This window comes from Pseudorhizobium marinum (assembly GCF_000705355.1).
GTDB classification, from domain to species: Bacteria; Pseudomonadota; Alphaproteobacteria; order Rhizobiales; family Rhizobiaceae; genus Neorhizobium; species Neorhizobium pelagicum.
Genome location: NZ_JMQK01000006.1, coordinates 1 through 112,434 on the forward strand (window position 1 = coordinate 1; position 112,434 = coordinate 112,434).

Annotated in this window: 108 protein-coding genes, 1 tRNA gene and 3 pseudogenes (1 of these 112 only partly in view); 47 read left to right on the forward strand and 65 right to left on the reverse strand. The window is 63.8% G+C overall.

Going from position 1 to position 112,434, the window contains the following annotated elements; genetic code table 11:
* Positions 1-90 precede the first annotated feature (90 nt).
* The gene (locus EO99_RS0109305) at positions 91-339 is read right to left on the reverse strand and encodes a hypothetical protein (protein ID WP_029618377.1); all 249 of its coding nucleotides are present in this window, start codon (positions 337-339) and stop codon (positions 91-93) included.
* 506 nt (positions 340-845) lie between these two features.
* Entirely contained in the window at positions 846-1,184 is a 339-nt protein-coding gene (locus EO99_RS0109310) for a DUF2147 domain-containing protein (protein WP_029618378.1), read from the reverse strand.
* A 510-nt stretch (positions 1,185-1,694) separates the two neighbouring features.
* Between EO99_RS0109310 and EO99_RS0109315 the strand changes: the two genes are divergently transcribed.
* Positions 1,695-1,961 carry a sel1 repeat family protein gene (locus tag EO99_RS0109315; RefSeq protein WP_029618379.1) on the forward strand — a complete coding sequence of 89 codons (267 nt, stop codon included), beginning with the start codon at positions 1,695-1,697 and terminating at the stop codon, positions 1,959-1,961.
* A 107-nt stretch (positions 1,962-2,068) separates the two neighbouring features.
* On the opposite strand, the gene EO99_RS0109320 is transcribed toward EO99_RS0109315, so the two are convergent.
* The 3 genes and pseudogenes from EO99_RS0109320 to EO99_RS0109335 all read right to left on the reverse strand — a co-directional run bounded on the left by EO99_RS0109320 (position 2,069) and on the right by EO99_RS0109335 (position 4,792).
* Positions 2,069-3,178: a pyridoxal phosphate-dependent aminotransferase gene (locus EO99_RS0109320; RefSeq protein ID WP_029618380.1), complete on the reverse strand. Its 1,110-nt coding sequence runs from the start codon at positions 3,176-3,178 to the stop codon at positions 2,069-2,071.
* Positions 3,179-3,253: 75 nt separating this feature from the next.
* Positions 3,254-4,113, reverse strand: a pseudogene (locus tag EO99_RS25620) (LysR family transcriptional regulator).
* Positions 4,114-4,438: 325 nt separating this feature from the next.
* Entirely contained in the window at positions 4,439-4,792 is a 354-nt protein-coding gene (locus tag EO99_RS0109335) for a hypothetical protein (RefSeq protein WP_029618381.1), read from the reverse strand.
* Positions 4,793-5,010: 218 nt separating this feature from the next.
* On the opposite strand from EO99_RS0109335, the gene EO99_RS0109340 reads away from it, so the two are divergent.
* The 4 genes from EO99_RS0109340 (at position 5,011) to EO99_RS0109355 (ending at position 8,136) form a co-directional block, all read left to right on the forward strand.
* The gene (locus tag EO99_RS0109340; protein ID WP_029618382.1) at positions 5,011-6,228 is read left to right on the forward strand and encodes an NAD(P)/FAD-dependent oxidoreductase; all 1,218 of its coding nucleotides are present in this window, start codon (positions 5,011-5,013) and stop codon (positions 6,226-6,228) included.
* A gap of 11 nt (positions 6,229-6,239) precedes the next feature.
* Positions 6,240-7,040, forward strand: a complete 801-nt coding sequence (locus EO99_RS0109345) for an HpcH/HpaI aldolase family protein (protein ID WP_029618383.1) — start codon at positions 6,240-6,242, stop codon at positions 7,038-7,040.
* A 100-nt stretch (positions 7,041-7,140) separates the two neighbouring features.
* A tRNA-Ser gene (locus EO99_RS0109350) sits at positions 7,141-7,230 on the forward strand.
* Between the two features lie 318 nt (positions 7,231-7,548).
* Positions 7,549-8,136 carry an exopolysaccharide biosynthesis protein gene (locus EO99_RS0109355; protein WP_029618384.1) on the forward strand — a complete coding sequence of 196 codons (588 nt, stop codon included), beginning with the start codon at positions 7,549-7,551 and terminating at the stop codon, positions 8,134-8,136.
* Between the two features lie 18 nt (positions 8,137-8,154).
* Here EO99_RS0109355 and EO99_RS0109360 read toward each other — a convergent pair whose 3' ends face one another.
* The 3 genes from EO99_RS0109360 to EO99_RS0109370 all read right to left on the reverse strand — a co-directional run bounded on the left by EO99_RS0109360 (position 8,155) and on the right by EO99_RS0109370 (position 12,080).
* Positions 8,155-9,012 carry an endonuclease/exonuclease/phosphatase family protein gene (locus tag EO99_RS0109360; protein ID WP_029618385.1) on the reverse strand — a complete coding sequence of 286 codons (858 nt, stop codon included), beginning with the start codon at positions 9,010-9,012 and terminating at the stop codon, positions 8,155-8,157.
* A gap of 497 nt (positions 9,013-9,509) precedes the next feature.
* Positions 9,510-11,318: a glycoside hydrolase family 15 protein gene (locus EO99_RS0109365; RefSeq protein ID WP_029618386.1), complete on the reverse strand. Its 1,809-nt coding sequence runs from the start codon at positions 11,316-11,318 to the stop codon at positions 9,510-9,512.
* Between the two features lie 93 nt (positions 11,319-11,411).
* A complete protein-coding gene (locus EO99_RS0109370; RefSeq protein WP_051679787.1) occupies positions 11,412-12,080 on the reverse strand; it encodes a hypothetical protein in 669 nt (222 codons plus the stop codon).
* Between the two features lie 1,170 nt (positions 12,081-13,250).
* Here EO99_RS0109370 and EO99_RS0109375 point away from each other — a divergent pair.
* From EO99_RS0109375 to EO99_RS25630, 4 genes and pseudogenes are all read left to right on the forward strand, one after another.
* Positions 13,251-14,279: a porin gene (locus EO99_RS0109375; protein ID WP_029618388.1), complete on the forward strand. Its 1,029-nt coding sequence runs from the start codon at positions 13,251-13,253 to the stop codon at positions 14,277-14,279.
* Positions 14,280-14,456: 177 nt separating this feature from the next.
* Positions 14,457-15,387: pseudogene (locus tag EO99_RS25625) on the forward strand (tyrosine-type recombinase/integrase).
* Positions 15,388-15,590: 203 nt separating this feature from the next.
* Positions 15,591-16,625, forward strand: coding sequence for a porin (locus tag EO99_RS0109385; RefSeq protein WP_029618389.1), 1,035 nt, complete (start codon positions 15,591-15,593; stop codon positions 16,623-16,625).
* Between the two features lie 185 nt (positions 16,626-16,810).
* Positions 16,811-17,826: pseudogene (locus EO99_RS25630) on the forward strand (porin).
* Positions 17,827-17,958: 132 nt separating this feature from the next.
* On the opposite strand, the gene EO99_RS0109395 reads toward EO99_RS25630, so the two are convergent.
* Positions 17,959-20,022: a lytic transglycosylase domain-containing protein gene (locus EO99_RS0109395; protein WP_029618390.1), complete on the reverse strand. Its 2,064-nt coding sequence runs from the start codon at positions 20,020-20,022 to the stop codon at positions 17,959-17,961.
* A gap of 223 nt (positions 20,023-20,245) precedes the next feature.
* On the opposite strand from EO99_RS0109395, the gene dapA reads away from it, so the two are divergent.
* The 4 genes from dapA to EO99_RS0109415 all read left to right on the forward strand — a co-directional run bounded on the left by dapA (position 20,246) and on the right by EO99_RS0109415 (position 23,115).
* A complete protein-coding gene (gene dapA / locus EO99_RS0109400; protein ID WP_029618391.1) occupies positions 20,246-21,130 on the forward strand; it encodes a 4-hydroxy-tetrahydrodipicolinate synthase in 885 nt (294 codons plus the stop codon).
* A 110-nt stretch (positions 21,131-21,240) separates the two neighbouring features.
* Positions 21,241-21,717, forward strand: coding sequence for an SsrA-binding protein SmpB (smpB, locus tag EO99_RS0109405; RefSeq protein WP_029618392.1), 477 nt, complete (start codon positions 21,241-21,243; stop codon positions 21,715-21,717).
* A 73-nt stretch (positions 21,718-21,790) separates the two neighbouring features.
* Positions 21,791-22,087 carry a WYL domain-containing protein gene (locus tag EO99_RS0109410; protein WP_029618393.1) on the forward strand — a complete coding sequence of 99 codons (297 nt, stop codon included), beginning with the start codon at positions 21,791-21,793 and terminating at the stop codon, positions 22,085-22,087.
* A 71-nt stretch (positions 22,088-22,158) separates the two neighbouring features.
* Positions 22,159-23,115: a lysylphosphatidylglycerol synthase transmembrane domain-containing protein gene (locus tag EO99_RS0109415; RefSeq protein WP_051679788.1), complete on the forward strand. Its 957-nt coding sequence runs from the start codon at positions 22,159-22,161 to the stop codon at positions 23,113-23,115.
* Positions 23,116-23,131: 16 nt separating this feature from the next.
* On the opposite strand, the gene EO99_RS0109420 is transcribed toward EO99_RS0109415, so the two are convergent.
* Positions 23,132-23,707 (reverse strand): LabA-like NYN domain-containing protein, encoded by a 576-nt coding sequence (locus EO99_RS0109420; protein WP_029618395.1) that lies wholly within the window; start codon positions 23,705-23,707, stop codon positions 23,132-23,134.
* Positions 23,708-23,782: 75 nt separating this feature from the next.
* Between EO99_RS0109420 and EO99_RS27360 the strand changes: the two genes are divergently transcribed.
* From EO99_RS27360 to EO99_RS26620, 4 genes are all read left to right on the forward strand, one after another.
* On the forward strand, positions 23,783-23,950 hold the full coding sequence (locus tag EO99_RS27360) for a hypothetical protein (protein WP_156034700.1): 168 nt from the start codon (positions 23,783-23,785) through the stop codon (positions 23,948-23,950).
* A 51-nt stretch (positions 23,951-24,001) separates the two neighbouring features.
* Positions 24,002-24,415 carry a DNA-directed RNA polymerase subunit omega gene (gene rpoZ, locus EO99_RS0109430; RefSeq protein WP_029618396.1) on the forward strand — a complete coding sequence of 138 codons (414 nt, stop codon included), beginning with the start codon at positions 24,002-24,004 and terminating at the stop codon, positions 24,413-24,415.
* Positions 24,416-24,518: 103 nt separating this feature from the next.
* Complete coding sequence (locus EO99_RS0109435; protein WP_029618397.1) at positions 24,519-26,750, forward strand: RelA/SpoT family protein; 2,232 nt, start codon at positions 24,519-24,521, stop codon at positions 26,748-26,750.
* A 143-nt stretch (positions 26,751-26,893) separates the two neighbouring features.
* Positions 26,894-27,046, forward strand: a complete 153-nt coding sequence (locus EO99_RS26620) for a DUF3563 domain-containing protein (RefSeq protein ID WP_069733964.1) — start codon at positions 26,894-26,896, stop codon at positions 27,044-27,046.
* Positions 27,047-27,179: 133 nt separating this feature from the next.
* On the opposite strand, the gene EO99_RS0109445 is transcribed toward EO99_RS26620, so the two are convergent.
* Entirely contained in the window at positions 27,180-30,254 is a 3,075-nt protein-coding gene (locus tag EO99_RS0109445; protein WP_051679789.1) for a hypothetical protein, read from the reverse strand.
* Positions 30,255-30,706: 452 nt separating this feature from the next.
* Here EO99_RS0109445 and acpS point away from each other — a divergent pair, with 452 nt between their 5' ends.
* The 5 genes from acpS (at position 30,707) to EO99_RS0109470 (ending at position 34,205) form a co-directional block, all read left to right on the forward strand.
* Positions 30,707-31,111: a holo-ACP synthase gene (acpS, locus tag EO99_RS0109450; protein WP_029618399.1), complete on the forward strand. Its 405-nt coding sequence runs from the start codon at positions 30,707-30,709 to the stop codon at positions 31,109-31,111.
* A 69-nt stretch (positions 31,112-31,180) separates the two neighbouring features.
* Positions 31,181-31,927: a signal peptidase I gene (gene lepB, locus EO99_RS0109455; protein ID WP_029618400.1), complete on the forward strand. Its 747-nt coding sequence runs from the start codon at positions 31,181-31,183 to the stop codon at positions 31,925-31,927.
* Positions 31,928-32,644, forward strand: a complete 717-nt coding sequence (gene rnc / locus EO99_RS0109460; protein ID WP_029618401.1) for a ribonuclease III — start codon at positions 31,928-31,930, stop codon at positions 32,642-32,644.
* A gap of 8 nt (positions 32,645-32,652) precedes the next feature.
* A complete protein-coding gene (gene era / locus EO99_RS0109465; protein ID WP_037111527.1) occupies positions 32,653-33,597 on the forward strand; it encodes a GTPase Era in 945 nt (314 codons plus the stop codon).
* A 95-nt stretch (positions 33,598-33,692) separates the two neighbouring features.
* On the forward strand, positions 33,693-34,205 hold the full coding sequence (locus tag EO99_RS0109470; protein ID WP_029618403.1) for a PAS domain-containing protein: 513 nt from the start codon (positions 33,693-33,695) through the stop codon (positions 34,203-34,205).
* Between the two features lie 20 nt (positions 34,206-34,225).
* Here the strand turns inward: EO99_RS0109470 and EO99_RS0109475 are convergent, their stop codons facing one another.
* Positions 34,226-34,591 carry a hypothetical protein gene (locus EO99_RS0109475; RefSeq protein ID WP_029618404.1) on the reverse strand — a complete coding sequence of 122 codons (366 nt, stop codon included), beginning with the start codon at positions 34,589-34,591 and terminating at the stop codon, positions 34,226-34,228.
* Positions 34,592-34,763: 172 nt separating this feature from the next.
* Here EO99_RS0109475 and recO point away from each other — a divergent pair, with 172 nt between their 5' ends.
* Positions 34,764-35,516 carry a DNA repair protein RecO gene (recO, locus tag EO99_RS0109480; protein WP_029618405.1) on the forward strand — a complete coding sequence of 251 codons (753 nt, stop codon included), beginning with the start codon at positions 34,764-34,766 and terminating at the stop codon, positions 35,514-35,516.
* Here the strand turns inward: recO and EO99_RS0109485 are convergent.
* The 5 genes from EO99_RS0109485 to EO99_RS0109505 all read right to left on the reverse strand — a co-directional run bounded on the left by EO99_RS0109485 (position 35,513) and on the right by EO99_RS0109505 (position 42,067).
* Positions 35,513-36,739, reverse strand: coding sequence for an MFS transporter (locus EO99_RS0109485; RefSeq protein WP_029618406.1), 1,227 nt, complete (start codon positions 36,737-36,739; stop codon positions 35,513-35,515). The two genes, recO and EO99_RS0109485, sit on opposite strands and share 4 nt — an antisense overlap.
* A 103-nt stretch (positions 36,740-36,842) precedes the next feature.
* Positions 36,843-37,739 (reverse strand): DMT family transporter, encoded by an 897-nt coding sequence (locus EO99_RS0109490; protein WP_029618407.1) that lies wholly within the window; start codon positions 37,737-37,739, stop codon positions 36,843-36,845.
* Between the two features lie 125 nt (positions 37,740-37,864).
* Positions 37,865-38,713, reverse strand: coding sequence for an MOSC domain-containing protein (locus tag EO99_RS0109495; RefSeq protein ID WP_029618408.1), 849 nt, complete (start codon positions 38,711-38,713; stop codon positions 37,865-37,867).
* Positions 38,714-38,723: 10 nt separating this feature from the next.
* Entirely contained in the window at positions 38,724-39,374 is a 651-nt protein-coding gene (locus EO99_RS0109500) for an HD domain-containing protein (RefSeq protein ID WP_029618409.1), read from the reverse strand.
* Positions 39,371-42,067 carry a DUF2339 domain-containing protein gene (locus EO99_RS0109505; protein ID WP_051679790.1) on the reverse strand — a complete coding sequence of 899 codons (2,697 nt, stop codon included), beginning with the start codon at positions 42,065-42,067 and terminating at the stop codon, positions 39,371-39,373. Before EO99_RS0109505 ends, EO99_RS0109500 begins: the two co-directional genes overlap by 4 nt.
* Positions 42,068-42,253: 186 nt before the next feature.
* Between EO99_RS0109505 and kaiC the strand changes: the two genes are divergently transcribed.
* The 6 genes from kaiC to EO99_RS0109535 all read left to right on the forward strand — a co-directional run bounded on the left by kaiC (position 42,254) and on the right by EO99_RS0109535 (position 48,688).
* Positions 42,254-43,933, forward strand: a complete 1,680-nt coding sequence (gene kaiC, locus EO99_RS0109510) for a circadian clock protein KaiC (protein WP_029618411.1) — start codon at positions 42,254-42,256, stop codon at positions 43,931-43,933.
* A gap of 20 nt (positions 43,934-43,953) precedes the next feature.
* Entirely contained in the window at positions 43,954-44,244 is a 291-nt protein-coding gene (locus EO99_RS0109515; RefSeq protein WP_029618412.1) for a circadian clock KaiB family protein, read from the forward strand.
* A gap of 4 nt (positions 44,245-44,248) precedes the next feature.
* A complete protein-coding gene (locus tag EO99_RS0109520; RefSeq protein ID WP_235776798.1) occupies positions 44,249-45,730 on the forward strand; it encodes a sensor histidine kinase in 1,482 nt (493 codons plus the stop codon).
* Between the two features lie 153 nt (positions 45,731-45,883).
* Positions 45,884-46,912: an ABC transporter substrate-binding protein gene (locus EO99_RS0109525; RefSeq protein WP_029618414.1), complete on the forward strand. Its 1,029-nt coding sequence runs from the start codon at positions 45,884-45,886 to the stop codon at positions 46,910-46,912.
* A 172-nt stretch (positions 46,913-47,084) separates the two neighbouring features.
* The gene (locus EO99_RS0109530) at positions 47,085-47,873 is read left to right on the forward strand and encodes an ABC transporter ATP-binding protein (protein ID WP_029618415.1); all 789 of its coding nucleotides are present in this window, start codon (positions 47,085-47,087) and stop codon (positions 47,871-47,873) included.
* Positions 47,870-48,688, forward strand: coding sequence for an ABC transporter permease (locus tag EO99_RS0109535; RefSeq protein ID WP_029618416.1), 819 nt, complete (start codon positions 47,870-47,872; stop codon positions 48,686-48,688). The genes EO99_RS0109530 and EO99_RS0109535 overlap by 4 nt, the downstream gene beginning before the upstream one ends.
* A 58-nt stretch (positions 48,689-48,746) precedes the next feature.
* Here the strand turns inward: EO99_RS0109535 and EO99_RS0109540 are convergent, their stop codons facing one another.
* From EO99_RS0109540 to EO99_RS0109575, 8 genes are all read right to left on the reverse strand, one after another.
* Positions 48,747-49,643 (reverse strand): mechanosensitive ion channel family protein, encoded by an 897-nt coding sequence (locus EO99_RS0109540; protein WP_029618417.1) that lies wholly within the window; start codon positions 49,641-49,643, stop codon positions 48,747-48,749.
* A gap of 118 nt (positions 49,644-49,761) precedes the next feature.
* Entirely contained in the window at positions 49,762-50,286 is a 525-nt protein-coding gene (locus tag EO99_RS0109545) for a tyrosine phosphatase family protein (protein ID WP_029618418.1), read from the reverse strand.
* Positions 50,283-50,861 (reverse strand): YfbR-like 5'-deoxynucleotidase, encoded by a 579-nt coding sequence (locus tag EO99_RS0109550; RefSeq protein ID WP_156034719.1) that lies wholly within the window; start codon positions 50,859-50,861, stop codon positions 50,283-50,285. Before EO99_RS0109550 ends, EO99_RS0109545 begins: the two co-directional genes overlap by 4 nt.
* 32 nt (positions 50,862-50,893) lie before the next feature.
* Positions 50,894-51,739 carry a CAF17-like 4Fe-4S cluster assembly/insertion protein YgfZ gene (gene ygfZ / locus EO99_RS0109555; protein WP_029618420.1) on the reverse strand — a complete coding sequence of 282 codons (846 nt, stop codon included), beginning with the start codon at positions 51,737-51,739 and terminating at the stop codon, positions 50,894-50,896.
* Positions 51,740-51,818: 79 nt separating this feature from the next.
* Complete coding sequence (locus tag EO99_RS0109560) at positions 51,819-52,517, reverse strand: hypothetical protein (RefSeq protein WP_029618421.1); 699 nt, start codon at positions 52,515-52,517, stop codon at positions 51,819-51,821.
* A 42-nt stretch (positions 52,518-52,559) separates the two neighbouring features.
* Positions 52,560-52,817, reverse strand: a complete 258-nt coding sequence (locus EO99_RS0109565) for a hypothetical protein (protein ID WP_029618422.1) — start codon at positions 52,815-52,817, stop codon at positions 52,560-52,562.
* A 101-nt stretch (positions 52,818-52,918) separates the two neighbouring features.
* On the reverse strand, positions 52,919-53,350 hold the full coding sequence (locus EO99_RS0109570; protein ID WP_029618423.1) for a TIGR02301 family protein: 432 nt from the start codon (positions 53,348-53,350) through the stop codon (positions 52,919-52,921).
* Positions 53,351-53,364: 14 nt separating this feature from the next.
* On the reverse strand, positions 53,365-53,793 hold the full coding sequence (locus EO99_RS0109575) for an NUDIX hydrolase (RefSeq protein ID WP_029618424.1): 429 nt from the start codon (positions 53,791-53,793) through the stop codon (positions 53,365-53,367).
* A gap of 50 nt (positions 53,794-53,843) precedes the next feature.
* Between EO99_RS0109575 and EO99_RS0109580 the strand changes: the two genes are divergently transcribed.
* Genes EO99_RS0109580 through EO99_RS0109590 form a run of 3 tightly spaced genes read left to right on the forward strand, consistent with a single transcriptional unit; the run spans position 53,844 to position 55,629 of the window.
* Positions 53,844-54,167 carry a YnfA family protein gene (locus tag EO99_RS0109580; protein ID WP_029618425.1) on the forward strand — a complete coding sequence of 108 codons (324 nt, stop codon included), beginning with the start codon at positions 53,844-53,846 and terminating at the stop codon, positions 54,165-54,167.
* Between the two features lie 43 nt (positions 54,168-54,210).
* Positions 54,211-54,978: an SOS response-associated peptidase gene (locus tag EO99_RS0109585; protein ID WP_029618426.1), complete on the forward strand. Its 768-nt coding sequence runs from the start codon at positions 54,211-54,213 to the stop codon at positions 54,976-54,978.
* A 33-nt stretch (positions 54,979-55,011) separates the two neighbouring features.
* Positions 55,012-55,629, forward strand: a complete 618-nt coding sequence (locus tag EO99_RS0109590; RefSeq protein WP_029618427.1) for a LysE/ArgO family amino acid transporter — start codon at positions 55,012-55,014, stop codon at positions 55,627-55,629.
* 9 nt (positions 55,630-55,638) lie between these two features.
* On the opposite strand, the gene EO99_RS27990 is transcribed toward EO99_RS0109590, so the two are convergent.
* The 5 genes from EO99_RS27990 to EO99_RS0109615 all read right to left on the reverse strand — a co-directional run bounded on the left by EO99_RS27990 (position 55,639) and on the right by EO99_RS0109615 (position 61,343).
* The gene (locus EO99_RS27990) at positions 55,639-55,779 is read right to left on the reverse strand and encodes a hypothetical protein (RefSeq protein WP_173425142.1); all 141 of its coding nucleotides are present in this window, start codon (positions 55,777-55,779) and stop codon (positions 55,639-55,641) included.
* 172 nt (positions 55,780-55,951) lie between these two features.
* A complete protein-coding gene (pssA, locus tag EO99_RS0109600; protein ID WP_029618428.1) occupies positions 55,952-56,773 on the reverse strand; it encodes a CDP-diacylglycerol--serine O-phosphatidyltransferase in 822 nt (273 codons plus the stop codon).
* A 15-nt stretch (positions 56,774-56,788) separates the two neighbouring features.
* Positions 56,789-57,490, reverse strand: a complete 702-nt coding sequence (locus EO99_RS0109605; RefSeq protein WP_029618429.1) for a phosphatidylserine decarboxylase — start codon at positions 57,488-57,490, stop codon at positions 56,789-56,791.
* A gap of 75 nt (positions 57,491-57,565) precedes the next feature.
* Complete coding sequence (locus EO99_RS0109610; RefSeq protein ID WP_029618430.1) at positions 57,566-59,452, reverse strand: ABCB family ABC transporter ATP-binding protein/permease; 1,887 nt, start codon at positions 59,450-59,452, stop codon at positions 57,566-57,568.
* 160 nt (positions 59,453-59,612) lie between these two features.
* Positions 59,613-61,343 (reverse strand): Ig-like domain-containing protein, encoded by a 1,731-nt coding sequence (locus EO99_RS0109615; RefSeq protein ID WP_029618431.1) that lies wholly within the window; start codon positions 61,341-61,343, stop codon positions 59,613-59,615.
* Positions 61,344-61,514: 171 nt separating this feature from the next.
* Here EO99_RS0109615 and EO99_RS0109620 point away from each other — a divergent pair, with 171 nt between their 5' ends.
* Complete coding sequence (locus tag EO99_RS0109620) at positions 61,515-62,120, forward strand: LOG family protein (RefSeq protein ID WP_081852019.1); 606 nt, start codon at positions 61,515-61,517, stop codon at positions 62,118-62,120.
* 18 nt (positions 62,121-62,138) lie between these two features.
* Here EO99_RS0109620 and rarD read toward each other — a convergent pair whose 3' ends face one another.
* On the reverse strand, positions 62,139-63,050 hold the full coding sequence (gene rarD, locus EO99_RS0109625; protein ID WP_029618433.1) for an EamA family transporter RarD: 912 nt from the start codon (positions 63,048-63,050) through the stop codon (positions 62,139-62,141).
* 138 nt (positions 63,051-63,188) lie between these two features.
* On the opposite strand from rarD, the gene EO99_RS0109630 reads away from it, so the two are divergent.
* A complete protein-coding gene (locus tag EO99_RS0109630) occupies positions 63,189-64,070 on the forward strand; it encodes a protein-L-isoaspartate O-methyltransferase family protein (RefSeq protein ID WP_029618434.1) in 882 nt (293 codons plus the stop codon).
* Here the strand turns inward: EO99_RS0109630 and cimA are convergent, their stop codons facing one another.
* The 19 genes from cimA to EO99_RS0109730 form a co-directional block, all read right to left on the reverse strand.
* A complete protein-coding gene (cimA, locus tag EO99_RS0109635) occupies positions 64,071-65,687 on the reverse strand; it encodes a citramalate synthase (protein WP_029618435.1) in 1,617 nt (538 codons plus the stop codon).
* The gene (gene pip, locus EO99_RS0109640) at positions 65,684-66,652 is read right to left on the reverse strand and encodes a prolyl aminopeptidase (RefSeq protein WP_029618436.1); all 969 of its coding nucleotides are present in this window, start codon (positions 66,650-66,652) and stop codon (positions 65,684-65,686) included. Before pip ends, cimA begins: the two co-directional genes overlap by 4 nt.
* On the reverse strand, positions 66,642-67,118 hold the full coding sequence (locus tag EO99_RS0109645) for a GFA family protein (protein ID WP_029618437.1): 477 nt from the start codon (positions 67,116-67,118) through the stop codon (positions 66,642-66,644). Before EO99_RS0109645 ends, pip begins: the two co-directional genes overlap by 11 nt.
* Positions 67,119-67,250: 132 nt before the next feature.
* Positions 67,251-67,736 (reverse strand): GFA family protein, encoded by a 486-nt coding sequence (locus tag EO99_RS0109655; protein WP_029618438.1) that lies wholly within the window; start codon positions 67,734-67,736, stop codon positions 67,251-67,253.
* Positions 67,733-69,223 carry a cysteine--tRNA ligase gene (gene cysS, locus EO99_RS0109660; RefSeq protein ID WP_408002867.1) on the reverse strand — a complete coding sequence of 497 codons (1,491 nt, stop codon included), beginning with the start codon at positions 69,221-69,223 and terminating at the stop codon, positions 67,733-67,735. Before cysS ends, EO99_RS0109655 begins: the two co-directional genes overlap by 4 nt.
* Positions 69,224-69,423: 200 nt before the next feature.
* Positions 69,424-70,164 (reverse strand): SDR family NAD(P)-dependent oxidoreductase, encoded by a 741-nt coding sequence (locus EO99_RS0109665; protein ID WP_029618440.1) that lies wholly within the window; start codon positions 70,162-70,164, stop codon positions 69,424-69,426.
* A gap of 100 nt (positions 70,165-70,264) precedes the next feature.
* A complete protein-coding gene (gene purF, locus EO99_RS0109670) occupies positions 70,265-71,755 on the reverse strand; it encodes an amidophosphoribosyltransferase (protein WP_029618441.1) in 1,491 nt (496 codons plus the stop codon).
* Between the two features lie 135 nt (positions 71,756-71,890).
* Positions 71,891-72,493: a CvpA family protein gene (locus tag EO99_RS0109675; protein ID WP_029618442.1), complete on the reverse strand. Its 603-nt coding sequence runs from the start codon at positions 72,491-72,493 to the stop codon at positions 71,891-71,893.
* Positions 72,494-72,580: 87 nt separating this feature from the next.
* The gene (radA, locus tag EO99_RS0109680; protein WP_029618443.1) at positions 72,581-73,981 is read right to left on the reverse strand and encodes a DNA repair protein RadA; all 1,401 of its coding nucleotides are present in this window, start codon (positions 73,979-73,981) and stop codon (positions 72,581-72,583) included.
* 96 nt (positions 73,982-74,077) lie between these two features.
* Positions 74,078-75,238: an alanine racemase gene (gene alr, locus EO99_RS0109685; RefSeq protein ID WP_029618444.1), complete on the reverse strand. Its 1,161-nt coding sequence runs from the start codon at positions 75,236-75,238 to the stop codon at positions 74,078-74,080.
* 64 nt (positions 75,239-75,302) lie between these two features.
* Positions 75,303-76,805: a replicative DNA helicase gene (locus EO99_RS0109690; RefSeq protein ID WP_029618445.1), complete on the reverse strand. Its 1,503-nt coding sequence runs from the start codon at positions 76,803-76,805 to the stop codon at positions 75,303-75,305.
* A 217-nt stretch (positions 76,806-77,022) separates the two neighbouring features.
* Positions 77,023-79,071, reverse strand: coding sequence for a TRAP transporter permease (locus EO99_RS0109695; RefSeq protein WP_029618446.1), 2,049 nt, complete (start codon positions 79,069-79,071; stop codon positions 77,023-77,025).
* A 94-nt stretch (positions 79,072-79,165) separates the two neighbouring features.
* Entirely contained in the window at positions 79,166-80,140 is a 975-nt protein-coding gene (locus EO99_RS0109700; protein WP_029618447.1) for a TAXI family TRAP transporter solute-binding subunit, read from the reverse strand.
* Between the two features lie 159 nt (positions 80,141-80,299).
* On the reverse strand, positions 80,300-80,875 hold the full coding sequence (rplI, locus tag EO99_RS0109705; protein ID WP_029618448.1) for a 50S ribosomal protein L9: 576 nt from the start codon (positions 80,873-80,875) through the stop codon (positions 80,300-80,302).
* A gap of 20 nt (positions 80,876-80,895) precedes the next feature.
* Positions 80,896-81,867 (reverse strand): DUF2232 domain-containing protein, encoded by a 972-nt coding sequence (locus EO99_RS0109710; protein ID WP_029618449.1) that lies wholly within the window; start codon positions 81,865-81,867, stop codon positions 80,896-80,898.
* Positions 81,868-82,018: 151 nt separating this feature from the next.
* Positions 82,019-82,267, reverse strand: coding sequence for a 30S ribosomal protein S18 (rpsR, locus tag EO99_RS0109715; protein WP_029618450.1), 249 nt, complete (start codon positions 82,265-82,267; stop codon positions 82,019-82,021).
* A 22-nt stretch (positions 82,268-82,289) separates the two neighbouring features.
* Positions 82,290-82,757 carry a 30S ribosomal protein S6 gene (gene rpsF / locus EO99_RS0109720; protein WP_029618451.1) on the reverse strand — a complete coding sequence of 156 codons (468 nt, stop codon included), beginning with the start codon at positions 82,755-82,757 and terminating at the stop codon, positions 82,290-82,292.
* Between the two features lie 277 nt (positions 82,758-83,034).
* The gene (locus tag EO99_RS0109725; RefSeq protein WP_029618452.1) at positions 83,035-83,964 is read right to left on the reverse strand and encodes a calcium/sodium antiporter; all 930 of its coding nucleotides are present in this window, start codon (positions 83,962-83,964) and stop codon (positions 83,035-83,037) included.
* A gap of 131 nt (positions 83,965-84,095) precedes the next feature.
* The gene (locus EO99_RS0109730) at positions 84,096-85,139 is read right to left on the reverse strand and encodes an aldo/keto reductase (protein WP_029618453.1); all 1,044 of its coding nucleotides are present in this window, start codon (positions 85,137-85,139) and stop codon (positions 84,096-84,098) included.
* Between the two features lie 191 nt (positions 85,140-85,330).
* Here EO99_RS0109730 and EO99_RS0109735 point away from each other — a divergent pair, with 191 nt between their 5' ends.
* The 8 genes from EO99_RS0109735 (at position 85,331) to gmk (ending at position 93,239) form a co-directional block, all read left to right on the forward strand.
* A complete protein-coding gene (locus tag EO99_RS0109735) occupies positions 85,331-86,617 on the forward strand; it encodes an Nramp family divalent metal transporter (protein WP_029618454.1) in 1,287 nt (428 codons plus the stop codon).
* A gap of 85 nt (positions 86,618-86,702) precedes the next feature.
* Positions 86,703-87,647: an ACP S-malonyltransferase gene (gene fabD / locus EO99_RS0109740; protein WP_029618455.1), complete on the forward strand. Its 945-nt coding sequence runs from the start codon at positions 86,703-86,705 to the stop codon at positions 87,645-87,647.
* 75 nt (positions 87,648-87,722) lie between these two features.
* Positions 87,723-88,460, forward strand: a complete 738-nt coding sequence (gene fabG, locus EO99_RS0109745) for a 3-oxoacyl-[acyl-carrier-protein] reductase (protein WP_029618456.1) — start codon at positions 87,723-87,725, stop codon at positions 88,458-88,460.
* 274 nt (positions 88,461-88,734) lie between these two features.
* Positions 88,735-88,971, forward strand: a complete 237-nt coding sequence (locus EO99_RS0109750; RefSeq protein WP_029618457.1) for an acyl carrier protein — start codon at positions 88,735-88,737, stop codon at positions 88,969-88,971.
* Positions 88,972-89,078: 107 nt separating this feature from the next.
* The gene (fabF, locus tag EO99_RS0109755; RefSeq protein ID WP_029618458.1) at positions 89,079-90,341 is read left to right on the forward strand and encodes a beta-ketoacyl-ACP synthase II; all 1,263 of its coding nucleotides are present in this window, start codon (positions 89,079-89,081) and stop codon (positions 90,339-90,341) included.
* A gap of 114 nt (positions 90,342-90,455) precedes the next feature.
* Positions 90,456-91,655, forward strand: coding sequence for an endolytic transglycosylase MltG (mltG, locus tag EO99_RS0109760; protein WP_029618459.1), 1,200 nt, complete (start codon positions 90,456-90,458; stop codon positions 91,653-91,655).
* Positions 91,656-91,685: 30 nt separating this feature from the next.
* On the forward strand, positions 91,686-92,573 hold the full coding sequence (locus EO99_RS0109765; protein ID WP_029618460.1) for a YicC/YloC family endoribonuclease: 888 nt from the start codon (positions 91,686-91,688) through the stop codon (positions 92,571-92,573).
* Positions 92,574-92,576: 3 nt separating this feature from the next.
* Positions 92,577-93,239 (forward strand): guanylate kinase, encoded by a 663-nt coding sequence (gene gmk / locus EO99_RS0109770; RefSeq protein WP_029618461.1) that lies wholly within the window; start codon positions 92,577-92,579, stop codon positions 93,237-93,239.
* A 39-nt stretch (positions 93,240-93,278) separates the two neighbouring features.
* On the opposite strand, the gene rsmA is transcribed toward gmk, so the two are convergent.
* The 6 genes from rsmA to lptF form a co-directional block, all read right to left on the reverse strand.
* The gene (gene rsmA / locus EO99_RS0109775) at positions 93,279-94,106 is read right to left on the reverse strand and encodes a 16S rRNA (adenine(1518)-N(6)/adenine(1519)-N(6))-dimethyltransferase RsmA (RefSeq protein WP_029618462.1); all 828 of its coding nucleotides are present in this window, start codon (positions 94,104-94,106) and stop codon (positions 93,279-93,281) included.
* Positions 94,106-95,128, reverse strand: a complete 1,023-nt coding sequence (gene pdxA, locus EO99_RS0109780) for a 4-hydroxythreonine-4-phosphate dehydrogenase PdxA (protein WP_029618463.1) — start codon at positions 95,126-95,128, stop codon at positions 94,106-94,108. The genes rsmA and pdxA overlap by 1 nt, the downstream gene beginning before the upstream one ends.
* A gap of 15 nt (positions 95,129-95,143) precedes the next feature.
* Entirely contained in the window at positions 95,144-96,049 is a 906-nt protein-coding gene (locus EO99_RS0109785) for a SurA N-terminal domain-containing protein (RefSeq protein WP_235776802.1), read from the reverse strand.
* Between the two features lie 150 nt (positions 96,050-96,199).
* Entirely contained in the window at positions 96,200-98,545 is a 2,346-nt protein-coding gene (locus EO99_RS0109790; RefSeq protein ID WP_029618465.1) for an LPS-assembly protein LptD, read from the reverse strand.
* Complete coding sequence (gene lptG, locus EO99_RS0109795; protein WP_029618466.1) at positions 98,545-99,633, reverse strand: LPS export ABC transporter permease LptG; 1,089 nt, start codon at positions 99,631-99,633, stop codon at positions 98,545-98,547. The genes EO99_RS0109790 and lptG overlap by 1 nt, the downstream gene beginning before the upstream one ends.
* Positions 99,630-100,799 carry an LPS export ABC transporter permease LptF gene (gene lptF, locus EO99_RS0109800; RefSeq protein ID WP_029618467.1) on the reverse strand — a complete coding sequence of 390 codons (1,170 nt, stop codon included), beginning with the start codon at positions 100,797-100,799 and terminating at the stop codon, positions 99,630-99,632. The genes lptG and lptF overlap by 4 nt, the downstream gene beginning before the upstream one ends.
* Before the next feature lie 353 nt (positions 100,800-101,152).
* Between lptF and EO99_RS0109805 the strand changes: the two genes are divergently transcribed.
* Both EO99_RS0109805 and EO99_RS0109810 read left to right on the forward strand, forming a co-directional pair.
* The gene (locus EO99_RS0109805; protein WP_029618468.1) at positions 101,153-102,643 is read left to right on the forward strand and encodes a leucyl aminopeptidase; all 1,491 of its coding nucleotides are present in this window, start codon (positions 101,153-101,155) and stop codon (positions 102,641-102,643) included.
* Between the two features lie 4 nt (positions 102,644-102,647).
* Entirely contained in the window at positions 102,648-103,097 is a 450-nt protein-coding gene (locus EO99_RS0109810) for a DNA polymerase III subunit chi (RefSeq protein WP_029618469.1), read from the forward strand.
* 3 nt (positions 103,098-103,100) lie between these two features.
* Here EO99_RS0109810 and EO99_RS0109815 read toward each other — a convergent pair whose 3' ends face one another.
* From EO99_RS0109815 to EO99_RS0109830, 4 genes are all read right to left on the reverse strand, one after another.
* Positions 103,101-103,493 (reverse strand): type II toxin-antitoxin system VapC family toxin, encoded by a 393-nt coding sequence (locus EO99_RS0109815; protein ID WP_037111549.1) that lies wholly within the window; start codon positions 103,491-103,493, stop codon positions 103,101-103,103.
* Positions 103,493-103,741, reverse strand: coding sequence for a type II toxin-antitoxin system VapB family antitoxin (locus EO99_RS0109820; RefSeq protein WP_029618471.1), 249 nt, complete (start codon positions 103,739-103,741; stop codon positions 103,493-103,495). The genes EO99_RS0109815 and EO99_RS0109820 overlap by 1 nt, the downstream gene beginning before the upstream one ends.
* A 56-nt stretch (positions 103,742-103,797) precedes the next feature.
* The gene (locus EO99_RS0109825; protein WP_029618472.1) at positions 103,798-105,681 is read right to left on the reverse strand and encodes an ABC-F family ATP-binding cassette domain-containing protein; all 1,884 of its coding nucleotides are present in this window, start codon (positions 105,679-105,681) and stop codon (positions 103,798-103,800) included.
* Positions 105,682-105,751: 70 nt separating this feature from the next.
* Positions 105,752-106,261, reverse strand: a complete 510-nt coding sequence (locus tag EO99_RS0109830) for a DinB family protein (RefSeq protein ID WP_029618473.1) — start codon at positions 106,259-106,261, stop codon at positions 105,752-105,754.
* A 139-nt stretch (positions 106,262-106,400) separates the two neighbouring features.
* Between EO99_RS0109830 and EO99_RS0109835 the strand changes: the two genes are divergently transcribed.
* The gene (locus tag EO99_RS0109835) at positions 106,401-107,090 is read left to right on the forward strand and encodes a glutathione S-transferase family protein (RefSeq protein WP_029618474.1); all 690 of its coding nucleotides are present in this window, start codon (positions 106,401-106,403) and stop codon (positions 107,088-107,090) included.
* A gap of 79 nt (positions 107,091-107,169) precedes the next feature.
* Complete coding sequence (gene ndk / locus EO99_RS0109840) at positions 107,170-107,592, forward strand: nucleoside-diphosphate kinase (protein WP_029618475.1); 423 nt, start codon at positions 107,170-107,172, stop codon at positions 107,590-107,592.
* Between the two features lie 76 nt (positions 107,593-107,668).
* On the opposite strand, the gene EO99_RS0109845 is transcribed toward ndk, so the two are convergent.
* The 4 genes from EO99_RS0109845 to uvrC all read right to left on the reverse strand — a co-directional run bounded on the left by EO99_RS0109845 (position 107,669) and on the right by uvrC (position 111,090).
* On the reverse strand, positions 107,669-108,133 hold the full coding sequence (locus EO99_RS0109845) for a molybdenum cofactor biosynthesis protein MoaE (protein ID WP_029618476.1): 465 nt from the start codon (positions 108,131-108,133) through the stop codon (positions 107,669-107,671).
* The gene (gene moaD, locus EO99_RS0109850) at positions 108,130-108,387 is read right to left on the reverse strand and encodes a molybdopterin converting factor subunit 1 (protein ID WP_029618477.1); all 258 of its coding nucleotides are present in this window, start codon (positions 108,385-108,387) and stop codon (positions 108,130-108,132) included. The genes EO99_RS0109845 and moaD overlap by 4 nt, the downstream gene beginning before the upstream one ends.
* On the reverse strand, positions 108,384-108,971 hold the full coding sequence (gene pgsA, locus EO99_RS0109855) for a CDP-diacylglycerol--glycerol-3-phosphate 3-phosphatidyltransferase (protein WP_029618478.1): 588 nt from the start codon (positions 108,969-108,971) through the stop codon (positions 108,384-108,386). Before pgsA ends, moaD begins: the two co-directional genes overlap by 4 nt.
* An 88-nt stretch (positions 108,972-109,059) precedes the next feature.
* On the reverse strand, positions 109,060-111,090 hold the full coding sequence (gene uvrC / locus EO99_RS0109860) for an excinuclease ABC subunit UvrC (RefSeq protein WP_029618479.1): 2,031 nt from the start codon (positions 111,088-111,090) through the stop codon (positions 109,060-109,062).
* 463 nt (positions 111,091-111,553) lie between these two features.
* Here uvrC and EO99_RS0109865 point away from each other — a divergent pair, with 463 nt between their 5' ends.
* Positions 111,554-112,189, forward strand: coding sequence for an outer membrane protein (locus EO99_RS0109865; RefSeq protein WP_029618480.1), 636 nt, complete (start codon positions 111,554-111,556; stop codon positions 112,187-112,189).
* A 58-nt stretch (positions 112,190-112,247) separates the two neighbouring features.
* Here EO99_RS0109865 and EO99_RS0109870 read toward each other — a convergent pair whose 3' ends face one another.
* Positions 112,248-112,434, reverse strand: the end of a protein-coding gene (locus tag EO99_RS0109870) for a glutathione S-transferase (RefSeq protein WP_029618481.1). Its footprint extends 413 nt past the window's final position; the window shows 187 of its 600 coding nt (coding positions 414-600); the start codon falls outside the window, past its right edge — the gene reads right to left on this strand; its stop codon occupies positions 112,248-112,250.

Below are 112,434 nucleotides of genomic sequence, written 5' to 3' on the forward strand. Positions count from 1 at the left end.
ATCCTTTGGGATGTTGGCCCTGCACTAAGTTTGCGACCTGATGTGCATGGGCCGATGTCTTGAATGAACTTCGGGTGTTGCTGTGGGTTGTTACAGCGGGCGGTTCGCACCCTGGTAATAGTCGCCGTGATCGACGCTCTGGTCGGAGACGGCGGTCATGCCGGCGGCGCGGTCAGCCTTGGCTTCGGTGCCGATGCTGCTGGTCTGGAAGAGATCAACGGTTGCGGCAGTTTCGGCGGAAGCGCCATCATAGTAGTCGCCGGAGGCCAGTGCGGCGCCGCCGAAGGCAGCAGATGCCACGAGGGCGATGGCGAGGGACGAGCGAATGGACTTCAACATCTTCGTATTCCTTTCAACGTGAGCAAAGCAGTGTGCCGTTTGCTGAGGCTGATATCGGACCGAAAAGCGGAAGGCGGAAGACCAGAAATCGGAATCCGCTGTCAACGAGACATTGACAATCCGAGTGCGGTAATTTTCTCCGCAACCTGGGGATGAAATTCCGTCGATGCCGGAGCGGTGGGCGACCGGGGCCCACGGAGACGTTTTATGTTGCAGTGCGAAAACAGCAAGCCTTATCAAGGCGCTATAAATTAGATGTCAGAAATGTGACTATAGGTCGCGTAAATAAGGCAAAGCGAAAACGCTCCGACCGGAGTGCTTCATCATGTATGGCGTGCGACGGATTCAAGAGGCAAACAAATTTTTTGATGCCTGCAAAAAATGCATTCCTGAAGGCATCTGCCTCCATATCTTGCATGGCAGGAGCCACGCGAAGCAGCCGTCGAGGCGCGTCGGGAGCCAACGGCGGCAAGATATTGCCACCGCCGCCGACCCTGTTCGGCGCGCTAGAGACGGCTCCAGGTCTGCGTCTTGCAGAGGATCTTCATGACGCAACCCTTCATCTTCAGCGTATCGCCGTTGACGGCGCCGGAACCGCTGTAGGTCTTGTTGTTGGCCGGATCGGTGATCTCACCATTATAGGTGCCGCCGCTGCCGGCGAGCTTGCCGATCTGCCGGCCGGCGTGCTGGCCGGTCTTCAGCGTCACGCAATAGGCGCCGCCGCATGAGCCGATCACGGCGGTTTCGCCGCTGGCGGTCTTCCAGTTGCCTTCAATGGGTTCGGCTGCAATCCCCGCCGTGGCAAACAGTGCAAAGGCGGCAGTCAGCATCAGATGACGCTTCATCGTGTGGTTCTCCATCCCGAAGGGCAGCGCCATTGGCGCACGCCCGTTTCCTCCTGCCCGCTCCATCCCGGCGAGCAGAGCGAGAATATCTTACCGGCACGTAAAGGTAAACGTCTCCCGAGCCTGCTTTCACGGCCTTTCCCATCGCTGTCGTGGAGGCCGATCGGTCGAGGTCTGAAATGCGTCATCGAGATCGTGGTTAGGAAAGGGTTGATTTGCCGGCGTGAAGTTTTTGTAAATTTTAAGCGGAAATCCCGGTGCGCCAGTGCCTCTGATATTTAACGAAAACTCAATTTTACCAAGCGTTTGCATTTTGTTTTCTTCAAATTAATCAAGCTTTTTAGGCGCCTGTTGGAAGGTCTGGGCGATACTCGGGTCATCAAACGAGCGGGAAATTCCGCCGCCGGAAGGATCATAAAAAGCCGCTTCAAGACGGTGATCCGGACGGAGCCCGAAAGGGCAAAAACAGGGACTACGACGAGAACGCAGGTCAAACAGGGACAAGAACCAATGGCACGCTTTGAAATGTACAATACCGACAATGCCACGATGGGTGGCGAGGCCCGTGCGGATGTATTCTGCGACATGGGTCTGATGTATGCGACGGGTCGCGGCTGCGCCGTCGATCTGGTCTCGGCGCACAAGTGGCTGAACATTGCCGCGATCAAGGGCTCAGAGCGCGCCGCCGAACTGCGGGCCGATCTTGCCCAGACGATGAGCAAGCTCGAACTGGCAGCGGCCCTGCGCGCTGCCCGCGAATGGATGACGATGCACTGATGCCGCGCATGCAGGGCATCATCGGGCAGCGGCATCCCGCCGTCCGTCACTCCAGCACAAGCGATTGAACCGCGACCGGCAGAAACAAGGCTGGCGCGGTTTTCGCGTTAGAGGCTCTTGAGCACCAGGGGCAGGGCCTGCTCCAGCAGCGCCATGTCGCTCTCCGGTCCGGCACTGACGCGGATGCAGCGGTTGAGCGGCGCGACACCCGGCATGCGGATGAAGACGCCGTAATCCATCAGTCCATCGACGATCGCCTTGGCGTAGGCCCCATCGCGGCCGCAGTCGATGGCGACGAAATTTGTGGCCGAGGGCAGGGGCGTGAGACCATTGTCGCGGGCGATCTGCGCAATCCGCTCCCGCGAGCCGGCAATCCTGTCGATGACCTTCCCCAGATAATCCTGATCGGCCAGTGCCGCGAGCGCCGCCGCGGTGCTGATGCGCGCCATGCCGAAATGATTGCGGATCTTGTCGAAGGCCGCGGCCGTTCCCGGCGTCGAGATGGCGTAGCCGATGCGGGCGCCCGCAAGACCATAGGCCTTGGAGAAGGTGCGGGTGCGGATCACGTTGGGCCGGTCGAGCAGCGCCTCGATCGCCGGCGTCGAACCGGCCGGTGCCGTCTCGCAATAGGCCTCGTCGAGAATGAGCAGCGACGTCTCCGGCACCGCAAGCGCAAAGGCCACGACACTGTCGGCGTTCCACCAGCTGCCCATCGGATTGTCGGGATTGGCGAAATAGACGAGCGGCGGGTTCTCGCGGCGAACCGCGTCCAGGAGGCCGTCCAGATCCTCGCGGTCGTCCACATAGGGCACCGTCACGAGCCGTCCGCCGTGGCCGGTGACGTGGAAATTGAAGGTCGGATAGGCGCCGAGCGACGTCACCACCGAAAACCCCGGCTCGATCACCAGCCGGACGATCTGCCCGAGCAGCGAATCGATGCCTTCCCCGATCGCCAGGTTCTCCGGCCGGCAGCCGAGATGGGCGGCCAGCGCCTGCTTCAGGGCGAAATTCTCCGGGTCGTTGTACTTCCAGGTCGAGGGGGCCGCTTCCGCGATCGCCTGCAGGACCGACGGCGCCGGACCGAAGCCGTTTTCGTTCGCGCCGATGCGGGCCTTTACCTCAAGGCCGCGATTGCGCTCGATCGCTTCGGGACCGACGAACGGCACAGTCGCTGGCAGCGCATTGATGAGGGGCGTGAAACGGGAGAATGCCGACATGATGATGATGGACCTGCTGCGGAGAAACCGGCACACCATAGGGCCGAATGAACGGCGTGCAAGCCCTGGCAACGCTCAACCGGTACGGCCGGCGAAGCTGTCGGCATTGCGCTTGAACAGGGCGGCGAGCCGGTCCACCACCAGTCGCATTTCCGGACGATGCCGGTCGTCGTCATGGGCGACGATCCACAGCGTATGGGTGAGTTCCTCGATGATGGGGCCGTCCCGCGTGAGCTCCGGCCGCCGATCACCGACGAAAAGGGGAGGAGGCCGCGACCATTGCCGGCGCAGATCAGCCGCAGCAGCAGGTCCGGCGCGTTGGCCCAGGTCCGGATGTCCGCCTCGTGATGCTCGAACACCCATCGGTCCGCCGGCGAATGGGCGCTTTGCGTGCCGATCGAGACCCAAGGCAGCGGCAATCCGTCGGTGCCCGCCGGCCGATAGACGGCATGTGCGACCTGCACCGACTTGCGGATCGCCAGATTGCCTGTCTCGGGACGGCTCCGCACGAGGCCGATATCCGTCTCGCGATAGGTGAAGTCGATTCCGGCGGCATGCGTCTGGCAGCAGAGCCGGAACGGGTCGTCCGGTCCGCGGATGGCTTGCGTCTCGGTGGCGATGAAGCCCGAGAGCCATGGATCGGCGCCGATGGAGACGATCGGCAGCGTGAAGGCCTGGCCCCGCCAGCTGGCAATCTTGTCCGCTGTCTTCTGCATGGAAATGACATGCGCCAGCAGCACCTCGCCGTCGGGCGCCAGGCGATAGCCCCGCTGGCTGCGGATGAAGAGCGCGCGCCCGGTCGCCCGCTCGAGCGCCAGCATCCGACGGCCGATGGTCGGGGCGCTGAGGCCGGTCCGATCGGCAGCGCCACTGAGCCCACCTTCGGTCGCCACATGCAGGAAAAGTCTGAGGTCGTCCCAACCGGCGTCATCCATGGCTCTCTCCTTACCCTCATGAGCGGCGGCCGGCCATCGTTCGTGGATGAAAACCGCGTTTCGTCCACGCGTCTACCTTTGTCCCCGGCGGCAGCTTAGCTCGTCTCCAGAGGTTGCTGGAGGGAGATCGCCATGCTGCTCGGTTGGGTCAGGATGTGGATTGCGGTGAACGACGGGACAAGGAAGAAGCGCAAGGCTTTCTCCGATCCTCTCGAGGGACCGGAGTGGCAGGGCCTGCTCTGGGCTCTGCCCCTGCTCTTGCCCGGCGGACGCAAGCGCCCGCAGGGCAATCCGACCCGCCAGGGCGGCAGTCGGCGGCCAGGTCTCAGTGGCTGGTTTCGAAGCTCAGGCGGATCACGTGGTGGAGGAATTCGGCGTTGATCAGCATGTTGAAGCCGACGGTCACCTTCTCCTCCTCGCGGCGGATCACCGTGCATCCGATCTCGTCGTGGATGCCGAGAATCTCAAGGAAGAAGTTGCTGGGGACGGGGATGTGGGGGCTGACTTCCAGTTCGGCGCCGTAGAGCGACATCGTGCGGATCAGGCAGCGCAGATAGGTTCCCGTGCTGAGATGATGGCCGACGAAGATGATCTTGCCGGGCCGTTCGATCGTGAACTTCTCGAAGACCTGGTCTCGTGCGGCGCTCTGCTTCGGATCGTGGTCCATATTCAAGGGCATGACACCCTCCTTCTGTCTCCTCAGGTCCGCAGTCTGCCCGACATCAGCTAACACATCCTGAATGAGAATCCTCGAATTGTGCCGGCCTGTACGATTGTGCGGCAGGCGCCCGGCCGCCGCCGGCGACGGCTGCCGCATCCGTCCGGCCGGTTGACGGAACCGTCTCCCGGCGCTACCCCTCCCGATGAATTTTGCCGCTTTGCAGGGAAGGACGGCCATTGACGGACAGGCTTGTGATCGTCGGAGCCGGGCAGGCCGGGTTTGCGCTTGCCGCAAGGCTCCGCGCCCTCAACGACACGCGGCCGATCACGCTGGTCGGCGCCGAGGAAGTTCACCCCTACCAGCGTCCGCCGCTCTCCAAGAAGTATCTGCTCGGCGAGATGACCTTCGACCGCCTGACCTACCGACCTGCGGAATGGTACGCGGAGCATGATGTCGAGGTGCGGCTGTCGACCTTCGTCGAGGAGATCGACCGCACGGCAAGACGTATTCGCATGCAGGACGGCAGCTTTATCGACTATCACACGCTGGCGCTGACGACTGGTGCCGCGCCGCGTCAGCTTCCGGACGCGATCGGCGGAGACCTCGACGGTGTCCACGTCATGCGCAGCAAGCGCGACGCCGACGAGCTTGCCGCCGAAATGCGCCCAGGCCGTCGTCTGCTGGTGATCGGCGGCGGCTATATCGGGCTCGAGGCCGCCGCCGTCGCCCGCCATCTCGGGGTCGAGGTGACGCTGATCGAGATGGCCGACCGCATCCTGGCGCGCGTGGCATCTGCCGAGACGGCGGACCTGATTCGCGCGGTGCATCTCCAGCACGGCGTGTCCATCCGCGAGAAGACCGGCCTCGTCCGCCTGATCGGCAAGGACGGCAGGGTCTGCGGCGCGGAGCTCTCAGACGGCTCCGTCATCGACGTCGATTTCGCCATCGTCGGGATCGGCGTCACGCCGAACGACCGGCTGGCGCGCGAAAGCGGGCTCGATGTCGGCAATGGCGTCATCGTCGACGCCTTCGGGCGCACCTCCGATCCGGCCATCGTCGCGGCCGGAGACTGCACGCTGCTGCCGTGGAACGGCCACCATATCCGGCTCGAATCGGTCCAGAACGCCGTCGACCAGGCCGAAGCCATTGCCGCGGTTCTGGCCGGTGGCGACATCCCCTACGATCCCAAGCCTTGGTTCTGGTCGGATCAGTACGACGTCAAGCTGCAGATCGCCGGCTTCAATCTCGGCTACGACGAGACCCTGGTGCGCCCGGGAATGCGCGAAGGCAGCATCTCCATCTGGTATTTTGGCGAGGGCCGCTTTCTGGCGGTGGACGCCATCAACGACGCCAAGGCCTATGTCACCGGCAAGAAGCTGCTCGATGCGGGCATCCAGCCGGACCGGCGCGTGCTGATCGATCCCGCGGCCGACCTCAAACAACTTCTCCTTTAGGAATAGACGCCATGCCCGTGCCGAAAAACCTCTTCAAGGCCGCCCTTCGCGACGGCAGGCCGCAGATCGGCCTGTGGCTGAACACCGGCGAGCCCCTCATCGCAGAACTCGCAGGCACTGCCGGCTTCGACTGGCTGGTGATCGACGGCGAGCACGGGCCGAACGATCTGCGCAGCATCATCGACCAGCTGCGGGCGCTCTCGGCGTCCCCGGCGGAAGCCGTCGTGCGTCCGCCGATGGGCGAACCCTGGATGATCAAGCAGCTGCTCGATGCCGGCGCCCGCACGCTGCTGGTGCCGATGGTCGATTCGGCGGAGCAGGCGAGGGCGCTGGTGAAGGCCGTGCGCTATCCCCCGCACGGCATCCGCGGCGTTGGCGCGGCCGTCGCGCGGGCCTCCGCCTTCAACACGGTCTCCGACTACGCCGAGACGGCCGCCGACGAAATCTGCCTTCTCGTTCAGGCCGAAACCCGCGCGGCGATCGCCGATCTCAAGAACATCGCGGCGGTCGAGGGTATCGACGGCGTCTTCATCGGCCCGGCGGACCTTTCGGCGGACATGGGCTATCTCGGCCGCATCGAGGCGCCCGAGGTGCAGGAGGTGATCGAAAAGGCGCTTGCGACGATTACCGCGGCGGGCAAGGCGGCCGGCATCCTGACCTTCAACGAGGCGCTCAACCTCCGCTACATCGATCTCGGTGCGCGATTCGTGGCCGTCGGCTCCGACGTGGCGGAATTTGCCGGCACCCTGCGCCGGCTCGCCGGCCGCTACGGCCGCGGTACGCCGGGCACGGGCGGCGCTTCCGGCTACTGACCCCGTGTCCCGCCCCACCAAACCCCCGGGCGGGACAATTCCCCCGGCACGGCGAAAAGGCCTTGCAATCGCTAATCATCCGACTTAATCAGGCCGCAACGGAGAGGTGGCCGAGTGGTCGAAGGCGCTCCCCTGCTAAGGGAGTATACCCGGAAGGGTATCGTGGGTTCGAATCCCATCTTCTCCGCCATTTTGAACGATCCCCCCAAATCAACACTTCTAACCGCCGCGCTTGACGCTGGCTCCGGCCTTGATGGCTGCCGACGCTGCATGTCCGGCCACGGCATCGAAGCGTATCGCCTTGCCGACCGGGCTCCGGAATCCGGGCGCGGTGGAACTTTCTCCCGTCGCTGATGATTAAGGCGAGAGCCGCCGGGGTTTGCTGCGGTGACGCAGAGGAGTTCTGTCGGCGAATCGCGTTTCGGTCGAGGCGCCGCAGAGGCGGGCCTTTTCCGGCAAGCCTGACGGATCTTCCGCGATCGTCTGGATGATCATCTTCGAGGAAAGCATGGCAGAAAAAACGCGCGCACTCAGTGATGTTCTGGATCAGCTGGAGGAATCGGCGCACGGCGACAGCATCGCCATCCAGGACGTGATCGAGAAGCTTGGGCACAGATCCTTTGGTTCGCTGATGTTGGTCTTTTCGTTGATCTCCACGTCGCCGGCGAGCGCCATTCCCGGTATCACGGCGACGGTTGCCGTGATCGTCTTCATCCTGGTGGCGCAGATGATCATCGGCCGCGACAGTGTCTGGCTTCCGGGCTTCGTCACCCGCCGCCGCATGTCCACTGCCAAGCTTTGCAAGGGGATAGGCTGGTTGCGCAAACCGGTTCGGTTCGTGGAGCGGTTCCTCAAGGCGCGCCTCACTTTTCTGTTCCACCGGCCGTGGCTCTGGCTGCCGCTCACTCTGATCCTCGCGCTGACCCTTTTCATGCCGTTCATGGAGATCATCCCGACCTCGGGTTCCATCGCGTCGGCGGTGATCGCGCTGTTTGCGGCTGGGCTGCTCACGCGCGACGGAGTCCTTGTGGTGCTTTCGCTCATTCTCCTGTCAGCAGTTCCGGTGGCGGTCTGGTATTTCGGCTTCAGCGGCTGATGCCTACTCTCTATTGCCTCAGCGGGCGGCGTCGATGGATGCCTCTGCCTGTGCAAGATCATCGGCGAGCAGTTCCGGCGCAAGCTGCGCGGCCGCAGCGTCATGGCAAAGCGTTGCGACGACCGCGCGGTGATCGGACCCGAAATCGGGCAGTGTGCCGAAGTCCTGTAACATAAGCTGCTGCTGGAACAGGATCTGGTCGAGCGGCCAGGACATCAGGACGCTCTCGGTATCATAGGTCGCATAGAGCCCGCGGCCGACCCGCGGATCGAGAAGGCGGCCGATCCGCATGGCGCGGCGGTTGATCCTCTCCCACGGCACCGCGTTGAAATCGCCGGCCACGATGGTCGGCACGTCCGACTGCCGCGCCCTCAGTGCTGCCTGAAGCAGATGCGCATCGCGCATCGTCGTGGACTGTGACCAGGCGAGAGGCGGCCTTGGATGAAGACCGATGAAGCCAACCGTCTCCCCGCCCGGCAGCCGAGCCTGTGTGACGACCGTCGGCGTGACGGCATCAAAGAAAAAAACGAACTCCGGCGATATCAGCTCCAGCTTCGAGAAAAGATGCATTCCGTAGAAGGCGTGATCGTCGGGAATGCTCTGCACCTGATGTCGATACCTGCTGCTCAGGGAAGCGAGCCGTTCGTCCCACCAGGCGTCGGTTTCCATGACCAGCAGCAGGTCGGGATCTGTGGCTAAAACCTGGTCGAGAAACACATCCGCGCTCTCGTTTCTTCGCTTTACGTTGGCGACCATGATGCGGACTGATTGTCCTTCACGGCACTCCGCCTGCGCCACCGCAACGGGGTCCACCAGATCGGAGTAGGGATGGAGCTTGTAGATCTGATAGGCCAGGGCGCAGAGGGCACCGACCAAGACAATCCAGTCCTTCGGTCCGGGGGCGTCCCCGCAGAGCGAGGTACAGCGCCAGCACGATCGACATGGCAATGGCGAACTGGAGCCGGGGAAAATCCAGATAGCGGATCCACCAGGTGTTGGTCTCGATGAGGGGCAGTAAAGACACAACGGCCAGGATAACGAGCAGCATCAGGGCGATAATGGTCGCCACGTTTCGATAACTGCCGCTGTGATGGCTCATTGCTGTCTGTTCCCATTATACCGTGAGCGAATGCCCGTTTGCCCGACGAAGGGAACGGACAGACATTCCTAGACCTCGCCCCCAGAGACGAATCCCGGATGCATCACTCCTGGCGCCGATAAGTTTCGGGCGGATTGCTGGAGGAAGGCCGCGGGTTCGAGGCACAGAATTTCGGTCGATCAACCGCCGGGGCGCTCCTGAGTTCCTTGTCGAACCCTCCTGTTTGAAGAGATGCCGGTCCGGAGGCCTGTGTTCGTCGCTTCGGCGACCGCCGCTACGGCCCTTCGACCGGCAGCGATCGCTCTTCGGCCGGTCCTTCGATGCGGGCCAGGTTGAGGGCCGTGCTGATCAGCCCGATATGGCTGAAGGCCTGCGGGAAATTGCCCAGCATGCGGCCGGCGACCGGGTCATATTCCTCCGAGAGAAGTCCGACGTCGTTGCAGAGGCCGACGAGCTTTTCGTAGAACCGCTTGGCATCGGCATATCGCCCCAGAAGGACAAGCGCGTCGCAGAGCCAGAAGCTGCAGACGAGGAAGGCACCTTCACCCGAGGGCAGGCCGTCGTCGGCGACCTCGGTCTCGTAGCGCAGCACGAGGCCATCGCGGACGAGCCGCCGCTCGATCGCCTCGACGGTCGACACGACGCGAGGATCCTCCGGCGGCAGGAAGCCGACGAGGGGGATCTGCAGCAGGCTGGCGTCGAGTACCTTGGATCCATAGGACTGGACGAAGCTGCCGAGCTCCTCGTCGTAGCCGTTGCGGCAGACGTCGGCGTGAATTTCGTCGGCAACCTGGCGCCACCGGCGGACGGCTTCCGCCTCTCCCCCGAATTCCTCGGCAAGGCGCGATGCCCGGTCAAAGGCCACCCAGGCCATCACTTTCGAATGCGTGAAATGGGCCCGCCCGCTGCGCACCTCCCAGATGCCTTCGTCCGGCTCGCGCCATGCCTTTTCCAGGAAGGGTAGCAGCACCCCGGCCAGCGAAGCGCTGCGAGGATGGGGCGGCAGGCCGTGCCGGCGCGCCTGCGCCAGCGCATCGGCCACCTCGCCGTAGACATCCAGCTGGAACTGTCCCGCTGCGGCATTGCCGACCCGCACCGGCTGCGAGCCCTCGTAGCCGGCAAGCCAGTCCACCTCCCATTCCGGAAGATGTCGCTCGCCACCCACGCCATACATGATCTGCATCTGCTCCGGCGTTCCGGCCACCGCCCGCATCAGCCATTCCCGCCAGGCGGCGGCCTCGTCGAGATAGCCGAGATCCATGAAGGCCATCAGCGTCATCGTCGCGTCGCGCAGCCAGCAGTAGCGGTAGTCCCAATTGCGCGGGCCGCCCAGCGCCTCCGGCAGCGAGGTCGTCACCGAGGCGACGATGCCGCCCGTCGGCAGGTAGGTCATCGCCTTCAGCGTGATCAGCGACCTTTTGACGGTCTCCGTATAGCTGTTGACCGACGGGCAGCGGCTGACGAATTCCCGCCAGAAAAGCACGGTCTGCTGCAGGGCCGCTTCCGGATCCTGGGCGACCGGCACCGGTTCGTGCGACGGGCTGTGGGTGAGGGTAAAGGCGATCCGCTGCCCTTCCGAGACAACAACGCTGCCCTTGCTGTGAAAATCCTCTCCCTTCAGGTCCACCGGGCTTTGCAGCGTCAGCCGGTCGGGGCCGGCCACCGCCGTCAGCCGTCCAGAGGGATCATGCGTCACCCAGGGCACGCTGCGCCCGTAGTCGAAGCGCATGACGAGATCGATGTCGAATTCCACCTCGCCCTGCCGGCCTTCGATGATCCGCACCAGATTGCTGGAGCCGTCGCGCGGCGGCATGAAGTCGAAGATCGCCGCACGACCGCCTTCGGTGACGAATTCCGTCTCCAGGACCAGAGTGTCATCGACGTAGGCGCGGCGCACGTCGAGGACAGGCAGCCGCGGTGTGATCGACCAGTGGCCGTTCTCGTCCGTCCCGAGAAGGGAAGCGAAGCAGGCGGGCGAATCGAATCGCGGAAAGCACAGCCAGTCGATGGAGCCCATTCGGGAGACCAAGGCCGCCGTCTCGCAGTCCCCGATCATACCATAGTCTTCGATCCGTGATGCCATTCTTGCCTCTTCTTGCTGTTTTGCACCGTGCCTGTCGTTACATCCGCGAGGAAAATGCAGATCAGATCGGGGGTGGTGCCGGTTCCCGCAGGCCTATCCGGCAACGGTGCCGGAGACGTCCAGTCCAGCCGGCGTGGGAGGCGTGCTTCCGCCTGAATGCCGGGATCTCGCCATCTCCGTCCGGACCAGGACGATCAGGAGGCCCAGGGAAAGAAGGAGACCGGCTGTTACTGCCAGCGCCGTCAGGAGGCTCGGCATGTGGATTATAAAGTCGTGCCAGTCGGGATCGACGGGCGACGCGGTGTTGAAGCTTGTGGCGCTGTAGGCGCAGAGGACGAGAGAGGAGCCGCTGACGATCATGCTGCGCTCCACGGTATCGAACAGCTGGCCCGTCTTTTCCGGCCAGTGGGGCAGGGTCCGCATGCGAAGAAGGATGGCCTGGTCTGCAGCAAGATAGGCATGGCTGCATTCATTGAAGGGGCTCGCTTCGTCATTGATGCTGCCCGGCATCATTCCCCATAAGCATTTTGCATATTGGAGGCGGCTGAATGCCAGCAGGTCGCGGACCTGCGCGTCCCGGTCGGCTAGCCATGTGGCCAGCAGGTGGATGTCGTCTCTATGGTCGGCAATCACTGTCATTTGCCCATGAGACAAAGGGGCAATGGTGATGCCGGAGGTATCCTTCGGCACCCGTACGCCGTGCGCAGCGGCACCGCACACGGACACAAGAGCGAACAACAGCGCTGTCAGCCAGATCTTCATGGTCCATCGTTACAGCATGGCAGCGAGATCGGACAACCGTCGGCATGATCCGGCACCGAGGGTCGGTGTCCGCTGTCTTTATATAGGGGGCGCATCAACCGGCTCGTGGAAGGTTGGTTCAAGCCCCCCTCCAGCTCAGGGGCGCCCGGCAGGATTGGAAAGCCCGCCGGGAACTATCGGCCTGGTGTCCTGCCAGCGCGGCGGCGGCGGTGGTGGCGACCAACGCAGATGCGGTGGCGGCGGGCCATCGAGTTCTTGAGGCGCCGCCCGACGCAGGACGGGAGCAGGCTCGCCGCCGGGCCGAAGAAGCTCCCGCTGTTGACCGGGTGGCCGCCAGCGCGGCGTCGGCACGGGCTCCTGCAGGGTTCTGCGGCATGTGCCGCGGGCCGTCCTGGACCAGCCGGGGCCGCAGGCCGCATCCGCAACCACGAGCGCCGCGTCGGGCCCAGCCGCGATCCGCGCCGACGGCTGGGCGGACGCCGCCGAGGACGCCTGCAGAAGGAGCGTCAGCAGAGCGACTCGGAGAAGGAGAGGAGTGAAGGTCACGTTGTCTTCCTGACTGAGGGATGTCGACATCAACGTCTCTCGAGCCGGAAGGTCGAAAGCAATGGCATCAAGCCGCATCACTTTGCTGTTTTCGCGGCAATCGCAGAACCGGGCCGCGTTGCGGCGTGCCGATGTCGGCCATCGGTTGCCAGCGAGTCGCCGACCGCGGAAAACAAGCGGCACCAGATTCGGAGCCGCGGGGCTGCTGGCTGAGAACGGGACGCCGTTCGGTTCCCTTGCCCGAATCTGCAGGCGACCCTTTTCGAGAAAAGGCCGTTTTGCGGCACGATTCGGGCGCAAAGGTCTCGCTCGAGTCCCTCCGTCCGGCCGGTCAGCCACTCCTAAGTGCCTGCGGATCAAGCCGTTTCTTAACGATCTATAAAGTTTGAACGGTCCCGCTCGCCACATTTGTGTCCTTTGCGCAACAGGACCCCCGTAAGCAGGGGCGGGAATGGGACTTCCTGCAAGTTCCTGATTGCATGACATCCCCCGTCTTGTATTTTCACTCTCGGAAGCGAGGCGGTGGATCGTCCGTCTTCTAGCAATCGACGGGGATGGGGCAGGGAACGCTGTCCTTCAGCAAAAGAACCCAGACCCTTACGAAACTTTGACTGGAGGTCAAAAATGAACATCAAGAGCCTTCTTCTCGGCTCCGCTGCTGCCCTCGCAGCAGTATCCGGCGCCCAGGCTGCCGACGCCATCATCGCTGCTGAACCTGAGCCCATGGAATACGTTCGCGTTTGCGACGCATTCGGCACTGGCTACTTCTACATCCCGGGCACCGAAACCTGCCTCAAGATCGGCGGTTACGTTCGTTTCCAGGTTAACGCTGGTGAAGACATCGCTGGCGGTTCCAGCTGGGATGCTTTCACACGCGGTCGTCTTGAAGTTACATCCAAGTCTGACACTGAGCTTGGTGAGCTGACGGGCTTCATTGCTATTCATGGCGATGCGGACAATTCCACGGCTAACGATACGTTCTACATGGACGAAGTTTACCTGCAGCTCGGCGGCTTCAAGGCTGGTAACTACCTGAACTGGTGGGATAAGGGCATCAACGGCGAAACCGATCAGCTCGGCGGTTTCCGCGCAAACTCGATCGCCTACATCTACACTGGCGATGCCTTCACTGCCGGTATTCAGCTTGATGAGCTGGAAGGCGCTGAAGCCACAGGCTTCACTCCTGCTGGCGCCGCTATCCTTGACGACAACAACGATCTGGGCCTTGAAGCAATCGTAACGGCTTCCCTGGGTGCTGCTTCGGTTGACCTGCTCGGCTCCTACGACTTCGGAAACGAAGAAGGTGCTGTTCGCGCTCTCGTTTCCGCTGGAGTTGGTCCGGGCACGCTGCAGTTGGCAGGTATCTGGGCTTCTGGTTACAACGTCTACTACGACACGGCTGAGTGGACGATCGCTGGTTCGTATGCCTTCAAGGCGACCGAGAAGTTCACAATCACTCCTGGCGTGCAGTATTTCAACAACCGTGGCGTTATCGGCGACGACTTCGGCGATGCAGACGGCTGGCGTGCAGGTCTGACGGTTGATTACGCCGTTACCCAGGGCATGGCCGTCAAGGTCACTGCCAACTACAACGACTTCGACGGTGACGATGAGTTCTGGAACGGCTTCGTCCGTCTGCAGCGCAACTTCTAATCTGAGCTAGCTCAGATCTGAATAATGGCTCGCAGCCCTATGGCTGCGGGCTATTTCTGTTGCTGGTTTGCAACAAAAGCGCCGGTCGGATGAGCAATCTAAAGTTGTTCACCCAGAGGCTATTGAAAACTCTGTTCCAAGGTGATGTTCCTCGCTCGCAAGGGAAGGAGACGAGCTTTGGGGGATCGCGCCGAAAAGAGCTTCTTTGGGTCGGCCTCGACAGGACTGACTCAAACCTATTCGGTAAACTATCAGTTTAACCCGAGCGGGCCGATTGGGGTCGTGAAGAGCGTGAGCCTTCCGGAACTTTTGTCTCGCTATGTAGACATATTGTGGGAGCCGGGTAGTCACAAAAAGAATGTGACATCGTTTATCGGCGAACTGGATGAGATACTGCTAGGCCAAGGCTTCGAGGTTTTCACCGATCAGATGGTGGATACACTCATCGGCGAATTGCGCAAACGTGGCAACAGCAACGCGACCATCAATAGAAAGATGGCAGCGCTGAGCAAGTTGCTGCGGAAAGCGTTCAAAATGGGTGACCTGCATAGTTTGCCGGAGTTCAGACGGCAAAAAGAGAGATCAGGTCGGATCCGTTTTCTTGATTTTCAAGAAGAGGATCGGCTTTTCTCTGCGATCAGGGGCAAGGACGAGGGTTACGCCAACCTTTTGCGTCTTCCTGGTCGATACCGGGGCCAGGCTGGGAGAGGGCATTGGACTTCGATGGAATGACATCCATCAGAACCGGGCAACTTTCTGGATTACAAAATCAGGCCGTAGCCGATCTGTCCCTCTGACGGTGCGCGCCACCAAGGCAATAGAGGTGCAAAAGCATCAGATTGTCGGGCCGTTCGCCGATACGGATCAACAGCGTTTCCGCGTCGTCTGGAACCAAGCAAAATCTGAGGTGGGCCTTGGAAACGACGATGACGTTGTCCCGCACGTATTGAGACATACCTGCGCATCCCGGCTTGTTAGAGGCGGGATAGATATAAGGCGGGTCCAGATGTGGCTCGGTCATCAGACGCTTCAGATGACGATGCGATACGCTCACCTTGCGTCGCATGACCTTGATGTCTGCGTGCCGGTACTGGAGCGCGACCGCTAGACCCATCCGCTGCTTTGACTCAAACCAGGCTTCAGCATCGTCTACGCAGAAATCGCGTTAGCTGAGCAACCGAACTCTAGACGTCTGCGTCCCGATACCAGAGGCAGGGCCCAAATGACGATGGTGCTGCTGACGCTCTCGGAGTGCCCTTTGGCCCAGGAAACTATCTTTCCGAAAGGTTTGATTTTGACTGGAGGTCAAAAATGAACATCAAGAGCCTTCTTCTCGGCTCCGCTGCTGCCCTCGCAGCAGTATCCGGCGCCCAGGCTGCCGACGCCATCATCGCTGCTGAACCTGAGCCCATGGAATACGTTCGCGTTTGCGACGCATTCGGCACTGGCTACTTCTACATCCCGGGCACCGAAACCTGCCTCAAGATCGACGGCTATGTTCGTTTCCAGGTCGACTTCGACGACCGTGACGACTCCTACGCTGGCGACAACTGGGATGCATGGACCCGTGCACGTGTAAACTTCACTTCGAAGTCGGACACTGAGCTCGGCGAACTGACCGGCTACATCGGCATGCAGATCAACACGACCGACAGCCCGCGTACCGGCGCTCTCGTAACTGGCACCAACGACTTCGTTCTTGACGAAGTTTACCTGCAGCTCGGCGGCTTCAAGGCCGGTACCTACCTGAACTGGTGGGATAAGGGCATCAACGGCGAAACCGATTCGCTCGGCTCGAACCGTCTGACCTCGATCGCTTACATCTACACCGGCGATGCTTTCACGGCTGGTATTCAGCTTGACGAAATCAGCCGCAATGCAGCCACCGGCGAATACTCGGTCGGCCAGCATCTCGGCCTCGAAGGTATCGTAACGGCTTCGCTCGGCGCAGCTGCTTTCGACCTGCTCGGCTCCTACGACTTCGACGCTGAAAACGGTGCAGTTCGCGCTATCGTTTCGGCTGGCGTCGGTCCTGGCACCCTGCAGCTCGCAGGCATCTGGTCTTCCGGCCAGAACATCTACTACGATGCTGCTGAGTGGACGATCGCTGCTTCCTACGCCTTCAAGGCAACTGAGAAGTTCACGCTCACCCCAGGTGTGCAGTACTTCAACGGCCTCGGCGCTATCGGCGACGACTTCGGTGACGACGACGGCTGGCGCGCCGGCCTGACGGTTGATTACGCAATCACCCGCGGCATGTCCATGAAGGTCTCGGCTCAGTACAACGACCGTGACGGTGCAGACGACTACGTTGACGGTTTCGTCCGTCTGCAGCGTAGCTTCTAATCCAAACAGAGAACTCCCCCGGCTTGCCGGGGGAGTTTTCTCCAAAAAAAGGACGGTCCAAAGTAGTCTGTCCGCCGGGAAGAAATACAAGGATCTGCATTGAAGTCGCCAAGGGCGGCTTTTTTAGTTTGTGCTTTGGTTTCTGCCCTGTCGGCGGCAACCCTTTTCAGACCGGAGGTCCTATAATGAACATCAAGAGCCTTCTTCTCGGCTCCGCTGCTGCCCTCGCAGCAGTATCTGCCCAGGCTGCCGACGCGATCATCGCCGCTGAGCCTGAGCCCATGGAATACGTTCGTGTTTGCGATGCATTCGGCACCGGATTCTTCTACATTCCGGGCACCGAAACCTGCCTCAAGGTCGGCGGTTACATCCGCTTTCAGGTCGATTTCGGTCGTGACGCCAATGACTTCAACGACGGTGATTGGGACGCGTGGACCCGTGCCCGTGTCACGTTCACGTCCAAGAGCGATACCGAACTTGGCGAGCTGACCGGCTTCATCGCCATGCACGGCGACATTTCCGAAGATACAGCGTCCAGCACGACCGACTTCTATCTCGATGAAGTCTACCTGCAGCTCGGCGGCTTCAAGGCCGGTACCTACCTCAACTGGTGGGATGCAAACGATCTGCCGGGCGAGCTCGACAACCTCGGTTCGAACCGTCTGACCTCGATCGCCTACATCTACACGGGTACCGCATTTACGGCTGGCCTTCAGCTGGATGAACTGAGCGGCAGCTACGGTGACGACACGACGCCGTTCACTGGTCAGGAACTTGGCCTTGAAGGCCTCATTCAGGCGTCGCTCGGTCCGGCAGCCGTGGAAGTCCTCGGTTCCTACGATTTCGGCAATGAAGAGGGCTCGGTTCGCGTGATCGGCTCAGCCGAAGTAGGCCGGGTACCTTCTATCTCTCCGGCATCTATTCGTCGGGTCCGAACGTGTACTACAGCTCCGCCGAGTGGACGCTTGCGACCGCCTATGCCTTCAACGTGACGGAAAAGCTGCAGATCATCCCTGAATTCCAGTACTACTGGGAAGCCTATCAGGACGGCAGCAACGACTTCGGCGGTGACGACTTCTGGACCGCCGGTGCAACTGTCAACTACGCCATCACCGACGATCTGGCGGCCAAGGTGGCCGTCGGCTACGATGACTCCAGCGAAGACTGGGGTGGCATCGTCCGTCTCCAGCGCAACTTCTAAGCAGATCATCATCGGAGAAGCACGCGAAAGGCCCGGCAATGCGGGCCTTTCTTCATTCATGAGGCTGAAGTTGCGTTGTCGTCAGTCAACCTTCAATGGCGCCTCGCGCACGAAGACTGAAATGGCCTTGGCCTACCGTCGACCGAACCGCAGGTCGGCCACGATGTCGGTCTCCTGCCCAAGCCGGGTCTTGTAGACTTGGTAGTTCTCCATGATCCGCTGCACGTAGCTGCGGGTCTCGGGGAAGGGGATGCGCTCGATCCAGTCGACAACCTCATCGATGGGCTTGCCGCGCGGGTCGCCATAGCGCTCGATCCATTCCCGCACCCGCCGCGGCCCGGCGTTATAGGCAATGAAGGTCAGCACATAGGAGCCGTCGAAGGACGCGATCTGCTCTCCGAGGTAATGGGCGCCGAGCGTGGCGTTATAGCCGGGGTCGCCGGTCAGAAGGGCCGGGGCGTAGGAGAGGCCATGTCGCTTGGCGACCGCCTTGGCCGTTCCCGGCAGAAGCTGCAGCAGGCCACGGGCATTGGCGGGTGAGACGGCGGTGGGATTGAATGCGCTTTCCTGCCGGGCAATCGAATAGGCGAGCGCCGTGCCGGACCCGGCGATATTGGCGGTGGCCGGTATCACGCCGGTGGGAAAGGCGAGAGCGGCGACGTCACGACCTTCCGCAAAGGCGGTCTTGCCGATCTGCAGGGCCAGGGAGTGGTTCGCGCGCGCTTCGGCCTTCTTTGCCAGAAGTGCCAGCTCGCCGGGGCTCTCGATCTCCTTGGCCAGAGCCCGCAGCAGGGTTTCCGCCCGCCGCTGTTGGCCGGTGGCCTCCAGCAGCCCGATCGCCTGCACCGGCGCACGGCCCAGGAAAGTCTGCCGGTCGTCGTCGCTCGGCACGGGATCGGCGACGTTCAGTGTTATGCTGCCTGTCTTGGCGGATGCAAGCTGGCCATAGAAGGTGCCGGGATAGGCGGCCGCTTTCCGGTAGAATTCATCGGCAGTGTCATGCCCCGCCTGCTCAGCCGTCCGGCCAAGCCAGTACAGGGCACGCGCCGACGAGATCGGTCCGTTCGAGACCTTCTCGATCTGCCGGAAGTGGCGCTCGGCGCTCGAAGGATCATCCAGATGGCGCAGCGCATACCATCCGGCGTGAAACTCCGCGTCGACGATGTCTGCGGCTCGCGTGCCGCGATAGGCGGAAACGATGTCATAGGCCGCCCGATAGTCGCCCTGATCCGCCAGTCCGCGGGCCACGATACGCCGCTCGTTCCACCATTCGGAGGGGTTGATCAGCTGCGCGGTATCCTGCGGCACCTTCTTGAGAAGAGCCGCCGCGTCTTCGTATTTCTCCTTGCGGCGCAACTGTTCGATCTGGATGAAGAGATAGGCGGGATCATCGGCCCAGGATGCATCGACGGCCTTCACCAGCGCGTCGGCATTTTTCGCTTCCCGGATCACCGCGCTCCAGCCCTTGTAGAGAGACTGCGCTTCCCCAAGGTCGGCAAAGCGCTTCGCCTGCGTCACCCGGCTGCGGTACATCAGATAGTCCATGCGGCCCTTGTGGTCCGCCGCCTTCAGGAAGGACCCGTAGTCTTTGAGGATCCGGCTCTCGAGCGCGGTGTCGAGTGCATCCGAGGCCCAGAGCTGCCGGATGAGCTGGACGGCTTCGTCCTGCTTGCCTGTTTCGCGCAGGGCGCGGGCAAAGACGAAGGTTCCTTCGGCAGTCTGCGGCGGCGCACGTTCGAACGCCGCGATGACCGTCTCCGCCTTGGGGTTCTCGAGGAACAGCGCCCGCTCCGACTGCGCCCGCAGCCCGTCGAGCCCCGGCCAGCCGGCCAGCTCCGCCTCGGCGGCCGCGATTTCAGCGGACGGCACGCCGAACGTGCCGGACGTGGCGATGGCCCAGGTCAGGATCTGGCGCTCGAGCGAACCGGGCGGCAGGCCGTTGCGGATCAGGATGGCGCGCCCGGCGTTGCCGTCGGAAAGCGCATCCAGCCCGGATTTGAGCACCGGCGCCGGTGTCAGCCGGCCGGTCCGCGGGATGGATTTCGTTGTCAGCGGCATCGGAAAGGAAGCGGCCGTCGGGCTGTCCGGTTTGGCATAGGGAAGCGGAGTGGCGCCTTCAGGCAGAGGCGCGGCATTCGGCCAGCCGCTTGAAAGGCCAAGCGACAGGGCAGTCAGCAGCAGCACAGGCTTATTCATCCGGCGACTCGCGACAAGGATAGACGACCTCATATTTATTAGCTGCTTCGCAAGTTAACGAAGGCTTACCAGGTTCATGAAAATGCGTCGTTTTGGCGCTGCCGACTCTATGACGAAATCGCGACAGCATCCGCTTGTCGTTGCATTCCCACCGCTCTATTGTGCGCCACCTTAGTCACGGAATGCGGCCGAAGCGTGGACTTCCGGCTGCCAGGAGTATTGCATGTTCAAGGGATCCATGCCCGCGCTCGTCACCCCCTTTACTGCCGATGGCGCAATCGATGAGCAGGCATTTGCCGCTCACGTGGAGTGGCAGATCGCCGAGGGCAGCAGCGGATTGGTGCCGGTCGGCACGACGGGAGAATCGCCGACACTGTCGCATGCGGAGCACATGCGCGTCGTGGAACTCTGCATCGAACTGGCGGCCAAGCGCGTTCCGGTCATCGCCGGCGCGGGGTCCAACAACACGCGGGAAGCCATAGAGCTCGCAACCCATGCGGAGAAAGCCGGCGCCGATGCGCTGCTGGTGGTGACGCCCTACTACAACAAGCCGACCCAGAAGGGATTGTTTGCGCATTTCTCGGCGATCGCCGACGCCGTGTCTCTGCCGATCATCATCTACAACATCCCGGGCCGCTCGGTCATCGACATGACGCCCGAGACCATGGGGGCTCTGGCCAAGGCGCATGCCAATATTGCCGGCGTCAAGGATGCGACCGGAAAGATCGAGCGCGTCTCCGAGCAGCGCATCGCCTGCGGCAAGGACTTCATCCAGCTGTCGGGAGAGGATGCCACAGCACTCGGCTTCAATGCCCACGGCGGCGTCGGATGCATCTCCGTCACCGCCAATGTCGCGCCGCGTCTCTGTGCGGAGTTCCAGGCGGCCACGCTTGCCGGCGATTACGCCAAGGCGCTGGAATATCAGGATCGGCTGATGCCGCTGCACAAGGCGATCTTCCTGGAGCCGGGCGTCTGCGGCGCAAAATACGGCCTGTGGAAGACCAGAGGCATGAGCCGCGTGGTGCGGTCGCCGCTGATGTCGACACTGGAGCCGGGGACCGAGGCTGCGCTCGATGCAGCGCTCCGCCACGCCGGCCTGCTCAACTAGAAGGACGGCTTGCCGCTTTCCTTTGCGGCGACGCCACCTTACATAAGGGAAACCTCGCCCAGCGCCCGTGGGTGGGGAGAGAACAGAAAAACGAAGGGTACGGATCAGACATGGCCCCCAAAGGCAGCCAGCGCACGGTAAACAAGATTGTCGCGGAGAACCGCAAGGCCCGCTACAACTACGAGATCCTCGACACCTATGAGGCCGGGATCGTCCTGACGGGCACCGAGGTCAAGTCCCTGCGCGAAGGCAAGGCAAACATCGCCGAGTCCTATGCTTCCGATGAAGGGGCCGAGATCTGGCTCATCAACTCGCATCTGCCCGAATACCTGCAGGCAAACCGCTTCAATCACGAGCCGCGCCGCCGTCGCAAGCTGCTTCTGAGCAAGCGCGAGATCAACCGGATGCGCGTTGGGATCAACCGCGAAGGGATGACGCTCGTGCCGTTGAAGATCTACTTCAACGAAAAGGGCAGGGCAAAGCTTGAGCTGGCACTGGCGAAGGGCAAGAAGCTGCACGACAAGCGCGAGACGGCGAAGGAACGGGACTGGAACCGGCAGAAGAGCAGGATCCTGAAGGGCAACTAGCCCCGCGCTCGCAAGACCCTCTGCCTCAGCGGCCGCCCGGACGAACTTTTCGAGCATTTGTCCGTTCTGCGACATGCCCCAACGCCGCCAGACACTCAAGACCATCGAGTCTGCCATCGCGGGCAGGTTCCGGCTCGCCCTTGTCTACAAGGATGTGATCCGGGTGGCCGAGCCGCATATCCTCGGGTTCGACAGCCACGGAAACCTTGCGCTGAGTGCCTGGCAGGTGGCTGGAACCGGTGCCGGCTGGCGCCTCTTCCATCTCGACCGGATACAGGCTTTGGTGGCAAGGGACGACCGTTTCGCCGGTGCGGCAACCGGCTATAATCCGCAGGATCCGACCTTTGCCACTGTTCTCCGGCGTCTGTGACCCGCCGGTCAGGCAACAGGAACAACAACCGGAGCTTTGCGTTAAAGCCGACACTCTCGCGCGAGCCGGATATGAATCGAAACAAAATGCTGGCCTATGGGCTTCTCGTCCTCGGCCTTGTCCTTGCCACCTATCTTCTCTGGAATATCTTCAGCGAATACACGTGGTCTGACATCACCACGTCCGTCTCCGAAATCCCGCCCTACAACCTTGTCATGGCCCTGGCGTTCACGGCAGCGTCCTACGTCTGCCTCACCGGGTTTGACTGGTGCGGCGTGCGCTATGTCGACAACGATCTCAGCTATCCGAAGATCGGGCTTGCCTCTTTCATCAGCCTGGCCATCGGCCAGAGCGTCGGCCTCGCGGGCCTCAGCAGCGGCGGCCTGCGCTACCGCTATTACGCGCACTGGGGCATGAACACTGAAGATGTCGCCAAGATCGTGCTGATGTCGGGCATCACGGTGGCCATCGGGCTTCTGATGCTGACCGGCATCGTGATGATCATCAATCCGGCGGATGGCGCCGAAGTCCTGCGGCTCGGCGAGCCTGCCGTTATCGGCATCGGCGCGCTTTGCATCCTGGTGGTGGTGGGCTATCTGGCCCTCGCGAAATTTGCCCGCGCCCCGGTCCGCATCCGCAAATGGACCTTCAAGATGCCGAAGCTTCGCCTCGCCCTGGCGCAGGTGGTCATCGGCACGCTGAACTTTGCCCTGGTGGCCGCAGCCCTTCGCGAGCTCATGAGCGCCGGTGGCGACGTGAGCTATCTGAAGGCGGCGACGGCCTATGTTCTCGCCAATGTCGCCATCATCGTCAGCCATGCACCCGGCGGCCTTGGGGTGCTTGAGGCCACGGTTCGCCATGTGATGGGCGATCAGGCCTCCATCGGCTCTCTGGTGGCCTTCCGCGTGATCTACTTCTTCATTCCGCTGGCGATCGGCATTCCGCTCGCGCTGGTGACCGAGGCGATCTTCAGAAGCCGCAAGACCCATTCCCCGCCCCCTGTCGCAGAGGCGGGAAAGGTTGGCTGAGCGATTGCCGCTCCGGCTAGCTTTCGGATGTTTCGACCGGCTCGGTCGGACGTGGCGGCCGCTCAGACGGGTCCCGACCGATCTCGCCCTTCAATGACACGAGGTCGATGAAGTGGTCGGCCTGGCGGCGCAGGTCGTCGGCAATCATCGGCGGCTGGGTTGCCATGGTCGAGACGACCGAGACCTTGCGGCCCCTGCGTTGAAGCGCTTCCACGAGCGTGGTGAAATCGCCGTCTCCGGAAAAGATCACTAGGTGATCGGCCGTATGGCATTGCTCCATGGCGTCGATCGCCAGCTCGATGTCCATGTTGCCCTTGATCTTGCGGCGGCCCATGGAGTCGGTGAATTCCTTGGCCGGCTTGGTGACGACCTTGTAGCCGTTGTAATCCAGCCAATCGATCAGCGGGCGGATCGACGAGTACTCCTGGTCCTCGATCAACGCCGTGTAGTAGTATGCCCTCAAGAGGTAGCCGCGCTTCTGGAATGACGCGAGCAGCTTGCGATAGTCGATGTCAAAGCCGAGGCTCTTGGAAGCGGCGTAGAGGTTTGCTCCATCTATGAAAAGGGCGATTTTTTCCCTGGGGTCGAACATTTTTTTCTCCATCCCTTTATTATAATTTCCTGCTGAGCAGGACTGGCGACGGCAAGCCTCCCGGACCCGTTCGCCATGCTGAAAACCCATTTTACATTACCAATCGGTGATGTAGCCGCATTTATGGTACGATTCGCCTTTCTCCAAGCACCTTTGATTGAAATCTTCGTGCTTGATCAGGGCATGTCAGGCATGAAGGGGGGGGGAGACCCGCAGGAAAAACTTGAATTCCGGCTGCAATAGCTGTATCGGGCGTGTAAATTCCCGAACAAAAACGACCGCAAAGGACAGGCAATGGCCCGTGTCACCGTAGAAGATTGCATCGACAAAGTCGACAACAGGTTCGAGCTCGTGCTTCTGGCCAGCCATCGTGCACGTCAGATTTCCCAGGGCGGGCAGATCACCATCGACCGCGACAACGACAAGAATCCGGTGGTTGCGCTGCGTGAGATTGCCGACGAAACCCTGTCTCCGGACGACCTCAAGGAAGACCTGATCCACTCGCTGCAGAAGCATGTGGAAATCGATGAGCCCGAGCCCGATCCGGCTTCGCTGATCGCGGCGAACGCCGGCGCTGCCACGAACGCCGACCGCAACGACCAGGACGACGACCTTCCGGAACCGGTCACGTTCGACCAGATGTCGGAAGAAGAACTGCTGGCAGGCATCGAGGGTCTCGTTCCGCCGGAGAAGAGCGACGATTACTGATCGTTCATTGTCCGGTTCGAAATAGTTTGCTTGGATTATGATGGCTGCGCCAGTCTGCGACTGGCGCGCCTTTTTCGTTTTTTAAATCAGGAATTGTTTCGGCATGATGCGGCAATACGAGCTTGTTGAACGGGTTCAAAAGTACAAGCCCGATGCCAATGAAGCTCTCCTCAACAAGGCCTATGTCTATGCCATGCAGAAGCATGGCCTGCAGAAGCGCGCCAGCGGCGATCCCTACATTTCGCACCCGCTCGAGGTGGCCGCCATCCTCACCGACATGCATCTCGACGAGTCGACGATTGCGGTGGCCCTGCTGCACGACACGATCGAGGATACCACGGCGACCCGCGCCGAGATCGACGAGCTGTTTGGCGAAGACATCGGCCGCCTCGTCGAGGGTCTGACGAAGCTCAAGCGACTTGATCTCGTCAGCAAGAAGGCCAAGCAGGCCGAAAACCTGCGCAAGCTGCTGCTGGCAATCTCCGACGACGTGCGCGTGCTGCTGGTCAAGCTCGCCGACCGCCTGCACAACATGCGCACCCTGGAGCATATGAACCCGGAGAAGCGGGCACGCATTTCCGAAGAGACCATGGACATCTATGCGCCGCTCGCCGGCCGCATGGGCATGCAGGACCTTCGCGACGAGCTCGAGGACCTGTCCTTCCGCTACCTCAATCCCGAAGCATACGAGACGGTGACGAAGCGCCTGGCGGAGCTTTCCGCGCGCAATGAGGGCCTGATCACCAAGATCGAAGATGAGCTGCGCGACCTTCTGATCGCCAACGGCCTGCTGGATGCAGTGGTCAAGGGACGCCAGAAGAAGCCCTATTCGGTCTTCCGCAAGATGCAGTCGAAGTCGCTCTCCTTCGAACAGCTTTCGGACATCTATGGCTTCCGCATCATGGTCAGCGACATCCCGGCCTGCTACCGGGCGCTGGGTATCGTCCATACCCGCTGGCGCGTCGTGCCCGGCCGTTTCAAGGACTACATCTCGACTCCCAAGCAGAACGACTACCGGTCCATCCACACGACGATCATCGGCCCGACGCGGCAGCGCATCGAGCTGCAGATCCGCACGAGGCGGATGCACGAGATCGCCGAATACGGCATTGCCGCCCATGCGCTCTACAAGGATGGCGAAGGCGGCGAGGGCGGGGAGCTCCTGTCGAAGGAATCCAGCGCTTACTCCTGGCTCCGCCATACCATCGAGGCGCTTTCGGAAGGCGACAATCCAGAGGAGTTTCTGGAGCACACGAAGCTCGAGCTGTTCCAGGACCAGGTCTTCTGTTTCACGCCGAAGGGCAAGCTGATCGCCCTGCCGCGCGGCGCAACGCCGATCGATTTCGCCTATGCCGTTCATACCAATATCGGCGACACCACCGTGGGCGCCAAGATCAACGGCCGCATCATGCCGCTCGTCACCCGCCTCAACAACGGCGACGAGGTCGAGATCATCCGCTCCGGCGTGCAGGTGCCGCCGGCGGCCTGGGAAGAAATCGTCGTCACCGGCAAGGCGCGCGCCGCCATTCGCCGGGCGACCCGCATGGCGATCCGCAAGCAATATGCCGGCCTCGGCCACCGCATCCTCGAGCGGACCTTTGAGCGGGCCGGGAAGGTCTTCTCCCGTGAAAGCCTGAAGCCCGTGCTCCATCGCCTCGGCCAGAAGGACGTGGAGGATGCCATTGCCTCCGTCGGACGCGGAGAGCTCTCGTCGATCGACGTCATGCGCGCGGTCTATCCGGACTACAAGGACGAGCGCGTCACCATAAAGCCCCTGGCGGACGAGGGCTGGTTCAACGTGCGAAGCGTCTCCGGCATGATGTTCCGCATCCCCGGCCGCTCCGCGGAGGCTCCCGAAGACGAGGGGGCAGACGGGCAGGGGTCGGTGCCGCTGCCGATCCGTGGCCTTTCGGGCAACATGCAGGTAAACTTTGCCCCGAGCGGCGCCGTTCCGGGCGACCGGATCGTCGGGATCATGGAGAACGAGACGAAGATCACCATCTACCCGATCCAGGCGTCGGCGCTGCAGCGCTTCGACGACCAGCCGGAGCGGTGGATCGACGTACGCTGGGATCTCGACGACGCCAACAAGTCGCGCTTTACCGCCCGGATCATCATCAATGCCTTGAACGAGCCCGGAACCCTGGCGACCGTTGCCCAGACCATCGGCAGCCTGGACATCAACATCCGTAACCTCGACATGGGACGCGTCGCCGCCGACTTCTCCGAGATCGTCATCGACGTGGAGGTCTGGGACCTCCGGCAGCTGAACCAGATGCTGACCCAGTTGAAGGATCTCGACTGCATCTCCACGGTCAAGCGCGTCTACGACTGAACTGCCTTCTTACTGGTCACCTGTCGATCCTGCCATGCTTCCCAAGCAGGGCAGGATCGCTCAGGCGGCGTTGGTCTTTGCCCGGCCAAGGTCCTATATTGCTGCAGTGCAATAGAACAAAGACGTGAAAGAGGAAGAAGACTATGTTTGGTCCCGTAAAGAAGTTTGCCCGCGCCCTGCGCGGTCCCAGCATCGAAGAACGCGAGCTCGACTATTTGAACGGCTCGGCTGATCGCGTCGATCTGGAATATCGCCAGCGCCAGATCGATCGCGGCATGTTCCGCAAGACGTTCTAAGACAAGACGTTCTAACGAGCGTCACCGCTCATCTGTGACGGCCGCGCAACTGCACGGCCGTGGACGTGATCCGCCCTCGTGATGCAGGCCAGCAGCGGCCATGCCGGGCCGGCTGAGCTTTTCAGCACATGGTCTAGAGGGCGTTGAAGGCGGCGATCAGCGCCTCGACCTGGTCGGGATTGGCCGCCTGGATCTGCCCCGTCGTCAAGGCCAGCAGCTGATCGCTGGTCAGTGTCGAGAAGACACCCGCTGCTATCCCCGGAATTGCCCTCACATTGATCGCCGCGATGTCGCTTGTCGAGAATTCGGCGAAATCTTCCGTAGCCATGGCGGCAAAATGGACCGTCTTCAGCGCGCCGACCTGTGCGTCGGTCAGGGTGCCGATTTCGGTCGGGCTCATCGCCCCGATCTGGGATGCCGTCAGGCCGGCAATGGCCTTGGTGCTGAGGGCGGCGATATCGGCGTCAAGCGCACTGATCTGCTCGGCAGTCATTGCCCCGACCTGCTTTGCCGTCAGCGCAGCCACCTGATCCGTGTTCAGATCCCCGATCTGATCGGCAGAGAGGGCGGCCACCTGGTCGGTCGACAGGGCCGCAATCTGGCTGGTCGACAGCGCGGCCAGCATGGCGGCGTCGAATTCGGCGATCGCAGCCGTGGCGAGGCCGGCAATCGACTTGGCGCTGATGGCGGCGATGTCGGAGGTGGAAAACTCCGCAATGTCTTCCGCAGCAACGGCGGAAAGCTGCGTCATCTTCAGAACGGCGATCTGCGCCTCGTTGAGTGCGCCGAGCTCGCTCGGCGCCATGGCGCTGATCTGGGACGTGGTCAGGCCTGCCACAGCCTTGACGCTGAGCGCGCTGATCTTGACGTCCAGCGCCGAAATCTGGTCCGCGCTCATCACCCCAACCTGACGCGATGTCAGCGCCGCGATCTGGTCCGTGGTGAGGATGCCGAACTGTTCGGCCGTCAGGGCGGTAACCTGTTCGCTTGATAACGCTGCGATCTGGCTGGTGGAAAGCACGCCGATTTGCGCCGAACCCAGGCCTGCGATGGCGCTTGTCGAAAGGCCGGCGATCGCTCTGCTGTTGATGGCGGCAATGTCGCTGGTCGAGAAGCTCGCGATATCCTCTGCGGCCATGGCCGCAAGCTGCGCCGCCTTCAGCGCTGCCGTCTGATCTTCCGAGAAGGCTTCGATCTGCGTCGGACTCATGGCCGTCAGCTGCGACGTCGTGAAGCCCGCGACAGCCCGCGTGGCGAGCGCGCTGATGTTGGTGTCGAGCGCCGTGATCTGCGCGTCGGTGAAGGCCGAGACCTGCCGTGACGTCAGGGCGCCCAGCTGCGTGCTGCTCAGGCCGGACACCTGGTCGGTCGTCAGGGCTGCAATCTGGGTGGTCGAGAGGGAGGCAAGCTGTGCCGTGCTGAGAGCGCCGAACTGGGCGCTGTCGAGACCGGCAAGAGCGCCGGTCGAGAGACCGAGGACCGCCCGCGAATTGATCGCGGCAATGTCGGTGGTGGAGAATTCTGCGATGTCCTCGGCACTCAGGGCCGCCAGCTGGGGCGCCCGCAGGGCAGCGATCTGGGTTTCGCTGAGAGCGCCGAGCTCGCTTGGGCTCATGGCGTCGATCTGTTCGGTCGTCAGCCCCGCGATCGCCCGGGCGCTGATGGCGCTGATCTTGGTGTCGAGTGCCGTGATCTGCTCCGCGCTGAGCGCAGCAACCTGCCGCGAGGTGAGGGCGGCGACGTGGGATGTGCTTAGATTACCGATCTGATCGGTCGTCAGCGCGGCAATCTGGTCCGTGGTCAGGGCGGCAACCTGGCCGGTCGTCAGCGCGCCGATCTGGGCGGAATCGAGCTGGATCACGGCGGCGCCCGACAGGCCGGCGATGGACCGGGTGCTGATGGCGGCAATGTCGCCGGTGGAGAGTTCGGCGATGTCCTCCGCGGCCAGCGCGGAGAGCTGCGTGTTCCTCAGGGCCGCCATCTGGACCTCGCTGAAGGCGCCGAGCTCGGTGGGGCTCATGGCGCTGATCTGCGTGGTGGTCAGTCCGCTGACGGCTCTTGCGCTGAGCGCGCTGATCTTGGTGTCGAGGGCGGTAATCTGCTCGGCACTGAGCGCGCCGACCTGCCTTGCCGACAATGCCCCGACCTGGCTCGTGTTGAATGCCCCGATCTCCGTCGGGCTCATGACGCTGATCTGGCTGGTGGTGAGACCGGCCATCGCCTGCACGCTCAGCGACCCGAGCTTGCTGTCGAGGCCGGTGATCTGCGAAGGGGTGAGGGCTGCTACCTGACGTGCACTGAGGGCGGCGACCTGGTCGGTTCTCAGGTCTGCCAGCTGGCTGGCCGTAAGCGCGGCAACCTGCAGTGTGGAAAGCGCGGTCACCTGCGATGCGCTCAGCGCGCCGAGTTGCGTCGCGTCAAGCTGGGCCACCGTGTCCGACGACAGCCCGGTGATGGCCTTCGTGCTGATCGCCGCGATATCGGCGCTGGCAAAGGCTGCTATGTCGTCGGCGCCCATCGCGGCGATCTGCGCACGGCTGAAGGCGCGGGTCTGGTCGCTGGTGAATGCGCCGATCTGTTCGGCGCTCATGGCATCAATCTGGGTCGACGTCAGGCCGACGATGGCGGAGGTGCTGAGCGATGCGATCTGGTTCGTGGTGAGCGCCGCGATGTGGTCGGTCGTCAGGGTCTTGATCTGCGCCGCGGTGAGCGCACCCGTCTGGCTGGTGCTGAGACCGGCAAGGATATCGGCAGACAGACCTACCAGAGCGCGTGCGCTGACGGCGGCAAGTTCGGCGGGCGTCAGCCGCGAAATGTCCTCGGCGCTCATGGCTTCGAGGTGCGCGGCGCTGAGGGCGCGCGTCTGAGAGGAGCTGAAGGCCTCGATCTGGTTGGCCGACATCGCGGCGATCTGGTCGGTGGTGAGGGCCGCCACCTGCCCCGTCTGCAGGCCCGCGATCTTGGCGGCGTCGAGAACAGCGATGTTCTCCAGGCTCAAGCCCTTGATGGCATGGTTCGAGATCGACTTTATCTGGGCAACGCTGAGGGCGGCAATGTCCTCGGCTTCCAGCGCGCCAACCTGTTCGGAGTTCAGCGCCCGGATATGGGACACGCTGAGAGACGCGATCTCGTCCCGCGAGAGCGCAGTGATGTCGGCAGCCGAGAGGTAGCGGATCTGGCTCGCTGGAAGGGCGGAAATGGGAGTCATAAGGCGCCTACACTCGGTTACCGTTGCAGTTCAGGTCTGCCGTCGAATGTCGCAAGATGGAGCGCATGATGTGAAATGCGCGGCCCTCTCTGCGCCTCTCGGCGGTCTAGACCACATATCTCGGCGTCGCGATGATGTATCGGAGACGCGTCTTGTGGACTGGCTTGGGGTGAGACATGGCCGCGGAGGCCAAGGCGGGGGAAGCGCGTCATGCGTTCAGGGCCGCAAAGCCCTGCTTCCTGCACCTGCGCATGCACCAACGCGGAAGAGTTCCGCTCCGGCAGCAAACGTTCAAGTCTATTCATTGGCGAATTTCTTTAACTTCAGGTTAACGCGCGCCGCAATGATTAAGAAATCCTTACTGGCGTGGCGCTTGACGTCGCGCCTGCCAATGCTCAAGTCATGGCGCAGTCAACTACGTGCCCCGGGAGCCCTCCCGGAAGGAGGGACCAATGATCATCGGCATGGGCAGCGATCTCATCGACATCCGCCGCATCGAAAAGACGCTTGAGCGTTATGGCGAACGCTTCACGCAGCGCTGCTTCACCGAGGTCGAACGCACGAAATCCGACCGTCGCCGCAACCGCGCCGCCTCCTACGCCAAGCGGTTCGCTGCCAAGGAGGCCTGTTCCAAGGCGCTGGGCACGGGCCTGGCCCAGGGCGTCTTCTGGAAGGACATGGGCGTGGTCAACCTGCCGGGCGGCAAGCCGACCATGGCCCTGACCGGAGGGGCTGCCACCATTCTCGCCACCCTCATGCCCGCCGCTCATGAGGCCGTGGTGCATGTCACCATCACCGACGAATATCCCTATGCGCAGGCCTTTGTTGTCATCGAGGCGAGGCCCGTGGCGGATTGAGGCATTGCCGCCGCATGGCGAAGGGGCTAGAGAAGGCCAAAATGCAGGAATTCAAAAGAAAGACCCCAAGTGTCCGATAAAGCCAGCAAGAAGCATGACAGCGCCCTCTGGGAAAACATCAAGGTCATCATCCAGGCGCTGCTTCTGGCGATGGTCATCCGAACGGTCTTCTTCCAGCCCTTCACGATTCCGTCCGGCTCGATGATGCCGACGCTGCTCGTCGGCGACTACATCTTCGTCAACAAGTTCGCCTACGGTTATTCCAAGTATTCCCTGCCGTTCTCGCCCGATCTCTTCGATGGCCGCATCTTTGCAAGCGATCCGGAGCGCGGCGATGTCATCGTCTTCCGCCTGCCGACCGACACCAATGTCGACTACATCAAGCGCCTGATCGGCCTGCCGGGCGACCGGATCCAGATGACGGATGGCATTCTCTCCATCAACGGCGAGCCGGTTCCCAAGCAGCAGGATGGTTCATTCACCTCCGACTATCGCCTTGACCCCGGCGCCGACGTGCCGGTCTTCCGCGAGACGCTCGACAACGGCGTCAGCTACGAGACGCTCGACCAGGTCGCCAATTCCCGCGGCGACAACACCCGCGAGTTCATCGTGCCGGAGGGGCACTATTTCTTCATGGGCGACAACCGCGACAATTCTCTCGACAGCCGCTTCGACGTCGGCTTCGTGCCGGCCGAGAACCTGGTTGGCCGCGCCAGCGTCATCTTCTTCTCCGTCGGCAACGACACCTCCTTCCGCGAATTCTGGAAGTGGCCCTCCAACATGCGCTGGGAGCGTCTGTTCAAGGGTGTCAGCTGAATGAAGGGGAAGTTGCTCTCGGCGGACGATCAGTCGAAGCTCGAAACGCTCATCGGTCACGAGTTCGTAGACAAGCAATGGCTGGACCGGGCGCTGACGCATGCCAGCACGGGCTCCGCCAAGGGCGCCAACTACGAGCGACTGGAGTTTCTCGGGGACCGGGTGCTCGGTCTGTGCGTCGCCGAATTGCTGTTCCGCACGTTCAAGACGGCCGCGGAAGGCGAACTTTCGGTGCGGCTGAACCAGCTGGTGAGCGCCGAGACCTGCGCCGAGGTCGCCGACGAGATGGACCTCCACCGATACATCCGCACCGGCGCCGACGTGAAGAAGCTGACCGGCAAGCGCATGCTGAACGTGCGCGCCGACGTCGTGGAAAGCCTGATAGCGGCCCTCTATCTCGATGGCGGCCTGGAGGCGGCAAGGACCTTCATCACCCGCTACTGGCAGGAACGGGCCACCCGCGCCGATGGCGCCAGGCGCGATGCCAAGACTGAACTCCAGGAATGGGCGCATGCGAAATTCGCACTGACTCCGGCCTACAGGGTGGACGACCGCTCCGGTCCGGATCATGATCCGCGTTTTACCGTGACGGTCGAGATCAAGGGCGTCGCGCCGGAAACAGGCATCGATCGCTCCAAGCGCGCGGCAGAGCAGGTGGCCGCCGCCAGAATGCTGGAGCGCGAAGGCGTATGGCAGAAACAGTCTGCCGAAAGTTGAATGGGAACATGACAGAGAACGACAACATCATCGGCACCGAGCCGGAGCAGACAGCAGCACCGACCCGGTCCGGTTTCGTGGCGCTCATCGGCGCCACCAATGCGGGCAAGTCGACGCTCCTGAACCGCCTTGTGGGCGCCAAGGTCTCGATCGTCAGCCACAAGGTGCAGACCACGCGGGCGATCGTCCGCGGCATCGCCATCCACAAGACCGCCCAGATCGTCTTCATGGACACGCCCGGCATCTTCAAGCCGCGCCGCCGGCTGGACCGCGCCATGGTGATGTCGGCCTGGGGCGGTGCCAAGGACGCGGACCTGATCATGCTGCTGATCGACAGCGAGCGGGGCCTGCGCGGCGATGCCGACGCCATCCTCCAGGGTCTGAAGGACGTCCACCAGCCGAAGATCCTGGTCCTCAACAAGATCGACCGCGTCGATCCTGAAAGCCTGCTGAAGCTGACGGCGGCGGCAAACGAGGTCGTCGAGTTCGAGCGCACCTTCATGGTGTCGGCCACCACCGGTTCGGGTTGCACGGACCTGCTGGACTTCCTCACCGACCGCCTTCCGGAAGGCCCGTGGTATTATCCCGAAGACCAGATCTCCGATCTGCCGATGCGCCAGCTGGCCGCCGAGATCACCCGCGAAAAGCTCTTCCTGCGCCTGCACCAGGAGCTTCCCTACGCCTCGCACGTCGAGACGGAGAAGTGGGAAGAACGCAAGGATGGGTCTGTGCGCATCGAGCAGGTGATCTATGTGGAGCGCGACAGCCAGAAGAAGATCGCGCTCGGCAAGAACGGCGACGCGATCAAGGCGATCTCCACCGCATCGCGCAAGGAGCTCTCCGAAATCCTCGAGCAGCCTGTCCACCTCTTCCTCTTCGTCAAGGTGAGGGAGAACTGGGGTGACGACCCGGAGCGCTTCCGCGAGATGGGTCTGGAATTCCCGAGAGGCTAACAGCTTTTGGAATATCTCGCCCCAATTTTAAGCAGTTGCTAATGCACATCGAGCCATTCATAAGCCTCTGCTGGAATCGCACGAGGTAGGTCTGGATGGGGCGGCTGTTGGTGACGAACGACAACGAGGACGGGGATACGGTCACCGGCATCTACACATTCATCGTGCCCGAAGATCGTGTATACGGCGATCAGGTCATCGCCTCCGTCTTCGGCCTCTCCCTGGAAGCGGTGACGGAAGGCGTACCCATCGCGGAGGTGATCCGCTACGTCAGGGATGGAGATCGGCAGCGCCTCGCCAAGGCGATGCATGACGCGATCCTGACGGGCGGCTTCTACAAGGAAGAGTACCAGGTCGTTCACCCGGATGGGCGCCAGATCACCGTGTCTGCCATTGGCCGCTGCCTGCGCGATGCCCACGGGATTCCGTCGATCTACAGCGGCGTCGTGACGATCTTGCCGCAGCCGGCTGTGGTCGGCATCGTTGAAGATCCGCTGGAATTGCACTGTCGGGCAGCGCTCTGCATAGCAAAAGGCCGCAGACATGCGCTGGCGGCCCGCTACCTTTCGTCTGCTCTCTCCGTCCTGGGTGGCAAGACGGAGAGATAGCTCGATCGGGTGGTGGCAGGTTAGTTCTGGCGGTCCATCAGCGCCTTGACCTCGAGGTACCGGCGACGGTTCTCCGGTTCCTGCTCGTTCTCCGAATAGCAGGTGCTGGAGATGCAGAAGCGGGTCAGGCTGAGCGGCGGCGTCGCAGTGGCGAACTGGCATTCGATCTCGTTGGTGAAATCGGTCGGCTGCGGATCCGCGCGGGTCGAATAGGTCATTCTGGCACCCGGCGGTTCGAGGTCCGGAAACGACTGCACCACGCCGGTCGTGATGGTGGGCGTCAGCAGGAAGTTCTGCGCAACGGCAGTGCAGGCCTGTTCGAGCTCGGGCGACTGCGCGGCCGCCGGGGAGGCGGCGAGAAGCAGAACGATGGGAAGATATTTCATGGGCGCACCTCGGTGGGATTTCCGCTGAGCAATTCCGAACGAGGGCCTTTTGTTCCAAGCCCTCATCAAGATTATGCCGCCTTCGCCAAACAGGATGCCGTCAGCATTAGCAATTCAGGCAAAGCCTCTTATCGGCTATAGCTCTCTCACGGCGACAGGAACTGATGCATCGATGCAATGGCAGGATGAAGCAATCATCATCGGGGTGAAGCGGCACGGCGAGACGAGCGTGATCGCCGAGGTGATGACCCGCGGCCGGGGCCGGCATCTGGGTATCGTGCGTTCCGGCCGGTCGCGCACCATGCAGCCGGTGCTGCAGCCCGGCAACCGGGTCGAGGTGGTCTGGCGGGCGCGGCTCGACGAGCATCTCGGCGAGTTCAAGCTGGAGCCCTTGAAGCTGCGGGCTGCCCGGCTGATGGAGACGGCGACCTCGCTCTATGGGGTGCAGGCCATGGGTGCCCTGCTGCGCCTCCTGCCGGAGCGGGATCCGCATCCGCACCTCTACGAGGCGCTGGACGTAATTCTGGAGACGATGGATGATCCCGCCGATGCCGGCGAGCTCTTCGTTCGCTTCGAACTCGCGATCCTCAACGACCTCGGTTATGGTCTTGATCTTGCCGAATGCGCCGCCACCGGCGTCAGGGACGATCTTCTCTATGTCTCGCCGAAGAGCGGGCGCGCGGTCTGCCGTACGGCGGGCGCGCCCTACGCCGATCGGCTGCTGGCACTGCCATCCTTCCTGAACGAGGGATCGCGGGCCGCTGCGGATGCGGCAGGCATGGCGGCGGCCTTCCGCCTGACGGGATACTTCCTTCACCGCCACATCTACGAGCCGCGCGGCATCACCGAAAACGCCGCCCGGGACGGTTTCGTCCAGGCGGCGCTGAAGGCGCTGTCGCGCCCGGATGTGCAGGAGGCCGGTTAGGCCGGCACCGCAGCCGGTTGCGGCCGCTCCACGGGCTTTTCCCGGATCGGCCAGTGGATGACGGCGGCGAAGAGGCCGAGGATCACGCCCAGCCACCAGACGGCGTCGTAGGAGCCGAGGCGATCATAGAGATAGCCGCCCATCCAGACGCCGAGGAACGAGCCGATCTGGTGCGACAGGAAGACGAGCCCGCCCAGGAGGCCGAGGTGCCGCGTGCCGAACATGATCGCCACGAGCGCATTGGTCGGCGGCACGGTGGAGAGCCACAGCAGTCCCATGACGGTCGCGAAGATGACCACGGAGAGAGGCGTCTGCGGGAGCAGCAGGAAGGCAGTCACGGCGATCGAGCGGCCGATGTAGATGTAGGCAAGGAAATAGGGCTTGGAATACCGCTGCCCGATGTAGCCGGCGGCCAGCGACCCGATGATGTTGAAGAAGCCGATCAGCGCCATGGCGATGACGGCATAGCTTGCCTCGATGCCGATGTCGCCGAGATAGGCGGGGAAATGCGCGGTGATGAAAGCGACCTGGAAACCGCAGACGAAGAAGCCGGTGGTCAGCAGGAGATAGCTCTTGTGCCCGAGCGCTTCCTTCAGCGCCGCGCCGACCGTCTGCTTGAAGGCTGCCTGCGACTGGCTGCCGGAGGACCCGTTGCCGCGCAGCGGATAGGCCAGCAGCGGCACGATCAGCATCATGATCGACATGGCGACAAGGCTGTCCGACCAGCCGAGGTTGCTGATCAGCGCCTGGCTGAGTGGCGCAAACAGGAACATGCCCGCCGAACCCGCCGCCGTGCCGAAGCCGAAGGCCATCGAGCGCTGCTCCGGCGTCACATGGCGCGCGAAGGCGGACAGGATGACGCTGAAGGAGCCGGCTCCGATCGCCGTCCCGACCAGCACGCCGCCGCCGATGTGCAGCCAGAGGGGCGCGTCCGCATAGGCCATGACCAGGAGGCCTGCGGCATAGAGCAGGCCGGAGATCACCAGCACCCGACCCGTGCCGTATTTGTCGGCGAGCGCCCCGAAGAAGGGCTGGCTGAGCCCCCAGAAGAGGTTCTGGAACGCCATGGCCAGACCGAAGGTCGACCGGTCCCAGCCGGTATCGGAAAGCATCGGCAGCTGGAAGAAGCCCATGGCCGAGCGCGGCCCGAAGGTCAGCATCGCGATCAGGCAGCCGGAAAGGATGATCAGCCAGGGCATGGGGGACTTTATGGCCTGCGGCATCCTGGCTCTCCTGAAGGACGTGAAGAGACGACCATAGCGCCGGGACGACCAATCCCAAAATCAGTTTTGCGCACGCATGCATCAACCGGATTGATGGGCGAGGTCAAAGCTCACCGCTGGGATCGATCTTCAGGGGCCGCTTGCCGGCCCGGGCCTCGCGGTAGATGGTGAACAGGCCGGCGCCGACGACGATGATCGATCCGACGACCATGTTGAAGCCGAGTGTTTCACCATAGATCACCACGCCGATGATCGTCACCAGCACCAGCTGCAGATAGGACATCGACTGGACGATAACGGCGTCGATGTAGTCGAAGGCCCGGATCAGGAAGTAGTGTCCGGCGATCCCGAATACGCAGAGTGCCGCCATCCAGTAGCCGTCGTTGCCGGAAAAGCTCGTCCAGTAGAACGGCCCGACCAGCGTGATGGCGGCGGCACCGGCGACGCCGGTGTAGAAGAAGCTGGTCGAGGCGGCGTCCGTCCGGCTCGCGAGCCGGGTGGTGATCGAATAGAAGCTGTAGATCACGGCGCCTGCCATCGGCAGCAGCATGTGCAGGTCGAAGCCGCCCGTATCCGGCTTCAGGATCATCACGACGCCGACGAAGCCGACGGCGATCGCCGTCCATCGCCGCCAGCCGACCCGCTCGCCCAGCAGCGGCATCGACAGGAGCGCCACGAGCAGCGGTGCCGACTGAAAGATCGCCTGGCTCTGCGCCAGTCCCACCATCGAAAAGGACAGGATCGCCACGACGATCTGCACCGCCAAGAGCACGCCGCGGAAGATCTGCAGCCAGGGTCGTGGGGATGTGGCCGCGACGCGTAGCCCGCCGCGCGAACGGGAGGCGAGGATGACGGCAAAGCCGGCAAAGGCCCAGTAGCGCATCATGGCAATGAAGATGGCCGGATAGTTGTCGCCGAGGTGCTTGGAGACGCCGTCCTGGATCGAAAAGATGGTCACCGCCAGAAGCGCGAATGCGAGGCCGGTCGCCCGAGGTGTCATGAAAGCTATTTCCCTGGAAGGACGGCCTCGAGAATGAAACGGGAGGTCGCCGGCAGAAAGGCAGGCAGGTTGTCTGACAACCACGCCTGAAAATAGCGTTCATCAGGTTTGAGGCAAGCCGAAAATTACCGCCTCTTGATCGCCCATGCGACATCCCGTTCCGCAAGCACCTTGACCGCGCTGCCGATCTCGATCCGGCCACGGCCGCGCGGCACGGCGTTCCAGCCGAACAGCGGTCCGGGGACGCGCCGATCGGCCGACATGCGGATGCGTCCCATAGCCGGCATCGGGCTCGCGACGTCCCGAGAGCCGGTCCACTGGTCCTGGGTGGTCATGATGCAGCGGGCGCAGGGCTTGACGAGGTCGAAGGTGATGCCGCCGATCTCAAGCGACACCCAGCCGTCCTCTGTCCAGGCCTCGTCCGTCTCCAGCACGATGTTCGGGCGGAAGCGCTCCATGCCGATGGCGCCCTCGCCATGCGCTTCCATGTCGGCGTTGAGGGCGGCCAGCGAGGCGGTGGTGGTGATCAGCACCTGATAACCGTCCGCGAAGGTCACCGGCGTGCCGTCGCCGGCCCATTCGGCGCTCGCCGTCCGCGCGGCCACGTCGTCGAAGAACACCAGTTGCACCGCGCGGCCGATCCACGCCGAGAGGCGCGCGTTGGTGGCATCGTCTGCCACCGCGGCGCTGACGCTCGATTTCCAGACCACGACATCCATACGTCGCTCGGCGGTCGGCAGCGGGATGTCGAAAGCCTCGCCGCCGTCGAACGCGATCGTCGCGCCCTTTGCCTGCGGCTGCACGTCCAGTCGGGCAAGCGCCGGCGTGTCGCGCTGGGTGATGAAGGTCCCGTCCGGATCGACGAGCATCATGCGTCTGTCGCCCGGAATGCCTTCCGCACCGATCTCGGCCTCACGCAAGGCGATGCCGCGGCCGCTCTTCAGGGGATAGAAATGCAAAGCGCTGACGTGCATGGAAGAACCTTCATATCTCATCAAGAAACAGTTCGAGCACGTGCTTCAAACGCGCGTGCCGTTCGGTGACCAGCGCCCGCCCGGCGGATGTCCGGAACCCCTCGGCCAGCCTGAACAGCTTCGTCTTGAAGTGGTCGATGGCAAACGCCTTGTCGTCGAGCGGCCGGTCGGTAGCCAGCGGATCGGCCGGATCGTAGAGGCCCGACCCCATGCGACCGGCGATGTAGAAGCAGCGGGCCGCCCCGACCATGCCGATGGCATCCAGCCGGTCGGCGTCCTGCAGGATCTTCGCCTCCAGCGTCTCGGGCGAGATGTTGGCGGAAAAACTGTGGGCGGTAATGGCATGGGCGACCGCGGCAATATCCGTCTCGTCCCAGGAGAGTGCCGAAAGCACGTTCGACGCCTTGTCCGCCGCCAGCCGCGACGCCTCTGCCCGCAGCGGCGAATTCTTCTCCACCGCGACGCAGTCATGCAGCAGCACTGCAGCGGCGAGAACCCGCCCGTTGCCGCCCTCGGCTGCATGGATGCGCATGGCATTGCGGAAGACGCGCAGGATATGCGCGATGTCGTGCGACCCGTCGTCTCCCTCCGTCGCATGTGCCAGAAGCTGACGCGCGAGGTCATCGAAGGGGGTAAAGGCTGCGGCAAGCGGTGCGGTCACGGCTGGTCACCTTCCGCAGGTGAGGGGATGTTCGTCGAGGAGCGGGTCAGGATCTTCTGGTAGAACAGTCCGATCCCCATCAGCACTATGCCGAGCCCGATGAAGGAGAGCGCCCGCAGGATGCCTTCGAGGTTCGACATGTCGATGAGGAAGACCTTGATGACGGTGACGATCACCAGTCCGGCCGATGCCAGCCGCAGGCTGCGGGCGTCGAACCGCGATCCGAGGATCAGGCAGGCGACCCCGATTGCCAGCCAGACGACGGAATAGGTATAGGTCTCGCCCGGCAGGAAGTCCTTCCAGTCGGCGATATTCTCGCCCTGCCAGAAGCGCCGCACCGACAGCGTCGCCCAGAGAAAACCGAGAGCCGCGCCGCTCGCCGCCAGCATCGCCACATACGGCGCCGGCCGCTTGTCGCGCGCATAATAGGCAAGACCGGCATAGGCGATCGCCGGCAGGAGATAGCCAATCAGCAGCAGGTTGGCGAAGGGCCAGGCTCCGGTGCTCTCGCCGCTGAAATAGGGGTTGAGCGCAAAGACGTGCAGCGACAGCACGTTGATCGTGGCAATCACGCCGGCGATCATCGACCCGTAGCGGAAGACCGGGCTTGGCGCCTGCCGGTCGAGCGTCATCAGGGCAGCGGAGAAACCGACGGTCAGCAGCGTGTAGATCGACTGTTCAGCCAGCGTCGGGGTGCCGCCATAAAGCACGCCGCCGTTCATGGCGTGGCGCACGAGCACCGCCGCGGTCATCAGCACCATCAGCGAGGCGAGCGCCTGCAGGAAATTGCGCGCCCGCAGATCGGGCCAATGGCGCAGCTGGTAGGCGGCCAGCACCGAGAGCAGGGCCGGGATGCCGTAACCGGGCAAGAGCGCGTTGAGGAAAGGCGTCGTACCCAGCTGGCCCGGTCCCACCAGCGTCGGCTCCCAGGTGATCCGCGCAAAGATCACCAGCAGCGCCGCCGACATGGCCCAGGGCGGGGCGCTCCATGGGCGCTGGCGGGTGGCCAGCACATAGGCGAAGCCGAGGACGGAGAGAAGGACGGTGGTGACCAGCCCGTTCGTCAGCGCGTGAAGGGCAAAGGCGAAGGCGGCAAAGGATCCGAGCACGAGAAGATTGGCCACGCGCCGGCTGCCGCCCGCCTCCACAGCCCGGAACTGCCAGATGGCACCTGCAAGAAGCACGGCGCCAAGCAGGACGCCATAGAGCCCATGGGGCCAGTCGAGTCCCAGCAGGCCGAAATTGAGGAAGCTGATCGTGGCCAGCGTCACCGGCACCGCCGACATGAGGATGGCCCAGATCACGCTTAGCCGTCTCTCCTGCGGGCCGAAGCGCTTCAGGAACACGAAGCCGAGGAAGGTGAAGACGGCCCCCAGCAGCAGGCAGATGGCGATGTCTGCCGTGTAAACCGCAGCGACCGGTTCTGCCGCGTCGCCCACCACCGCAATTGTATCGAGACGGATCAGCGCCAGAAGGCCGCCGACGGTGACGGCGCCGGCGGCGGAGAGCAGCGTCGGCCAGACGGCATAGGATCGCCCGGCTCCGAGCGCTGCCAGCGCTGCAATCAGCGCCGCAGCGGCAAAGGTCGGGGAAACCTCGCCGGCATCGAAGGCGGCCAGCATCGCAAAGGAGGAGAGGAGAATGCCGATGGACACGGACAACCCGACACCGAGTGGCCGCCGCCGCAGGAATCTCAGCCGGCTTTCCTGGGCGGGATCAACCGGTTGCATGAACGTCCTCCCGGGCCAGACGAAGGCCGTCCCGGCGACCATGACGAGGAGCGCAAGCGTCGGCGGCAGCGGGTCGAACGTGTCGGAGGTCAGCACATAGACCAGCGCCCAGCAGGCCAGCCCGAGATTTGCCAGGGCCGGCAGCCGCAGCCAGTCGCGCTGGCGTGAAGCCGCAGCCGAGGCAAGCCAGACGATGGCGAGGAAGCCGAACAGAATGTCGGCGCTTGGCGCAGTGGACGCGACGAGCGCCGGCGTCAGGAGAGAAGCCGTGATCCCGAGCCCGGCGAGCGCCTGTCCGTGGAGGAGCGCCAGCGCCAGGGTCGCAAAGGAGATCAGGCCGAGGAGAGTAAAGGCCAGCGCCGGGCCGATGAAACCGTAGTAGCCATGGGCGGCATAGGTGGCGGCCAGCAGCGTCACCGCGCCGGCGGCGGTCAGCGCGCCCGGGATCATCGCATTGCCGTAGCGTTCGGACACCTGCGGCAATGCCTTGCGCCGGATGAGTTCGCCGGCGGCCACCAGCAGGAGGCCGAAGACCACCGCCAGCGTCAGCCGCGCCGCCGGCCCGAGCAGGCCGCTCTCGATCGAATAGCGGATCAGGAAAATGCCGCCGAAGGCAAGCGCGATGCCGCCGACCCAGACGGCCCAGCGGGCACCGAGACGGCTTTCGAAGGTGTCGCGCGCGGCGCTGGGCGGTGGTCCGGCATGTTGTGGAACCGGAGAGACCGTCTCGCGCGCGGCTGCCTCAACGGCCTCCGGTGCGATCTGGCGTTCTTCCGCATCGACGACATTTGCAGGAACGGCCGGAGCGACGGTGGGCTGGGCCTCGACCGGTGCCGGCATGGAGGTCGCACCAAGCTGCGCGCTTAGCGCCGACATCTCGTCCTCGAGGTGGGCAAGCCTTTGGGACGTTTTTCGTTGCCAGACAATGCCGACCACGATCAGAATAAGCAGCAACAGTTCCATGCAATCCGCCCTGGATGATTGTCCTGCTTATACATGCCGGGTTCGCTCTTCGGAAAGAGCACGCACGAATTAAGGTATCTGTCGTGTTTGGCGGTTCTGTACCATGGGTATGTCAAATTGAAATTGCGCAGCACTGTGTCATGTTCTACGGGACATGTTCGGACGATGTACGGGGGCTGAGACGATATGAACGACCTCATCGAAATCAAGAAATCACCGACCGGCATCGAAGGCTTTGATGAGTTGACCCTGGGCGGACTGCCCACCGGGCGCCCCACTTTGGTGTGCGGCTCGGCCGGTTGTGGCAAGACCCTCTTTGCCTCCACATTCCTGCTGAACGGCGCCCGCGAGTTCGATGAGCCAGGCCTCTTCGTGACCTTCGAGGAACGTCCGGTCGATATCGTCAGCAACGTCGCATCGCTCGGCTTCGGGATGGACGACCTGATTGCCGAGGGCAAGATCCAGATCGAGCACATCGCCGTCGACCCGGCCGAATTAGCGGAAATCGGTGATTACGACCTCGAGGGGCTGTTCCTGCGGCTCGAGCTCGCGATCGACGAGATCGGCGCCAAACGCATCGTGCTCGACACCATCGAGAGCCTGTTCTCCGCCTTCACCAATCCGGCAATCCTGCGCGCCGAGATCCGCCGGCTGTTCGACTGGCTGAAGGACAAGGGGATGACCACCGTCATCACCGGCGAGCGTGGCGATGGCAGTCTCACCCGCCAGGGCCTCGAGGAATACGTCTCCGACTGCGTGCTGCTCCTCGATCATCGGGTCTACAACCAGATCTCCACCCGCCGGCTGAGGATCGTCAAATACCGCGGCACGGCGCATGGCACCAACGAGTATCCGTTCCTGATCGACAGCGACGGCTTCAGCGTCCTGCCGGTCAGTTCGCTTGGCCTCAACCACAAGGTCAGCGAAGAGCGCATCCGCAGCGGCGTGCCCGATCTTGACGACATGCTGGTGGGCGGCGGCTTCTATCGCGGCTCCAGCATTCTGGTCAGCGGCGTTGCCGGATCCGGAAAGAGCTCTCTCTCCGCCTGCTTTGCCGCCGCCGCCTGTGAGGCCGGCGAAAGAGCCCTGTATTTTTCCTTCGAGGAATCGTCGGACCAGACGGTCCGCAACATGCGATCGATTGGCGTCGACCTGAAGCCGTGGATGGATCAGGGTCTCTTCCGTCACATCGCGGCCCGCCCCACCTTCTACAGCCTCGAAATGCATCTGGCCGTGATGCTGCGCGAGGTGACGCGCTTCAAGCCGAGCCTCGTCCTGGTCGATCCGATCTCCGCCTTCATCGGCAATGCCGACCAGCTCGAAGTGCAGGCGATGATGCTGCGCATGGTCGACTTCCTGAAGGCGCGCGGCGTGACCGGGGTTTTTACCCACCTGACTCACGGCCAGGGAGAGGCCGTCGAGACCGACGTCGGCCTGTCGTCGCTCATGGACGCCTGGATCCTGCTTCTCAACCGCGAGAGCAGTGGCGAATTCAATCGCGAGCTCTATCTCTTGAAGGCAAGAGGAACGGCACATTCAAATCAGGTGCGTGAATTCGTGTTGTCCAACGACGGGATCAAGCTTGTTCGGCCCTATATCGGCGAAGGTCGTGCGCTCACCGGGTCCGCGCGCCGGATCCAGGAGGCGCAGGATCGGCGCCGGGAATTCGAACGGGCAGCCGATGCCGAGCGCAAGCAGGCGGAAATCAGCCAGCGGCGGCAGCGGGTAAAGGCGGAAATCGATGCTCTGAACGCGGAGCTGGAGGCTGACGAGCTGGAGCTCGGACGCATTCGCCAGAATGAAGAAGTGTATGAGGCTCAGGCCGAGCGTGACCGGCTGCTGATTGAACAAAGTCGCCGGGCATAGCCGGGAGAAGGAACTCCACCATGGAAAACACTGAGGCGATAGGCGAGCCGCTCAAGCTCGTGCTCTACATTGCAGGCCAGACACCGAAGTCGGTTGCTGCCATCGAGAACCTCGAACGCATTTGCGCCAGCACGCCGGGCAGATATGCGGTCGAGGTCATCGACCTGAAAGCGTCGCCGCAGCTGGCGCGCGAACACAACATCGTCGCCATCCCCACCCTCGTGCGGCAACTGCCGGTTCCGATCCGCAAGATCATCGGCGATTTGTCGGACAAGGAAAAGGTCCTCGTGCATCTCAAGATAGGCAACTGACGTGATGGACGAAACCGCTCAGCAGGAATCCATGGTTGCGGAGCTTCGCCGCCGGCTCGACGAGGCGGAGGAAACCCTGCGCGCCATCCAGGAGGGCGAGGTGGATGCACTGGTGGTTCGTCCCTCTGACCGGCAGGAGGAGGTTTTCACCCTGGAGGGTGGAACCGCGTCCTATCACGCGTTCATGGAGGCCATGGACCTCGGCGCTGCTGCCTTCGACAGCAAAAGCCGGCTGCTCTACGCCAACAAGACCCTTCGCGAGCTCTTCAATCTCGGCGTCGGCATCGTGCAGACCGCCGATCTTCAGGATGCGCTGGACGACAAGAGCCGGGAGACGGTCACCGGTTTGATCCGGCAGGCCGGCGAAGCGAAGAGAACGGCGGAAATCCGGCTGGTGGGCGGACCGCAGGATCTCCATCTTCAGGTCACCGCCGCACCCCTTCGGATCGGCCTGGATACGGGCCTTGCGGTCACCTTCACGGATATCACCGCCCGCGTGCGCGGCGCTGCCGCCGAGGCATCCGAGCGTGCCGCTCATTCCATCATCGCCTCGGCCAACGAGGCCGTCGTCGTCTGTGATCTCGATGGCATCGTCACCCATGCCAATGCCGCAGTTGCGGGCATCTACTCCGGCAATCCGATCGGCAAGCGCTTCGAGGATGTGATCCCGCTGGTCCTTCTGGATACGACCGGGCTGCTACGGGCAAGCGACCTTGTGGCGCTGGCTGTCGGCGGCGCCTCGGTCCAGGGCATCGAGGCGACCGCGCCCGAGGCCCCGCGCGTCAAGGATCTCCTGATGTCGGCCGCACCGCTGCGCGTCGGAAGCGACAAGGCGAGCGGCTGCGTCATTACCATGGTGGACCTGTCGCAGCGGAAAGCGGCCGAAAAGCAGCAGCTGTTGCTGATGGGCGAGCTCGACCACCGGGTCAAGAACACCCTGGCGCTGGTCCTGTCGATCAGCAAGCGCACCGCCTCCACCGAAGACACCGTGCAAGGCTTCCAGTCGGCCTTTTCCGGTCGCATCCAGGCGCTTGCCGCAACCCACAACCTTTTGGCCGACAGGTCCTGGTCGTCGATCTCGGTGTCGGAAGTGATCGCCGCCGAAATCGAGCCCTTCATCGGCCAGTCGCAGTCTCGTCTGCAGCTCGAGGGTGTCGATGCGCTGATCACCCCTAGGGCGGCGATCGCGCTGGGCCTGGTTGTCCACGAACTGGCAACGAATGCGGTCAAATACGGTGCGCTGTCCGTGGAGCAGGGAAAGGTTCAGGTCAGGGTCTCGCTTCAGGAGGGCGAAGACTTCATGCGGATGGACTGGCTGGAGGTCGCTGGACCGAAGGTCGCCCCCCCGACGCGCAAGGGCTTCGGCCAGACCGTCATCACCCGCAGCATGCAGTACATGCAGAACGGCGGCGCCGAGCTCGAGTACGCGCCGGATGGCGTCCGGTGCTCTATCCGCGTGCCGATCGAGGACGTTGTGAACGCCTAGAAAATAGCTGCATTGCACCGTGCTGTGCAGTGCCGTGCTCTAAAAATGCGCATCTCAAATCACTGGCGAATTTGTGTGCAGATAGGGCTTGCGCGGTCCCCGCAAATGGGGTTTTGAATGTCATATTCAAAACCATACAGGGGGATCTCAAACATGTTCACGCGCAGACATCTGGCCAAGCTGGCCGCCGCCGCGCTGGTCGCCAGCGCCGGGTTTTCCATGCCGGCACTGGCGGATACGGCCATCAAGTTCACGCTCGACTGGAAGTTCGAGGGACCGGCCGCCGGCTTCCTGCTCGCGCTCGACAAGGGCTACTTCAAGGACGAAGGCCTCGATGTCACGATCGACAGCGGCAATGGCTCTGTCGAAGCCATTCCCCGCGTTTCGACCGGCACCTACCAGATGGGCTTCGGCGACATCAACTCGCTGATCAAGTTCCTCGACGAGGATCCGGCTCAGAAGGTCAAGGCCGTCATGATGGTCTATGAGCGCCCGACCTTCGCGGTCGTTGGACGCAAGTCGCTCGGCGTCACCGAGGATCCGAAGTCGCTGGAAGGCAAGAAGCTCGGTGCGCCGCCGCCGGACGGTGCCTTCGCCCAGTGGAAGGCCTTCAAGGAGGTCGCCGGCATCGACGACAGCAACATCACCATCGAATCGATCGGCTTCCCCGTCCGCGAGCCGATGCTCGCCAAGGGCGACGTCGACGCCGTCTTCGGCTTCGCCTTCTCCGTCATCCTGAACCTCAAGGCGCAGGGCATCGCCGACGACGACATCGCCACGATCCTGATGGCGGAAAACGGCCTCAACCTCTACGGCAACTCGGTGCTGGTGAACTCCGACTTCGCCGCCGAGAACCCGGAGGCCGTCAAGGGCTTCCTGAAGGCGCTCGCCAAGGGCTTTGCCGATGCGGTCGCCAATCCGGAAGAAGGCGTCGCCGCCGTCCTGAAGCGGAACGAGACGCTCAACACCGACATCGAACTCGAGCGGCTCAACATGGCGAACGCCATGAACATCAAGACGCCCTATGTCGTCGACAACGGCTTCGGTGGCGTCGACATGGAGCGGCTTGCCGCATCCATCGAGACGCTGAAGGTCTCCATGGGCCTCAAGGGCAATGTCACCGCCGAGCAGGTCTTCGACGCCAGCTTCCTGCCGCCCAAGGAAGAGCGCATGCTGCCTTGAGGCAGCCTTCCCCTCCCCAACCCCTCCCCACAAGGGGGGAGGGGCTTAACCTGCCCAGCACCCAATGTGGTGATTGGGGCATGGCCTGCCAGCATATCCTCTCCCCCTTGTGGGGGAGATGGCGGCAGGCCAGAGGGGGCCTTGGACCCGCGCTAACATGGACGGAGAACACATGTCCCACCTCGTTTCCATCGATGACGTCGACATGCGCTATGGCGGCGCCGATGGGACGCTCGCCGTCTCCGGCCTCACCATGCGCGTCGACCGGGGCGATTTCGCTGCGGTGGTGGGACCATCCGGCTGCGGCAAGTCGACCCTGATGAAGCTTGTCACCGGCCTGCACATCCCGCAGGCGGGAACGGTGATCGTTGCCGGTCAGCATGTGACGAAGCCGGTGTCGATCGTCGGCATGGCGTTCCAGAACCCGACGATGCTGCCGTGGCGCACGACGCTGGAAAACATCCTGCTGCCGCTCGAGATCGTCGAGAAACACCGCCACCGGCTGCGCGCGCACAAGAAGGAATACGTCGAGCAGGCCGAGAACCTCCTGGAACTGGTCGGGTTGAAGGGCTTCGGTTCGAAGTTCCCCTGGCAGCTCTCCGGCGGCATGCAGCAGCGCGCCAATCTCTGCCGCGCGCTCATCCACCAGCCGGACCTGCTGATGCTGGACGAGCCCTTCGGCGCCCTCGATGCCTTCACCCGTGAGGAACTCTGGTGCGTCATCCGCGACCTGCATGCGGCCCAGGGCGTGACCATCGTGCTGGTGACGCACGATCTGCGCGAGGCCTCCTTCCTCGCCGACAAGATCTTCGTGATGAGTGCCCGCCCGGGCAAGATCGTGCGCGAACACCGGGTGCCCTTTGCCCGGCCGCGCGATCTCGAGCTCATGTATGAGAAGGAATTCAACGATCTCGTCCACCAGTTGCACGGCGAGATCGCGACGGCGAGGATGGCAGCATGACCGTCGTGACGGAAGACAAGACAACTGCCGTCGTGCAGAAGCCGGGCGCGGTTCGCATCAACTGGGTCAGGTCTGCGCCCTGGCTTTACACCATCGGCCTGTTCGTCGTCTGGGAACTGCTGGTCATCGCCTTCGACACGCCGGTCACCATCCTGCCGGCGCCGAGCCGGATCTTCCAGGCCATCGTGCAGTACTGGTCGCCGATCTGGAAGAATTCGCTGCAGACGCTCTTCACCACCACGCTCGGCTTCGGGCTTGCGGTCATCGGCGGGCTGGCGATCGGCCTCTTCATCGGCTGGTCGAAGACGATCTATGCCGGCCTCTATCCGCTGATGATCGGCTTCAACGCCATTCCCAAGGTGGCCGTCGTGCCGATCCTGGTGATCTGGTTCGGCATCGGCACGATTCCGGCCGTCATCACCGCCTTCCTGATCTCCTTCTTCCCGATCGTCGTGAATGTCGCGACCGGTCTGGCGACCATCGAGCCGGAGACGGAGGACGTGCTGCGGGCGCTCGGCGCACGCAAGATCGACATCATGCTGAAGGTCGGCATCCCGCGCTCGATGCCCTATTTCTTCGGCTCGCTGAAGATCGCCATCACGCTCGCCTTCGTCGGCTCGGTGCTGAGCGAAACGGTCGCGTCGAACTACGGTCTCGGCAACATGATGAGTTCCGCCCAAAGCCAGTTCAACGTGCCGCTGGTCTTCGCGGGCCTGCTGATGCTGGCCATCGAAGGGATTGCCATGTACGCGCTGATGGCCTGGATCGAGAAGCGCATGACCGGCTGGGCGCACCGGTCGACCATGGCCAACTGACCGATGAAATGGCGGCGGAGCGGAAGCCTCGTGCAACCGCTCCGCCGCATCCTTGCCGTCAGGTCCGCGCCGAATCCGGTTCGTCCGACATCTGCAACAATGCCGGTGGTCCGCTGTCGCCGGGTGGGGCGTGGTAGGTGACCTGAGGGTAGGGGATGGTGATGCCCTGGGAATCGAAGGCTTCTTTCACCGCCTTGGTGATGTCGCGGCTCGTCATCCACCAGACCGAGCTGTTCGCCCAGTAGCGCAGCGCGAGCACAACCGAATTGTCGCCGAGATCCATGACGAAGGCGGAAGGCTCCGGCGTGTCCAGCACCCGATCGTCCTTGCGCACGATATCGAGCATGATGGCGAGCGCCTTGTCGATGTCGTCCTCATAGGCGATGCCGACCTTGAAGTCGTGCATGCGCGTGGCAAGCCGGCTGTAGTTGGTGACCGGCACGTTCCAGAGCAGGGAGTTCGGCGCCAGCCGGTAGAGCCCGTCATAGGTCTTCAGCTCGGTGGCGAAGAGGCCGATGTCCTGCACGATGCCGTTGATGTTGCCGGTGTCGATGTATTCGCCGACGCGGAACGGGCGCAGCACCAGCAGCATGATCCCGGCTGCAATGTTCTGCAGCGTTCCCTGCAGGGCAAGCCCGATCGCCAGGCCGATGGCGCCAAGGGCCGCGAGGATGGACGCCGTCTGCACGCCGAACTGTCCCAGCACCATTACGAAGACGAGAACAAGAACGGCGTAGCGGATCACGTTGGAGAAGAAATGCGCCAGCGTCACGTCGATGCCGTGGATGCGCGACAGGCCGCGGAAGGCCCAGCGGCTGAGCATCCCGGATGCGATCCAGCCGACGAAGAGAAGGAGCAGCGCGCCGACGATCGAGAAGGAATACTGGACGGCCAGCGCCGCGAGTTGGGCGAGGGCGGCGCGACTTGCGACCACGATATCGGATGCCTGTTCCATGCGTGTGAGTGCTCCTTTCCTCAAGCCCAGGGGGTAATTGGAGCTGCAGGTGCAGAGGTCAAGGAACGCAGGTAAACTTCGCGGATTTATCCGTAACCATAAGAAATAAATGGGGAATTTAGAGATCCGACCGGAGCGGCAGAACGAACGAGGCGCGGCCGTCGGTTTCGCTGCCGCGGCCGATCTCCCGGATGGCGGCCACAAGCCGCCCCTCCCGCCCGAGCAGCTTGTCGCCGAACTCGATGAGGCGGGTATTGGGCGTCGCGTGCGGCGCCACGCTTCTAAGCCGCCGCGCCAGGGCAAGGTCGTCCTCATCCGGATCGACGGCGAGCGACGCGATCACGGCCGCCGCAGGCGAGCGCGACACACCCATCCAGCAGTGGATCACCATCGGCGCCACCCTGTCCCACTGCCGGGCGAACGCAATGAGTTGTTCCACATGGCTTTCGGCCGGCGCGATCAGGTCGCCGGTGCCGGCAAAGGCGATGTCGTTCATCCTGAGCGTCAGGTGCTGCGCGGCGGGCACGAGGCCCGGCCGGTGAAACTCGTGCTTCTCCGCCATCAGGCTCACCATGTGGCTCGCCTTGTGGCGTACCGCCAGTTCCGCGATGCTGGCAAGCGGACAGACGACGATCGCGCTCATGCCGGGGCCCCCGATGTTCGTCCCGCGTCCAGCTCCGCAAACCGCTGCAGGAACAGCGACTGCGCCTCCAGGGCGGGCATGGGCTGGAGCGGCAGCATGTCCACCGTGATGCCGCGCGGCTGTCCGAAGAACTTCTGCGCCTCCTGGGTCGAGAAGCCGGCAAGCACGGTCGCCTCGAAGAAGGCGGCCACCGTGTCGGCCTTCTTGATCCGCGCCTTCGTCTCGCGGCTGGCATGCGCCGGCAGGCCGAAGCGCAGGTGGATGGCCGCCTCCAGCCGGTGTTCGACCGCCTTGTAGCCGCCGCCGACGACGGACTTGAACGGCGAGATCATGTCGCCGATTACATATTCGGGCGCATCATGCAGCAGCGCCATCATCAGGCACTGCGCGTCTGCCTCGTTGCTGCGGCGAAAGACCTCCTCCACCACCAGGCAGTGTTGCGCCACCGAGAAGGCATGGTCGCCACGCGTCTGGCCGTTCCAGCGCGCGACACGGGCAAGCCCGTGGGCGATGTCGGAGATCTCCACGTCGAGCGGCGAGGGATCGAGCAGGTCGAGCCGCCGTCCCGAAAGCATGCGCTGCCAGGCGCGAACCGGTTTGGCGGCACTCACGCGTCTGCCTCGTCGTCTCCGGCGGGAAAGGCAAGCCCGCTCCAGTCGGGCAGGCTTGCGGTGACGGCCACATCGCCGGCCATCAGCGGGAGACCGGCAGTGAGTGCCGATCCGACCCGATCAATGCGGACAATGGCGAGGCCGGTCTCCCCGCAGACCGTGCCCAACGCGCCGACCGACTTTCCGCCGGCGGTAATGGCAGTGCCCGTCGCTGGAAGCTCGGCCGCAGCGTGGATTTCGACCAGCCGCCGCCGGGCCGTGCCGCGGTGCTGCATGCGCGACACCACTTCCTGTCCCACATAGCAGCCCTTGCGGAAGGAGAGCCCGCCGTTCAGATCCATCAGCACGTCATGCGGAAAGGCGTCCTGGAGTGCGAAGTCCGCACCGGAGACGGCAACTCCCGCTTCGATCCGCAGGGCGTCGTAGTCCCCCACCGGCGTTTCGTCAGAAATCGGTCCCGGCCGCCGGACAAGACGGATGCCCGCCTTCGTAAAACGCAGATCGGCCGGTCCCGCCTCATCCGCATGCTCGCCCCAGGTCACGGTGGTGCCCTCGTCCTGCAGGAGGGCAATCTCGACCGGCGCCCGCAGCTTGTACATCGTCAGGCGGCGCAGCAGCGCATCCTGCTGCGAGACGTCCGTCTCCAGCACGAAGGCGTCGCCGTCACGCCAGACGGTGAAGTCGAACAGGATCTTGCCTTGCGGCGTCAGCAAGGCACCCGGACGCGCTTCGCCTGCGGCAAGCGCGGGGAGATCCGTGGTGATGAGGTTCTGCAGGAACGGCTCTGCGTCCGGCCCGGAGACGCGGACGAAGCGTCGCTCTGGAAGATAGGCGGCTGGCATGGCGTGACTCGGATGTTGTTGCTGGCCCTCAGTTAGGCCTTTGCCGGCAAGGCAGCAAGAGCGGCATGCGCTTCCGCGCTCAGTCCCCGCTCGTGAGCGACTTCCATTCCCCGTCCGGCGTGATGCTGAGCCGGTAGAAATTGTAGTTGCCGCCTTCTTCCATGCCCATGAGGTCGCCGGCCGTGACGATGCGCAGCAGCTCCACCCGCTCCGGAGGCGTGAGGGAAGCCAGCGGCTTGCCGGCGAAATAGGGCCAGACATAGGCCTCGTCGGATGTCCCGGCATCCATCCGCGCCGCGCCGGTGGACAGAATATCGAGGAGGATGGCGAGGATTTCCAAGCCTTCCGGATCGCCCGAAAGCCCGCGCATGGCGTCAACCGGCTCGCCATCTCCGTTGTCCACCTGGGTCTGCCGTGGGCCGGGATCGGTGAGCGGACGCAGGCGTTCGTAGTCGCCGGAGGCTGCAGCCTCGACGATCAGCTCCCGCATCCGCCGAACGGGCTCCGGAAGCTGTGACACATCGAGGATGATCTCGGCGTCCTGCGGATCTGGCTCGGAGACAGGAAGGTCGGCTTCGTCGGACTGATCGGTTGACCGGCGGTTGATCAGCGGCTCGGGGAGCGGAAGCCCCGGTGGCTTCTCCAGGGTCTCTGCCTCGAAGCCTGGAGTGCCCCGGGTGTCACCGATGCCGAATTCCGACAGCGCGAGCGCCTTGGGCGGGGAGGCAAAAGTCGCCGTCAGAATCGCGGCAACCGCCAACGCGCGGCAACTGGTCATTGGCCTAAGGTCCGGAGCATCCCGCATAGGAGGCCTCGGACATCACTGCACGATGCGTTCCGGCGAAAATTCACCTGCAAGCATGCGATCGCGAAGGGTTTCGAGAATGGCTTCCGCGCCGTGTTCGCCATGGATGCGAATCGTTTCGCGCATGGCCAGAGCAAAGGCGGCGTCGGCGATGATCTCAGGTTCGATGCCGTCGGCAACGCCGTCGGCCCAAGCCTCATGCTGGTATTCCAGGGCCACCTGCATCTTCTCATGGACAATCATGTCGTCGATTTCGTTGCGGCCAGTCTGCATCATGTCTTCCTCGGTTACCCGTGGGTTACTGCGTTGTTAAGGACTCTAGCAGCCTTTTACCAAAACGACACGGCTTGCCGGCGAAAGAGGTAAATAATGCCCTAATTTCCGAACCGTGCCGCAATTTCTGCAGCGAGTGTTGCGCCTTCGTTACGGTAGCGCTCTTCCGCGGTGCGCGCCGAGTCGGTGCAGGAGGCGTGAACCGACGCAAACGACCGGTAGCCGCGATTGAAGGCGGCGGTCAAGCGCTCGCGCCGCCGCGGTTCGCTTGCGGTCTCTGCATCCAGCAGTTCCTGCATGGATTGCCGCCAGTCGCCGTCCTCTTCGCCGCACAGCGAGCGCAGGTAATGGATCGATCCGAGGATCTCGGAAAGCCTGGCAAGCTGCGCGTCGTAGGGCGCCGGCTTTGCCTCTTCCACCGGCGATGGTGGGGAGGCAGAGGGACCGGACGGCACCGTTTCCTGGGCCGCAAGCGGCCCGGCGAGGGCAAGCAGCAGAGCAATACCGGCATGGGCGCGCAGGACAGGGGACATGGTTTTTCTTGAACTCACCGTGATAGCAGCCGTTCGGCGCAATCCAGCACGCTTGCCGGCACCGGCAGGGCGCGAATCTCCTCCACCGTATACCATCCCTGATCCGCCGCATCATCTGCCGCAATGGCTTCCATCGCCGCATCGGCCTGAACCAGGAACACGGAGAGAAAGAAGTGGCTGGCAGCCTCGCCGTTATCTCCGTCCGACTTCAGGTCATAGGTGGCAAACAGCTCCGGGCCGTGTGCCGTGATCCCGGTTTCCTCGAAGAATTCCCGCAGCGCCGTCTGCTCCGGCGTCTCGCCCGGTTCGGCACGACCGCCGGGAAACGCATAGAAATTGGCGGCAGGCGGATTGCGCCGGCGGATGAGCAGGAAGCGGCCCTCCCGCTCGAGAATTGCGGAGGAGGCGCGTTGTGGAAGCGTTTCTGCGGTTTGGTCATTCATGGCTGCCAAGGTAGAACGATTGTCTCCCGATTCAAACGCCAGGCCGCGAAATGAAAGCCTATTTCCTCTTCTCGATTGCAGCGCTCGCGGAAATCGCCGGCTGTTTCGCCTTCTGGGCCTGGTGGCGGCTCGACAAGCCGGTCTGGTGGCTGGCGCCCGGCATGCTGTCGCTGGCGATCTTCGCCGGCGTTCTGGCGCTCGTTCCAAGCGATGCCGCCGGCCGCACCTATGCCGCCTATGGCGGCATCTACATCGTCGCCTCGCTGCTGTGGCTCTGGCTGGTGGAGGGACGCCTGCCGGACCGCTGGGATGTCGGCGGCGGTCTCGTCTGCCTCGCCGGCGCCGCGTTGATTCTCTTCGGCCCGCGCGGCTAGCGGCCTTCTTGACCAACCCGGGAGCCGGTGCGATGACAGGCGCATGTGTGGACGCTACGCCCTGACCGCAACGCCGGAGGAAATCCTGCATTTCCTGAGCGTCGTCGATATCGATTCCTTCCCGGCCCGCTACAACATCGCGCCGACGCAGCCGGTGCTGGTTGTCATCGGTTCCGAGCGTGAGCGGCCGGGCAGCAATCTGCCCGAGCGCCGTGCGCTCCTGGCCCGCTGGGGCTTCATCCCGGGATGGTTGAAAGATCCGGGCGAGTTTCCGCTCCTGATCAATGCCCGTTCGGAGACGGCTGCGGAGAAGGCATCCTTCCGGGCGGCGATGCGGCATCGGCGCATTCTCGTGCCCGCCTCCGGCTTCTACGAATGGCGCCGCCCGCCCAAGGAGACGGGCGTGAAGCCGCAGGCCTACTGGATCCGCCCGAAGGCCGGCGGGCTGCTCGCCTTCGGCGGCCTGATGGAGACCTACGCATCGGCGGAAGGCTCGGAGGTGGACACCGCCGCCATCCTGACCACCCGGGCGAATGCCGCGGTTCGCCTGATCCATGACCGCATGCCGGTCGTCATCAGGCCGGAAGACTTCAGCCGCTGGCTGGACTGCAGGACCCAGGAGCCGCGCGCGGTGGCCGATCTGATGCAGCCCGTCGAGGACGAATTCTTCGAGGCAATTCCCGTCTCCGACCTCGTCAACAAGGTCTCCAACATGGGGCCGGACGTCCAGAAGCCTGTTGCGCTCGCCGAACCCACCGAACCTCCCCGGAAGCCGTCGAAGGGCGAAAGCCCGCAGATGTCGCTCTTCTGATTTCCTCCAGCCAATCCATCAGGTCTGACAGTCATGCTCTCTGCAACAGTTTCCGGCTTTGCGCTCGGCGGTTCGCTGATCATCGCCATCGGCGCCCAGAACGCCTTCATCCTGCGCCAAGGCCTCATCCGCCGTCACGTCTTCGTCCTCTGCCTGATCTGCGCGCTGTCGGACGCTCTGCTGATCGGGGCAGGGGTCGCGGGCCTGGGGTCGATCATATCGCGCTCGCCGACGCTGATCACGGTCGTCACACTGGCCGGCGCCGCCTTCCTGGCGACCTATGCGGCCATGGCGTTCCGGCGCGCCTGGCGGCCGGCGGCAATGGTGGCGGGAAGCCCGCAGGGCATGGACCTGAAGCAGGCGATCGCCACCTGCCTCGCCTTCACCTTCCTCAACCCGCACGTCTATCTCGATACGGTGGTGCTGCTGGGAAGCCTTTCGGCAGCCTTCGAGGGCCGCGAGCGGGCAGCCTACGGCATCGGAGCGGCGGTCGCATCCTTCGTATGGTTCTTCGGGCTTGGATATGGTGCGCGGCTGCTGGCGCCGCTCTTTGCCAGACCCGCCGCCTGGCGGGTCCTGGACATCCTCATCGGAGTGGTGATGAGCCTGCTTGCCCTTGGACTGCTGTTCAGTCTCGGCAGCGCGGGCTGAGCGGCCCGATCAGCCGGCTGGCTTGAGAGCCTGCTTCGGCTTCAGCATCAGGGCGGCAGCAACGACGGCCTTCAGGCCGAGCGGACGGTAGGGATGGGCCTGCGCTTCGGTCTTGGCCTGCTCTGCTGCTGCACTGTTCTCGGTGGTCACGGGGTCTCTCCTCACGCTGGCGATTCAGACAGTCGATGGACTGGTGAATCGGCTTTCGTCTGGAAAACGGGCGGAATAGTGGCGGCCGGCGCCGTCACCTTCGCCCGCCGCCCGCACCTCGAAAAAGCCTTGCAGACTGTGACAGTTCCGCCTCGAAAGGCGGCGCCGAGGCCTAGACGTTGGCCTCGTCGTCCTCGATCGTCAGCGTCCCGTAGCGGCGATGCCAGAGACGGGCGCTGAAGGGGAGGAAGGCGAGATAGGCAACAACCGTGATCACCAGCACCTGCCACGTATAGCTCATCAGCAGGGCGACATAGAGCACGCCGGCAAGCAGGATCGGCAGCATCAGGTCGCGCCGGACCTTGGTCTGGGACTTGCCCGACCACACGGGCACGCGGCTCACCAGCAGGTAGCCGATCAGAACGGTGTAGGCGACGCTGCCATAGACGAAGACGGGGGAGGGTTCCACGCCGAGGAAGCCGAGATAGACCGGCAGCAGCACCAGCACGGCGCCGAGCGGCGCCGGCACGCCGACGAAGAATTCCGACTGCCAGGCCGCCTTCTCCTGCCGCTCCTCCATCACGTTGAAGCGCGCCAGCCGAAGGCCTGCACCAATGGCGTAGATGAGGGCGGCGATCCAGCCCAGCGAGCGGGCATGATCCAGCAGGAAGGCGTAGGAGACGAGGGCGGGCGCCACGCCGAAGTTGATGATGTCGGCAAGCGAATCCATCTGCACGCCGAAGCGGGAGTTTGCCTTGAGGAGCCGCGCGACACGCCCGTCGATACCATCGAGGAATGCGGCCAGCAGCACCATGGCGACGGCCAACTCGTACCGGCCTTCGAAGCCGAGACGGATGCCTGTCAGTCCGGCGCAGATCGCCAACACGGTGATGAGGTTCGGGACCATCAGCCGGATCGGGATCTCCCTCAACCGCGGGCCCCGGCCGCTATCGTCGGGCCGGGCCGTCTCTGTCGAGGTGTCTGGCGTCTCCATGGTGTCTCCTTGCTGTTAGCTGCGGCGGCTGATGGTTGGACCCTTGGTCGACCCGAATTCGGCAATGACGGTCTCGCCGCCGTAGGTCCGCTGGCCAACGGAAACGCGCGGCTGCGCGCCGGCTGGCAGCAGAACGTCGAGACGCGAGCCGAAGCGGATGAGACCGAATCGCTCGCCGGCATTCACCGGTTCGGTGGGCTTGACCCAGCAGACGATGCGGCGGGCAACCAGACCGGCGATCTGCACGACGCCGATGTTGCCGTGGCGCGTCTCGATCACCATGCCGTTGCGTTCGTTGTCTTCGCTGGCCTTGTCGAGTTCGGCATTGACGAACTGGCCGGCGCGATACTGGATGGTGGTCACCTGTCCACGCACCGGCGACCGGTTGATGTGGCAGTCGAACACGTTCATGAACACGGAGATGCGCAGCATGGGCTCCGTGCCGAGGTTCATTTCCGCCGGCGGCACGACCATCTGTACGGAGGACACGCGGCCGTCGGCCGGGCTCAGCACCAGATCGTCGTCCTGCGGCACGACGCGCTCGGGATCGCGGAAGAAGTAGGCGCACCACAGCGTCAGGACGAGGCCGATCCAGAACAGCGGCTCGGCGATCCAGCCGAGAATGAGCGACGCCACGAAGAAGGCGGCGATGAACACGTAGCCTTCCTTGTGGATGGGCACGAGCGTGTTGCGGATGGTATCGAACAGATTGCTCAACGGGGTCTCCTGGGATTGTCAGTTAACGCTGACTACTAGCAAACCGTTTTCGGGGCAATGCGGTTCCGTCTCGCCTCAGGTGGCGGGGGCCAGGCGCATGATGACGCCGAGGTCGTCGCTGTCGCGCACCTTGCGCAGATGCTCTTCGGCCTGGGTCGCTTCCCGCTGGCGGTTCCACATCGAGGCATAGAGGCCGTCGGCCTCCAACAGGCCCTGATGAGTGCCGCGCTCTGCAATCTTGCCGTCCCGGAGCACGATGATCTCGTCGGCACCGATGACGGTGGACAGCCGGTGGGCGATGACCAGCGTCGTGCGGTTCTTCGAGACGATGTCGAGGGCCGACTGGATCTCCTGCTCGGTCGTGGTGTCGAGCGCCGAGGTCGCCTCGTCGAGGATCAGGATCGGCGGCGCCTTCAGGATCGTTCTCGCGATCGCCACGCGCTGCTTCTCGCCGCCGGAGAGCTTCAGTCCGCGCTCGCCGACCATGGTGTCATAGCCATGCGGAAGGTTGCGCAGGAAGGTGCCGATCTGCGCCACCTCGGCCGCCGCGGAAACCTCCTCGTCCGTTGCCGAAAGCCGGCCGTAGCGGATGTTGTAGGCGATCGTGTCGTTGAAGAGCACCGTGTCCTGGGGCACCATGCCGATGGCCGTGCGCAGCGACTTCTGCGTCACCGCGCGGACATCCTGGCCATCGATGGTGATGGAGCCCTGTTGGATGTCGTAGAAGCGGTAGAGGAGCCGCGAAATGGTCGACTTGCCGGCGCCGGACGGGCCGACGATCGCCACCGTCTTGCCCGCCGGCACTTCGAACGACAGGCCCTTCAGGATCGGGCGGTTCTCGTCGTAGGCGAAATGGACGTCCTTGAAGGCGATGGCCCCCTGTCGGATCTGCAGCGTCGTGGCATCCGGACGGTCCTTGACCTCCGCCTCGACCTCCAGGAGATCGAACATCTGCTCGATATCGGTGAGACCCTGGCGGATTTCGCGGTAGACGAAACCGATGAAGTTGAGCGGCACCGAGAGCTGCAGCAGGAGCGCATTGACGAAGACGAAGTCGCCGATCGTCTGCTCGCCGCGCTGCACGGCGAGCGCCGACATCACCATCATGGCGGCCATGCCGAGGCCGAAGATGACGCCCTGACCGAAGTTCAGCCAGCCGAGCGAGGTCCAGACCTGGGTCGCGGACTTCTCGTAGCGCGCCATCGAGGAATCGAAGCGGCGGGCCTCCATCTCCTCGTTGCCGAAATATTTGACCGTCTCGAAGTTGAGGAGCGAATCGATCGCCTTCGTGTTGGCGTCGGTGTCGCTGTCGTTCATCGAGCGACGGATCGAGATGCGCCAGTCGCTCGCCCGTACGGTGAACCAGACATAGGCCGCGACGGTGACCGCCGTCACGGCGACATACGCCAGGCCGTAGCTGAACCAGAAGATCACCGCCGTCAGCAGGAATTCCACAAGCGTCGGGACCGAATTGAGAATGGTGAAACGGACGATCGTCTCGATGCCCTTGGTGCCGCGCTCGATGATGCGCGAAAGGCCGCCCGTCTTGCGCTCCAGGTGAAAGCGCAGCGAAAGCTTGTGCATGTGCACGAAGGTCTTGTAGGCGAGCTGCCGCACCGCATGCTGGCCGACGCTTGCAAACAGCGCGTCCCGCAACTGGTTCAGGCCCACCTGCAGGATGCGGGTGAGGTTGTAGGCGATCACCAGCGCCACGGCACCGAGCATGAAGACGGGCAACAGCCCCGTCATGTCGACCTCGCCGTTCAGCGCGTCGGTTGCCCACTTGAAGAAATAGGGAACACCGAGCAGCACGATCTTGGCCACGAACAGGAAAAAGGTTGCCCAGACCACCCGGAGCTTCAGGTCGGCGCGACCATGCGGCCACATGTAGGGCCACAGGTTGACGAGCGTCGAGAACGGGTTGCTGGAATCCGCCGAAACGGTCTTCTTCCGGTTGGTCATGCTGGTCTCCGAGAGGCGCGGCCCGAACGGGCCTCAGCGGACATAGGCCCTGGCGCCCGATCTTGCAACGATTCCGGGCAAACTCGCAGGGAGACGCGACTGGCAGACTGAAGCCGGCACCGACTGCACGTCAAAAGGATGGGATTGCGCCGGCCGGCCTCTAGCGGATCAGCTTCTGGAGGCGCTTGCGGTGCAGCTCTTCGGAATCCGGCCGGGCCTCGCCCGGAACGCCGAAGATCTGTCCTGGCTCGATCAGGTCCGGATCGATGATCTGGTCCTGGTTGGCGAGATAGATCGTCGTGTAGCGGACGCCCTGGCCGTAGAGGCGGCGGGAAATCTGCCAGAGCGTGTCGCCGCGACGGATGATCACCGAGTTGCTGCTTTGCGTCAGAGGCGCCTGAGAGATGGTTCTCGGACCGTCTTCCGCGGCCTGCAAGGTGGCATCCTCATCGGCTGGGGTGTCTTCGGCAATCGCCGGGCCGACAGCACGCTCGATGATGGAGGCGACGCTCTCCAGATCCTGTCCGACAGACTTGGGGTCGTCCGGAAGCCTCTTGATGGCCTCCAGCGCTTCGGCAGCCTGTCTGGCAGTCTGTCCGACGATATCCTGAACCGCGGCAGTGGTGCCCGCAGGCAGCCGGTATTCCGACAGCGAGGTGAGCGCGATACTGGTGGCCGAACGGGCGGCAGCCAGTTCTTCCCCGGAAGGCTCGCCGCCGTTCTTGTAGAGATCCCGCAGGAGGGCGAAGGCGCGGGCGGTTTCGTTGCGAAGCCTGTCGAAGGCGCCGCCGTCGATCGGCGAAATCGAATTTGGCCCCTGCTGGCCGGCCACGGCTGCGACCTGCTCGCCCGCCGGGCGGTTGAAGGGGACGTCCACACGCAGTGCGGTCTTGCCGTTGCTGTCGAGCATCTCGACGGCGATCACATGCTGGCCGACCGCAAGCTCGACTGTACCCTCGATGACGAAGTGGCCGTCAGGACCTGCCTTGGAACGGCCGACCGGCTGCTCGCCCGCAAAGCCGACGAGGGAGGCACCGGCTGGCGACGTACCGGCGATGAAAATACGATTGCTCTCGATCTCGACGGCCGTCACCTGCAGTTCTGCGGAAGGCGCGGAGGGTGCCGAAGGTTCGGCGGGCGTCGGCATGGTCGATGCAGGAGGTGCCGAGGCGACGAGATCGGACGCTGCATCCGGCATGGCGGGGAGGGATGGCGTGCCGGTGTCGCCGGCGATCGCGCTATCCGTGCCATCGGGTGTCGGAACCTGAGCGCTCGCGCTCGTGTTTGCCGTCGCCGCATCCGCGGCCGGAACGCTGACCAGACGGCTGGCCTTGCCGGGCTTCGTCACCATGGCGAGCAGCTTGCCGCTGGCGTTATCGGGAATGGAGACCGTCGCGGTCTCGTCGGATGTGACGGTCCGCCCGTCCGGCGTCGTCGCCTTCAGGGTCAGCTGGTAATCGCCGGCCGGCAGCGGCTCATCCAGCGCAATGACGAAATCGCCGCTGGGTCCCACCTTGGTGCTGGCAATGGCCGCGTCGCCGCCGTTGACTTCGATCGTTGCGCCGGGCTCCGCACGCCCGGCAATAACCGTGGAACCGTCCGGCTCGACGCGAAGCACGTCGAAGGCCGGCGTGACGGGCGCGGCTGTCGGCTGCGTGCTGTCCGCGGTCGCAGTGTCCGGCGCCGTGGCAACGCTCGAGGACGGCTTCGCCGGCGGGTTCACGGGCGGCGTTTCCTCGGTCACCGCTTCCTTCACCGTCTGGCCTGCCTGGTTCACGGCGTCGCTGATCCGCTCGCCATCGCTGGAGATGCGAGGCAGCACGAAGAAGACCATCAGCAGGGTCGCAGCAACGAGGACAACAAATGCCAGCCAGCCGGCGCGGTTTCTCATGTCTATAAATCTCCGGACGGATATTTCCGTCTGTCTATCCGAATTACCTCTTTCCCACTGGCTTCACAAGCTTTTCGGACTATCTAACCTTGCTGTCCCGGCTGTTTCCCGTCACTTTGGCGTGGAGTCGTTGCCGCGGCTCGTCCTCAGCGAAATCTCCTGGAGTTGATAGTGCCCATTCAGTCCATCTGCGTCTATTGCGGTTCCCAGCCGGGCCGCGACCCCGCCTATATCGCCGCCGGCCGCGCGCTCGGAAAATCGATCGCCGCGCATGGGCTGCGCCTGGTCTACGGCGGCGGCACCAAGGGCATCATGGGCGCGGTGGCTGCCGGCGTCCTGGAAAACGGTGGCCGGGTGACGGGAATCATTCCCGAATTCCTCGTCGACATGGAGGCGACCCGCCAGTCGCTGACCAAACTCGACGAACTGATCGTGACCGAGGACATGCATGCGCGCAAGCACGCCATGTTCGAGCGCTCCGATGCCTTCGTGACGCTTCCGGGCGGCATCGGCACCCTGGAGGAGATCGTCGAGATCATGACCTGGGGACAGCTCGGCCGCCACGAGAAGCCGATGGTCTTCGCCAACATCGGCGGCTTCTGGAATCCGATGCTCGACCTTGTCGACCACATGCGCGAGCAGGGCTTCATCCACCGTGCGCACCTGGTCCAGCCGATGGTGATCGACGAGGTCGCCGACATCGTGCCTGCCATCCTCGATCGCAGCGAGGGACGCACCCCGCCGCAGGGTCAGGAGGACCTGATCTCCCGCCTCTGATCGGGCGGGAGGCCGGTTCTACCGTCCCCGGCTTCCTCGCAGCAGGCCCCAGCTGTAGATGGCCAGGGCCACCCAGATCAGCACGAAAGCGGAAAGCTTCACCGTGCTGAGCGACTCGTGGAAGACGAAGACCGCGATCAGGAAGATCATGGTCGGCGCCACATACTGCATGATGCCGATCGTCGACAGCCGCAGCAGTTTCGCGCCATTGGCGTAGATCATCAGCGGTCCGGCCGTGATGATGCCGCTGCCGATCAGCAGCAGTGTATCGGACATGCTGCCGTTGAAGAGGTGGCCCGTGCCTGTCGCTTCCGAATACAGAATGTAGAGCAGGGCCGGCGGGCTGAGGATCAGCACCTCGAGGAAGAAGCCCTGGTTCGGTCCCACCGGCAGCGTCTTGCGGAAGAAGGCGTAGAAGCCCCAGCTGAAGGTCAGCGCCAGCGAAACCCAGGGCAGGCCACCGGCGTCGAAGGTCAGGATGACGACGGCGACGACGACGAGCGCGATCGCCACCAGCTGGACCGGCTGCAGGCGCTCCTTGAGCAGCACCGCGGCGAGGAAGATGCTGAAAAGCGGATTGATGAAATAGCCGAGCGCCGTATCAAGGGCGCGATCGACGGAAATCGCCCAGACGTAGATCCCCCAGTTCACCGTGATCAGCGCCGCCGTGAGGCCGGCCATCATGAGGATGCGCGGCGACCGGAAGGCGACCTTCAGGTCCTGGGTCCGGCGCAGGAGAAAGAGCACCAGTCCGGCGATCGGCACCGACCAGACGACGCGGTGCGCCAGCACCTCGAAGGGCGACATGTGGGAGACTGCCTTCATGTAGATCGGCAGGAAGCCCCACAGGAAATAGGCCGTCAGTGCGAAGGCGAAGCCGCGCGGCGAATCCTCGTTCTTCGCCGGAACGGGCGCGTCACTGGTGGCCATCGGGTGTTTCCAATCGTTTGTTCTGATTATCGCCCGATCTACTCCCATGCCGGACGGTGAACCAATTCATTTGCGTGAAGCGTTGATCGCGGTCATGAATTTATCCAGCGCAAAAGCACCGATCGTGTTGGGGGCAGGATGAGCTTCGAAGAGCAGCCGATCCATCGACAATTGTTCGCCCGGCATGTCCTGGCGAAGGCCGGCGTCACCGACGATCCTGCCCTGCTGGCCGCCTTCGCCAGGGTCGCACGAGAGGATTATCTCGAGCCTCCGCCTTGGTTCTACAATGATTTCTCGCGCTACCGGGAGCTCGCCTCCGACGATCCCATGGTCCTCTACCAGGACATGCTGGTGGCGCTCGACCGCACCCGCCACGTCAACAACGGCGTTCCCTCGCTGCATGCCTCGGCCCTGAACCAGCTCGCGATCCGCCCCGGCGAGCGCGTGGCCCACCTCGGCGCCGGCACCGGCTACTACAGCGCCATCCTGGCGGAGCTTGTCGGCCCGTCCGGCCATGTGCTGGCCGTCGAATACGATCCGGTGCTCGCCGCGCGGGCCCGCGACAATCTCCGCGACCATGCCAATGTCGAGGTGGTGGAGGGCGACGCGACGCTGCTCCCCGATCATGAAGTGGACGTCATCTACGCCAACTTCGCCCTGGATCATCCGCCGGCCGCCTGGATCGACAATCTGGCGCCGGGCGGGCGGCTCCTCTTCCCTCTGGGTGTCCCCGCTCTGGATGATGCCGGCAAACCGCTTGGCGCCTCGCGGATGGCGGGCTTCCTGCTTGTCGACCGGCGGGACAGCGGCTTCGGCGCCCGCTTCCTGCAGCCGGTCTCCTTCATCTGGGCGGAAGGTCAGGAGCCACCGCCGCCCGGTCGCCACAAGGGTCTGGAGGCGGCATTCCGGCGGCGGATCGCCCGTGAGGTCCGGCAGCTTCGCTGGCGCCGAGAGGCGCAGGACGGGGAGCAGGAATGGTATTCCGAGCCGGACTGGGGACTGTCGAAGGCGGAGCCTTGACTACTCCGCCGCCATCCGGCCCGCGAGATCGCGGTTCTTCATCAGCTTGTAGACGATCGAATCGATCAGCGCCTGGAACGAGGCATCGATGATGTTTTCCGAGACGCCGACGGTCCACCAGCGGCTGCCGTCGCCGTCGCTCGATTCGATCAGCACCCGGGTGATCGCGGCGGTACCGCCGTTCAGGATGCGCACCTTGAAGTCGGCCAGCACCAGGTCGGCAATCTCCGCCTGATACTTGCCAAGGTCCTTGCGCAGCGCGAGATCGAGCGCGTTGACCGGGCCGTCGCCCTCCGCCACCGACATCACCTGCTCGCCATCGACATCGAGCTTCACCACCGCTTCCGAGACCGTCTTGATGCGGCCGTTGGAATCGAAGCGGCGCTCCACCATCACCCGGAAGCTGTCGACGGTGAAGAAATCGGGAATGGTGCCGAGCGTGCGATGCGCCAGAAGCTCGAAGCTGGCGTCGGCGCCCTCGTAGGCATAGCCCGTCGACTCGCGGTCCTTGACGATGGAGATCAGCCGGTCGAGCTTCGGATCGTCCTTGGCGACCGCAATGCCGCGACGCTTCAGGGCGTTGATGAAGTTCGACTTGCCGCCCTGGTCGGAGACCATCACCTTGCGGAAGTTGCCGACGCTTTCCGGCGGAACGTGCTCGTAGGTCCGCGGGTCCTTCAGGAGCGCCGAGGCATGGATGCCGGCCTTAGTCGCGAACGCCGATGCGCCCACATAGGGCGCCTGATGGTTTGGCGAACGGTTCAACAGCTCGTCGAAGGCATGCGAGAGCGAGGTCAGTCCGCCCAGCCCTTCGGCATCGATGCCGGTCTCGAAACGGCTGGCATAGGCGTCCTTGAGCGACAGCGTCGCGATCAGCGTCACCAGGTTGGCATTGCCGCAGCGCTCGCCGATGCCGTTCAGCGTGCCCTGGATCTGGCGACAGCCCGCCTCGACGGCGGCCAGCGAATTGGCGACCGCCTGGCCCGTGTCGTCATGGGCGTGGATGCCGAGTGCCGCGCCGGGAATGCCGGCGGCAATCACCGCGCCGACGATGTCGCGGATCTCCGCCGGCTGCGTGCCGCCATTGGTGTCGCAAAGCACCACCCAGCGGGCGCCAGACTCGTGGGCGGTTCGGGCGCAGGCCAGGGCATAGTCCGGATTGGCCTTGTAGCCGTCGAAGAAATGTTCGCAGTCGACCAGCGCCTCCTTGCCCGCGGCGCGCGCCGCCTCGACGCTCTCGCGGATGGACTGGAGGTTCTCCTCGTTGGTGCAGCCGAGCGCCACCTCGACGTGATAGTCCCAGCTTTTCGCGACGAAGCAGATCGCATCGCTTTTTGCCTGCAGGAGTGTGACGAGCCCCGGATCGTTGGAGGCCGAGATGCCGGCGCGCTTGGTCATGCCGAAGGCGACGAAGGCTGCCTTGTTGGTGCGCTTCTCGGCGAAGAAGGCCGTATCGGTCGGATTGGCGCCCGGGTATCCGCCCTCGACATAATCAAACCCGAAGCCGTCCAGCATGCCGGAGATGGCGATTTTGTCCTCGACCGAGAAGTCGATGCCCGGCGTCTGCTGTCCGTCACGCAGTGTCGTGTCGAAAAGGTAGATGCGTTCGCGCGTCATCGGTCTGCGGCCTTTCCCGCAAAGCGGTCGGTGGCGCGGATCAGCTGGTCGAGGATGCCGGGCTCCAGATAGGCGTGGCCCGCACCTTCGATGATATGGAAGTCCGCCTTCGGCCAGGCCTTGTGCAGCTGCCAGGCGTATTTGAGCGGGCAGGGCATGTCGTAGCGGCCATGGATGATGACGCCCGGAATGTCCTTCAGCTTGTGCGCATCGCGCAGCAGCTGTCCTTCCTCCAGCCAGCCGGCATGGACGAAGTAATGGTTCTCGATGCGGGCAAAGGCGAGCGCATAGTCGGGGTCATGGAAATGCGCAGAATAATCGGGGTTGGGCAGGAGCGTGATCGTCTCGCCCTCCCAGGTGCTCCAGGCGACGGCGCATTCGCGCTTCTTCGCCTCGTCGTCGCCGGTCAGATAGGTGCGGTAGGCGGCCATCAGGTCGCCGCGCTCGGCCTCCGGAATGGGCGCGATGAAGCGCTCCCACTTGTCTGGAAACATCTCCGAGACGCCGAACTGGTAGTACCAGAGCAGCTCTGCCCGCGTCAGAGTGTAGATGCCGCGCAGCAAAAGCTCCGACACCCGCTGCGGATGCGTCTGCGCATAAGCGAGCGCCAGCGTGGAGCCCCAGGATCCGCCGAACACCTGCCAGGTCTCGACCCCCATCATCTCCCGCAGCTTCTCCATGTCGGCGACGAGGTGCCAGGTGGTATTGGCATCCAGCGAGGCATAGGGCGTGGACTTGCCGCAGCCGCGCTGGTCGAACAGCAGCACGTCGTAGAGTGCCGGATCGAACAGCCGGCGGTTGCCGGGGCCGAAGCCGCCGCCGGGACCGCCATGCACGAAGACAGCGGGCTTGGCGCCCTTCGTGCCGACCCGCTCCCAGTAGACCCGGTGGCCGTCGCCGACGTCGAGATGGCCGCTCTCGTAGGGTTCGATCTCGGGATAGAAGCCGCGCAGGTCATGGGTCATCGTTGTCGTCCTCCGGCGGCCAGACGGCCGTGTCGTGATCGGGATGCTGGTAGGAGACGACGGAGGCGAAATGGGCCTCCATCTCCGGTGTGCTGACGGCGGGTTTCGTAAACAGATGGTCGATCCACGGCAGCCGCTGGTCGTGGTTGACCTGCACCTGCGGCTCCAGCCGTTCCGGCTGGTCGAAGGCGCCGATGGCAAGCTCCACGCCGCCGGGATGGTGGTAGGTCAGCGGCGTGCCGCATTTGGCGCAGAAACCGCGCTTCACCTTGGCCGAGGACCGGAACAGGCTCGGCTGGCCGCGGGTCCAGGTCAGATGCGCCTGATCGGCCGTCACCAGCGCACCGAACAAGCCGCCGAAGGCCTTCTGGCACATGCGGCAATGACAGATCGACGGCCGGCCGAGCTTCTCCGCCCTGAACCGCACGGCGCCGCACTGGCATCCCCCGGTGAAAATCTCCTCCAAGTCGTCTCTCCTCAGCCCAGGAATGCGTAAGCCAGAACGGCAGCGGTGATCAGCACGACGACGAGCCCCTTGGTGATCAGCCCGTAGAGCAGCCACTTCGGCATCTTCAGGTTCGGGTCCTGCGTCATCGTCCTACTCCTTCGGCCAGCTTTCGTTGTCCCAGTTGTCGGTTTCATGGTCGGGATGCTGGTAGGAGATGATGTCTGCCAGAAATGGCGCCGCCGCGATATCGTCCATGGTGTCGCGCGCCGGCAGCGCGTGCAGGCGATCGACGAAGGGCAGCTTGCCCTCCACGCCGAACTGGATGCGCGGCGGCACGCTGGCCGGATCGTCGAAGGCCCCGGCGGCGATCGCGACGCCATCCGCCGCCTCGTAGGTCAGCGGCGTGCCGCAGTTCTCGCAGAATCCGCGCCGGACATGGTTCGACGACTGGAAATGTTTGGGTGCCCCGCGCGTCCAGACGAGCTCTGCGCCCCGCGTATTGACCAGCGGCGCATAATAGCCGCCGAAGGCCTTCTGGCACATCCGGCAATGACAGATCGAACTGTCCTCCAGTACGCCCGTGATGCGGAAGCGGATCGCGCCGCACTGGCACCCCCCGCTATGGATCTCGGTCACCGCTTGACCTCCCAGGCCGTGACCCGCTCGCCGGTGGCCGGATCCTTGCCGTCCTTCAGCTGGATGCCCTTGGCGGCAAGATCGTCGCGGATCTTGTCGGCCTCGGCGAAGTTCTTTGCCTTCAGCATTTCGAGGCGCATCTGCACGAGCGCATCGACCGCCGATGCAACGGCGCCGTCCACTTCCGCCTTCTTCGGCAGGATGCCGAGGAGGGTGGCGCTGGCGGCGAAGGCGGAAAGCTTCGCCGGATCGGCATTGGCGGCCTGAGCAAGCGCATGCAGCGCCTGCACCGCCGCCACGGTGTTCAGGTCGTCGGAAAGGGCCGCGAGCACGGCGGGATCGGGTTCACCCGCGACAGCCTCGATCGCCGGCCATTTGGCGATCAGCCGCTCGGCCTCCTCCAGCCGCTTCACCGAAAAATCGATCGGCTCGCGGTAGTGCGTCATCAGCATCGCCAGCCGCAGCACCTCGCCCGGCCACTTGCGGCCGCCGAACGTCTCCGTATGCAGCAGGTCGTGGATGGTGAAGAAATTGCCCTCCGACTTCGACATCTTGCGGCCCTCGATCTGCAGGAAGCCGTTGTGCATCCATACGCTTGCCATGTGGTCGGTGTCGAAGGCGCAGCAGGACTGGGCGATCTCGTTCTCGTGGTGTGGGAAGATCAGGTCCAGCCCGCCACCGTGGATGTCAAACTGGTGCGGCCGCGCCTTGGCCTTTGGCGACAGCCGGTCCTGGATCTCTTCCCAGAGATAGCGGTCGGCCATGGCCGAGCATTCGATGTGCCAGCCGGGACGGCCGTAGATGGCGATGCTCTCGCCCTCGAAGGTGAAGCGCGCCGGCCAGCCGGGCTCGGTGTCGGCCGACTGCTTCCACAGCACGAAATCGGCCGGGTTCATCTTGTGGCCTTCCACGGCAACCCGGGCGCCCGCCTGCTGGTCTTCCAGCTTGCGCTTCGACAGCATGCCGTAATCCGCCATGGAGGCGGTGGAAAACAGCACCTCGTGCCCCTCCGAACCCTCCGCCACATAGGCATGTCCCTGGTCGAGCAGGCGCTGGATGATCACGGCCATCTGGTCGATATTGTCGGTCGCGCGCGGCTCGGCGGTCGGCGTCAGGCAGCCGAGTGCGGCGACATCCGCATGGAACTGGCTCTCCGTCTTGCCGGTCACCGCCCGGATCGCCTCGTTCAGCGACATCGAACCATCGGCGATCCCGGTGCCGAAGTCGCGCAGCGCACGCGCGTTGATCTTGTCGTCGACGTCGGTGATGTTGCGGACATAGGTGACGTGCTCGGCGCCATGGATGTGGCGCAGCAGCCGGAAGAGCACGTCGAAGACGATCACCGGGCGGGCGTTGCCGATATGGGCATAGTCATAGACCGTCGGGCCGCAGACATAGAGGCGCACGTTCTGCGGATCGATCGGCTCGAACTCGGCCTTCTCGCGGGTCAGCGTATTGTAGAGCTTGAGCGTGGTGCTCATCGAAATGTCTCCCAAAGCAAGCGTCCGGCGGGGCCGGGACGTTTGTCTTCAAGGATTTTCGAAAGACGAGAACGGCCAGGCCAGCGGATGCGCTAGCGAATAATGATCCCGCAGATGGAAATCGCCGTTTTCATGCGGCAAGTTATGGCGCGGCGGAGGCAGCCGGTCAAGCCCGCAGGAGAAGCCCGCGGGCTTGCGGTGATGCCTTATTCCGGCATCCGGTAATCGACGAACCTGTTGTCGCGCACCACGAACAGCCGGCCCGTCTCCTGCATCTCCGGCGAGGCAAGCGGCAGGATGGCTTTCGCCACCTCGGAAGGCTGCGGCAGCGTCGTCGGGTCTTCGCCCGGCATCGCCTGCGCACGCATGGCGGTACGGGTGGCGCCGGGATCGATGGCGTTGACGCGCAACGGCTTGCGTTGCTGCTCGGCCGCCCAGGTGCGGGCGAGAGCCTCGACGGCTGCCTTCGAGGCGGAATAGGCGCCCCAGAACGGCCGGCACTTGTGGGCGGCACCGGAGGAGAGGATCAGGGCGCGGCCGGCGTCGGACTTCAGAAGCAGCGGCTCGACCGAGCGGATCAGCCGCCAGGTGGCGGTGACATTGGTCAGCATGACCTTCTCGAAGACCTTCGCCTCGATGTGGCCGATCGGCGAGATGACGCCCAGGATGCCGGCATTGGCGACCAGGATGTCGAGCTTGCCCCAGCGCTCGTGGATGGAGGCGCCGAGACGGTCGATCGCAGTCATGTCGGTCAGGTCGAAAGGCACCAGCGTTGCCGAACCGCCAGCCGCCTGGATGGCGTCGTCGAGATCCTCGAGCCCGCCGACCGTGCGTGCGCAGGCGATCACATGAGCGCCGGCCTTGGCAAGCTCCAGCGCCGTGAAATAGCCGATACCGCGCGATGCGCCGGTGACCAGCGCGATCCTGTCCTTGAGATTGATGTCCATCTGCCCGCTCCGTCGTGCCTTCCGACACGGAAGAAGGCCGCGTCGCCGCGACCTTCTAGAGCCTTTCAGCCGGGATGGAAACCGTGCTTTTTGTCGCCGGTCAGCCGTTGCTGGCGAGCATGGAGATCTTGTTGCCCATGGATTCGCCGCTCTTGTCGAGGAGCCGTGTCGGATAGTCGCCGGTGAAATAATGGTCGGTAAACTGCGGCCGGGCGGGGTTGCGATCCTCGCCGCCGACCGCCTGATAGAGGCCGTTGATCGACAGGAACGCCAGCGAATCGGCACCGATATAGGCGCACATCGCTTCCAGGCTGTCGTATTGGTTGGCGAGCAGCTTGTCGGCGTCCGGCGTGTCGATGCCGTAGAAGTCCGGATAGTAGATCATCGGGCTGGCAACGCGCAGATGCACTTCCTTGGCGCCTGCCTCGCGGATCATCTGCACGATCTTCAGCGAGGTCGTGCCCCGGACGATCGAATCGTCGACGAGAATGACGCGCTTGCCCTCGATCATCGCCCGGTTGGCGGAATGCTTCAGCTTCACGCCGAAGGCGCGGATCTGCTGGGTCGGCTCGATGAAGGTGCGGCCGACGTAATGGTTGCGGATGATGCCGTACTCGAACGGAATGCCGCTCGCTTGAGCATAGCCGAGCGCCGCCGGGGTGCCGCCGTCGGGAACCGGGACGACCACATCCGCATCGACGGGTGCTTCGTGGGCGAGATTGATGCCCATGTTCTTGCGGGCGACATAGACGCTGCGGCCGCCGACAACGGAATCGGGACGGGCGAAGTAGACGTACTCGAACAGGCAGAGGCGCTCGGGCTGCGTGTTGCCGGCCTTGCGCGCGTCGATGGTGACCGAGCCGTCTGCCTGGATTTCGCAGATGATGACTTCGCCATTCTCCACGTCGCGGACGTATTTCGCGCCGATGATGTCGAGAGCGCAGGTCTCGGAGCAGAAGATCGGCTTGCCGTCGAGCTCGCCCATGACGAGCGGCCGGATGCCGGTGGGATCGCGGGCGGCGATCAGCTTGGTGCGGGTGATGGCAACCATCGAGTAGCCGCCTTCCATCTGGCGGATCGCGTCGATGAAGCGGTCGGCCGTCGAGGTGTAGCGGGACCGGGCGATGAGATGCAGAACCACTTCGGTGTCGGACGTCGACTGGCAGATGGCGCCACCGGCGATCAACTGGCGCCGCAGCGTCAGCCCGTTGGTGAAGTTGCCGTTGTGTGCGATCGCGATGCCGCCCACTTCCAGTTCAGCAAACAGCGGCTGCACGTTGCGCAGTGCCACTTCGCCGGTGGTCGAATAGCGGACATGGCCGATGGAAATGGTACCGGGCAGCTTCGCCAGCGTTACCGGATCGGTGTAATGGTCGCCGACCAGGCCCATGCGCCGCTCCGAATGGAAGCGCGTGCCGTCGAAGGAGACGATGCCGGCGGCCTCCTGGCCGCGGTGCTGCAGGGCGTGCAGGCCCAGTGCCGTCAGTGCCGCTGCATCGGGATGACCGAGGATGCCGAACACCCCGCACTCCTCGTGAAGCGTGTCACCATCAAGTTCGTCGGCGATCGACTGCGAAACCGGCTCGTTCATCTGCGGGACCTTGCCTTTCGGAAAATGAAAGAACTGGCCGGCGTGGATCATGTCACGCTGCCAGCCCGTTCCTGTGACTTCTCGAATAATAGCACAAATGGTGATGCGTGACCGCGCATCAACCGCAACAAATCGTCAATTGTTTGGCGCAGGTGCATCTTCGGCGGGAGCGCTTTCTGCCGGAGGCTGGCCGGTGGTCGGTGCGCCATCCACAGGTGCCGTCTCCTGGCCGGTGATCCGGGCGCGGATCTGCGGCTCGATGTCTTCCGGCAGCACGGCTTCGAGGCGGCCGACCAGCGTGTCGAGGAAAGGCTTGGACTTGGCGTCCCGCACCCAGTCCGGCTGCGAACGCACGTCCACCAGCCAGTTCCAGAAGGCGACGGCAACGACCAGCAGCAGGATGCCGCGGGCGGCACCGAACAGGAAGCCGAGCGTGCGGTCGAGCGCGCCGATACGGCTGTCGATGATGAAATCGGCAATCCGCGAGGTGATGAACGAGATCAGGATCAGCGCCAGGATGAAGATGATCCCGGCCGAAGCCGCGATCGCGATGCGGTCGTCGGTCGTATAGCTCTGCGCATAGGGCACCAGCAGCGGGTAGAGGTAGTAGGCAGCGGCAACCGAACCCACCCAGCTGGCGATCGACAGGACCTCGCGCGAAAACCCGCGCACCATGGCAAGCACCGCTGAAAACAGCGTGACGCCGATGACGATACCGTCGAAGATCGTGATGGGCATGTAGGACGTACTCCAGGACTTGGCCGCGCTCTCACGGCCCTTGGCATTCCGGCAGTCTCTTACAACAGCGCATCGGGTAACGGAAGATCAATCCTCTTCCTGCGGCCTTGCAAGCTTCGACGCCGAGCCGGCGATACGGCTGACGAGGTCCGGCAGGTCCTCGATTTCGGTCCAGCGGCTGCCGGATTTCGGCAGCTCCGCCGAACTGGCCGGCAGCATGGCGCCGGCAAAACCGAGCTTTTCCGCCTCCTTCAGCCGCTGCGGCGTCTGCGACACCGGCCGCACGGCACCCGACAGGCTGATCTCGCCGAAGTAGACGAAATCGGCAGGCAAAGGAGCCCCGGCAAGCGATGAGACCAGTGCCGACGCAACGGCAAGATCTGCGGCCGGTTCGGAGATGCGGTACCCGCCGGCGACGTTGAGATAGACGTCATGCTGGCCGAACCGGACGCCGCAATGGGCCTCGAGGACGGCAAGAATCATCGACAGCCGGGACGAATCCCAGCCGACCACCGCCCGTCGCGGCGTGCCGAGCGAGGTCGGCGCCACGAGCGCCTGAACCTCCACCAGCACCGGTCGCGTCCCTTCCATGCCGGCAAAGACGGCCGCGCCCGGCGATTTCGCGTTGCGTTCGCCGAGGAAGAGCTCGGAGGGGTTGGTAACCTCCCGCAGCCCCTTGTCCGACATCTCGAAGACGCCGATCTCGTCGGTGGGGCCGAAGCGGTTCTTGACGGTGCGCAGGATGCGGTACTGGTGGCCGCGGTCGCCCTCGAAGTAGAGCACCGCGTCGACCATGTGCTCCACGACGCGCGGACCCGCGATCTGCCCTTCCTTCGTCACATGGCCGACGAGCACCATGGCGGCACCCGTCTGCTTGGCAAACCGGATCATCGCCTGCACGCCGGTCCGGACCTGGGTCACGGTGCCAGGCGCCGAATCCGCCGTGTCGCTCCACAGCGTCTGGATCGAATCGATGATCACCAGGTCGGGCCGCTTGCCCTCGGAGATCGTGGCGAGAATGTCCTCGACGTTGGTTTCCGCGGCCAGCAGCACCTCGGTGTCCGCGGCGTCGAGCCGCTGCGCCCGCAGCCGTACCTGTGCCACGGCTTCCTCGCCCGAGACATAGATGATCCGGTGGCCACGCCGCGACAGCGCTGCCGCCGCCTGCATCAGCAGGGTGGACTTGCCGATCCCCGGGTCGCCGCCGATCAGCACGGCCGAGCCGCGCACGAAGCCGCCGCCGGTTGCCCGGTCGAGCTCGGAGATGCCGGTGTGGATGCGGGGCGCTTCTTCTATTTCGCCAGACAGTGTGGTCAGTGTGACGGCGCGCCCCTTCTTCGGCACCTTACCGGGCCCGCCGCCGATGCCGCCCATCGGATCTTCCTCGACGATGGTGTTCCACTCGCCGCAGCCGTCGCACTTGCCGGCCCAGCGACTGTGCACCGTGCCGCAGTTCTGGCAGATGAATTGGGTCTTTGCTTTTGCCATGGTTCAGTCGCCGCCTCGGTCTGATGTCCGCATGAGAACGAAAGCGGAACATCTCCACTTAATCGGCCATGGCGGCGATGGCAAGAGGGAGGCGGATTACTCCGCCTGCAGATATCGGCGCTCGTGGCGCAGGCCGAGGCTGGTGAGCAGTTCGTAGCCGATCGTCCCGCCGGCACGGGCGGCATCGTCGAGCGCAATGTTTTCGCCGAACAGCTCGATGTAGTCGCCGGGCCGGACTGCGCCTTCGGTCAGGTCCGTCACGTCGAAGATCGTCAGGTCCATGGTGATGCGCCCGATCACGGGAACACTTTGGCCCGCCACGAAGCCGAAGGCACCCGGACTGCCGTCCGCCCGAAGCGGAATACCGGAGCCCGAGAGCGACCGCAGGTAGCCGTCGGCATAGCCGACCGAAGCGACCGCCAGCCGGCTCTGGCGCGTCAGCCGATGGGTCGCGCCGTAGCTGACCGTCTCACCGACGCCCGCGTCGCGGATCTGGATGATCCTCGCCTCGGCTTTTGCGACCGCCCGCAGCGGCGCCATGCCGGCAACGGATTCGCCGCCGTAGAGAGCAATGCCGGGGCGCGTCAGGTCGAAGTGATAGTCCGGCCCGAGGAAGATGCCGGCGGAGGCGGAAAGGCTTGATTCGATGCCTTCGAAAGCGGCGCTAACCTGCCGGAAGGATTCAAGCTGCGCCCTGTTGGTCGGGGAGGAGGGCGTGTCACCGCTGTGCAAATGCGAGAGGATGAGAACGGGCGAGAAGCTCGCCGGTCGCGACACGTCCTCTGCCAGCGCCAGCGCTTCCTCGAGCGCCAGCCCAAGCCGGTTGAACCCGGTATCGACCTGCAGCGCACACGGATAGTCGCCGTGTTCGGCGATCACCGCCATCCAGAACGCCAGCTGTTCTTCGGAGGCAAGCACCGGCACGAGGTCGTTCTCGAAGAAGATTCGCTCCTGGCCGGGCCAGATGCCGGACAGCACGAAGATGCGCGCGTCGGGCGCATAGGCGCGAAGCGTCGCGCCTTCCTGCGCCACCGCCACGAAGAAGTCGCGCGCCCCGGCTTCGTAGAGCGTCGAGCCGCAGTCCTCGAGCCCCAGCCCGTAGGCATCCGCCTTGACCACGGCCGCCGCCCGCGCAGCTCCCGACCGCTGCCCCATGTCCCGCCAGTTGTCCGCCAGCGCCTGCAGGTCGACCGTCAGCCGCACCGGGGCGATGTCGAAATCGTCGATCAGGTCGGGGAACTCGTCATGGTCGGTCATGGAGATGCAAAATCCGTCGTCTGGTGCGGAGGGGCAGGGCGTCGTCAAGCCTTCCGAAGAAAGCTTAGTGCTCTTCGTACTGGATGAAGCTCGACTCGGCGAGATCGGTGAAGCGGGTGAACTCCGACTGGAAGGCGAGCTTGACGGTGCCGGTCGGTCCGTGACGCTGCTTGGCGATGATCACGTCGGCCGTGCCCTTGACCTTCTCGAAGAGCTGTTCCCACTCGGGATACTTCGGATCGGAAATGTCGCGGGGCTCCATGTTCTTCACGTAGTATTCCTCGCGGAACACGAAGAGCACCACGTCGGCGTCCTGCTCGATGGAGCCCGATTCGCGAAGGTCGGAGAGCTGCGGGCGCTTGTCCTCGCGGCTTTCCACCTGGCGCGACAGCTGCGAGAGCGCAACGATCGGAACGTTCAGCTCCTTGCCGAGCGCCTTCAGGCCTGTGGTGATCTGGGTGATTTCCTGCACGCGGTTCTCGCCGGATTTTCCCGACCCCGTCATCAGCTGGATATAGTCGACGACCAGGCAATCGAGGCCGCGCTGGCGCTTCAGGCGCCGGGCCCGGGCCGAGAGCTGGGCGATCGAGATGCCACCGGTCTGGTCGATGAACAGCGGCACCTTCTGCATCATCTGGGAGCAGGCCACCAGCTTCTCGAAGTCGGCCTCGGTGATGTCGCCGCGGCGGATCTTGGAGGAGGAGACTTCGGTCTGCTCGGAGATGATACGGGTGGCGAGCTGCTCGGACGACATTTCGAGCGAGTAGAAGCCGACGACGCCGCCGTTCCGGGCCTTGTAGGAGCCGTCCGGCTGCACCTCCGGCTCATAGGCGGCGGCGATATTGTAGGCGATGTTGGTCGCCAGCGAGGTCTTGCCCATGCCCGGGCGTCCGGCAAGCACGATCAAGTCGGACCGCTGCAACCCGCCCATCTTCGCATCGAGCGAGACGATGCCGGTGGAAATGCCCGACAGCTGCCCGTCGCGCTCGAAGGCGGCACCGGCCATGTCGATCGCGAGCGCCACCGCGTCGTTGAACGACTGGAAGCCGCCGTCGTAGCGACCGGTCTCGGCCAGTTCGAAGAGACGGCGTTCGGTGTCCTCGATCTGCGTCTGCGGCGGCATGTCGAGCGGCGCGTCATAGGCGATGTTGACCATGTCCTCGCCGATCGTGATCAGCGCCCGGCGCAGCGCCAGGTCGTAGATCGCCCGGCCATAGTCTTCCGCGTTGATGATCGACACGGCTTCGGCGGCCAGACGCGCCAGATACTGCGCGACCGTCAGGTCGCCGACACGCTCTTCCGCCGGCAGGAAGGTCTTCATGGTGACGGGATTGGCCGTCTTGCCCATGCGGATGATGTCGCCGGCCACCTCGAAGATCCGGCGGTGCAGCGGCTCGTGCAGATGCGGCGGCTTCAGGAAGTCCGAAACCCGGTAATAGGCGTCGTTGTTGACGAGGATGGCGCCGAGCAGCGCTTGCTCCGCCTCGATATTGTTCGGGGCCTCGCGGTAGTGCGGTTCGGCGTCCTTGTTGCTGAGTGCCGTCAGCTTGCGTGCTACGTCCTGCATGTCGTCCAATCGAGTCTGTCGTGCTTCAGCGCCATCCTACCGCACTCTGAGGCAGCCATGGGGGAGACGACGCGAGAATCTTGCGAAACCGGCGATCTCCACAGCCTGGCATGAGCCTGTGGATAAAAAACGCGCTGAAACAAACGAGATGTGTTGACCGTGGCAAAAGGGCCGAAGCCTGCCACGGTCGAACAAGAATAGCCTCTGCCGCGTCCGCCTACAAGGCCGCAGGCGTGGCCCGGTAGCCGGAAAACTGTCGGTAGAGCACCGGCAGGACCAGCGCGAAACCGATCAGCGACGAGGTGAGCTCCGGCACGACGAGCAGGATGGCCGACAGGATCAGCAGCGGTTTCTCCCACGCGGCGGTTCTGACCAGCATGAAGCCGGAGAGGGCGGCCCCGAGGAAGGTGATGCCGAGCGTGCAGCCGATGAAGGCGATGAAGAAATTGCTCCAGGTGAAGTCCGCCGTCACCAGCAGCAGGGACGGGGAGAAGACGAAGACGAAGGGCACCAGGATCTTGCCGAGCCCGAGTCGGAAGGCGGTATTGCCCGTCTTGAACGGATCGGCCCCCGCCATGCCGGCCGCCGCATAGGCCGCGAGCGCCACGGGCGGCGTGATGTCGGCCAGCACCCCGTAATAGAAGACGAAGAAATGCGCCACGATCGGCTCGACGCCCAGCATGCCGAGGGTCGGCGCGGCGATGGTCGCCATAATGATGTAGTTGGCGGTCGTCGGGATGCCGCAGCCCATCAGGATGCAGACGATGCCGGTCATGATCAGCGTGAAGAGGAGCGTCAGCGCCTGCGGCCCGAACCAGGCTGCCGGCATGAAGGTGCCGATGAAGGCGGCGATCTCGGCGGCCGTCGTCGTCACGATATAGGAGATCTTGAAGCCGACGCCGGTCAGCGTCACCACGCCGACGACGATGCCGACGGTGGCGGCCGCCGCACCGACGGCGAGCGCATATTTCGCGCCGTCGCGCAGGCTGTCGAACATCTCTGCGGGCGACATGCGCCTGCGCGGGTTGAAGAGGCCGACCAGCACGCAGAGCGTGATACCCCAGAAGGCGGCGAGATAGGGCGTGTAGCCGGAAAGCAGGATTCCGACGAGCACGACGAGCGGAATGACGGTCGGCCAGTCACGCTTGAAGGCTTCCTTCAGGTCCGGCATTTCCTCCTTGGTCATGCCGCGCATGCCGGTGCGCTTGGCCTCGAAGTGGACCTGCACCAGCACGCCGAAGAAATGCATGAAGGCCGGCACGATCGCGGCGATGATGATGGTCGTATAGGGCAGGTTGAGGAATTCGATCATCAGGAAGGCAGCCGCCCCCATGATCGGCGGCGTGATCTGCCCGCCGGTCGACGATGCCGCCTCGACGGCCCCCGCGAAGGGGCGCGAGTAGCCCATGCGGATCATCGCCGGGATCGTCAGCGATCCGACCGTTACCGTGTTGGCGACGGACGAACCGGAGATCATGCCGAACAGTGCCGAACCGAAGATCGACACCTTTGCCGGACCGCCGGCATAGCGACCGGCAACCCATGCGGCGCAATCGAGGAAGAGCTGGCCAAGCCCGATGCGGGTCGCAAACACGCCAAACAGCACGAAGTGGAAGACATAGGTCGCCACGACGCCGAGCGCGATGCCGTAGATGCCCTGGCTCGTCAGGTAGAGGTGGTTGATCAGCTGCGAGAAGGACGCACCCGGATGCACGAGGATGCCCGGCATCGACGGCCCGTAGATGGAATAGGTCATGAAGCAGATGGCGATGATCGGCAAAGGCCAGCCGACGGAGCGGCGCGTCGCCTCCAGGAGGACGAGGACGAGAATGCCGCCGAGCACCACGTCCGTCGTCGTCGGATTGCCGACCCGGAAGGCGAGATCGTCGAGGGGGATGAAGGGCACATGCATGACCGCCACGACGGCACCGATCGCCAGCGCCCAGTCGAACAGCGAGATGCCGAGCGGGCGGATCAGGCTTGCGCGTGCCGGCTCGCTGTATCCCGTCTTGGAAAAGGGGAAGACCAGGAAGATCAGCCCGAGCACGAAGGACAGATGGATGCCGCGGTGGAGCATTTCCGACAGCAGGCCGAAGCCGGCGGTATAATAGTGGAAGACCGACAGGGCGACGAGCAGGGTGCCGACGATGCGGGCGGCCATCGGCGCCAGCGGCCGGAACCGGATTTCCGAATCGAACTGTTCTTCCAGCTCGCGCGCCTTTGCCTCGTCCAGCTCCATCGGAGCGATCTTGTCGCCGTCGGCCATGGATGTCCCTCTGCCTGTATCGCCTTGTCTCAACAAAAAGCGGCGGCCTGCTTCTGGCGGACCGCCGCTGTTCTTCCGGGTGGGCGTCAGCCGCTTATTTCAGCGCGCCGACTTCCTTGTAGAAGCGCTCGGCGCCCGGATGCAGCGGAATGCCGAGGCTCGTCGTGGCGTTCTGCAGCGTGATCATCTTGCCCTTGGCGTGGCCGGCGTCGAGTTCCTTGCGCGTGTTCTCGTCCCACATCGTCTTGGTGATGTTGTAGACGAGGTCGTCGGACTGCTTGGCGCTCGTCACCCACTGGGCGGCAACCGAGATGGTCGGGGTTTCGGCAACGCCCGAATAGGTTTCAGCCGGAACCGTGTCCTTGGAGAAGAAGCTGTATTCCTCGAGCAGCTTGTCTACTTCCGGACCGCTGATCGGCACGAGCGAGATGCCTGCGGATGTCGCCAGTTCCGAGACCGCGCCGGTCGGATAGCCGCCGACGAAGAAGTAGGCGTCGAGCGCGCCGTCACGCAGCATGTCGCCGGCCGGGCCGGGCTTCAGGTGTTCCGCCTCGATGTCGTCTTCGGTCAGGCCGAAGGCGCCGAGAACGATGCGGGCGTCGACGATCGTGCCCGAGCCAGGCTCGTCGATCGAGACGCGCTTGCCCTTCAGGTCGGCAATCGAGTTGATGCCGGCATCCTTGCGGGCGACCACATGGATGGTTTCCGGATAGAGGGTGGCGATGAGGCGCAGGTCTTCGACCTTGCCCTTGCCTTCGTAGAGGCCGGTGCCGGTGTGCGCCCAGTAGGCGACGTCCGACTGGGTGAAGCCCGATTCCATCGAGCCGCCCTGGATGGCGTTGATGTTGGCGACCGAGCCGTTGGAGGCCACCGCCGTGGCGACCAGGCCTTCGACGCCCTTGCCCTCGGCGCCGGAGATCGCGTTGGCGATCAGGCCGCCGATCGGGTAGTAGGTGCCGGCGGTGCCGCCGGTGCCGATGCGGAAGAAGGCGGGCGACTGTGCGAAGGCGACGCTGGCGCCGACCGCGAGCACGCCGACCATGGCGATCAGACTCTTGTGGAATTTCATGGGTGTTCCCTTTCTCCTGTTTTTTTCACCATGGAGAAGGATCAGCCGCTGTGTCAACAGCCTCCCCGTCTTGTCCCGCTTTTGCCATCCGCATTCATGCAAAAGGCCCCCGGCGGTATCCGCCGGGGGCCTTTTGCATGTCTGGATGTCGACGAAGGCTTATTCTTCGTCTTCGTCGCGGTCTGCGTCCGGATCGAAGAAGTCTTCCGGACGAAGGGCATCTTCGTCGACGCCGTAGATGGCGTCAGCCGAGGTCAGGCTCTCGCCCTGTGCCTGGCGGGCAGCTTCTTCGGCCGTACGGGCCACGTTGATCTCGATCTCGATCTCGACTTCCGCATGCAGCAGGAGCGTGACCTTGTGCAGGCCAATGGCCTTGATCGGCTGGCTGAGGTCGACCTGGTTGCGGCCGATGTTGAAGCCTTCGGCAGCAAGTGCTTCGACGATGTCGCGGGCAGCGACCGAACCGTAGAGCTGGCCGGTTTCGCCGGCCGAGCGGACCATGACGAAGATCTTGCCCTTCAGCGCTTCGGCTACCTGCTCGGCTTCGCCCTTGCGCTCGAGGTTGCGGGCTTCAAGCGTCGCGCGCTCGGCATCGAAGCGCTTCTTGTTGGCTTCGTTGGAGCGCAGTGCCTTGCCCTGGGGCAGAAGGAAGTTACGGGCGTAGCCGTCACGGACCTTTACGGTCTCGCCCATCTGGCCGAGCCGGGCGATCCGTTCAAGAAGAATAACATGCATGGACGTGTCCTTTCGAGAAGTTACTTGGTTTCGTTGGTTTGATCTGCGTCTCGCCCCGGCGTCAGCGCGATCGTCCGTCGCGTGTCGGCAATGCCGAGAACGAGGATGAAGAGCGCCGGCAGGAGCATGAACGAGGAGAGATAGGCAAGCACCAGTACCGGCAGGCGCCAGTCCTTGCCCTTGCTGCGGTAGTGCAGGCCGGCAAAGCCGGCCATCAGGAAGCCGGCGCCGAAGGTGCCGCAGACGGTGGCGCCGATCATCGCCGGGACGCCGCCGAGGAAGGTGGCGAGGATGCCGGCAAGGAAGACGAAGATCGCATAGCGGTTCATCCGCAGCGCCGACGGCATGTCCTCGCGCGGGCGAAGGGCACGCGCCGAGCGGGAGACCAGGCGGGTGGCGATGTAATAGGCCGCAAACAGCAGGAGGACCCACAGCCCGCCCTGGATCATCGGCAGCATCAGCACGAACATCGACTTCGTCTGCGCCAGGCCGGCCGGATCCGGTATCAGCGTCGGGTCCTGCGTCTGCAGGGCCTGGGTCATCATGTCGACCATCTCGTTGGTCAGGTCCGGCCCGTAGCCGATCACCACGCCGAGCGCGATGACGGCAAGCGTCACCAGGCCGCAGAGATGCAGAAGGATGTCCGAGAGCGGGTACCAGGCCAGGAGGTCATCCGGTCCGCCGACTTCGGACGCCGGACGCGCCAGATTGGCAAGGTGTGACAGCCAGCCCGCGGGAATCAGGGTGAAGATCGCCATGGTCAGCGCAAAGGGCAGCGACACGATGAGCGCGCCAAGGACTGCGGCGGTGACAATCGCCATCACGGCGGTGCGGTTGCCCCAGCCGAGGCCGGCGACCAGAATGGGGAGGGCGGAGGCGGCGTAAAGAACGGAGGCGAGCGCCGGCTGCGACATCGCCACCAGCACAAGCAGGGTAGCGACAACGCCGGCAAGAATGCCGATCGGCAGCAATGTCTGGTTCGATGTCTTCACGGTCTCGCTGTCCTGCGCAAAGCAGTTAGGGGATCACGCCCGGATCTTTCGGGCATTTCCATCCCCAACATGGGATTTGTGGTCATTCCGATCCGCGCCCATCGCGGAAGGGACGAGGCTCGCCGAATGCTCGGCGAGCCTCTGTTCGGATTTACGCTACGACGTAGGGCAGCAGGCCGAGGAAGCGGGCGCGCTTGATCGCCTTGGCGAGTTCGCGCTGCTTCTTCTGGGAAACGGCCGTGATGCGCGACGGTACGATCTTGCCGCGCTCGGAAATGTAGCGCTGCAGGAGACGAACGTCCTTGTAGTCGATCCGCGGTGCATTGGCGCCCGAGAAGGGGCAGGTCTTGCGGCGGCGGTGGAACGGACGGCGTGCCGGAGCGGCGGAAATGTCAGCCATGATGTTTTCTCCTTAAGCTCTATTACGCACGGTCTTCGCGCGGACGGCGCTCGAAGCCACCTTCGCGCGGGCCACGATCTTCGCGGGGACCACGGTCAGGACGAGGACCACGATCGCGGTCGCCGAAGCTCGGACGGTCGCCGTCACGACGCGGACGGTCGTCACGATCGCGCTTCTGCATCATCGCGGAAGGACCTTCTTCGTGCTTCTCGACGGAAACCGTCATGTAGCGAAGGATGTCTTCGTTGATGCGCATCTGGCGTTCCATCTCGTGCACGGCAGCTGCCGGTGCGTCGATGTCCATCAGTGCGTAATGAGCCTTGCGGTTCTTGTTCATGCGGTAGGTGAGGGACTTGAGGCCCCAGTTTTCTACGCGCCCGACCTTGCCGCCATTCGCTTCGAGGACACCCTTGTACTGTTCTACGAGGGCATCGACCTGCTGCGCGGACATATCCTGTCGGGCAAGGAATACGTGTTCATAAAGAGCCATGTAAGCTTTGCCTTTTCTTGCGTTTAGTCTGTCACCCGGCTTCGGCGGCTAAGCCTCAACGACTGCTCCTGATGGGCATCAAAGCCCGGCAAGAAAAGTTGTTTGATCGAGACGGTCGAGAGCGGAGACACGGGAGGCTGGAACCTTGTGGTCCCTGCAGTCCGGTTGCCCGGACCTGCCCTCCGTTCAGCCACCAGCCAGAAGACCGGGTGTTCGAACAGGCGCGCTTATACGCGCAACGGCTGGAAACGCAAGGGCCAAGCCGCAATTTTGCGGCCTACACCTGGACCAGCACGACCGTGTAGACGCCGTAGAGCACCAGCATCGCACCGGCCACGAGCCTGCGGACACCGACATGCGTCAGCAGCAGCGCGGCCAGTCCGAGCGTCACCGCCAGCATCACCGGCACGTCGAAGCTCCCGAAGCGGGGAGCGACCGCGATCGGCTGGATGATCGAGGTGACGCCCAGGATGAACAGGATGTTGAAGATGTTCGATCCGACGATATTGCCGATCATGATGTCGGAATGCTTGCGCAGCGCCGACATCACGCCCGTGGCCAACTCCGGCAGCGAGGTGCCGACGGCAACCACGGTCAGCCCGATTACGGCCTCCGAGATGCCGAATTCCCGGGCGAGGTTCGTCGCCCCGCGCACCAGCGATTCAGCGCCGACGAAGAGCGTCGCAAGGCCGCCCAGAATCAGGAGGGCCGTGAAGCCGCTTCCCAGGGCCTCGTGACGAACCTCGTCGTCCAGGACAACGGCCTTGCCGCGGCTCTGCAGGTAGGCATAGCCGAGGTAGGCGGCCAGGAACACCACCATCAGAAGGCCGGCCAGGCGGCCGATTTCGCTGAACTGGACCAGGGCGAGCAGGAGAACGGCGGAGCCGATCATCACGTAGGTGTCCCGTTTGACACTCTTGTCCCAGTCGGAAATCGGGAAGATCAGGCCGCAGAAGCCGATGATCAGCAGGATGTTGGCGGCATTCGAGCCGACGACGTTGCCAAGGGCGATGTCGGAAGACCCGAAAAGGGCAGCCCGCAGCGAAACGAGCAGTTCGGGCATCGAGGTGCCGAAGCCGACGATGATCAGCGAGACCAGCAGCGTGGGGATGCCGAGTTTGTAAGCCAGTGCGATGGCCCCGCGCAGGAGCCATTCCGCACCGAAATAAAGGCCGACCAGGCCACCCAAAACCAGCAAATAGTCCATAGAACCCCCATGTTGCGCTCGCAGCGCATTGAAATTGATCGGGACCCAATTGGAGGGCCCGGGTCCAGTTTCACAGTCCATGCCACTTCACATTTTCGTTGGATCGTGGCGCCGGTCCCGGGCGAGAGGTCTCAGATCGGCATCGGATACTGCCGGTAGACGCCGGCGATGTCCTTTTTCGCCTCGTCGCTCAGGCTCACGTCCTTTGCTCCGATGGCCGTCTTCAGCTGCTCCATGCTGGTCGCGCCGATGATGACGGAGGTCATGAACGGGCGCGCCAGGCAAAAGGCGAGGGCCATCTGCGCCAGGTCGAGCCCGTGCTTGGCCGCCACCGCTGCATAGGCCTTGACCGCCGGCTCCTGCAGCGGCTGCAGGCGACCGCCGAGGTCGCTGTTGATGCTGGCGCGCGAACCCTCGGGGCGGGCGCCGTCCAGGTATTTGCCGCTCAGGATGCCGGCTGCCAGCGGCGAATAGGCCAGCAGCCCGACGTCCTCGTGATGGGAGACTTCCGCGAGATCGAGATCGAACGGCCGGTAGAGAAGATTGTACTCGTTCTGGATCGAGGCGACGCGCGGCAGGCCCTTGGCCTCGGCGGTCTTCAGGTACTGCATCGTACCCCAGGCCGATTCGTTGGAGAGGCCCACGGCGCGGATCTTGCCGTCCTTCACGAGGTCGTTCAGCGCTTCCAGTTTTTCCGCGATGCCGGACATGGCGTCGGCGCTGTCCTGTGTCGAGGCATCGAAATCCCAGGAGTTGCGGAAATGATAATGCCCGCGGTTCGGCCAGTGGATCTGGTAGAGGTCGAGATAGTCCGTCTGCAGGCGCCTCAGGCTGGCATCGACTGCCTCTTTGATCGTCTCCCTGTCGACCGGCCGGCCATCGCGGATATGCGGACGGCCGCTGCCGGCGATCTTGCTTGCGAGCACGACGTCCTTGCGCTTGCCGGTCTTCTTCAGCCAGCTGCCGATGAACTCTTCGGTACGGCCGTAGGTCTCGGCGCTCACCGGCGTGGTCGGGTAAAGCTCGGCGGTGTCGAAGAAATTGACCCCGGCCTCCAGCGCATGATCCATCTGCTGATGCGCCTCGGTCTCGGTGTTCTGCGACCCCCAGGTCATCGTTCCGAGGCAGATCTCCGACACGGAGATGTCCGTGCAGCCCAGTGTATTGAATTTCATGAAGTCGATCCCGTGCTTGCAGATGCCGCAAACTTAATCCGGAATTGCTGCAGTGCAAGCGTCCGGTCACCCTGCCGGCGGGCACGTCCGATCCGGACACGCCCCAATGCAACTTTCCGGGAGCAAATTGCATTGGGGCGGGCAGATGGCTAGACGGTGGCCGGATTGCATTGATTTTGGAGCTTTTTCAAATGGATGATTCCTCACCCCGATCGGATGTCTCCGGTGTTCCGGATGCCGGAGCGCCGCCCTCCCACGGACACTGGAAGCTGATCGGACCCGGCATTGTTGCCGCCGCCACTGGCGTTGGCGCCGGCGACCTGGTCGCCACGCTGATCGCCGGCTCCCGGTTCGGCTATGCGCTTCTCTGGGCCGCCGTCATCGGCTGCATCGTCAAGATTGCGCTCGCCGAGGGCTCTGCCCGCTACCACCTGGCGACCGGCTCCACCATGCTGGACGGCTGGCGTTCGCTCGGCCGCTGGACGAGCTGGTATTTCGGCATCTACATCATCATCTGGGGCTTCGTGTATGGCGCCACCGCGATGAGCGCGACCGCTCTGCCGCTGGCGGCGCTCTTCCCCTTCCTGCCGCTCTGGGCCTGGGCGATGATCTCCGGTCTCTCCTGTGCCGCCTTCGTGGCATACAACCGCTACGAGGTCTTCGAGAACACCATGAAGATCTGCATCGGCGTGATGTTCGTGATCGTCGTGGGCGTGGCCATCCTGGTTGGCCCGAACGTCGGCGAAGCCATCGCCGGCCTGGTACCGAGCATTCCGGAAGGGTCCGCCTTCTATACGCTCGGCCTGATCGGCGGCGTCGGCGGCACGATCACCATGGCCTCCTACGGCTACTGGGTGAATGCCAAGGGCTGGCGCACGCCCGCCTGGATGGGCATCATGCGGCTCGACAACCGCGTCGCCTATGTCGTCACCGGCATCTTCGTCATTTCCATGCTGATCGTCGGCGCCGAGCTCCTCTATACCGCGCAGATCGCCCTGACGAACGGCGACCGCGGCCTGCTCGACCTGCGCGCCGTACTGGCCGAACGATTCGGCGGCACGGTCGCGACGCTCTTCCTCGTCGGCTTCTTCGCCACCGCCATCTCGTCCATTCTGGGCGTCTGGAACGGCGTTTCCCTCCTGTTCGCCGACTTCGTCCGCAACATGCGCGGTGACACCGGTTCGCGGGTGGGACTGGAGAAGACCCCGGCCTTCCGCTTCTACCTGTTCTGGCTGACGATCCCGCCGATGGTCCTCCTCTACTTCGGACGCCCGTTCCTGCTCGTCATCATCTACGGGGCTCTCGGCGCCTTCTTCATGCCCTTCCTGGCGCTGACGCTGATCTGGCTCCTCAATTCGAAGAGGGTGCCGGTGGAATGGCGCAGCGGCTGGCTGTCCAACGGTCTGCTCGGCATTTCCGCCTTGCTGTTCATCGTCCTGTCGGCCAACGAGATCGTCCGCCTGTTCTCCGGCGGCTGACGGGGCCGCTGCGGCCCTCCGCCTTGACTCCTGACCCTGGAACGTGAATTGGAAGTGCAAAAAACATAGGGAAGGACATCGTCCCATGACTATTGCATTCACGTTTCCGGGGCAGGGCAGTCAGGCTGTCGGCATGGGCAAGGATCTTGCCGATGCCTATCCCGAGGCTCGTGCGGTCTTCGACGAAGTCGACGACGCGCTCGGCCAGAAGCTTTCCGACATCATCTGGAACGGCCCGGAAGAAACGCTGACACTGACGGCCAATGCCCAGCCGGCGCTGATGGCCGTCTCGATTGCGGCGATCCGGGTCATGGAAGCCCGCGGCCTGAACCTGGCCGACAAGGTCTCCTATGTTGCCGGCCATTCCTTGGGCGAATATTCCGCCCTGTGTGCGGCAGGCATGTTCTCTCTTGCCGATACGGCGCGCCTCTTGCGCATCCGCGGCGATGCCATGCAGTCCGCCGTGGCGGTCGGCGAGGGCGCCATGGCGGCCATCATCGGCCTTGAGCATGCCGACGTCGAGGCTGTCTGCCATGAGGCTGCCGGCGCCGGTGTCTGCCAGATCGCCAACGACAACGGCGGCGGCCAGCTGGTCATCTCCGGATCCAAGGCAGCGGTCGAAAAGGCCGCGGCGCTGGCCACCGAAAAGGGCGCCAAGCGCGCCATCATGCTGCCGGTCTCCGCACCCTTCCACAGCGCCCTGATGGCACCGGCGGCCGATGCCATGCGTCACGCCCTGGCGCAGGTCGAGAAACACAACCCCGTCGTGCCGGTCATCGCCAATGTCCGCGCGGCACCGGTTACCGATGCCGGCGAGATCGCCGACCTCCTCGTCAGCCAGGTCACCGGACAGGTCCGCTGGCGCGAAACGGTCGAATGGTTTGCCGCCAACGGCGTCACCAGCCTCTACGAGATCGGTGCCGGCAAGGTCCTGACCGGCCTTGCGCGCCGCATCGACAAGAACCTGTCCGGCACGGCCGTCAATTCGCCGGCCGACATCGAGGCCGCACTGGCGACCATCCTCGGCTGAACACCGTTGATTATTCGCATGTCGCCATCGCGCCCTACGCATCGCGAGCGACATGCCTAACGAAGGGACATGACAATGTTTGACCTTACAGGCCGCAAGGCATTGGTGACAGGCGCAACAGGCGGCCTTGGCGAAGAGATCGCTCGCCTGCTGCACAAGCAGGGCGCGACCGTCGGCCTGCACGGCACCCGCGTCGAAAAGCTCGAGGCGCTGGCCGCTGAACTCGGCGACCGCGTCAAGATCTTCCCGGCCAACCTCTCCGATCGCGCCGAGGTCAAGGCGCTCGGCGAGAAGGCGGAAGCGGAGCTCGAGGGTGTCGATATCCTCGTCAACAACGCCGGCATCACCAAGGACGGCCTCTTCGTGCGCATGAGCGACGAGGACTGGGACGCCGTGCTGGAGGTCAACCTGACCTCCGCTTTCCGCCTGACCCGCGAGCTGACGCATCCGATGATGCGCCGCCGCTTCGGCCGCATCATCAACATCACCTCGGTGGTCGGTGTCACCGGCAATCCGGGGCAGGCGAACTATTGCGCTTCCAAGGCCGGCATGATCGGCTTCACCAAGTCGCTGGCGCAGGAAATCGCCACCCGCAACGTCACCGTCAACTGCGTCGCGCCGGGCTTCATCGAGTCGGCGATGACCGACAAGCTGAACGACAAGCAGAAGGACGCGATCCTCGGCGCCATCCCGATGAAGCGCATGGGCGCCGGCGCCGACATCGCAGCCGCAGTCCTCTACCTTGCGTCGAACGAGAGCGGCTATGTCACGGGCCAGACGCTGCACGTCAACGGCGGCATGGTGATGATCTGATCGCTTCATACCCCGCCGCGCACCGAAGTTGTTGGTGCTTCCGGCGGGAACAGATTCTGGCTTTGCGGAACATCGAAAGCATGTTAAGCGGGCCATGACTGTGGACAGTCGCCCCGAAATACAGGGGATCATTGCGCTTTTGCTGCTATGATCGGAACCTGTAGAGGGTTGAACGGGTTTGCCCGCGTAGCCGACGTTCGAAGGCCGGCGCAGGTTTCAACAGGGTACGGGTGCCATTGAGGCATTCGAGAAGATAAAGGTCGAGGAAACCGACATGAGCGATATCGCAGAACGCGTTAAGAAAATTGTTATTGATCACCTCGGCGTTGACGCCGACAAGGTTGTCGAAGGCGCAAGCTTCATCGACGATCTCGGCGCGGACTCCCTCGACACCGTCGAACTGGTCATGGCCTTCGAAGAAGAATTCGGCGTCGAAATTCCCGACGACGCTGCCGACTCGATCCTGACGGTTGGCGATGCCATCAAGTTCATCGAGAAGGCTCAGGCCTGATCGAACGTTCGATCGCGGGACAATGCCTCCGGCAGTCCCCCTGGCGGCCCGCTTGTTCGGGCCGTTTTAGCACTTAAACACGACATACTAGGGTGGGAACGCTGGCGATGAGACGTGTCGTTATCACCGGTACCGGCATGGTATCTCCTCTCGGATGCGGTACCGAAGTAACCTGGCAAAGGCTGCTTTCGGGGCATAACGGGGCACGGAAAGTCACGGAATTCGAGGTCGAGGACCTCCCGGCGCAGATTGCCTGCCGAATTCCCTTCGGCGACGGCTCGGACGGCACATTCAACGCTGATGATTGGATGGAGCCGAAGGAGCAGCGCAAGGTCGATCCCTTCATCGTCTACGGCATGGCTGCCGCCGAAATGGCACTCAACGATGCCGGCTGGCATCCGCAGACGGACGAGGACCAGATCGCAACCGGCGTCCTGATCGGCTCCGGCATCGGCGGGCTGGAAGGCATCGTCGAGGCGGGTTACACGCTGAAGGAAAAGGGTCCCCGGCGGATTTCTCCCTTCTTCATCCCCGGCCGCCTCATCAACCTGATCTCCGGACAGGTGTCGATCCGCCACAAGCTGCGCGGTCCCAACCATTCCGTCGTCACGGCCTGTTCCACCGGTGCGCATGCCATCGGCGACGCATCGCGGCTGATTGCGCTCGGCGATGCCGACGTCATGGTGGCCGGCGGTGCCGAATCCCCCATCTCGCGCATTGCACTGGCCGGCTTTGCCGCCTGCCGGGCGCTCTCCACGCAGCACAACGACGATCCGCAGAAGGCCTCCAGGCCCTATGATCGCGACCGCGACGGTTTCGTCATGGGCGAAGGCGCAGGCATCGTGATCCTCGAGGAACTGGAGCACGCCAAGGCGCGCGGCGCCAAGATCTATGCGGAAGTGGTCGGCTACGGCCTGTCCGGCGACGCCTTCCACATCACGGCGCCCTCCGAGGACGGCGACGGCGCCTTCCGCTGCATGACCATGGCGCTGAAGCGTGCCGGTCTCACTGCCGCCGATCTCGACTACATCAACGCCCATGGCACCTCGACGATGGCGGATACGATCGAGCTCGGGGCCGTGGAGCGGCTGGTCGGCAATGCCGCGTCGAAGATTTCCATGTCGTCGACGAAGTCGGCGATCGGCCATCTTCTCGGTGCTGCCGGTGCCGTCGAGGCGATCTTTGCGACGCTGGCGATCCGCGACAACATCGCGCCGCCGACGCTGAACCTCGACAACCCCGACGTGGAGACGGCCATCGACCTCGTGCCGCACAAGGCGCGCTCGCGTGATATCAATGTGGCGCTGTCCAACTCGTTCGGCTTCGGCGGCACAAATGCGTCGCTGATCCTGCGCCGCTATGAGGCCTGACTGCTAGGGGGGCCGGGAGCCGCCGGCACCCGGCGTCTCTCCATTCTGAACCTGTTTTTGCCGCATTGCTTGGTCAAACAGCGAATTGTCGACCGTGCATTCCAGGGGGGCGCAGTGAACAACAGCAACCATACGGGCGAGACGCCACCGAACCATGGCGGCGGCAACGGCCCCATCATCCCGAAGTCGCCCAATGAGGCGTTGAGACCGGAGCGCGTGCCGGAACCGCCGAGACGGTCCCGCAATGCCCGCAGCCAGCTGGTGATCTTCCTGAACTTCGTGATGACGATGGTCGTCGTCGTCAGTGTCGTCGCCGTCGCCGGCTTCTACTACATGATCTCGACCTTCCAGAAGGATGGTCCGCTGGAAGCCGATACCAATTTCATGGTGCGCGCCGGCAATGGAATCGCCGAGATTGCCAACAACCTCGAGCGCAACGGCATCGTCTCCGATGCCCGCGTCTTCCGCTATGTCAGCGCCACCTATCTGCGCGATGGCCGCACCCTCAAGGCCGGCGAATACCAGATCCCGGCCGGCGCTTCCATGAAGGAGGTCATGGAGCTGCTGGAATCCGGCAAGTCCATCCTGTACTCCATCGTCTTCCCGGAAGGCCTGACGGTTCGTCAGATGATGCTGCGGCTCGCCGAGGATCCGGTCCTGGAAGGCGATCTGCCGGCCGAGATCCCGCCGGAAGGCAGCCTTCGCCCCGATACCTACAAGTTCTCGCGCGGCGCCGATCGCGCCGACATCATCCAGCAGATGCGCACGGCCCAGCAGCGGCTGATCGATCAGGTCTGGGAGCAGCGCGACCCCGATCTGCCGATCGAGACGAAGGAGGAGTTCGTCACCCTGGCCTCGATCGTCGAAAAGGAAACCGGACAGCCGGAGGAACGCGCCCGCGTCGCCTCGGTCTTCCTGAACCGGCTCAAGAAGGGCATGCGCCTGCAGTCCGACCCGACCATCATCTACGGTCTCTTCGGAGGCGACGGCAAGCCGGCCGACCGTCCGATCTACCGGTCGGACATCGAGAAGGAAACGCCCTACAACACCTATGTCATCAACGGCCTGCCGCCGACGCCGATCGCCAACCCCGGTCGCGCGGCACTCGAGGCGGTGGCAAACCCGCTGCGCACGCAAGACCTCTACTTCGTCGCCGACGGCACCGGCGGCCACGCATTCGCGCCGACGCTGGACGAGCACAATGCCAACGTCCGCCGCTGGCGGCGCCTGGAAGCCGAACGCGCCGCCAGCCCCGAGGCAGAGCTCAGCGACGGCCAGCCCGGTGGCGCAGAGGCCGAGCGGCCGTCGAACTAAAGGCCATCGACCGTTGGCGGAGAAAAACGCATGAACCTTCAGTCGATGACCGGTTTCGCCCGCAGCGAAGCAGCCGAGGGGCGCTACCGGATCGTCTGGGAACTGCGGTCCGTCAACGGCAAGGGGCTTGATCTTAGGCTGCGCCTGCCGAACGGTTTCGAGCGGCTCGAGACGGACGTGCGTCGGCAGGTGTCGGAGCAGTTCTCGCGCGGCAACCTTCAGGCGACACTGACGCTCACGCTTTCCGAAACGAAGCTCGAAGCCGTCGTCAATCGGGACGCTCTGGACGCAGTCCTGGCGCTGCGTGCCGAACTGGGCGACGTGGTCGATCCCGCGCCCTTGCGGATGGACACGCTGCTCGGTCTGCGCGGCATCGTCGATATCCGCGAGGTCGAGGACGGGGAGGGCGAGGTCGCCGCCCGCGACGCTGCCATCCTTTCCTGTCTGAGCGATGCCCTGACGGCGCTGAGAGAGATGCGGCAGTCCGAGGGCCGCGCGCTGGCGCAGGTTCTGGCGGGGCAGGTGGCTCAGATCGCGGCGCTTGCCGCCGTCGTCGAGGCGGATCCGTCCCGATCCCCGGAGGAAATCGCTCGCCGGCTCTTGCAGCAGGTGGCGACAGTGCTGCAGGACGCTTCGGTCCTCGATCCCGCACGTCTCCATGCGGAGGTGGCACTGCTTGCAACGAAGGCCGATCTGCGCGAAGAGATCGACAGGCTCAAGGCGCATGTTGCGGCGGCGACTGGGCTTCTGGAGAAGGGTGGTCCCATCGGGCGCCGTCTGGACTTCCTGGCCCAGGAATTCAACCGCGAATCGAATACCATCTGTTCCAAGTCAAATTCGGCAGCGGTCACCGCCGCAGGCCTCGATCTCAAAGTCGTCATCGACCAGTTCCGTGAACAGGTCCAGAATCTGGAGTAGTGCATGAATCCCGCGGCGTCCACGCCTGTCAAGATCGCCCGCCGTGGGTTGATGCTCGTCCTTTCTTCGCCGTCCGGCGCCGGCAAATCCACCATCGCACGCAATCTGATGGAGGATGACCACAGCCTGGAGATATCCGTCAGCGTCACCACCCGGTCGAAGCGACCCAGCGAGATCGCCGGCAAGCACTACCATTTCATCACGGTGCCCCAGTTCGAGCGCATGCGCGACGCCGGTGACCTGCTGGAGTGGGCCGAGGTGCACGGCAACTTCTACGGCACCCCTCGCGAGCCAGTCGAGCAGGCGATGGCGGAAGGCCGCGACATGCTGTTCGACATCGACTGGCAGGGCGCGCTGCAGCTGCAGGAGAAGATGAAGGCCGACGTGGTGTCGATCTTCGTGCTGCCGCCGTCGATGACCGAACTGCAGTCGCGCCTGCATCGCCGGGCCGAGGACAGCGAAGAGGTGATCCGCACCAGGCTCCTCAACTCGCGTGCCGAGATCGAGCACTGGCGGGAATATGACTATGTCATCGTCAACGACGACCTGGATGAAGCCTTCGGGCATGTCAGCTGCATCGTGAAGGCGGAACGCATCCGCCGCGACCGCCGCCACGGCCTCTTCGATTTCGTCCGGGAACTCCTGACGGAAGAGCCGCAGCTTTAGAGTCGGAAGCGGGCGGCCCGGCGCAGTTCGCTCAGAATCTTAGAGGCAGTTCGCCAGCGTCACGAATTCCTCGACGGACAGCGTCTCGGCGCGACGCGACGAGTCGATGCCGGCCTTGGTCAGCAGCGCTTCGCCGCCCAGCGACTTGACGCTCTGGCGCAGCATCTTGCGGCGCTGGCCGAAGGCGGCCTGCGTCACTTTCTCGAGCTTCGTGACATCGCAGTCCAGGGGCGTCTGGCGTGGCGTCAGGTGAACCACGGTGGACGTCACCTTCGGCGGCGGCGTGAAGGCCTGTGGCGGCACGTCGAAGACCATATGGGCGTCGGTGCGCCAGCCGGCGAGGACACCCAGGCGGCCGTAGTGATCGTCGCTTTCATCCGCCACGATCCGCTGCCCCACTTCCCTCTGGAACATCAGTGTCAGCGAATCCCAGAAGGGTGGCCAGCGCTCGGGAAGCAGCCAGTTGATGAGGAGCTGCGTGCCGATGTTGTAGGGCAGGTTGGCGATGATCTTGACGGGGCCTTCCGGCACCAGTGCGGCAAAGTCCACCTTCAGCGCGTCGCCTTCGATGACCTCCAGCCGTCCGGGGTAGTGGTCCGCGATCTCGGCCAGCGCCGGCAGGCAGCGGCTGTCGCGCTCGATGGCGATCAGCTTCTTTGCCCCGAGCGAGAGGATCGCCCGCGTCAGGCCGCCGGGACCAGGCCCGACCTCGATGACGGTGGCGTCTTCGAGCGGACCGGCGCTGCGGGCAATCTTCTGCGTCAGGTTGAGGTCGAGAAGAAAATTCTGGCCGAGCGACTTCTTGGCATCGAGGCCGTGGCGCTGAATCACATCGCGCAGCGGCGGCAGACCGTCCAGTGTTGCCATCAGACGGAGGCCTGCGCCGACGTCCCGGCAAGTTGGGCGGCAAGCTTCAGCGCTTCCACTAGGCTCGTCTCGCGCGCCACGCCCTGTCCGGCGAGGCCAAAGGCGGTGCCGTGGTCGGGAGAGGTGCGGATGAAGGGCAGGCCGAGCGTGACGTTGACGGAGGTATCGAAGCCCAGCGCCTTGGCCGGGATCAGCGCCTGGTCGTGATACATGCAGATGGCGACGTCGTAACGTGCGCGCGCCTCGTCATGGAACATCGTGTCAGCAGAAAGCGGCCCGAAGGCATTGATGCCCTCGCTCCTGACCCTGGCGATGGCCGGATGGATGATCTCCATGTCTTCCTTGCCGATGGCACCGTCTTCCCCCGCATGCGGGTTGAGGCCGGCGACGGCAAGACGCGGCTGGGCGATGCCGAAGCGGTCCTTCAGATCGTGATGCGCAATGCGGCAGGTCTCGATGATGCGGTCCTCCGTCAGGGCGGATGGGACGTCCTTGAGGGGGATGTGAATGGTCACCGGGATGGCGCGAAGCTTTGTTCCTGCCAGCATCATCACGGGCAGCACATGCTTGCCGGTCGCGCGGGCGGAAAGATCGGCCAGGAATTCGGTGTGGCCGGGGAAGCCGAAGCCGGCAGCGTAGAGGATGGATTTGGCGATCGGATTGGTCACGACCGCAGCCGTGCGGCCTTCCAGCGTCAACGCCACGGCCGTCTCTATGGCGGTGATCGTTCCCCTTGCCGTCGCGACGTGCGGTTCGCCGGCAGCGATTTCCGCTCCGGCGGCGATCGGAAGGACGGGCAGGGCATCGGAAAAGACGGAGAGGGCGGCTGAAGGCTCGACTTCCCTGAGGGGTACATCTAGCCCGATCAGCCGCGCGCGTGCGGCCAGCACGGCCGGATCGCCCAGATAGATGAAGGATGGCAGGCCTGTTGCCTGACGGTTCAGCCAGGCAGCAAGCGCGATGTCGGGACCTATGCCGGCGGGATCGCCCTGGGTGAGAGCAAGCGGACGATCAAGCGGCATTCTGTTCCTCGTTGGTCAGCGGTAATCGATCTGTGCCTTCGAGCGCAGTTCGTCGAGATACTTCTTCTCGTTGGGATTTCCCTCGCCGGCCTGCTCCTTGCCGAGATCCTCGGCGCGGAAGACCACCTCGGCGGCAAAATCGTCCGAGACCTGGCGCTGGTTGCAGATCGCCAGGAATTCGACGCCACGCTCGGTGACACGAGTACCGGTGGTGGTATTGCCGGATGTCTTTTCGATCAGCGGCTTCCAGTCCTCTGGCAGTTCCGGTGCCAGCACGCGGCCGAGATCGCGGACGGACACGTCGAGCATGGTGGCTGCAAACTGCTTCGACTGCTCGCAGCCCGGAAACTTCGAACGAGAGCTTTCCGCTTCCGCCTTGCGCTTGCCCAGGATGGCGTTGCGCTTGGAGTCCGGGACCACGAAGATGATCTGCTGAAGGAAGTACTCGGTGGTGACCGGCTTTTCCTTGTTCTCCATCATCCGTTTGACGAGATCCTCGGACGACATCCTGCCCCGGGCACCGCCAAAGCGCGCGTTGATAAGGCGTGGCCAGCTCATCTGGACGGCGATATATTCCTTGAAGTGTGGGGCCCCGACGCCCGCCTGCGCCAGGACTTTCGTCAACTGCTCGGGCGACAGCTTGTTGCTGGCCGCAAAACGCGCATAGGCCTGGTCGACGTCTGAGGTGCTGACGGACATCCGGACGCGGGCAATCTCTTCCCGCTTCAGGGCTTCCTCGACCAGCTGTTCGCGGGCGGTCTTGGTGTCGCTCTTCTGCCGCTGCAGGCGCAGGAAGGCGGCGCGTCGCGCGACATCGGTGCTCGTGATCGGGTTCTTGTTGACCACCGCCACGATTTCGCTGGCTGCCTGTGCCTGGCTGAAGGCAGGCTCGATCGCCACCGAAGCGGCAAGTGCCGCCATGGCCACGAGGATCGTCCGTGTCGCTGTCATTGCCACCATGATGCTCGTCCTTCTCCCCGGTCGCCGCATTTTTGCGGAAAACCGGTCTCCCTTATCTAAAACAAGCCCGACCGGTTGCACAACTCGTGCGGCAAAAGAATGACCGTCTTGCTAGTTGAGCGCCGAACCGAGGTCGATGTCACCCAGTGTACGGAACGTGACCCTGGCGCCAATGCTCCAGTCGTTGGCGTTCGTCGCACCGGCCGGCTCGTCCGTATAGGACAGCGTGAAGATCGTGCATTCGTCGGCATAGGTCAGTCCAACGCCGCGGCGGATCACGCCCTGGTCGTTCAGGTCCCAGACTGCCGAGCCGCTGACGGACCAGTTCTCGTTCAGCCGGAAGCTGGTCGAGGACTGCAGCAGGTCCGTATCGCTGCTCGAGCCGTATTCCGGCTGTGCCTCGATCTGCGTGTAGACGAGCGAGCCGCTGACGCGTGCCGTGGTGTAGCCGAATTCCGCATCGGTCCGCTGGACCTCGAAGGTCTTCTCGTCGAAGCGCCCGCCGGCGCTGAGGTAGAAGCCCTGGGGCAGGTCGATGCCGGCCATGCCGACGTAGTCGGAGACGTCCGATTCCAGACCCGAATTGGCCCCGGCGTTGACGAGGTCATCGGTCGCGAACGAATTCTGACCGGCGAGGTGGTAGCTCTGGCCGAAGACGGCATGAAGGCCGACGCCATTGTCGAAAGAGCCGGTATAGCGCAGGCCGAGGTTGGCGCGTGTGCCGCCCTCGATCCGGTCGAAGCCCGAGAACTTGTCGCGGTCGAACAGCGTGGTCGCGTCGAACACGAAGCTCTGCGCGTCTTCGTTCGGCAGGCCGCCAGCCATCGGCTCGTCAGGGCGGACGTACAACTGGGCGATCGGCTCGATGATGTGGCTGCTGGTCTCGGTGGAGAGCAGGAAGGGATAGCGTGCCTCCAGGCCGGCCGTGAGCATGTAGCGACCGTAGCCGCCGGAGTCTTCGAGGCCTGTGTAGCTGTAGGGACTGCCGGTCTGTGGATTATTGCCGAACGACGGCGTATCGAAGTTGTGGCGCAGGGCATCGCCCCGGGCCGCCAGCAAGGGAGTCAGCAACAGGCCGTTGGAGGTGGTGAACGTCCGCTTCCACTCCGCCTCGGTGGTGAAGCGGCTGTAGCTCCCGTCGAGGCCATGGTACCTGTCGCTGTTGCCCTCGAGAGTGAAGTCTTCCTCTCGGCGCGACAGGTTCGTCAGGTTGGTCGTGATCGACAGTTCGCCGCCGGCAACGGGCTCGGGTGCGATGTAGCGGTAGTCCAGCGACGGATAGACGACTGCCTGACGCCGCTCCGCGGTCTTCTCCTCGGCCGTGTCCTGGATATCGAAGTAGAAGGCGCGCATGTCGAAGTGGTTCCGCTCCCCGAGACCGGTGAGGTACACCTCGTTGCGGAAGACGTCGTCGTTGACGCTGTCGAGCGAATAGGTCTTGGAAAAATTGTTGTCGCTCTGGATCATCACGTCCCAGCCGAAGGTCCAGCGGGGATTGATCTCGAAGCGGGCTTCGGACGCAGCCATCAGGCGCGTGTCGGCGTTGGCGTCGCTGCTGCCGGCGGTGAACGAGTCCGGGTTCCGCTGGTCGATCCCGGCGAATCGGAAGGTATGTTGGCCGGTCTCGAATCTGTTGCGAATCTCGCCCTGCAGCAGCAGCCCCTGGCCCGTGTAGTAGGTCGGGCTCAGTGTTGCATCCATGTGCGGCGAAAACACGTGGTAGTAGGGCACCGTGAGGCCGAAGCCCAGATTGTCGTCCAGGCTCATGGTCGGGAACAGGAAGCCGGACTTGCGTTCGACCGTCTGGTCCGGGACCACGAGGAACGGCAGGAACCCGATCGGCATGCCGAACAGCTCGAACCGGGCGTTCTCGAGGCGAATCGTCTGGGCCTTGCCGTTCTGGATCACGCGCTGGGCCTTGACCTGCCAGAGCGGCGCGCGCCCGGGCTTCTCGGCGCAGGGAAGGCAGGCGGTGTAGACGCCGTTGTGCAGGACCATAAGGTCGCCGGGCAGCCTCTCGGCGCTTTCGGCGGCAAGGCGGGTATTATCCGTCGTCTCGACACGCAGGGAGTTCAGGAAGCCCTGGCCGAAGTCATCGGTGACGTCGAGTTCGTCCGCATAGATGCGGTTGCCGTCCGGCTCGATCAGCTCGATGTTGCCGACGGCCGTCACGCGACCGCTCTGCTGGTCGTATTCGACGCGCTGGGCCACCATCCGATAGCGATTGTAATAGATCTGCACGCCGCCGGTCGCGGTCACCCGCTGGACGTCCTGATTGTAGACGAGTTCATTGGCACGCAGCAGCATCCTGGCGTCATCGGCAACGGCCGGCGTCAGGGGAGAGGGAGATACCTGTGCGTGAGCTGGAGCGGCATACATACCATTCACGCACACGGCCGCGCTTGCCAGCAGGACCGTAAGGCGCCGTCTGATATTTCCGCGGTTGTTTACCGCCACTAGCCATCCTCCTGATGAAGCAGAATCGTCGCGCCAAGGGCTGTCGCAACGATCACCGGAACCCATACCGCCACGAAGGGCGGCACGGCACCGCTGCTCCCGAATGCTTTTACGAGAACCGTAACGACATAAAGCACGAAGCCGGAAACGATTCCACCCAGAATCACCGACCGGGATTGCGCGAACCGACTGAATTTTAAAGAAACTGTGGCCGCGATCAGTGTCATCGCGACGAGAAGCAGCGGCAGGGAAAGCAGCGAATGGAACTGCGTCTCGAGCGCCTTGGTGGAGATGCCGAAGGACTTGCCCACCTCGATTTTCCGGGAAAGGTCGAAAAACGCTACAGTTTCCGGCTGTGACAGGCTCTCCTGGAGGAACTCCTGTCTCAGATTGGTGCTCAAGCGTGCCGAATCGACACGGTTGGAGATCTCGCCCGGGCGGTTCTCCAGGACGCTGGTAAGAAGCCAGTAACCATCTTCCAACTTCGCAGTGGATGCGTCCTGCCGGAGGACGACCTGTCCGGTGTTGTCGAAGTGGAAGACGACGACGTCGATCAGTTCCGTCCCATCGGCCTGAAAGCTCTTCGCGCCGATGATCGTATCCTGCCCGTCGGATGTCTGGCGGATCCAGGGAAGGAAGTTCGACTGCACCGAGGTGTCGCTCGATTGGCGCCAGTCGGCCTCGAGCGACAGCGACTCGCGCTGTCCCCAGGCGGCCAGCGGATTGACTACCAGCATGCCGAAGAGGCCGATCAGCAGCGCCCCCGTGGCGAACGGCATGATGAATTGCCAGACGGACATGCCCGCCGCGCGCGTCACGACCAGTTCGTAGCGGCGGTTGAGGGCGATCAGCGTCGTCATGCCGATGAAAAGCGACAGGGTGGGGATCGTCTGCTGGAAGATGAAGGGCGTCCGCATCGCCGTGAACACCAGCGCGCCGCCCACCGAATAGCCGTCGAGGCTGGCCATGCGGCGGCTGGTCTCGCTGAAGTCGGCGAGAAAGATGATCGCGCACACCCCGAGGAAGAACCAGATCGCGGTGACAACGTAGCGGCGGAAGAAATAGCGCCCGAGCGTCGAGAAGATCATGCGCCACCTCCGACCGAGGATTGATCTCCCGCACGTCGCCGGAACCTTCGCAGCGTCTGGCCCAGAAGATTGGCAAGGGCTTTCGGCATGCGGATCGTCTTGTGCGTCGCAAGCAGATAGCTGCATCCCGCAATGGTCGCGACAGGCAGCAGGTACATGAGCAGCGTGTAGGCTTCATCCTGCTTCACGACATTCTTCAGCGTGAAGCCGAGCCAGCGCAGCCCGAACGCCAGGATCAGCGCCGTCACCATCGGGTGCAGGCGGGTCTGGCGATGGGATCGCGAATCGCCCGCGACAACCAGGGAGATGAAAGCGAACATCAGCGGAAACAGCCATTCCGTCAGGCGCCCGTGGAGTTCCGACCGATAGCTTCCCGGCGATCCCTGCACATGCGGGTCGGCAGGATCCGGATTGAGCAGGAACGCGAGGCTCCGGTCGGTCGCGCCCAGAGAGGGGCCTTCCGATGCGGTCATGGCCGACAGGTCGAAGGCGTAGGAGGCGAACTTTATGATCGAGATGCGCCCGTCCGGCGTCTTGCGGTGGACTTCCCCGTCCTGCATCGTCAATGACGTCCCGCCTTCGTCGATCGATCCCTGTTTGGCGTAATAGATGAGGTCGAAGTTCGGGTCCCGGTAATCGACGACGAACAGACCCGTCAGCACCCGTCCGGAATGCCGCTCCGAGATCTGCACGTAGAGACCGTCCTCGATGCTTCGGAAGGTCTTCTCTTCGATGACGGAGGACAGGAGATCCGCATAGGCCGCCGCCACCATCTGCCGTGCGGCAACGCGCGCCGGCGGCTCGACGAAATTCGCGACGACGAAGGAAAATATGCTGAGAAAGGCCGCGAGAAGCAGGACCGGGCGATAGATGATGCTTCGCGACGCACCGGCCGCATCGATCACGGGCAGCTCTGAATCATTGTTCATCGCCGTCAGCGTCTGGGTTATGCCGATCGCCAGGGCGAAAGGCAGGACGACGGGAATGATGGTCGGCAGGATGAAGGTCGCCAGCGTCACGAACGAACCCATCGACTGGCCCGTGTCGGTGACAAGGTTGATGCGCCCGAGCACCTGAATAGTCCAGATGATGGTGAGCACCGGCAGGAGCGTCACCAGGAACATCTGCAGGATCCTGCGCAATATGTAGATTTCGAGGAGCTTCATCAGGTTCCGGTGCAGCGAGTCAGACCTCCTCGTGTCAACGAGGGGCCAGCGTATCTAAGCGAAGGCCTTTGCGTTGGCGACAGCTTCTACCTCACAATGTGGTCGGTGAATGCGATTTTTTCACGGACTGTGTCATTTCGAAAATCCCGGTGACCTCCGGGAGGCGCGCCAGGCCCGCCCTGCCTGAGGAATGCTGCGGCGAGCGACGTCACCTTTGACCGGTTATCCATGCGAAATCGCGGGCAGTCATGGCGGCCGATGGTGGATCAATCGTCGCTCCTGACCCATTTCGGTTGCCTTGGCGGGCGAAACGGGGATGATCGCAGCCAACCAATGAAAGCCCTGGAGTGATGATGTCGTCGAACTATGAAATTCATTTTGCAGCGTCCGCGCCGCTGGACGGAAGCCTGGCCGTGATGTTGCAGGCCGCCGGTGAATCGAAGCCCGCCGGCAGTCAGGATGCCGACCCGCAGGGCATCTGCGACCGCGCCGCCGGCATCGCCAGGTTCAAGGCGAAGTCGATGGGCACGCTGGAGGTCATCGCGCCGCAGGGTTCGAAGGCAGATCGGTTGCTGGTGCTCGGCCTCGGCAAGCCGGACGATCTGACGGATTATGACTGGATGCGGGCTGGCGGCGCGGCTGCCGCCGCCTTCAAGTCCGCCACCGAGGTGGTGGTTTTCCTCGACGCACCCGGCATCGAGGTCGAAGCGGCGAGGGCGGCGGATTTCGCGCTCGGCGTGATGCTGCGCGGCTATAGCTTTGATACCTACAAGACGAAGAAGAAGGACGACGAGGAGAAGCCGCCGAAGAAGGTCTCCGTCACCATCGTCACGAGCGCCCATGCGCAGGCCGAGGCCTTGCTTGCCGAGGCCCATGCCGTGGCCGGCGGCGTCCTGCTGGCCCGCGATCTCGTCAACCTGCCGCCGAACGTGCTGGGACCGGTCGAATTCGCCGACAAGGCGAAGGCGCTGGAGGCTCTCGGCGTCGAGGTGGAGATCCTCGACGAACACGCGATGCAGGAACTGAAGATGGGCGCTCTCCTGGGGGTCGCCCAGGGCTCTGCGCGTCCGCCGCGGCTCGCGGTGATGCAGTGGAAGGGCGGCAAGCCGGAAGACACGCCGATCGCCTTCGTCGGCAAGGGCGTCGTCTTCGATTCGGGCGGCATCTCTCTGAAGCCGGGCGGCGGCATGGAAGACATGAAGGGTGACATGGGCGGTGCTGCCGCCGTGACCGGCCTGATGCATGTGCTGGCCGGCCGCAAAGCCAGGGTCAACGCCATCGGTATCATCGGACTGGTCGAAAACATGCCGGACGGCAATGCCCAGCGCCCTGGCGACATCGTCACCTCGATGTCCGGCCAGACGATCGAGATCATCAACACCGACGCGGAAGGCCGCCTGGTGCTGGGGGACGCCCTCTGGTACTGCAACGACCGCTTCAAGCCGCGCTTCATGATCAACCTCGCGACGCTCACCGGCGCCGTCCTCGTGGCGCTCGGCAACCAGCACGCCGGCCTCTTCTGCAACGACGACGAACTGGCCGGCCGGCTTTCTGCCGCGGGCGAGGCGACCGGCGAAAAGCTCTGGCGCCTGCCGCTCGCCAAGGAATACGACAAGATGATCGATTCCAAGTTTGCCGACATGAAGAACACCGGTGGTCGTCACGCCGGAGCCATCACGGCGGCGCAGTTCCTGAAGCGCTTCGTCGGCGAAACTCCCTGGGCCCATCTCGATGTCGCCGGCACCGCGATGAACTCGCCGTCGACGGAGATCAGCCAGTCCTGGGCCTCCGGCTACGGCGTGCGCCTGCTCGACAGGCTCGTGCGCGATCACTACGAAGCTTAACCAGATGACCGAAGTGCTGTTCTACCACCTGACGGAATCAAAGCTCGAGGAGGCGCTGCCGGCGCTCCTCGAGAAGAGCGTCGAACGCGGCTGGCGGGTGGTGGTGCAAACGCGCGAGGAGGGGCGTCGGGACAGTCTCGACGCTCATCTCTGGACCTACCGCGAGGACAGTTTCCTGCCGCACGGGACGGACGGAACGGAGCATGCACAGGCGCAGCCGGTGCTGCTCACCGCGACCCCGGACAACGCCAACCAGGCCACCGTGCGCTTCCTCGTCGACGGCGCCGAGCCGCCGCCGCTCGACCCCTACGAGCGCGTCGTCTTCATGTTCGACGGCCATGACGCCATTCAGCTCGACGATGCCCGGATGCAGTGGAAGAGGCTAAAGGGCGAAGGCCATGCGCTGACCTACTGGCAGCAGTCGCCGGAGGGACGCTGGGTGAAGAAGGCCTGAACGTCAGGCCAGATCCGTCTGCGCGAAGTCGTTGCCTACATAGAGAAGCGGCACGCCGGCCGCCTTCGCACCGGCATAGCTGAAGCAGTCGCCGAAGTTGAGCTTCGCGGGATGGCGCCCCTTGCCGTAGCGGGCGAAGGCGTCGAGAGCACCGATTGCTGTCTCCCAGGTGGCTGGTAAGACTTCGGCATCCAGTTCGCGAAGAAATTCGTCGAGAAGCCTGGTGGATTCCGCGATTTCGATCTCGCGTTTGCTGGCAAGAACAGTCGCAGCTTCGAAAACCACGCTCGGCAACAGGCAGAATCGGGTGTTAGAGCTGGAAAGTGCGGCGGCGATCCGTTCGAACTCCGGCCCAGTGATGAAATACTCCACAATCGCCGAGGTATCGAGGAACATCAGTCATTTCCCCACATCTCATCGAGAAATTGCTTCTCGTCGAAGTCTGGGTTCGGCGAACCCAGCGCCTGATATCGGTCGCGGATTGCTTTCAACCGGTCGGCAAGCATTGGCTTCGCGGGTTCGCTATCACCCACCACCCGCTCCAGCGCCTGCCGGATGGCATCGGTCTTGGTCGGCGCGTTGAGGATCTTCTGGGCCTGCTCGGCCAGCTGGTTCACACGCTCGTCGCGGACGTAAAGCGGCATCTCGCACCTCGTGAATATACGCAGGAAGATAGTGTATATTCAGGGCGGCAACAAGCTTACCCCGCCATCGCCTCTTCGTACTCGGCCGACAGCGCCAGCCACTGCTCTTCGGCGGCGGCGAGCTTGGCGGCGGCTTCGCCGCGCTGCTTGACCTTGTCGGCCGCCTTGGCCGGGTGCTTCTCGTAGAGTACCGGGTCCGCAAGTTCTGCATCAAGCGATTGAATCTGCTTCTCAAGCTTTGCGGTTACAGACTCGATTTCGTTGATCTTTTTGCGCAGCGGCGCCAGCGAGGCACGCCGGTCCGCGCTCGCCTTCCGCTGCTCGGCCTTGGATGCCGCGTCGTCACTCAGCTGCGGCTTTTCTTCTTTTTTTTTACCGGAACTGACAATCAGGCTGCGATACTCCTCGAGGTCGCCCTCGAAGGTCTCCACCGTTCCGTTGTTGACCAGCCAGAGCCGGTCGACGGTCGCCTCGATCAGGTGCCGGTCGTGGCTGATCAGGATGACGGCGCCGTTGTAGTCGTTGAGCGCTTCGATCAGCGCCCGGCGGCTGTCGATGTCGAGATGGTTCGTCGGCTCGTCGAGGATGAGAAGGTTCGGCGCGTGGAAGGCCGCAAGCCCCATCAGCAGGCGCGCCTTTTCGCCACCGGAGAGATCCTTGGCGGCGGTGTTCATCTTCTCCGTCGCCAGACCCATCTGCGCGACGCGACCGCGCACCTTGGCCTCCGGTGCCCCGGGCATCAGCCGGCGCACGTGCTCGACCGGCGTATCCTCCGGCACAAGGTCGTCCAGCTGGTGCTGGGCGAAGAAGCCGATCTTCAGGCTGGGCGCCAGCCGCAGGTCGCCGCTTTCGGGCGGCAGCCGTCCGGAGATGAACTTGGCGAAGGTGGACTTGCCGTTGCCGTTCGAGCCCAGCAGCGCAATGCGGTCGTCGTTGTCGATGCGCAGGTTGAGGTTCTTGAGGATCGGCTTGCCCGGCTCGTAGCCGACGGCGCCGCCGTTGATGGCGATGATCGGCGAGGCGGGCTGCTTTTCCGGCTCCGGGAAGGTGATCGGCTGGACGTGGTCCTCGATGACCGAGGCGACCGTGCCCATGCGCTCCAGCGCCTTGACGCGGCTCTGGGCCTGCTTGGCCTTGGAAGCCTTCGCCTTGAACCGGTCGATGAAGGTCTGCAGATGCTTGCGCGCCGCATCGCTCTTCGCCTTGGACTTCATCTGCAGTTCGTCGTTCTCGGCCTTCTGGCGCTCGAACTGGTCGTAGCCGCCGCGATAGAAGGTCAGCTTCTTCTGGTCCAGATGGACGATCGAGTTGACGGCGTTGTTCAGGAGGTCGCGGTCATGGCTGATGATGATGACGGTATGCGGATAGCGGCGGATGTAGTCTTCCAGCCACAGCGTACCTTCCAGGTCGAGGTAGTTGGTCGGCTCGTCGAGCAGCAGCAGGTCAGGTTCGGCAAACAGCACCGCAGCCAGCGCCACGCGCATGCGCCAGCCGCCGGAAAAGGCCGACGCCGGACGAAGCTGCGCTTCGGAGTTGAAGCCGAGACCGGCCAGAATGCTGGCGGCCCGCGCTTCGGCCGAATGCGCGTCGATATCGACGAGGCGCATTTGGATGTCGGCGATGCGGTGCGGGTCGGTGGCGGTTTCCGCCTCCGCCATCAGCGCGGTGCGTTCCTTGTCGGCGGCCAGCACGATGTCGATCAGCGGATCTTCGGTGCCCGGCGCTTCCTGCGCCACCTGGCCGATGCGGGCGGCCTTCGGCAGCGTCACCGATCCGCTTTCGGAGGAAAGGTCTCCGGTGATGACGCGAAACAGCGTCGACTTGCCCGCACCATTGCGGCCGACAAGGCCTGCCTTGATGCCGGTGGGCAGGCTGACACTGGCGTGGTCGAGCAGAAGGCGGCCGGCGATACGCGCGGAAAGATCGGTAATGGTTATCATGGCCGGGGTTGTGGCCGAACTTGCCGGTGAAGGCAAGACGCGCGTCGGCAATCGGAAAGGCGGATGCTCCCTACAGCCACCTTTTGCCGTCGCCGCGCAGGAAATAGACGAGATCGAGCACGACGGAGGGCCTGGCGAGCGACGTCAGGATCATGTGGACCTGCCCGCGGTGGTGGGTCTGGTGGTTGAAAACATGGGCAAGCACCGGCCCGAGCGGCTGGGTGATCACCGTCGAACTGCTGATCGGGCTGTAGGTGAAGGAAGCGGCAAGCTTGCCCTCATCCAGCGTGTCGATCCAGTTGATGATCCTCTGGTCCTCTGCAATCCGGGCCTCCCGCAGTGCGGCGAAATCCTCGTGAAGGATCGTGTCCAGCGCCGTCGGCGCCTCGCCGCTGCCCGTCACCCGCTTCATCCAGATCCGGTCCGCGCACAACAGGTGGTTCAGCGTCCGGTGCGCCGAGCCGAAGAAGGCACCCTGGTCGGCGCGGTATTCTTCGTTGGTCAAATCGGCGCAGGCCTTGTAGACGAGCGCATTGGCCCAGCGGTTGTAGTCGGCAAACATCTGGAAATGGCGGCGCATCGGCGAGTCTCCTGTTGGCATGGCCGATCTTAGCTGCCAAGACTCCGCTTGGGTGTGATCCGATCCATGAAATTTGCTGATTGGATCTTGGACATTCAGGCCGCCACAATGGCGGATCAACAAGCTTCGGGAGCTGCCAATGACGCGTGTCCTCTATTCCCTCTGCGGCAAGGATGAGAGCCGGCCGTTTTCGCCGCACTGCTGGAAGGTCTCGCTGGCGCTTGCCCACAAGGGGCTGGATTTCGTCGAGCGCCCTTACCCCTTCACGGCCATTCCGGGCATCGAGGACGGGTTTTCGAAGACCGTGCCGATCCTCCGCGACGGCGACCGCCTGGTCCGCGACAGCTTCGACATCGCGCTCTATCTGGATGAAGCCTATCCCGATCGCCCGACGCTGTTCGGCGGCGAGGGCGGCAAGGCGCTGTCGCGGTTTGTCGAGAGCTTTTCGCAGATGATCCTGCATATGCCGGTGACGAAGATGGCGATCATGCACATCCACGACCTGCTCGACGAGAAGGATCAGGTCTATTTCCGAAGCAGCCGGCTCGAGCGCATGGGAAAGCCGATCGAGGAGGTCGCCGCGGAAGGCGAGGCCGAACGGGCAGCCTTCGCCGCCAGGCTCGAACCCGTCCGCCGCACGCTGCATTTCCAGCCGTTCCTCGGTGGTGACGGCCCGTTGTTTGCCGATTACATCCTGTTCGGCGCGCTGCAGTGGATGCGGGTGACCGCCGGGCCGCCGCCGCTTGCGCAGGACGACGCCGTGATGCAGTGGTTTGAGCGTTGCCTCGACCTCTATGATGGCCTCGGTCGCCGTGTGACAGCGGCGTGAAATTGCCGAAACCCCCTTGTTTCCAGTGCAGTGGGCGGGTAAACACCGCCCACTTTCTCTGAAAACAAGGAACTGAACGATGGCGATTGAACGCACGTTTTCGATGATCAAGCCGGATGCCACCAAGCGCAACCTCACGGGCGCCATCACCAAGATGCTGGAAGACGCAGGCCTGCGCGTCGTCGCTTCCAAGCGCGTCTGGATGAGCCAGCGCGAAGCCGAAGGCTTCTACGCCGTCCACAAGGACCGTCCTTTCTTCGGCGAACTCGTCGAAGGCATGACCTCCGGCCCGACCGTCGTCCAGGTTCTGGAAGGCGAGAACGCCATCCTGAAGAACCGCGAGATCATGGGCGCCACCAACCCGGCCAATGCCGACGAGGGCACCATCCGCAAGACCCACGCTCTCTCCATCGGCGAGAACTCGGTCCACGGTTCGGACGCTCCCGAAACCGCTGCCGAAGAAATCAAGTACTGGTTCTCCGACACCGAAATCGTCGGCTGATACGTCCATAGATGTTGAATGAAAAAGCCGGGGCTCGCGCTCCGGCTTTTTTCATGTCTGCAGCACGGCAGGCGCCTTACGTCCGCCACTTCTCCCGCGCCCGGTCGTCGGCATCCTTCGCCGCCACCCAGTCTCCGGACGAGCCGTCGGCAAGGTGCTCCTTCTTCCAGAAGGGGGCGGAGGTCTTCAGGTAGTCCATCATGAAGCTGGCGCCGTCGAAGGCGGCCTGACGGTGGGGTGCGGCAGCAATCACCAGGACGATGTTCTCTCCGGGAAGGATCTTGCCGAAGCGGTGGATCGCCGCAAGCCCGATCAGTGAAAATCGTTTAATGGCCAGATCGGCGATGCGCCGCATCTCCGCCTCGGCCATCCCCGGATAATGTTCCAGTTCGAGCGCGGTGAGGCTACCCTGTTCGTCGCGGCAGAGCCCGGTGAACGTCACCACGGCGCCGATGTCCAGGCGGCCTTTGGCAAGGGCGTCGATCTCCGCCTGCAGGTCGAAATCCTGCGCCTGCACGCGAATGGTCGGGCCCGGGTTCATCCGCCCGTCATCGGCGGAAAGATGCCGATCTCGCGCGCGCCCTTGATGGCCTCATGGTGCTCCACATGCTCCTGGTTGACGGCGACCCGGATCACCTCCGGATACTGCAGCGCCGCCTCATATTCGTCCCCCAGCGTCTTCAGGTAGACGAGCAGTTCGCGCACCGTCTTGACGTCGTCCGGAAGTTCCATCTCCTCTTCCGGCTTGCCGATGCGTTCGCGCACCCAGGCGAAATAGACGAGCTTCACGGTCATTCCGCCTCCACCATGTGCTTGAGGCCGGCCCGGAAGTAGTCATAGCCGGAGTAGATCGTCAGCAGGGCTGCGATCCAGAGGAGCGTGATGCCCATTTCGGTCGTGTAGGGCAGCACCTTGTCGCCGGCGGGACCGGCCAGCAGGAAGGCGATCGCCACCATCTGGATCGTCGTCTTCCATTTGGCAATGCGGGTCACCGGCACCGCCACCTTCAGCGCGGCCAGGTATTCGCGCAGGCCGGAGACGAGGATTTCGCGGCACAGGATCACGATCGCCGCCCAGATCGACCAGCCCGCGATCGTGCCGTCCGCCGCCATCAGCAACAGCACGGAGGCGATCAGCAGCTTGTCGGCGATCGGGTCGAGCATCCGCCCGATGTTCGACGTCTGGTTCCAGATGCGGGCGAGATAACCGTCAAGATAGTCCGTGATCGAGGCGACGACGAAGATCGCCAGTCCCGTCCAGCGCGCAAAGTCGGAGCTCTCGAGCTTTCCCTCGACGAAGAAGCACAAGACGATGATCGGTACGGCGACGATGCGCGCGTAGGTCAGCAGATTGGGAATATTGTATGCGCGCGAAGCCATATCGGGACCTGTTATTCAATTCTGCTTAGTTGAGCCTTCAGACCCGAGGCGTCAACACCACGGCAGACAATTACCGGATCCTGCCGCCTCAGCCGGACTGGTTTTCGTGGAAGTGATGGTAGATTTGCTTGGCCACGGCCTCCGAGATACCCTCCACCGCCATCAGATCGTTCAGCCCGGCGCGGGAGACGGCCTTGGCTGTCCCGAAGTGCTGCAGAAGCTTGCGCTTGCGCCCGGGGCCGATGCCGGAAATCTCGTCGAGCGGATTGCGGACCATCTCCTTCTTGCGGCGCGCCCGGTGCGAGCCGATCGCGAAGCGGTGGGCCTCGTCGCGCAGCCGCTGCACGAAATAGAGCACCGGATCGCGGGGCGGCAGCGAGAAGTCGCTGCGTCCATCGGCGAAGAACCGCTCGCGCCCGGCGTCGCGGTCGACACCCTTGGCGACGCCGATCGCGGTAACGACGTCGCGGATCCCCAGTTCGTCGAGGATCGTCCGCACGGCCGTCATCTGCCCCTGGCCGCCGTCGATCAGGATCACGTCGGGCCAGGCGGGGAAGGGGGCGTCGGCGGCATCCTCTGCCGGCGCCTGCGATCGGTCCGGCCTGCCTTCTTCCTTGAGGAGGCGGCTGAAGCGGCGGGTCATCACCTCGCGCATCATCCCGAAGTCGTCGCCGGGGGTGATCTCCGTCGATTTGATGTTGAACTTGCGGTACTGGCTCTTCACGAGGCCTTCCGGCCCCGCCACCACCATGCCGCCGACGGCATTGGTGCCCATGATGTGCGAGTTGTCGTAGATCTCGATCCGGCGCGGCACGTAAGAGAGGCCGAAGGTCTCGGCAAAGCCCTGCAGCAGCCGTCCCTGCGACGCCGTCTCCGCCAGCTTTCGCCCATGCGCCTCGCGGGCATTGCCCAGCACGTGATCCACGAGATCCCGTTTCTCGCCCCGCTGGGGAACGAGGATCGTCACCTTGTGGGTCGCCTTCTCCGAAAGCGCCAGGGCCAGCAGGCCCTGCTCCTCGACGGCCTCGGACAGCAGGATCTGCTTCGGCACCGGCTTGTCGTCGTAGAACTGCGCCAGGAAGGCGTTCAGCACCTCGGCGCCGGTCATCTGCGGGTCCGCCTTCGGGAAATAGGCGCGGTTGCCCCAGTTCTGGCCGGTCCGGAAGAAGAAGACCTGGATGCAGGTCAGCCCGCCGTCGTGATGGATGGCGAACACGTCCGCCTCGTCGACGCCGGCCGGATTGATGCCCTGATGGCTCTGCACGTGGCTGAGCGAAGCCAGGCGGTCGCGGTAGATCGCGGCGCGCTCGAAATCGAGGTCCTCGGACGCCTCCGCCATCTGCCGGGCAATCGCAGACTTGACGTTCTGGCTCTTGCCGGAGAGGAAATCCTTCGCCTCGCCGACGAGTTCGGCATAGCCCTCGTCGCTGATCTCATGGGTGCAGGGGCCGGAGCAGCGCTTGATCTGGTAGAGCAGGCAGGGGCGGGTGCGGGTCTCGAAGACGCTGTCGGTGCAGGTCCGAAGCAGGAAGGCCCGCTGCAGCGAATTGATGGTCCGCCCGACGGCACTTGCCGAGGCGAAGGGGCCGAAGTAGTCGCCCTTGCGGGCGCGGGCGCCGCGGTGCTTGAAGATGGCGGGTGCCCGGTGGTCGCCGGTGATCAGGATGTAGGGAAACGACTTGTCGTCGCGCAGCAGCACGTTGAAGCGCGGCCGCAGGCGCTTGATGAGGTTGGCCTCCAGCAGCAGCGCCTCGGTCTCCGTCCGCGTCGTGACGAATTCCATGTGGGTCGTGTCGCGCACCATGCGCGAGAGCCGGTTGGAATGCACCCGGCCCTGGGCATAGTTGCCGACGCGCTTCTTCAGGCTGCGCGCCTTGCCGACATACATGACGTCGCCGGCCTCGTTGAACATGCGGTAGACGCCCGGCGCGTTCGGCAGGTGCTTGACGAATTCGGCGATCAGGTCCGCACCCTTCAGCCCGCTTTCGTTCTTCCACCCTTCTCTCCAGTCGATCCCGAGCGCGCGCTCGATCTCCGGGACGACCGGCAGGCCTTCGTCCTCGTCGTCTTCCGTTTCGTCGTAGAGAACGCCGCCATCCGGCAGCTTCGCTGAATTCATTCCGTCCTCTTTGCCCGTTTCCGTCAGCGGCGGTGCGCGAAGTCCGCGCTGCAGCGCTCACGGTGCGGGCCTCGAATCGCATCCTGGTGAATGCCCTAGAGGTAGTGCGTCGGAAGCTTCAATGAAAGAAGCGACCCACCGCCATTCTCGCCGCTTGTCTCCCGCGCAGCGATCCTGCCGCCGATCCCCGAGACGCTTGGTTAAGGTTTCGCTAATCGGTCCGGCTGCGAAGGGCGGCTTTGACGAAATTTGCCGCCCGATTGGCTCGAACTGAAATTATGGTTAAAAAACATTATGTTGCGGCGATGCAACATCACCCTTTCGCCATTCGCGGGCCACAATCAATTCACATTTCGGCTCTCTCCTGTCCTCAATTGCACACCATCTTCGCCATCAGCGGACAGGGAGCCGACGCAACATTCCCGTTGCGACACAGTCCCTGCAAAGCAAAAGGAGATTTTAAATGCGGACCTTTATCGCAACCCTGCTGGCTTCGGCCGCCACGCTCACCGCCTTCTCGGCTGCCAACGCTGCCGATGCGGTTGACCAGATCCCACAGGCACCTGTTGCCTACGAGCAGCCGGCGCCGGTTTCGGACTGGAGCGGCTTCTACCTCGGTGCCTATGGTGCCTACGACAAGGGCCGGTTCGACGGTTCCGACCGTGACGGCGCCTTCGGTGGCGGTGCCTACGGCGGTTACAACATGCAGAGCGGCAAGATCGTCTACGGTGTCGAAGCCGACATCGGCAAGAACGGCGAAGAAGGTGTTGTCGCTCCCGGCGTCACCGGTGAAGCCGGCCTGAACGGTTCGGCCCGCGCTCGCGTCGGTTACGACCTCAACCCCTTCCTGATCTACGGTACGGCCGGTGTGGCCCTGCAGGACAACGAACTGTCCGACGCCACCTCGTCCGACAGCAAGACGGCGGTCGGCTACACGGTCGGCGCCGGTGCGGAAGCCCTGGTTACCGACAACATCACGGCGCGTGTTGAATATCGCTACACCGACTTCGGCAGCGACACCTACAACCTCAACTCCGGCCCGGTCTCGAGCGGTTACGACGACCACAGCGTCAAGGTCGGCGTCGGCGTCAAGTTCTGATCCCTGATCGAACCCGTCAAGGAAATGCCGGTGACCTTGGTCACCGGCATTTTTCGTTTCAGGCGCTTGCCTTCAGTTCGGCATAGTCCGGAAATCGCTTCAGGAAGGCCTCCGGCCATTGCGCCAGGTCCGGCCGGCCATCGCGCCAGTTCTTGTCGTCGAAGCGGAGATCCAGATAGCTCAGCACCGCCGCCAGCGCGAAATGGCCGCCGTGAAGCTTCTTGCCGGTCTTCGGCAGATGGCCG

Coding starts and splice junctions, on each gene's coding strand:
- EO99_RS0109565 (WP_029618422.1), bottom strand. CDS start 52,817: ATGCAGACTGGCCGCAACGAAATCGACGACATGATTGTCCATGAGAAG.
- EO99_RS0109415 (WP_051679788.1), top strand. CDS start 22,159: ATGAATCGAAACAAAATGCTGGCCTATGGGCTTCTCGTCCTCGGCCTT.
- smpB (WP_029618392.1), top strand. CDS start 21,241: ATGGCCCCCAAAGGCAGCCAGCGCACGGTAAACAAGATTGTCGCGGAG.
- EO99_RS0109420 (WP_029618395.1), bottom strand. CDS start 23,707: ATGTTCGACCCCAGGGAAAAAATCGCCCTTTTCATAGATGGAGCAAAC.
- lptG (WP_029618466.1), bottom strand. CDS start 99,633: ATGATCTTCTCGACGCTCGGGCGCTATTTCTTCCGCCGCTACGTTGTC.
- EO99_RS0109865 (WP_029618480.1), top strand. CDS start 111,554: ATGCGGACCTTTATCGCAACCCTGCTGGCTTCGGCCGCCACGCTCACC.
- rsmA (WP_029618462.1), bottom strand. CDS start 94,106: ATGGCAACACTGGACGGTCTGCCGCCGCTGCGCGATGTGATTCAGCGC.
- EO99_RS0109590 (WP_029618427.1), top strand. CDS start 55,012: ATGCTCTCTGCAACAGTTTCCGGCTTTGCGCTCGGCGGTTCGCTGATC.
- EO99_RS0109665 (WP_029618440.1), bottom strand. CDS start 70,164: ATGGACATCAATCTCAAGGACAGGATCGCGCTGGTCACCGGCGCATCG.
- fabF (WP_029618458.1), top strand. CDS start 89,079: ATGAGACGTGTCGTTATCACCGGTACCGGCATGGTATCTCCTCTCGGA.
- cimA (WP_029618435.1), bottom strand. CDS start 65,687: ATGACGCGCGAACGCATCTACCTTTTCGACACGACACTGCGTGACGGA.
- EO99_RS0109505 (WP_051679790.1), bottom strand. CDS start 42,067: ATGGAACTGTTGCTGCTTATTCTGATCGTGGTCGGCATTGTCTGGCAA.
- EO99_RS0109485 (WP_029618406.1), bottom strand. CDS start 36,739: ATGCCGCAGGCCATAAAGTCCCCCATGCCCTGGCTGATCATCCTTTCC.
- alr (WP_029618444.1), bottom strand. CDS start 75,238: ATGACCGACCATGACGAGTTCCCCGACCTGATCGACGATTTCGACATC.
- EO99_RS0109345 (WP_029618383.1), top strand. CDS start 6,240: ATGCCCGTGCCGAAAAACCTCTTCAAGGCCGCCCTTCGCGACGGCAGG.
- pssA (WP_029618428.1), bottom strand. CDS start 56,773: ATGGAGACGCCAGACACCTCGACAGAGACGGCCCGGCCCGACGATAGC.
- rplI (WP_029618448.1), bottom strand. CDS start 80,875: ATGCATGTTATTCTTCTTGAACGGATCGCCCGGCTCGGCCAGATGGGC.
- EO99_RS0109305 (WP_029618377.1), bottom strand. CDS start 339: ATGTTGAAGTCCATTCGCTCGTCCCTCGCCATCGCCCTCGTGGCATCT.
- fabG (WP_029618456.1), top strand. CDS start 87,723: ATGTTTGACCTTACAGGCCGCAAGGCATTGGTGACAGGCGCAACAGGC.
- EO99_RS0109310 (WP_029618378.1), bottom strand. CDS start 1,184: ATGAAGCGTCATCTGATGCTGACTGCCGCCTTTGCACTGTTTGCCACG.
- EO99_RS0109495 (WP_029618408.1), bottom strand. CDS start 38,713: ATGCACGTCAGCGCTTTGCATTTCTATCCCCTGAAGAGCGGCCGCGGC.
- EO99_RS0109765 (WP_029618460.1), top strand. CDS start 91,686: ATGAACCTTCAGTCGATGACCGGTTTCGCCCGCAGCGAAGCAGCCGAG.
- moaD (WP_029618477.1), bottom strand. CDS start 108,387: ATGACCGTGAAGCTCGTCTATTTCGCCTGGGTGCGCGAACGCATCGGC.
- ygfZ (WP_029618420.1), bottom strand. CDS start 51,739: ATGCCAGCCGCCTATCTTCCAGAGCGACGCTTCGTCCGCGTCTCCGGG.
- EO99_RS0109475 (WP_029618404.1), bottom strand. CDS start 34,591: ATGAAATATCTTCCCATCGTTCTGCTTCTCGCCGCCTCCCCGGCGGCC.
- dapA (WP_029618391.1), top strand. CDS start 20,246: ATGTTCAAGGGATCCATGCCCGCGCTCGTCACCCCCTTTACTGCCGAT.
- EO99_RS0109730 (WP_029618453.1), bottom strand. CDS start 85,139: ATGAAATTCAATACACTGGGCTGCACGGACATCTCCGTGTCGGAGATC.
- EO99_RS0109820 (WP_029618471.1), bottom strand. CDS start 103,741: ATGCCGCTTTACGTCCGCGACGAGCGTGTGAACCAGCTGGCCGAGCAG.
- EO99_RS0109550 (WP_156034719.1), bottom strand. CDS start 50,861: ATGCTTTCGGGACGGCGGCTCGACCTGCTCGATCCCTCGCCGCTCGAC.
- EO99_RS27360 (WP_156034700.1), top strand. CDS start 23,783: ATGCTGAAAACCCATTTTACATTACCAATCGGTGATGTAGCCGCATTT.
- EO99_RS0109810 (WP_029618469.1), top strand. CDS start 102,648: ATGACCGAAGTGCTGTTCTACCACCTGACGGAATCAAAGCTCGAGGAG.
- EO99_RS0109515 (WP_029618412.1), top strand. CDS start 43,954: ATGGAAAACACTGAGGCGATAGGCGAGCCGCTCAAGCTCGTGCTCTAC.
- EO99_RS0109355 (WP_029618384.1), top strand. CDS start 7,549: ATGGCAGAAAAAACGCGCGCACTCAGTGATGTTCTGGATCAGCTGGAG.
- rpoZ (WP_029618396.1), top strand. CDS start 24,002: ATGGCCCGTGTCACCGTAGAAGATTGCATCGACAAAGTCGACAACAGG.
- EO99_RS0109535 (WP_029618416.1), top strand. CDS start 47,870: ATGACCGTCGTGACGGAAGACAAGACAACTGCCGTCGTGCAGAAGCCG.
- EO99_RS0109575 (WP_029618424.1), bottom strand. CDS start 53,793: ATGAATGACCAAACCGCAGAAACGCTTCCACAACGCGCCTCCTCCGCA.
- EO99_RS0109815 (WP_037111549.1), bottom strand. CDS start 103,493: ATGTTCCTCGATACCTCGGCGATTGTGGAGTATTTCATCACTGGGCCG.
- EO99_RS0109845 (WP_029618476.1), bottom strand. CDS start 108,133: ATGAACCCGGGCCCGACCATTCGCGTGCAGGCGCAGGATTTCGACCTG.
- kaiC (WP_029618411.1), top strand. CDS start 42,254: ATGAACGACCTCATCGAAATCAAGAAATCACCGACCGGCATCGAAGGC.
- EO99_RS0109735 (WP_029618454.1), top strand. CDS start 85,331: ATGGATGATTCCTCACCCCGATCGGATGTCTCCGGTGTTCCGGATGCC.
- EO99_RS0109435 (WP_029618397.1), top strand. CDS start 24,519: ATGATGCGGCAATACGAGCTTGTTGAACGGGTTCAAAAGTACAAGCCC.
- fabD (WP_029618455.1), top strand. CDS start 86,703: ATGACTATTGCATTCACGTTTCCGGGGCAGGGCAGTCAGGCTGTCGGC.
- EO99_RS26620 (WP_069733964.1), top strand. CDS start 26,894: ATGTTTGGTCCCGTAAAGAAGTTTGCCCGCGCCCTGCGCGGTCCCAGC.
- EO99_RS0109585 (WP_029618426.1), top strand. CDS start 54,211: ATGTGTGGACGCTACGCCCTGACCGCAACGCCGGAGGAAATCCTGCAT.
- EO99_RS0109335 (WP_029618381.1), bottom strand. CDS start 4,792: ATGCCCTTGAATATGGACCACGATCCGAAGCAGAGCGCCGCACGAGAC.
- pip (WP_029618436.1), bottom strand. CDS start 66,652: ATGACCCATGACCTGCGCGGCTTCTATCCCGAGATCGAACCCTACGAG.
- radA (WP_029618443.1), bottom strand. CDS start 73,981: ATGGCAAAAGCAAAGACCCAATTCATCTGCCAGAACTGCGGCACGGTG.
- EO99_RS0109805 (WP_029618468.1), top strand. CDS start 101,153: ATGTCGTCGAACTATGAAATTCATTTTGCAGCGTCCGCGCCGCTGGAC.
- EO99_RS0109385 (WP_029618389.1), top strand. CDS start 15,591: ATGAACATCAAGAGCCTTCTTCTCGGCTCCGCTGCTGCCCTCGCAGCA.
- EO99_RS0109580 (WP_029618425.1), top strand. CDS start 53,844: ATGAAAGCCTATTTCCTCTTCTCGATTGCAGCGCTCGCGGAAATCGCC.
- EO99_RS0109545 (WP_029618418.1), bottom strand. CDS start 50,286: ATGAGCGCGATCGTCGTCTGTCCGCTTGCCAGCATCGCGGAACTGGCG.
- EO99_RS0109630 (WP_029618434.1), top strand. CDS start 63,189: ATGAGCTTCGAAGAGCAGCCGATCCATCGACAATTGTTCGCCCGGCAT.
- EO99_RS0109320 (WP_029618380.1), bottom strand. CDS start 3,178: ATGTCGGCATTCTCCCGTTTCACGCCCCTCATCAATGCGCTGCCAGCG.
- pgsA (WP_029618478.1), bottom strand. CDS start 108,971: ATGGCTTCGCGCGCATACAATATTCCCAATCTGCTGACCTACGCGCGC.
- EO99_RS0109445 (WP_051679789.1), bottom strand. CDS start 30,254: ATGACTCCCATTTCCGCCCTTCCAGCGAGCCAGATCCGCTACCTCTCG.
- EO99_RS0109825 (WP_029618472.1), bottom strand. CDS start 105,681: ATGATAACCATTACCGATCTTTCCGCGCGTATCGCCGGCCGCCTTCTG.
- rnc (WP_029618401.1), top strand. CDS start 31,928: ATGAAGGGGAAGTTGCTCTCGGCGGACGATCAGTCGAAGCTCGAAACG.
- EO99_RS0109540 (WP_029618417.1), bottom strand. CDS start 49,643: ATGGAACAGGCATCCGATATCGTGGTCGCAAGTCGCGCCGCCCTCGCC.
- recO (WP_029618405.1), top strand. CDS start 34,764: ATGCAATGGCAGGATGAAGCAATCATCATCGGGGTGAAGCGGCACGGC.
- EO99_RS0109750 (WP_029618457.1), top strand. CDS start 88,735: ATGAGCGATATCGCAGAACGCGTTAAGAAAATTGTTATTGATCACCTC.
- EO99_RS0109470 (WP_029618403.1), top strand. CDS start 33,693: ATGGGGCGGCTGTTGGTGACGAACGACAACGAGGACGGGGATACGGTC.
- uvrC (WP_029618479.1), bottom strand. CDS start 111,090: ATGAATTCAGCGAAGCTGCCGGATGGCGGCGTTCTCTACGACGAAACG.
- EO99_RS0109525 (WP_029618414.1), top strand. CDS start 45,884: ATGTTCACGCGCAGACATCTGGCCAAGCTGGCCGCCGCCGCGCTGGTC.
- lptF (WP_029618467.1), bottom strand. CDS start 100,799: ATGAAGCTCCTCGAAATCTACATATTGCGCAGGATCCTGCAGATGTTC.
- EO99_RS0109315 (WP_029618379.1), top strand. CDS start 1,695: ATGGCACGCTTTGAAATGTACAATACCGACAATGCCACGATGGGTGGC.
- EO99_RS0109830 (WP_029618473.1), bottom strand. CDS start 106,261: ATGCGCCGCCATTTCCAGATGTTTGCCGACTACAACCGCTGGGCCAAT.
- gmk (WP_029618461.1), top strand. CDS start 92,577: ATGAATCCCGCGGCGTCCACGCCTGTCAAGATCGCCCGCCGTGGGTTG.
- EO99_RS0109675 (WP_029618442.1), bottom strand. CDS start 72,493: ATGCCCATCACGATCTTCGACGGTATCGTCATCGGCGTCACGCTGTTT.
- acpS (WP_029618399.1), top strand. CDS start 30,707: ATGATCATCGGCATGGGCAGCGATCTCATCGACATCCGCCGCATCGAA.
- EO99_RS0109700 (WP_029618447.1), bottom strand. CDS start 80,140: ATGAAATTCCACAAGAGTCTGATCGCCATGGTCGGCGTGCTCGCGGTC.
- EO99_RS0109785 (WP_235776802.1), bottom strand. CDS start 96,049: ATGGCGGCACTTGCCGCTTCGGTGGCGATCGAGCCTGCCTTCAGCCAG.
- era (WP_037111527.1), top strand. CDS start 32,653: ATGACAGAGAACGACAACATCATCGGCACCGAGCCGGAGCAGACAGCA.
- EO99_RS0109695 (WP_029618446.1), bottom strand. CDS start 79,071: ATGGCCGACGGCGACAAGATCGCTCCGATGGAGCTGGACGAGGCAAAG.
- rpsF (WP_029618451.1), bottom strand. CDS start 82,757: ATGGCTCTTTATGAACACGTATTCCTTGCCCGACAGGATATGTCCGCG.
- pdxA (WP_029618463.1), bottom strand. CDS start 95,128: ATGCCGCTTGATCGTCCGCTTGCTCTCACCCAGGGCGATCCCGCCGGC.
- EO99_RS0109490 (WP_029618407.1), bottom strand. CDS start 37,739: ATGACACCTCGGGCGACCGGCCTCGCATTCGCGCTTCTGGCGGTGACC.
- EO99_RS0109835 (WP_029618474.1), top strand. CDS start 106,401: ATGACGCGTGTCCTCTATTCCCTCTGCGGCAAGGATGAGAGCCGGCCG.
- rarD (WP_029618433.1), bottom strand. CDS start 63,050: ATGGCCACCAGTGACGCGCCCGTTCCGGCGAAGAACGAGGATTCGCCG.
- EO99_RS0109365 (WP_029618386.1), bottom strand. CDS start 11,318: ATGGCATCACGGATCGAAGACTATGGTATGATCGGGGACTGCGAGACG.
- EO99_RS0109615 (WP_029618431.1), bottom strand. CDS start 61,343: ATGAGAAACCGCGCCGGCTGGCTGGCATTTGTTGTCCTCGTTGCTGCG.
- EO99_RS0109410 (WP_029618393.1), top strand. CDS start 21,791: ATGCCCCAACGCCGCCAGACACTCAAGACCATCGAGTCTGCCATCGCG.
- EO99_RS0109395 (WP_029618390.1), bottom strand. CDS start 20,022: ATGAATAAGCCTGTGCTGCTGCTGACTGCCCTGTCGCTTGGCCTTTCA.
- EO99_RS0109530 (WP_029618415.1), top strand. CDS start 47,085: ATGTCCCACCTCGTTTCCATCGATGACGTCGACATGCGCTATGGCGGC.
- EO99_RS0109520 (WP_235776798.1), top strand. CDS start 44,249: ATGGACGAAACCGCTCAGCAGGAATCCATGGTTGCGGAGCTTCGCCGC.
- EO99_RS0109560 (WP_029618421.1), bottom strand. CDS start 52,517: ATGACCAGTTGCCGCGCGTTGGCGGTTGCCGCGATTCTGACGGCGACT.
- EO99_RS0109610 (WP_029618430.1), bottom strand. CDS start 59,452: ATGACCAACCGGAAGAAGACCGTTTCGGCGGATTCCAGCAACCCGTTC.
- purF (WP_029618441.1), bottom strand. CDS start 71,755: ATGAACGAGCCGGTTTCGCAGTCGATCGCCGACGAACTTGATGGTGAC.
- rpsR (WP_029618450.1), bottom strand. CDS start 82,267: ATGGCTGACATTTCCGCCGCTCCGGCACGCCGTCCGTTCCACCGCCGC.
- EO99_RS0109725 (WP_029618452.1), bottom strand. CDS start 83,964: ATGGACTATTTGCTGGTTTTGGGTGGCCTGGTCGGCCTTTATTTCGGT.
- EO99_RS0109690 (WP_029618445.1), bottom strand. CDS start 76,805: ATGCAGGACGTAGCACGCAAGCTGACGGCACTCAGCAACAAGGACGCC.
- EO99_RS0109570 (WP_029618423.1), bottom strand. CDS start 53,350: ATGTCCCCTGTCCTGCGCGCCCATGCCGGTATTGCTCTGCTGCTTGCC.
- ndk (WP_029618475.1), top strand. CDS start 107,170: ATGGCGATTGAACGCACGTTTTCGATGATCAAGCCGGATGCCACCAAG.
- EO99_RS0109370 (WP_051679787.1), bottom strand. CDS start 12,080: ATGAAGATCTGGCTGACAGCGCTGTTGTTCGCTCTTGTGTCCGTGTGC.
- EO99_RS0109375 (WP_029618388.1), top strand. CDS start 13,251: ATGAACATCAAGAGCCTTCTTCTCGGCTCCGCTGCTGCCCTCGCAGCA.